This is a genomic window from Serratia sp. CY33802 (assembly GCF_052169095.1).
Taxonomy (GTDB): domain Bacteria; phylum Pseudomonadota; class Gammaproteobacteria; order Enterobacterales; family Enterobacteriaceae; genus Serratia; species Serratia bockelmannii.
On the sequence record NZ_JBJNLL010000003.1, the window covers coordinates 55,456 to 170,798 of the forward strand.

Below are 115,343 nucleotides of genomic sequence, written 5' to 3' on the forward strand. Positions count from 1 at the left end.
GTCTGGCCGTTGGCCACCAGCGTGGCGAAACGACCGCCAAAGGTTTTCTCCCAGAAACGGCGACGCTCGCCAATCGAGGCCAGCCGCTGTTTGACCTGGCCGCGCCAGCGGCCCGCCACCTGCGCCATCTGCCCCAAACTGGCGGGTAGCAACGCCTCCAGCTTTTCGCGCAGCAACCGCGCCAGCACCGGCGCCTGGCCGCTGGACGATACGGCCACCACCAGCGGCGAGCGATCGATGATCGACGGGAAGATGAACGAACAACGCGGCTGATCGTCCACCACGTTGGCCAGCACCCGGCGTTTATCCGCCTCGGCGAACACCGCGGCGTTCAGCGCGTTGTCGTCCGTGGCGGCGATCGCCAGAAACACGTCGTCCAGTTGCTGCGGATCAAAGCTTTTCCCCAGCCAGAGCACCTGCCCTTGCTGACGTTGTTGTTCCAGTTCCGGTGAGAGCGACTGCGCAACTATCCGTATTTCAGCCCCGGCGCGCTGAAGCAGATCGACTTTGCGCGCCGCCACGTCACCACCGCCAACGACCAGTACCGGACGTTGTTTCAGGTCGGCGAATATTGGTAGATAGTCCACAACAGCCTTTTCATATAACAGAAAGATAGTGTGACTATACGGGCTGAGATTTAGCCTCTGAAATGACGAAAAGGAATGATTAGTTCCTTTATGGAATATAGGCCGCAACGCCGATGGCAAACGGTGATACTCACGACAGCAGTTTGCGCGTTGGCGCGAAAATTAAGAGACAGGGAAATTGTGTAATGCCGCCCGGCGTCTCATACTGGGTGCCGAAGAAAAATGATCGGCAGCGCCGATAGCAAAGAAGGATTTTTCGGTATGTTTTCCCGTTTTTACCTGAAGACCAGCCTGCTGGCCCTCGCACTCGGCGGCGTCTTCAGCGTGTGTGCCGCACAGCCCGTAAAAGACGCGCCAATGGGCCGTTTCGCCGCCGAACAGACCCGCCACATCGCCACTTACTTCCCCGGCCGCATGGCGGGCAGCCCGGCCGAATTGCTCACCGCCGACTACCTAAAGCAGCAATTCAGCAAGATGGGTTACCAAAGCGATATTCGCAGCGTCAATACGCGCTATCTCTACACCAGCAAAGATGGCAAGAAGAACTGGAACAACGTCACCGCCAGCTCGGTGATCGCCGCCCGCAACGGCGACAGCCCGAAACAAATCGTGGTCGTCGCCCACTTCGACACCTATACGCCGCAGAGCGACGAGGATCTGGATAACAACCTCGGTGGCTTGACGCTGCAGGGCGTCGACGACAACGCCTCCGGCATCGGCGTAATGCTGGAACTGGCGGAACGCCTGAAGAACATCCCCACCGCCTACGGCCTGCGCTTCGTCGCCACCAGCGCCGAAGAGCTCGGTTCGCTGGGGGCGCAGAACTACCTGCAGCGAATGAGTGCGGAAGAGAAAAGCAACACCGTGCTGGTGATCAATCTCGACAGCCTGATCACTGGCGATCGGCTGTACTTCAACGCCGGGCGCAACACGCCGCCGCAGATGGCGAAGCGCTCCCGCGATCGCGCGCTGGATATCGCCCATCGCTACGGCATCGCCGCCGCCACCAATCCAGGCAGCGCACAGCATCCGCAGGGCACCGGCTGCTGCTCCGATCAAGAGGTGTTCGATGCCGCAGGCATCCCGGTATTGTCGGTAGAGGCCACCAACTGGTCGTTGGGGGAGAAGGACGGCTATCAGCAGCGCGCCGTCAGCCCGCACTTCCCGCAGGGCATCACCTGGCACCGCCCGCAATACGACAACCTGCAGTATCTGGATCGCTATCTGCCGGGGCGGATCGACAAACGCAGCCGCGACAGCGTGCAGATCCTGCTGCCGCTGATCAAAGAGTTGGCGCAGGCGCACCCGCCGAAAGCACAAAAGAAAAAGTAGCCTACAAAAAAACAGGGCCCAGCATTGCTGAGCCCTGTCGGGTGATTCGCCTCTTTTAGCCTTCGTGCAGACCGCACTCGCGCTTCAGGCCGAAGAAACGCGTCTCTTCCTCACTCATGCCCGGCTCCCATTTCTGGGTGGTGTGGGTATCGCCTACCGACAGGTAGCCCTGTTCCCACAGCGGGTGATAACTCAGCCCGTGTTCGGTCAGATACTGGTAAATCTTGCGGTTGTCCCAGTCGATGATCGGCAGGATCTTGAACACCCCACGCTGCACCGCCAGCACCGGCAGATTGGCGCGGCTACCGGACTGCTCGCGCCGCAGACCGGCGAACCAGCTCTGCGCCCCCAGCGTCTCCAGCGCGCGGTTCATCGGCTCAACCTTGTTGATCTGGTTGTACTTTTCAATCCCTTCCACGCCCTGTTCCCACAGCTTGCCATAGCGCGCCTCTTGCCAGGCGGGAGACTGTTCGGCGCGGAACACCTGCAGATTCAGCTTCAGTTGGTCGGTCAGTTGATCGATAAAGCGATAGGTTTCCGGGAACAGGTAACCGGTGTCGGTCAGGATCACCGGGATATCCGGCCGGATGCGCGTCACCAGGTGCAGACATACCGCCGCCTGAATGCCGAAACTGGACGAGAGTACGAACTCGCCGGGCAGATGCTCCAGCGCCCATGCAACGCGCTGTTCGGCGCTGAGGGTCTCCAGTTGGCCGTTGACTACCGCCAATGCCAGCGCCTGCCCGGATTTGGGCAACGCGTTCAGCGCCGCCAGATCGAATTCAGCCATGTTGTCTCTCCTGATGCTTGAAATTACCTGCGCGGCCCCTCTGCCCAGAGGCCGCCCGGCCTCACTCCCAGAAATCTCGCGCCGGATCCAGCACCGGTTTGACGATGCCCGCACGCACGGTGAAGTCGCCGAAGCCTTCGCCGCCGTTGCGCTCCTCCGCCCAGCGCCCCACCAACAGGTCGATCTCGTTCAGGATCTCGTCTTCGTTGATGTTCTCGCGGTACATGCGCGGAATGCGCGTGCCTTCGCGGTTGCCGCCCAAATGCAGGTTATAACGGCCGACCGCCTTGCCCACCAGCCCCAGCTCCGCCAGCAGCGCGCGGCCGCAGCCGTTCGGGCAGCCGGTAATGCGCAGCACGATATGCTCGTCGCCCACCCCGTGCCGATGCATGATCCCCTCCACCTTGGTGACGAACTGCGGCAGGAAGCGCTCGGCCTCCGCCATCGCCAGCGGGCAGGTCGGGAACGACACGCAGGCCATCGAATTCTTGCGTTGCTCGCTGATCTCGTCGTCGATCAGGCCATGATCGCGCGCTAGGGCTTCGATCTTCGCCTTCTCGCTTTCCGGCACGCCGGCGATGATCACGTTTTGGTTCGCCGTCAGACGGAAGTCACCTTTATGGATCTTGGCGATCTCCGCCATGCCGGTCTTCAGCGGGCGCCCCGGATAGTCCAGCAGGCGGCCGTTCTCGATAAACAGCGTCAGGTGCCATTGATCGTCGATGCCCTTCACCCAACCGATGCGATCGCCGCGGCCGGTGAATTCATACGGCCGGATCGGCGCGAAAGTAATGCCGGCGCGCTTTTCCACTTCGGCGCGGAAAACATCTACCCCGACGCGCTCCAGCGTGTATTTGGTCTTGGCGTTCTTGCGATCGGTGCGGTTGCCCCAGTCGCGCTGCGTGGTCACCACCGCTTCCGCTACCGCCAGCGTATGTTCGAGCGGAATGTAGCCGAACTCGCTGGCCTGGCGCGCGTAGGTTTTCTTGTTGCCGTGTTCGATGGACAGCCCGCCGCCCACCAGCAGGTTGAAGCCTACCAGCTTGCCGTTTTCGGCGATCGCCACAAAGTTCATGTCGTTGGCGTGCAGATCGACGTCGTTCTGTGGCGGGATCACCACCGTGGTTTTAAATTTGCGCGGCAGGTAGGTCGGCCCCAGAATCGGTTCTTCGTCGGTGGTGGCCACCTTTTCCTGATCCAGCCACACCTCGGCGTAGGCGCGGGTGCGCGGCAGCAGGTGTTCGGAGATCTTCTTCGCCCACTCGTAGGCTTCCTGATGCAGCTCGGACTCCACCGGGTTGGAGGTGCACAGCACGTTGCGGTTCACGTCGTTGGCGGTCGCCAGCGCGTCCAGCCCCAGGCGGTTCAGCAGCTGGTGCACCGGTTTGACGTTGCCTTTCAGGATGCCGTGAAACTGGAACGTCTGGCGGTTGGTGATGCGAATGCTGCCGTACAGCGTGCTCTCCTGCGCGAACTTGTCGATGCCCAGCCACTGCTGTGGGCTGATGACGCCGCCCGGCAGGCGGCAGCGCAGCATCATGGCGTGGCGCGGCTCCAGCTTCTGCTCGGCGCGTTCGGCACGAATGTCACGGTCATCCTGCTGGTACATGCCGTGAAAACGGATCAGCAGGAAGTTGTCGCCGTTGAAGCCGCCGGTCAGGCCGTCGTTCAAATCTTCGGCGATGGTGCCACGCAGGAAGTTGCTTTCCTTCTTCATGCGCTCCGCATCGGCCAGTTTGCCTTCGACTACCAAAGGCCCGGGGTGTTTATCACTCATCAGTAAACATCTCGCTGATAACGGCGCTCAAGGCGCAGCTCACTTAAAAATTCATCCGCCTGCTCGGTATCCATGCCACCGTGCTCGGCCACCAGTTCCAGTAATGTGTTTTCCACGTCTTTCGCCATGCGATTGGCATCGCCGCAGACGTAAATGTGCGCGCCTTCCTGAATCCAGCGCCACACTTCTGCGCCCTGTTCGCGCAGTTTGTCTTGTACGTATATTTTATGTTGCTGGTCACGGGACCAGGCCAGATCGATGCGGGTCAGCAGGCCGTCTTTCACGTAGCGCTGCCATTCGACCTGGTACAGGAAATCTTCGGTAAAGTGCGGGTTGCCGAAGAACAGCCAGTTCTTGCCGCCGGCGCCGTCGGCGTCGCGCTGCTGCATAAAGGCGCGGAACGGCGCGATGCCGGTGCCCGGGCCAATCATGATCACCGGCGCTTCCGGATTGGCCGGCAGGCGGAAGTTGTCGTTGTGCTCGATAAACACACGCACGTCACCGTCTTCCTCCAGGCGATCCGCCAGGAAGCCGGAGGCGCCGCCGCTGCGGGCGCGCCCGTCGATGTCGTAACGCACCACGCCCACGGTGATGTGCACTTCTCTTTCGTTCTCCGCCTGCGAAGAGGCGATGGAGTACAGGCGCGGCGTCAGCGGACGCAGCAGCCCGACCAGCTGTTCGGCGCTCAGATCCGCCGGCGCCTGGCGCACCATGTCGACGATCGGCGTGTTGTGCGCATACTGCTGTAGCGCAGCCTTATCCGCCAACAGACCGATCAGCGTTTCGTCGCGCGACAGCGCGGCGTATTTATCGACGATCGGCGTGGTGTTCTGCGTCAGTTCGAAATGGCTGCGCAGCGCCTGCGCCAGCGGCAGGGTCTTCCCTTCCACCTCGACCGGCTCGTCGCCTTTCAGCCACAACAGCTGCACCAGTTCGTCCACCAGCGCCGGATCGTTGTCGAACCATACGCCGAGCGCATCGCCCGGCTGATAGCGCAGGCCGGAGTCGCCCAGATCGATCTCGATATGGCGCACGTCTTTATCCGACGCGCGGCCGGTAATTTTCTGCTTGACCGCCAGTTGGGCGGTGAGCGGTTGTTCCTTGCTGTACGGACTGCTGTCGATCAGGTCAACCGCGCCGCTGGCCAACACGCCCGGCGCAGCGCTTTCCGCCGGTGCGCGCGCCTTCAGCACCGACACCACCTGTTTGCGCCAGGCGGCGGCCAGCTCCTGGTACTCCACGTCGGCATCTACGCGCTCCACCAGGCGCTCGGCACCCAGCTCGGCCAGCTTGCCGTCGAAATCTTTACCTGACTGGCAGAAATTCTCATAAGAGGTGTCGCCTAACCCGAACACCGCAAACGCGGTGTCATTGAGCTTCGGCGCCTTCTTCGAGAACAGGAATTTATGCAGCGCCACCGCTTCTTCCGCCGGTTCGCCTTCCCCTTGTGTGGAGGCGACGATCACCAACAGGCGCTCTTGCGCTATCTGTTTGAACTTGTAGTCGCCGGCGCTGACCAACGTGGCGCTCAGATTGGCGGCCAACAGATCGTCGCGCAACTGCTCCGCCAGGCGGCGCGCATTGCCGGTCTGCGAAGCGGAAATGATGGTGATGGCGGCCGCAGCCGCAGGGGCGGCAGGCGCAATGGCCACGGCTCCGGGCTGTTGATTGACCATGCCCCAAAAATAACCGGACAGCCACGCCAGCTGCGTCGGCGAATAGTCGCCGATCGTCGCCTGTAAGCGCGCCAGCTGTTCGGGCGTCAGCGGGAGCAAAGATGTTGGAGGAGCCTGAGTCGTCATTGCTGTACTTATTTCCTATACTTAGCGCCTTTCCTGCCAGGCGCGCGCCAGTGCCAGTCGCTGTCTCTTCGCTGCGTCGGGTGTGCGGAAAAGATCAGGAGAGTTTGTAAGGTTACCGAGCAGAATAGCAACGATTAAATAAGGGATAGCAATAAATCATAACCAAAATGACTAAGCTGTTTTTCTGGTAAGGGATAACGCTTAAACCGTTAAACAAAGTTTTTTATCCAGATGAAAATAAAGCACTTTTTTTCATCATTTTTTCACCGTTCAACATTTCGGCTCATAACCCCAGCCGATAGGTGCCGCAGACACCAAACAAAAAAAGTGTTAACCGGGTGCGTTTGCCGTGGCGGTAGACCATAACGGTATAAATGGCAAGCAGGCGCGCTTTCCGGTACTATGCGGCGGTTTTTGAGTCAATGAGGCCGTAATAATGGCAACCACGCTGTTTAAAGATTTTCAGTTTGAAGCCGCACACCGTTTGCCGCATGTACCGGAGGGCCACAAATGCGGCCGTCTGCATGGGCATTCGTTTATGGTGCGTCTGGAAGTGACCGGTGACGTGGATCCCCACACCGGTTGGGTGATGGATTTCGCCGAGCTCAAGGCTGTGTTTTCCCCGATCTGGGAGCGGCTGGATCACCATTATCTGAACGATATTCCAGGATTGGAAAATCCCACCAGCGAAGTGCTCGCCGCCTGGATTTGGCAGCAGCTCAAGCCTCAGTTACCGGAACTGACTGCGGTGATGGTGAAAGAGACCTGTACGGCGGGATGCGTATATAAAGGTTGATGCCGTGAGGGTATGTGCAGATACCCTCACACTACCTCGCCTTGCAGATCCAGGCGCCGCGTCACCCAGGGCCTTTCCGACAGGCTCAGCACCATTCCCCCGCGATAGACAAACGTTTTGCTCTCGCCATCCTCAATGAACGCCGTCTCGTTTTCCATCGCCCGATAGCCGGCGCCGGTATAGTACTTTTCGCTTACCGCAAACAGTATGGAATACGCGATCCCTTTACTGCGCAAATAGTCATGCGCCTTAACCAGCATGTTTGCGGCCACGCCGCGGCGCCGATGCGTTTGTGCCACGGCCACCAGCCCGATGATGCCGATCACCTCGGTCTCACCGTCAATCAACACCGGCCGCTTATGCACCGCCAGTTGGCCGACGATCGCCTCGCCTTCCGTGGCGGTCACCAGGCAAGCCGGCACCTGCTGCAGATAAAATCCGTCGGTTATCTCGGGGAAAGCGTCGGACAACAGCGAGCGAATCGACCGCAATTCCGCTTCCGTCACCGCCTCGAATGCGCGCGATAAAATCTTCACCGACAACTCCTGTCTCGTTCGAACGCTTCCGGCCAATAAACTCAGGCGATATTCAGATATTTGTGGGTCTGCATCGACAGCCGCCAGTTGCGCGCAATGCAGGTTTCGATGCACAGGCGGGTCGCCTCTTCTTTCTGGCTGATCGGTTGCAGCGCGATAATCCGCGCCTTGTCATCCTGCAACGTCGCCAGCAGCGCATCCAGCGCCTCGATGTCGCGCTCGCGCGCCACCGGATGCTTCACCTCGTCAGCGCGCCGCAGCGCCTGATCCAGCACCTTCATGCCGCCGCGCATATTCACCTTGGGCGAAACCGTCACCCAGGTGTTGGCGGAGCAGCGAATTTCGTGGGTGCCGCTGGTCTCAATCTGGCAACGGTAGCCGTGCTGTTCGAACAGCTCGGTCAGCGGCGCCAGATCGTAAATGCAGGGTTCGCCGCCGGTGATCACCACATGACGCGCGGTGTAGCCTTGTTGGCGCATCACCGCCAACAGCTGCTCGGCGCTGGCATTGCCCCAGGCGTCGCTCTCTTCTGTTTTGACCAGGATCCGTTGCAGGTCGACTTCCCGATGGGCTTCCTTTTCCCAGGTATGTTTGGTATCGCACCAACTGCACCCTACCGGGCAGCCCTGCAGGCGGATGAAAATGGCCGGCACGCCGGTGAAAAAGCCTTCGCCCTGCAAGGTTTGGAACATCTCGTTGATCGGGTACTGCATCGGTTTCTCAATCTGGAAAAGTAAAAAGCGATTATCGCAGATTCCGGCCCGGCGACCAAACGGCCAAAATTGTATTAAATTTTATCCTCCGCGCCGCCATCAGCATATCTCACCGCCAATGGCGTTCATTTAATTTGTTAACCGGTCTTTGGCCTTTCATCGGCGGTGCAACCTGCTCCACAGAAAACAACACGCAGTTAACAAATAAGATAATTATATTTGACATAAAGCGCTGACGCGCAGATGTATATACAAGCAAACACAAGCCGAGCGCCAGTTTCGGCCACGTTCCATCACGACTACATCTGCGTTTAGAGGGTGCCATGACTCATTCCACCAGCGAGTTAAACATTCAACAGGCCATCGACGACAGCAAGTTTTCGCTGTTTCACTGGACCCTGATCATTCTCGGATTCCTGATCCTCGCCATCGACGGTTTCGATACCGCCGCCATGGGCTATATCGCTCCCTCGGTCGCCAAAGACTGGGGCATCGTCAAACAGGATCTGGGGCCGGTGCTGAGCGCCGCGCTGCTGGGGCTGTCGCTCGGCGCGCTGATCGCCGGGCCGATCTCCGACCGCATCGGCCGCAAGCGCGTGCTGGTGTTTTCCTGCCTGTTCTTCGGCCTGTCGAGTTTGGCCACCGCCTACGCCGGTTCGCTCAACAGCCTGACGCTGTGGCGTTTCCTCACCGGCCTCGGGCTGGGGGCGGCGATGCCCAACGCCATTACCTTGATCTCCGAATACGCGCCGCAGCGCTGCCGTTCGCTGGCGATCAACACCATGTACTGCGGCTTTCCGCTGGGCGCGGCCGGCGGCGGCGCCATTTCATCGTGGCTGATCCCGAGCTACGGCTGGCACAGTGTGCTGCTGCTCGGCGCCATTGCGCCGCTGGTATTGACGGTTCTGCTGATCCTGCTGCTGCCGGAGTCGGTTAAATATATGGTTAACCGCGGCCAGGATGCGGCGAAGATCAAGCGCATCGCGCAGCGCTTCGTTAGCCGGAGCCTCGACGGCGTGACGCGTTTTTATCTGTACGAAGAGAAGCTGGCGCAGACCAAGACCAGCGTCGGCCTGCTGTTCAGCCGCCCCTATCTGCTCGGCACGCTGATGCTGTGGCTGACCTACTTTATGGGGCTGGTGATCTACTACGTGTTGCTGAGCTGGATGCCAATCCTGATGCAGGGATTGGGCTATCAGTTGGAGCAATCGGCGATGCTCACCTCGCTGTTCACCTTCGGCGGCACGCTGGGCATCCTGGTGGCCGGCTGGTTGATGGACCGCTGGAATGCGCACAAAGTGGTCTCGAGCGGCTTTGTCGTCACCGCCCTGCTGATCGTGGCGATGGCCACCGAAGATAAACAGATCGTGCTGCTGGGCGCCTTCATCTTCCTGATGGGCGTCACCATGAACGGCGCGCAGTCCGGGCTGCAAACGCTGGCGGCGACCTTCTACCCGACCCACAGCCGCGCCACCGGCATCGCCTGGATGCAGGGCATCGGCCGCTTCGGCGGCGTCGCCGGCACCATGATGGGCGCCCAACTGCTGGCGATGCAGTGGGAAGTGCAGAGCATCCTGATGTTCCTGTGCGTGCCGGCGCTGATCGCCGCCATCGCCACGGTGTGCAAGATGAGCCGCAAACCGACGCTGCAGCCGGCCGCCTGACCCTTGCAAGCCCGCCCACGGCGGGCTTTCTTCCTTCGGTGATAGGGCTTTTTTATCCTGCGCCGTCAACTGTAATCAGACTGTAAAAATATTGTGACTAGCCGCCCAAAAATGAGTCAATTTTAATTCATTTTTGCCGAACAGCTCACTTTTCTCCGGCTTTCCGTACGTGAGACCGGCGATAAAAAATCTCATATCAAACTGATATAAAAAGAAAATAACTTTTTCTTATGCCACTTTTCAGCGGCAACTGGTCAGTGTTGCATATGCTTGTACATACAAGTATATGTTAATAAGCCCTACGCATTGTTATGCCGTGGTACTCATCCCCACCGCGGCATGGAATCTGCACCGATACTGTTTGAGGAAACTGCTGTGACTACAAATAACAAAGTTCGCAATGTCGATGTACGCGCGCCACGCGGCACACAATTAAACGCAAAAAGCTGGCTGACCGAAGCGCCGTTACGCATGCTGATGAACAACCTCGATCCTGAAGTTGCGGAGAACCCACACGAGCTGGTGGTGTACGGCGGCATCGGCCGCGCCGCGCGCGACTGGGATTGCTACGACAAGATCGTCGAAACCCTGAAAACGCTGGAAGAAGACGAAACCCTGCTGGTGCAGTCCGGCAAACCGGTCGGCGTCTTCAAAACCCACAGCAACGCGCCGCGCGTGCTGATCGCCAACTCCAACCTGGTGCCGCACTGGGCAACCTGGGAACACTTCAACGAGCTGGACGCCAAAGGCCTGGCGATGTACGGCCAGATGACCGCCGGCAGCTGGATCTACATCGGCAGCCAGGGCATCGTTCAGGGCACCTATGAAACCTTCGTTGAAGCGGGCCGCCAGCACTACGACGGCAGCCTGCAGGGGCGCTGGGTGCTGACCGCCGGTCTGGGCGGCATGGGCGGCGCGCAGCCGCTGGCCGCGACGCTGGCGGGCGCCTGCTCGCTGAACATCGAATGTCAGCAGAGCCGCATCGATTTCCGTCTGAAAACCCGCTACGTCGATGAGCAGGCCAAAGATCTGGACGACGCGCTGGCCCGCATCAAGAAATACACCTCAGAAGGCAAAGCCATCTCCATCGCTCTGTGCGGCAACGCGGCAGAAATCCTGCCTGAGCTGGTGCGCCGCGGCGTGCGCCCGGACATGGTCACCGACCAGACCAGCGCCCACGATCCGCTGAACGGCTACCTGCCGAAGGGCTGGAGCTGGGAAGAGTATCGCCAGCGCGCGCAAACCGAGCCGGCCAAAGTGGTCGCCGCCGCCAAGCAGTCGATGGCCGATCACGTCAAAGCCATGCTGGCGTTCCAGCAGATGGGCGTGCCAACCTTCGACTACGGCAACAACATTCGCCAGATGGCGAAAGAAACCGGCGTCGACAACGCCTTCGACTTCCCGGGCTTCGTGCCGGCCTACATCCGTCCGCTGTTCTGCCGCGGTATCGGGCCGTTCCGCTGGGCGGCGCTGTCCGGCGATCCGCAGGACATCTACAAAACCGACGCCATGGTGAAAGAGCTGATCCCGGATGACGAACACCTGCACCGCTGGCTGGACATGGCGCGCGAGCGCATCAGCTTCCAGGGCCTGCCGGCGCGCATCTGCTGGGTTGGCCTCGGCCAGCGCGCCAAGCTGGGCCTGGCGTTCAACGAGATGGTACGCCGCGGCGAACTGTCCGCCCCGATCGTCATCGGCCGCGACCACCTGGATTCCGGCTCCGTTTCCAGCCCGAACCGTGAAACCGAAGCGATGAAAGACGGTTCCGATGCGGTTTCCGACTGGCCGCTGCTGAACGCCCTGCTGAACACCGCCAGCGGCGCCACCTGGGTTTCCCTGCACCATGGCGGCGGCGTCGGCATGGGCTTCTCCCAACACTCCGGCATGGTGATCGTCTGCGACGGCACCGACGAGGCCGCCGAGCGCATCGCCCGCGTCTTGCACAATGACCCGGCTACCGGGGTCATGCGTCACGCCGACGCCGGTTACGATATCGCTATCGACTGCGCCCGCGAGCAAGGCCTGAACCTGCCGATGGTTGCCGCGACCCAAGGAGAAAAAGCATGAAAGCGCTGACTATTCGCCCAGGCAAACTGACGCTGGCCCAGCTACGCGACGTGTATCAACATCCGGTGACGCTGACGCTGGACGACAACGCCTACGGTCCTATCCAACAGAGCGTGGCCTGCGTGGAACGCATCGTTGAAGAAAACCGCACCACTTACGGCATCAACACCGGGTTTGGCCTACTGGCTTCGACCCGCATCGCCCGCGACGATTTGGAAAACCTGCAGCGTTCGATCGTGCTGTCACACGCCGCCGGCGTGGGCGAGCCGACCGACGACAACCTGGTGCGCCTGATCATGGTGCTGAAGATCAACAGCCTGTCGCGCGGCTTCTCCGGCATTCGTCTGGAAGTCATTCAGGCGCTGATCGCGCTGGTCAACGCCGAAGTTTATCCGCATATTCCGCTGAAAGGCTCAGTCGGCGCCTCCGGCGACCTGGCGCCGCTGGCGCACATGAGCCTGGTGTTGCTGGGCGAAGGCCAGGCGCGCCATCAGGGCCAATGGCTGCCGGCGACCGAAGCGCTGGCCAAAGCCGGCCTGAAACCGCTGACGCTGGCGGCGAAAGAGGGCCTGGCGCTGCTGAACGGCACCCAAGTCTCCGCCGCCTTCGCGCTGCGCGGCCTGTTCGATGCCGAAGATCTGTTCGCCGCTGCGACCGTGGCGGGCAGTCTGACGGTGGAAGCGGCGCTGGGCTCTCGCAGCCCGTTCGATGCGCGTATCCACGAGGTGCGCGGCCAGCGCGGCCAGATCGACGCCGCCCTCGCCTATCGCCACCTGCTCGGCGCGCGCAGCGAAGTCTCCGACTCGCACCGCAACTGTGAAAAAGTGCAGGATCCTTACTCCCTGCGCTGCCAGCCACAGGTGATGGGCGCCTGCCTGACGCAGATCCGCCAGGCCGCCGAGGTGCTGGAAATCGAAGCCAACGCCGTCTCCGATAACCCGCTGGTGTTCGCCGAACAGGGCGACGTGCTGTCCGGCGGCAACTTCCACGCCGAACCGGTAGCGATGGCCGCCGATAACCTGGCGCTGGCGTTTGCCGAAATCGGTTCGCTGTCCGAACGCCGCATCTCGCTGATGATGGACAAACACATGTCGCAACTGCCGCCGTTCCTGGTGGAAAACGGCGGCGTGAACTCCGGCTTCATGATCGCCCAGGTCACCGCCGCGGCGCTGGCCAGCGAAAACAAAGCGCTGGCGCATCCGTCGAGCGTCGACAGCATCCCGACCTCCGCCAACCAGGAAGACCACGTCTCCATGGCGCCGGCCGCCGGTCGCCGCCTGTGGAGCATGGCGGACAACGTGCGCGGCATTCTGGCGGTCGAATGGCTGGCCGCCTGCCAGGGCCTGGATTTCCGCAACGGCCTGAAGACCTCGGAAGGTCTGGAGCAGGCGCGCCGTCTGCTGCGCGAGCATGTCAGTTTCTACGACAAGGATCGTTTCTTCGCCCCCGACATTGAAGCCGCCAGCCAACTTTTGGCGGCCGGTCACCTGACATCGCTGCTGCCTGCGGCGCTGCTGCCTAGCCAGGCATAATCATCACACACTGAATCACGCAGTTTGTTCTGCCCCGCCGGGTGCATTCCACCCGGCGCGGGCAGCGCGTGCCTGTTCGGCAAACACTTAACGGGAAACAACATGCGTAACGAAACGACACAACTCAGACGCGGACTAAACGCGCGGCATATCCGTTTCATGGCTCTCGGCTCGGCGATCGGCACCGGCCTGTTCTATGGCTCCGCCGGCGCCATCCAGCTGGCCGGCCCGGCCGTGCTGCTGGCCTACCTGGTGGGCGGCGCGGCGGTGTTCATGGTGATGCGCGCGCTGGGTGAAATGGCGGTGCACCAGCCGGTTTCCGGCTCGTTCGGCCACTACGCCAGCCACTACCTCGGCCCGCTGGCCGGGTTCCTCACCGGCTGGACCTACACCTTTGAAATGGTGATCGTCGCCCTGGCGGACGTCACCGCCTTCGGCATCTATATGGGGCTGTGGTTCCCGGACGTCGCTCAGTGGGTTTGGGTGCTCAGCATCATCCTGTTTATTGGCGCGCTCAACCTGTGCAGCGTCAAGGTCTTCGGCGAGCTGGAGTTCTGGCTGTCGCTGGTCAAGGTCGCCGCCATCGTGGCGATGATCGTCGGCGGTGCGGCGGTGATGCTGTTCGGTTTCGGGCAAACCCAACACGCCACCGGTATCAGCAACCTGTGGCAACACGGCGGCTTTATGCCTAACGGCTTCGGCGGCGTGGTCGCGTCATTAGCGGTGGTGATGTTCGCCTTCGGCGGCATCGAGATCATCGGCATTACCGCCAGCGAGGCGAAAGACCCCGCCAAAGTGCTGCCGAAGGCGATCAACGCCGTACCGGTGCGCATCCTGCTGTTTTACGTGCTGACGCTGACGGTGCTGATGGCGATCTATCCGTGGAACAGTATCGGCCAGAACGGCAGCCCGTTCGTCGAGATTTTCAGCAACCTTGGCATCAGTTCCGCCGCCAACGTGCTGAACGTGGTGGTGATCACCGCGGCCATTTCGGCCATCAACAGCGACATCTTCGGCGCCGGCCGCATGATGTACGGCATGGCGCAGGACGGCCAGGCGCCGCGCAGCTTCACCAAACTGACCGCCAGCGGCGTGCCGTGGATGACGGTGCTGGTGATGTCAGTCGCCCTGCTGCTGGCGGTGGTGCTCAACTACCTGATCCCGGAGAAGGTCTTCATGATCATCGCCTCGATCGCCACCTTCGCCACCGTCTGGGTGTGGCTGATGATCCTGCTGTCGCAGATCGTCATGCGCCGCACGCTGTCGCCGGAAGAAACTCGTCAGTTGAGCTTCCCGGTGCCGTGGTGGCCGGTGGCGCCGGCATTGGCGACCGCCTTTATGGCGTTCGTCATCGGCCTGCTCGGCTACTTCGAAGAGAGCCGCATCGCGCTGTACGTCGGGCTGGTGTGGATCGCTTTACTCACCGTGGCTTACTGGCTGTGGGTGCGCAAAAAAGGCGGCGGCTCGCCGGTGACCGCGGCGACGCAACAGATGTAACGCCCGCTGTTGATAAAACCCGCTGCGGCGGGTTTTTTTATTGCGCTTGCGCCAGCGCCTGCAGGATATCGGCCTGCAGATCGTCAAACGCCTCCAGCCCGGCGGACAGCCGCACCAGCCCCTCGCTGATGTGGTGCCGTTTCCGCTCTTCCGGCGTGTAGGCCGAGTGCGTCATGCTGGCCGGGTGTTGCGCCAGGCTTTCGCAATCGCCCAGGCTGACCGCGCGCAAAATGAGCTGCAGCGCATTGAGGAAGCGAATGCCTGCACGCATGCCGCCCCGCAGTTCAAACGCCAGCATGCCGCCGGGGCGCGCCATTTGCCGCTGCGCCAACGCATGCTGCGGGAAGTTCGCCAGGCCGGGGTAATACACCCGCTCGACCGCCGGATGCTCCGCCAACATCTCTGCCAGGCGCTGCGCGTTATCGCAATGACGTTCCATGCGCAGCGGCAAGGTTTTCATCCCACGCAGCACCAGCGCGGCATCCTGCGCCGACAGTACCGCCCCGTTCATGTCCTTTAGCCCCTCCAGACGGATCGCCTCGGCCAACGCCTGGCGCGTCACCGCTATCCCGGCCAAGAGATCGCCGTGCCCGCCGAGGTACTTGGTCGCCGAGTGCACCACGATATCGGCACCTAACGCCAAGGGCCGCTGTAGATAGGGCGTGCAGTAGGTGTTGTCCACCAGCAGCAGCGCCTGATGCCGATGGGCGATCTCCGCTACGGCGGCGATATCGACCAAGCGCATATTGGGATTGGCCGGGGTTTCGCAATACACCAGTCGGGTATGCGGACCCATGGCCGACGCCAGCCGCTCCGGCCGGGTCAGGTCAACGTGGGTTATCTTGACGCCGAAGCGTGCCAAGCCATGATGAAAGTAGCTGAAGGTACAGCCATAGACGGTTTCATCGACAATCAGCTCATCGCCCGGTCTGAGCAGCGTCCAGCAACACGCGGTGATCGCCCCCATACCGGAAGCGAACGCCACCGCCGCCTCCCCCTCCTCCAGGTTGGCGATGCGTTGCTCGAGCAGGGTTAACGTCGGATTGGCGATGCGCGAATAAAAGTACCCCGGCTCGGTGCCGGCAAAGCAGGCACCGCCGTATTCCGCGGTGGGAAAAGCAAACGTAGAGCTCATAAACACCGGCGGAGACAGTGCCCCCTGATACCGCTGCGGATCGTAGCCGTAATGAATAGCCCGGGTGGCAAAGTCGTGGCCAACTGCTGTAGCGGACATAACACAACTCCTTACCTGAGTGGGTGAAGCTTAATTCGTTGATTCATCCGAAAGGGCCGGCGGCAATGCGCTGTCTCGCGTGCGCTGGCCGATGATTTGTAAAGTACGCAGCAGCAGCGTCAACCCCAGCAGGGTATCCGGCTGCTTCAGCAAGGCGTACAGCGCGCGAAAACTGGCCGGCGGAGGATTCAATTGCAGCTCGCTGTGCGCCATCTGCAACGCAGTCCCCCCCTCCCAACCGACCGTAACCAGCCCTTCAAACACGCCGGCCAGTTTCTCCACCAGCGCGTTGTCGGCGATATCCACCACGTCCGACAACAGCGACAACAGATCGACCACGTTATCCAACCGCCCGCCCGCCAGCAGCGGCTGCAATTTCTCGAGCAACGCCGCCAATGATTGCAGGTCCGCCGCATGCACCGTGCTTTCCGTCATATCAGCCCCCTTACCGTGGCCCAGTAAAGGCCGCGGTTAAACCCATTACGCAGCATGCCGCCTACCTTGGTGGCGGGCGTCGGCAGTACGTCATGCCGGTAGTCGTAGACCAGCGGCATGCCGGCATTCAGCCCCATTTGCGCGACCGCCTGCACCTTGCCATCGTAATGGCTCACGGGCTGGCCCAGCCGCATTTCCGCCACGATGTTGTCGGCAATGACCGGCGCCTGATTATGGCAAGAGCCGCCGGCCTTGCTGACCGGCAAATCCACGGTATCGCCGATCACATATACGCCCTGCTGGCCGTAGACCTGCAGCGTTTGATGATCGGTTGGCAGCCAGCCTTCGCCGTTTTGACTCTCGCTCAACCCGGTATTGCGCACCGCCTCGACTGCGCGAATCGGCGGCGTTGCCATCAGAATGTCGAACGGCTGTTCTTCCCCTTCGGCGGAATAGGCGATGTTACGCTGGGCGTCTACCCGGCTGAGGGTAAACCCACGCTGGTGGCGAATGTCGCGCGCGGCAAAAATGGCGGGCAGCGCTTCGCCGGTCGGCCGCTGCAAAAACAGGCAGTTGCGCAGCAGTTGGGAAATGGTCGGGTAGGTGTACACAATCTCTACCGCCTTGCGCACGCCGCGCCGCCGCAGGTAGTCGTCCAGCATCAAGGTGGTTTCGATCGGCGCAATGCCGCACTGATGGGGCACGTTGGGCGTTTCGGGGAAGGACACGGTGATGAAAATTCGGCCTTTTTCGATCGTCGCCAGCTTATGCGCCAGCCGCCTGGCGGCCTGATACTGATAAAAATGATCGCCCGCCTGCGCCAATCCTTCGATGCGTTCTGGCCAAGGGACACAGCCGGTAGCAAAGACCAGAAAGTCATAGGAATAAATTTTACCGCTTTGCGTAGCTATACTTCGCTGTTTTAAATCGAAAGATTGCGCTTTATCAACAATAAACTGTATTTCAGGCCGCAATAAACTCCGCTGTGAACGCGTGAGCTCTTGCTTGAAAAAAGCATTGAACGCCACATACATAAACGCCGGCTTGTAATAATGCAGCGGCGAATCCGATATCATTAATAACTCGACTTTATTATTAATAATCTCTTGGTGTAATTTTGCGGCCAATAAATTGGCCAGGATGGTGCCGCCGGTTCCACCGCCGATAATGATGATTCGCTGTCGCATCAAGCCCCCGCTCAACCGGCCAGCAAGCCGGCAGTATTAAGGTATGGTGATGATGAAGTTCTACGGCAGAACGGCGAGAAATAAACTGCCTTATTGGCAGTCTAGTAACGAATAGTTATAAAGCAAATAAAATGGGAATATAAAAACGGGAAAGAGAGATATCGGAATAAATTTACCCCGTTAAAAACTACCGTTTTTAATAAATAACTACTGGTTAATATATCGGTTATAGCTATAAAAAAACCCGCCGCAGCGGGTTTTTATTTAACAACCGAATCGGTCGAACTTACTGGCCTTTAACTTCTTTCAGGCCGTTGAATGGCGCACGGTCACCCAGCGCTTCTTCGATACGGATCAGTTGGTTGTATTTGGCAACGCGGTCAGAACGGCTCATAGAACCGGTTTTGATCTGGCCAGCCGCAGTCCCTACCGCCAGGTCGGCGATGGTCGCGTCTTCGGTTTCACCGGAACGGTGAGAGATCACTGCGGTGTAACCGGCGTCTTTCGCCATCTTGATAGCTGCCAGCGTTTCGGTCAGAGAACCGATCTGGTTGAATTTGATCAGGATGGAGTTAGCGATGCCTTTCTCGATGCCTTCTTTCAGGATCTTGGTGTTGGTCACGAACAGGTCGTCGCCCACCAGCTGAATTTTGTCGCCCAGCACTTTGGTCTGGTAAGCGAAGCCCGCCCAGTCGGATTCATCCAGGCCGTCTTCGATAGACACGATTGGGTACTGTTTGGTCAGCTCTTCCAGGAAGTGAGTGAACTCTTCGGAAGTGAAGGCTTTGTTGCCTTCGCCGGCCAGCACGTATTTACCGTCTTTGTAGAATTCGGAAGCCGCACAGTCCATCGCCAGCGTCACGTCTTTGCCCAGCTCGTAGCCCGCCGCTTTTACCGCTTCAGCGATAACCGCCAGCGCTTCGGCGTTGGAACCCAGGTTTGGCGCATAGCCGCCTTCGTCGCCCACGGCGGTGTTCATGCCTTTGGCTTTCAGAACTTTCGCCAGGTGGTGGAACACTTCAGAACCGATGCGCACCGCTTCTTTCAGGGTTTTCGCGCCAACCGGCTGAATCATGAATTCCTGAATGTCGACGTTGTTGTCAGCGTGCTCGCCGCCGTTGATGATGTTCATCATCGGCAGTGGCATGGAGAATTTGCCTGGGGTGCCGTTCAGCTCAGCGATGTGCTCGTACAGCGGCATGCCTTTAGAGGCTGCGGCCGCTTTCGCTGCTGCCAGGGAAACCGCCAGAATGGCGTTGGCGCCGAAGTTGGATTTGTTTTCGGTGCCGTCCAGATCGATCATGATCTTGTCGATGTTCGCCTGGTCTTTGGCATCTTTACCCAGTACTGCCTGAGCAATCGGACCGTTTACTGCAGCAACGGCTTTCAGTACGCCTTTACCCAGGAAACGAGACTTGTCACCGTCACGCAGTTCCAGCGCTTCGCGGGAACCGGTAGAAGCACCTGACGGCGCAGCAGCCAAGCCGACGAAACCGCCTTCCAGATGAACTTCGGCTTCAACAGTCGGGTTACCGCGGGAGTCGATGATTTCACGACCGATGACTTTAACGATTTTGGACATTAGGTTTTCCTCAGTACAAGTTAAACTAAAACTCCAGACAAACAGCGCGCGGTTCTCACCGCGCGCCGCCCACCAAATATTTTATTTCACCTGGCGCTTCTGATGCTCGCCTGCGGCTTTCACGAAGCCGGCGAACAGCGGATGCCCATCACGCGGCGTAGACGTAAATTCCGGGTGGAACTGACAGGCTACAAACCACGGGTGATTCGGCAGTTCAATGATCTCGACCAGCTTGTTGTCGGCGGAACGACCGGCGACACGCAGCCCTGCGGCTTCGATCTGCTTCAACAGCATGTTGTTAACTTCGTAACGGTGACGATGACGCTCGACAATGGTCGGTTCGCCGTACAGCTGACGCACCAGGCTGTTGTCGCTCAGGTTGCACTGTTGGCCACCTACGCGCATCGTGCCGCCCAAATCGCTTTCTTCGCTGCGCACTTCGACGTTGCCGTCTTCGTCGCGCCATTCGGTGATCAACGCCACCACCGGGTACTTACAGTCTGGCATAAACTCGGTGGAGTTGGCGTTTTCCATGCCGGCCACGTTGCGAGCGAACTCCATCAACGCCACCTGCATGCCCAGGCAAATGCCCAGGTAAGGAATGTTGTTCTCGCGCGCATAGCGTGCGGTCATCACTTTGCCTTCCACGCCGCGGTAGCCGAAGCCGCCCGGGATCAGGATCGCATCCAGCCCTTTCAGCACTTCCACGCCGCGGGTTTCTACGTCCTGCGAGTCGATCAGCTTGATGTTCACGGTCAGACGGTTTTTCAGCCCGCCGTGTTTCAGCGCTTCGATCACCGACTTGTAGGCATCCGGCAGCTCAACGTATTTGCCGACCATTCCGATGGTCACTTCGCCGCCCGGATTGGCTTCTTCGTAGATCACCTGTTCCCATTCGGCCAGGTTGGCTTCCGGTGCGTTCAAGCTGAATCGTTTACAAATATAATCGTCCAGCCCCTGAGATTTCAATAGGCCTGGGATTTTATAAATAGAATCAACGTCTTTCAGAGAGATAACCGCTTTTTCCGGCACGTTACAGAAAAGCGCGATTTTCGCGCGTTCGTTAGCAGGAACCGCGCGATCGGAACGGCAAATCAGCACATCAGGCTGAATACCGATGGAAAGCAGCTCTTTTACGGAATGCTGGGTCGGCTTGGTTTTCACTTCGCCCGCCGCAGCCATGTAAGGCACCAGCGTCAGGTGCATGTACAGGGTGTGCTCGCGGCCCACTTCCACCGCCATCTGACGGATGGCTTCGAGGAACGGCAGCGATTCGATATCGCCGACGGTGCCGCCGATTTCCACCAGCACCACATCGTGGCCTTCGCCGCCTTCGATGATGCGTTCTTTGATCGCGTTGGTGATGTGCGGAATGACCTGCACGGTCGCGCCCAGATAGTCGCCGCGGCGTTCTTTACGCAGCACGTCGGAGTAGATGCGGCCGGTGGTGAAGTTGTTGCGACGCGACATTTTGGTGCGGATGAAGCGCTCGTAGTGACCCAAATCCAGATCGGTTTCTGCGCCGTCTTCGGTGACGAAAACTTCCCCATGCTGAATCGGGCTCATGGTGCCCGGATCCACGTTGATGTACGGGTCCAGTTTCATGATGGTAACGTTGAGGCCACGGGCTTCAAGAATAGCCGCCAGAGAGGCTGCGGCAATGCCTTTACCCAGAGAGGATACGACCCCGCCGGTCACAAAAATATAATTAGTTGTCATGCTGAACCTGAGAGTTTAGGTTTAAAGACGATGGAAGAACCAGGACGGGAAAGTAGTATACCCGAACCTCTCCTGACCTACAAACGATCGTTTTGCTGTCCATCATCTCGGCCGCCCTCCCGTGTTCATCAGGGTTTACTCCGCCGGCGCCGCCTAAACCCTCTAGGAAATACAAAGAGTTAGCGGAGAAAATTTCTTTTTACCGCCCCTATCGAGCGATAAAACGCCTTAGATTTCAGTTTGTTGGCCTTTTGCTGCCGACGGCAGCCCTGCGCCTGTGACCTGACCGTAAGCTTAACCGTTTCAGCCTGAGTGAACCTTGTTTGCGATCAACATTGTCGTTGCAGCGATTCAACTTTCCTTGCGCTTCACCTGCTGCCAGGCGTCTTCCATCTGCTCCAGCGTGGCGTCTTCAAGCCGCAGCCCGCGTTGCTGGACGATCGCCTCCACCTCCCGGAAGCGGCGTTCGAACTTGCGGTTCGCCGCCTGCAGCGCGTTCTCGGCCTTGTGGCCCAAATGGCGCGACAGGTTCACGGTGGCGAACAGCAGATCGCCGATCTCCTCTTCCAGCTTGCTCTCATCAACCACCGCCTGGCGGGCTTCGTGCATCACTTCGTCGATCTCTTCATACACTTTGTCCAGCACCGGGCCCAGCGTGTTCCAGTCGAAGCCGACCGAGGCGCAGCGTTTTTGGATCTTTTGCGCCTTCATCAACGCCGGCAACGCCTGCGGAATGTCGTCCAGCACCGAGTGCAGCGCTTTTTCGGCGCGCTCGCCGGCCTTGAGCTGCTCCCAGCGCGCCGCCACGGCTTCGCTGTCTCCGCCCTCGGCGTCGCCGAAGATGTGCGGATGACGGCGCTCCAGCTTGTCGCTGATGGCGGTGCACACCTCATCAAAATCGAACAGCCCCTGTTCCTGCCCCATCTGGGCGTAGAACACCACCTGGAACAGCAAGTCGCCCAGTTCGTCGCGCAGATCGGCGTAGTCCTGCCGTTCGATGGCGTCCAGCACTTCGTAGGTCTCTTCCAACGTATAAGGCGCAATGGTGGCGAAGGTTTGCTTGCGGTCCCACGAGCAGCCGAGCTGCGGGTCGCGCAGCGTTTTCATGATGTTCAGCAGACGCTGCAGCGGAGTGGATTGGGTCATAAAAAATCTCTGAGAAAGAATGGGGGCGCAGGGGAGCGCCCGCAGAATTCATGGATTTCGGGCCGCATCCGCTATCGATACGGCCCGAAAGGCGATATGGGCTTAGTTGCCGTGCAAACGCTTGGCGTCTATCACGTCCGGCAGTTGGTTCAGCTTCGCCAGCACCCGGCTCAACACCTGCTGGTTGTAGATTTCGATATCCATGTCGATAGTGGCCAACTGCTTCTTGGTATCGCTGCGGCTGGCGACGCCCAGCACGTTGACCTTTTCGTTGGCCAGAATGGTGGTGATATCGCGCAGCAGCCCGCTGCGATCGTTGGCCATCACGCGCACCACCAGCGAATAACCGCTGGAGTAGCTTTCGCCCCACACCGCATCGACGATGCGCTCCGGCGCATGCGATTGCAGATCGACCAGCTGATCGCAGTCCGCACGGTGGATCGAAATACCGCGCCCCTGGGTAATAAAACCGACGATGTCGTCGCCCGGGATCGGCTGGCAGCAGCGGGCGATGTGGTGCATCAGGTTGCCCACGCCCTCCACCACCACGCGGCCGTTATCCTTGTTGCGGGTCGGCGGCGGCGCTTTCTGCTGCACCAGCTGGCGCAGCGCCTCGCGATCCTGCTCTTCGGCGCTCGGCTTGTTGAACTTGCCCTGTAGGTAATTCACCATCTGGTTCAGGCGAATGTCCCCGCCGCCGATCGCCGCCAACACCTCGTCCAGCGAGTTCATGTTGTAGCGCGGGATCAACAGCTTCTCAGCCTCTTTCAGGCTGATGCCGAGATGCTCCAGTTCGTTGTCCAGCATCTGGCGGCCGGCGAGAATGTTCTTGTCGCGATCCTGCTTGCGGAACCAGTTGTGGATCTTCGAGCGCCCGCGGCTGGTGGTCACGTAGCCCAGGTTCGGGTTCAGCCAGTCGCGGCTCGGGTTTGGCTGTTTCTGGGTGATGATCTCAATCTGATCGCCCATCTTCAGCTGATAGGTAAACGGCACGATGCGGCCGCCGATCTTGGCGCCGATGCAGCGGTGACCGACGTCGCTGTGAATGTGGTAAGCGAAATCGAGCGGCGTGGAGCCGGCCGGCAGATCCACCACGTCGCCTTTCGGGGTAAAGACATAGACCCGATCGTCGAACACCTGGCTGCGCACTTCGTCGAGCATTTCGCCGGAGTCCGCCATCTCTTCCTGCCAGGCGATGAGCTTACGCAGCCAGGCGATGCGCTCTTCGTAGCCGGAGCGCACGGTCACGCCCGCGCCCTCTTTGTACTTCCAGTGTGCGGCCACGCCCAGCTCGGCGTCTTCATGCATTTGCCGGGTGCGGATCTGAATCTCGACGGTTTTGCCGCGCGGCCCCAGCACCACGGTGTGGATCGACTGGTAGCCGTTGGGTTTCGGGTTGGCGACGTAGTCGTCGAACTCGTCCGGCAGGTGGCGGAAGTGGGTATGCACGATGCCCAACGCCGCGTAGCAATCCTGTAGACGCTCCGCCACGATGCGCACCGCGCGCACGTCGAACAGTTCGTCAAACGCCAGGTGCTTTTTCTGCATCTTGCGCCAGATGCTGTAGATGTGTTTCGGCCGGCCGTAAATCTCCACCCGAATGCCTTCTTTGGCCATCTCGGCGCGCAGCCCGGCGACGAAGTCGTCGATGAACTGTTCGCGATCGATGCGGCGCTCATGCAACAGCTTGGCGATGCGCTTGTATTCTTCCGGGTGCAGGTAGCGGAAGCAGAAATCTTCCAGCTCCCACTTCAGTTGGCCGATGCCGAGCCGGTTAGCCAGCGGGGCGTAGATGTTGGAACACTCTTTCGCCGCCAACACGCGTTCGTCTTCCGGCGCGTCTTTCACCTCGCGCAGGTGGGCGATACGTTCCGCCAGCTTGATGACCACGCAGCGGAAATCCTCCACCATCGCCAACAGCATGCGGCGCACGTTGTCGACCTGTTCGGAGGCCATCGAGTCGTTTTGGGTGGCTTTCAGTTGACGAATGGCGTCCATGTCGCGCACGCCGTGCACCAGCGCGACGATGCCATTGCCGAACGCTTCGGTCAGGGTCTCTTCCTGCACGATGCCGGCGTCCACCAGCGGGAACAGCAGCGCGGCGCGCATACTGTCGTTGTCCATGCTCAGCGTCGAGAGGATTTCCACCATCTCCAGGCCGCGCCACAGCAGCAGCGAGGCGTCGGGATGGTTTTGGGTCTGCTGCTCACAATAACGCCAGGTTGCGGCCAATCGCTCACATGACTGCGGGTTAGGTAGCCCCAAGCCGGCGATCCACTCATCGAGAGCGAACTCACCCGCCGTATTCAGATGTGCACTTCTTACCGCAACCATAACTTCTCCCTACTTTGCAGCGACCTCTGGCGCGCGCTCGTTGATAAACAGCGCCATTGATTCAAGATGCCCCGTGTGCGGAAACATATCCAACATCCGCACGCGCGCAAGACGATAACCGGCGTTCAACAGCACTTTGCTGTCGCGAGCCAGCGTGGTGGGGTTACAGGAAACATACACCACCCGCGCCGGCGCCAGTTTTACAATGTGTGACATCACCCCGGCCGCACCGGCGCGGGCGGGATCCAGCATCACCTTATCAAACCCTTGTGCTGCCCAAGGTTGCCGCTCAACGTCGTCCTCCAGATTCTCATGGAAGAACGACGCATTATTCAGCTTATTCTTATGTGCATTATATTGCCCATTCGCTACCAGCGTGGCAACACCTTCGATGCCCACCACCGCAGCGGCGCGGCGCGCTAGCGGCAGGGTGAAATTCCCCATGCCGCAGAACAGGTCCAGCACCCGATCATTGGGTTGAATGTCGAGCCATTCAAGGGCCTGCGCCACCATTTGTTGGTTTACGGCGTCATTGACCTGAATAAAGTCGCGCGGACTGAAGTCTAAGCGTAGCCCGTCAACCTGATAATACGGCGTTTCACCGCACAGTTTTTCCACGCGGTCGCTGTCCGGCGCCAGATAAACAGCGACGTTTTCCCGCTCGCCAAACGCCAACAGCGCCTGGCGATCCGCCTCTTTCAGGGCATCGAGATGGCGCAGCACCAGCAGCGGGCCGTTATCCGCCAGCACCAGCTCCACATGCCCCAGCCGCCGCACCGCCTGCAGCCCGCTCAGGCAGGCGCGCACCGGCGCCAGCAGCTGTTCCAGCTCCGGGCGCAGCACCGGGCAGTGCTCCACCGCTACCAGCTCGCTGGAGGCCGCCTGTCGAAACCCCATCATCAGGCGCTGCAGCTTCGGCTGCCACGCCAGGCTCAGGCGGGCGCGGCGGCGATAGCCGTATTCCGGGCCGGCGATCACCGGTTCCTGCTGCGGGGTCACCCCGGTTTCGCGGGCGATCATGCGCACCAGCGCCGCCGCCTTGCTCTGCTGCTGCAGCGCCTCATCCGCATGCTGCTGCTGGCAGCCGCCACACACGCCGAAATGCGGGCAGCGCGGTGCCACCCGCTGCGGGCTGCGGCTCAGCAGGCGCTTGAGCTTGCCTTTGGCGAACTGGCGCTTGTCTTCGGTCAGCTGGATTTCCGCCTGCTCACCCGGCAATACGCCCGGCACGAACACCGCTTTGCCGTCGTGGCGCGCCACGCCCTGGCCGAAAGGATCGAGATCGCTCACCGTCACGGTGAAGATTTGTGAGCTCTGCCGGGTCGTCACGCGGCGTTTGGGAGAGTAGAATTGCGCCATATTTGTCGATTGTGTGCTGGTTCATTAAGCTAGTGTCAGCTGTCAATTCTCCCACATTGGAATCCCATGACCAAATACAGCCTGCGTGCGCGCATGATGATCCTGATTCTGGCCCCGACCTTGCTGATTGGTTTGCTGCTCAGCACCTTCTTCGTGGTGCACCGCTATAACGAGCTGCAGGAGCAATTGGTCGACGCCGGCGCCAGCATCATCGAGCCGCTGGCGGTGGCCAGCGAGTACGGCATGACGTTCCGCAGCCGCGAATCGGTCAGGCAGTTGGTCAGCCTGTTGCACCGCCGCCATTCGGACATCGTGCGTTCGATCACCGTGTTCGATGCGCAGAACAATTTGTTCGTCACCTCCAATTATCACCACAACTTCGCCCAGCTGCAGTTGCCGAAAGGCGTGCCGTTGCCCACCGAGCTGATGCTCACCCGACGCGGCGATTCGCTGATCCTCCGCACGCCGATCCTGTCGGAAAATCAGTATCCGGATGAAACCGCCGACGGCGGCAGCCACCCCGACAACAACCTGGGCTATGTGGCGATCGAGCTGGATCTGCAGTCGGTGCGGTTGCAGCAATATAAAGAGGTGTTCGTCTCCACCCTGCTGCTGTTGCTGTGCATGTGTATCGCCATCCTGTTTGCTTACCGGCTGATGCGCGACGTGACCGGCCCGATCCGCAACATGGTGAACACCGTCGACCGCATCCGCCGCGGCCAGCTCGACAGCCGCGTGGAGGGCTACATGCTCGGCGAGCTGCACATGCTGAAGAACGGCATCAACTCGATGGCGATGTCGCTTACCGCCTATCACGAAGAGATGCAGCAGAACATCGATCAGGCCACCTCCGACCTGCGTGAAACGCTGGAGCAGATGGAGATCCAGAACGTCGAGCTGGATTTGGCGAAAAAACGCGCGCAGGAGGCAGCGCGCATCAAGTCCGAATTCCTGGCCAACATGTCGCACGAGCTGCGTACCCCGCTCAACGGCGTGATCGGTTTTACCCGCCAGATGCTGAAAACCGATCTGAGCGCAACCCAAACCGATTATTTGCAGACCATCGAACGCTCGGCCAACAACCTGCTGACCATCATCAACGATGTGCTGGACTTCTCCAAGCTGGAGGCCGGCAAACTGGTGCTGGAGCATATTCCGTTCGCCCTGCGCGAAACGCTGGACGAAGTGGTGGTGCTGCTGGCCCCCAGCGCCCACGACAAAGGGCTGGAGCTGACGCTGGATGTGCACAACGACGTGCCGGAGCAGGTGATCGGCGACTCGCTGCGCCTGCAGCAAATCATCACCAACCTGCTGGGGAACGCCATCAAGTTCACCGAAACCGGCAATATCGATATCCGCGTCGAGCTGCGCAAACAGTTGGATCGCCGGGTGGAAGTGGAAGTGCAGATCCACGACACCGGCATCGGCATCTCCGAACGCCAGCAGTCACAGCTGTTCCAGGCGTTCCGTCAGGCGGATGCCAGCATCTCCCGCCGCCACGGCGGCACCGGGCTGGGGCTGGTGATCACGCAAAAGCTGGTGAAGGAGATGGGCGGCGACATCTGCTTCCACAGCCAGCTGAATCGCGGCTCGACCTTCTGGTTCCACATCACGCTGGATCTGAACGAGGGCATGCTGTCGCTGGCGCCGAGCCTGCCGGATCTGAACGGCAAAACGCTCGCCTATATCGAGTCCAACCCGACGGCGGCGCAGGCGACGCTCAACATGCTCAGCGTCACGCAGCTGGTGATCACCCACTCGCCGACGTTGGGCCAGCTGCCGCCAGGCCACTATGACTTCCTGCTGGCCGGCGTGCCGATCCCGTTCCGCGACAACATGGCGCAGCACCAGGACAAATTGTTGGCCTCGCTGAAGCTGGCCGATCGGGTGATTCTGGCGCTGCCGTGCCAGGCGCAGATCGACGCCGAACTGCTCAAGCAACAAGGTGCGCTTGGCTGCCTGATCAAGCCTATCACCAGCACGCGTCTGTTCCCGCTGCTGAGAATGGAGACGCCCGATCGGCTCGCCGCCCCACCTGAGCGTAAACGTCTGCCGCTGACGGTGATGGCGGTGGACGACAACCCGGCCAACCTGAAGCTGATCGGCACGCTGCTGGGCGAACAGGTGGAAAAAACGCTGCTGTGCGAGAGCGGTGAGGAAGCGCTGGCGCTGGCGCGCAACAACGTGCTGGATCTGATCCTGATGGACATTCAAATGCCGAAGATGGACGGCATTCACGCCAGCGAACTGATCCGCCAACTGCCGCACCACAACTCTACGCCGATCGTCGCCGTCACTGCCCATGCCGCCAGCGGCGAACGCGAGCATCTGCTGCAGGCCGGGATGGACGACTACCTGGCCAAGCCGATCGACGAGAAAATGCTGACCCGCGTGCTGTCGCGCTACCACAGCGGCGACGTGGAAAGCGCCGTCGCCGACGATGCCCCGCTGTCGCTCGACTGGCCGCTGGCGCTGCGCCAGGCGGCCAATAAACCGGATCTGGCGCGCGATCTGCTGCAAATGCTGCTCGATTTCCTGCCGCAGGTGCGCGAACGGGTGCAGGCGCTGCTCGAGGGGCAACACGACGACGAGATCCTCGACCTGGTCCATAAGCTGCACGGCAGCTGCAGCTACAGCGGCGTGCCGCGCCTCAAGCAGCTGTGTTTCTACCTCGAGCGGCAGCTGCGCCAGGGCATCACCAACGACGAACTGGAGCCGGAGTGGCTGGAGCTGTTGGATGAGATTGAACTGGTGATCCACGCGGCGCGCGCGCATCTGGCGCAACCGGCCTGAATCCTCAGGCCATAATGCAAAAAGGCACGCCGTAGCGTGCCTTTGTTGCTTTTAGCGCCTGACGTTTATCACTGCGCCAGCAGGTACAGTTGGCTATCGCCACGCTGAATATTCAACGCCAGCACCGACGGTTTGCTGTCGAGGATTTTACGCAGCTCGCCCAGGTTCTGGATCGGCTGTTGGTTCACGCCCAGGATCACGTCGCCCTTTTTCAGGCCGATGCGCGCGGCGGCGCTGCCGGCTTTCACGCTGTCGACCTTGACGCCTTTCACGTTGCCGACCTGGGTATTGCTCAGCTCGGCGCCTTCAATGCCGGTGTAGATATTGCCCGAGGCCACCTGGGTCTGCGCGCTTTGCTCCAGCGTGACGTCAATCGTTACCGGCTTGCCGTCGCGAATAATGCCCAGCGACATCTTGCTGCCGACCGGCAGCGTGCCGATCTCCGCCCGGAACGAGGCGAAGCTGGAGATGGCCTTGCCGTTCATGGTGACGATCACGTCGCCGGCCTTGATGCCCGCCTTCGCGGCGGAAGATTTCGGCATTACCTGGCTGACGAAGGCCCCGCGCTGCGCATCGACCTTCATCGCCTTGGCCAGCTCAGAGTTCAGCTCGGTGCCCATGATGCCCAGCTCGCCGCGTTTCACCTGGCCATACTCGACCATTTGCGCCGTCAGGTTTTTCACCATGTTGCTCGGAATAGCGAAGCCGATACCGATATTGCCGCCGTCCGGCGCCAGGATCGCGGTGTTGATGCCGATCAGCTCGCCGTTCAGGTTAACCAGCGCGCCGCCGGAGTTACCGCGGTTGATCGCCGCATCGGTCTGGATAAAGTTTTCGTAGTTTTCGATGTTCAGGCCGCTGCGCCCCAGGGCGGACACGATGCCCGAGGTGGCGGTTTCACCCAACCCGTACGGGTTGCCGATCGCCACGGTGTAATCGCCGACGCGCAGCTGATCGGAGTCCGCCATCTTGATCGCCGTCAGGTTCTTGAAGTCTTTCAGCTGGATCAACGCGATATCGGAACGCGGATCCTTGCCGATCACTTTGGCGTCGAAGCGGCGTCCGTCGCTCAGCTGCACCTGGATCTTGTTGGCGTTGTCCACCACGTGGTTATTGGTCACCACATAGCCCTTGGCGGCATCGATAACCACCCCGGCGCCCAGCGCCTGGAATTTCTGCTGCGTGCCCTGCGGCTGGCCATCCGGCCCTGGCTGTTCACCGCCCTGACACATCGGCGAGCCCTGGAACGGCGAACCGTCCTGGCAGAACGGCGAATCCTCACCGAAGAACTGTTGGAACTGCTGCGGCATGCGCGGCGTATTGACCGTGGTGCTGCCCTCAACGTTAATGCTCACGACGGAAGGCATCACCTTCTCCAGCATCGGTGCCAGGCTCGGCAGCTGTTGGGTGCTGGAAGAGGCGGTTTCAGCGGCGCTGGCCGTCGCCGGGCCCATCGCCATACCGATACTGAATGCCAGTGCGCTCAGAACTAATGCGGTTTTTTTCATCTGTGTGTCTCTTATAAAGTCGTTCAAAAAGAATGGCCGTCTTGCGTGCTTATTCAGAGTTAATTAATAGCCCGAAGTTCCGGCACAGATGATTGGCAATAGTAAACAAATATTGTCCGTCTTTACAAAACTCGAGACAGCCAACCGGTTGGAATTGCTGGAAATTATTCTTCAGCTCAATTATTCCGCCGCCATCAATCGACGATATTCATCATAGGCGTACAGGTCGGTCATTCCGCTGATATAGTCCTGCAATAAACGCGCGCGGAAATAATATTCCCGAATGGCTTGCTGCTCCGGCGATAAATGCTGCAGCCCTTCTACCGCCTCCGCATACGCTAGCCGATGCTTGGTGGACAGCTTGTGGAACAGGCGTGTTTCAATCGGATAAGCGCGATGGCTGTCCTCGCGCACCAGCTGGCTGAAGTCCGCCAGCGACATCGCCAACAGCGGGCTGTAAATGTCCAGCAGGCCGCTGATCACCCGATAGCCTTGCAGCTCGAGCTGCTCGACCTCAGGGTGGTTGAACACGTGCTTGAACGCCACATTTTTAAATATCTTCAGTAGCCGATAGGCCGGGCTGGAATCCTCCAGCAGCGCCTGATTGAAACTGCCCTGATAGACCGCGTCCAGATTGTCGATAAAGCGCTGCGCCGCATGCGGCACCAGCCGCGCCACGGTAAACACCCGCAGATACATGAAGAACTGATCTTCCGCGCTGCGCCGCGCGCCGCCGCGATCTATCTTGCGAAACGCGCTGGCGACGGTCTTGTCGAACAGATCGCCCGGCACCACCTCGCCCCACTCCTGAATCAGGTGCTGATACAGCTGCTCGACGGTGAAAATGCTCTTCTCCACCGCGTCTTCCAGATCGGCCACGCAGTACGAGATATCGTCGGCGGCCTCCATAATATAGGTCAGCGGGAAACGATCGAACTCGCCCATGTGCAGCTCGCGCCGCAACCGATCGACGAAGGCCTCTTCCGCCAGATAGTAGCCGGGCTTTTTCATCAGGTAACTGTGGCTGGCAGGGATGTCGCTCGCCCAGTAGGCCGGGCGGGTGTATTTCAAAATGCAGCCGACCTGCGCGTAGGTCAGGTTGAGCTTGAGCAGGCTGTACACCATGCGGATCGCCTGGGCGTTGCCCTCGAAGTGGCTGAGATCCTGACGGATCCGGCTGCGCAGCCGGTTCAGATCGCCCTCCCCTTCATGCAGGCGCAGCGTCGCCACCTGGCAGCGATCGTGGCTGCCCGGCTCGCTGCCGCAGCTGGCGGGATCGAGCCGCTGGGCGAACCAGTCGTTGATCGCCGACTCGCCGAAGTGTCCGAACGGCGGATTACCGATGTCGTGCATCAGGCAGGCCATTTCCACGATGCTTTCAAACGGATCGAGCAGCCGGGTCAAGCCGAGCTCATCAATTCTCCCCGCCTGTTTGAAGCGATTGAGGATCTCTTTGGCGATGTGGCGCCCAACCTGCTGCACCTCCATCGAGTGCGTCAGGCGGCTGCGCACCGCCGCGTTGCGTTCCAGCGGAAACACCTGGGTTTTTTGCTGCAGACGGCGAATGGCGGCCGAGTTGACGATGCGCCCGCGATCGCTCTCGAACTGCCGCACGATGTCGTACTCTTCCTCGGCCTCGATCGGTTTGCTGAAAGGCCGTTGGAAGCTGATTTTTTGCTTGAAGTCGATCCCGGACATCTGTTTCTCCGCCGTTGCGCCCTGCCCCCGTGATAACAATTCCCGGCAGCGGATGCAACGCATTATCTCTGATACACAGCCATGATAGACTATGCCGCAATTCTCACGGCCAATCAGCGAGTGTTATTTATGAAAGTAGGCATCATCGGCGCAATGGAGCAGGAAGTCACCCTGCTGCGCGATCAAATCGAAAACCGTCAAACCATCCAGCGCGCGGGCTGCGAAATCTACACCGGCCAGATCGGCGGCGTTGACGTGGCCTTGCTGAAATCCGGCATCGGCAAAGTCTCTGCGGCCATGGGCACCACCCTGCTACTGGAACACTGCAGCCCGGATCTGGTGATCAACACCGGTTCCGCCGGCGGCCTGGCCAGCACCCTGCGCGTGGGCGATATCGTGGTGTCGGAAGAAGTGCGCTACCACGACGCCGACGTCACCGCCTTCGGCTACGAGCCGGGCCAGATGGCCGGCTGCCCGGCGGCGTTCGTCGCCGACGACGCGCTGATCGCGCTGGCGGAAAGCTGCATCAAACAGCTGGATCTGCACGCGGTGCGCGGCCTGATCTGCAGCGGTGACGCCTTCATCAACGGCGCCGAGCCGCTGGCGCGCATCCGCGCCACTTTCCCGCGCGTCGCCGCCGTGGAAATGGAAGCCGCGGCGATCGCCCACGTCTGCCATCTGTTCGGCACGCCGTTCGTGGTGGTGCGCGCCATTTCCGACGTCGCCGACAGCGAGTCGCACATGAGCTTCGACGAGTTCCTGGTGGTAGCGGCCAAGCAGTCTACGCTGATGGTCAATGCCATGCTGCAAACCCTGGCCAAGCGCGGTTGATGTGAGGCTGCGCTTCACCTCGATGCTCTGTCTGTTGGCGCTCTGGCTGGCCCTGCCGGTCGGCGCCGCCCAGCGGGTGATTAGCCTAGCGCCCAGCGCCACCGAGCTCGCCTATGCCGCCGGCATGGGCGAGGTGCTGGTGGCGGCGAGCGCCTATTCCGATTACCCGCCGCAGGCCGCCAAGCTGGAGCAGGTGGCCTCCTGGCAGGGCATCAACCTGGAGCGGGTGCTGGCGCTCAAGCCGGACCTGATCCTCGCCTGGCGCGGCGGCAATCCGCAGCGCGTGCTGGATCAGCTCGCCGCGTTCGGCATCCCGATCTTCTATGCGGACGCCGACAACCTCGGGGGGATCGCCGGCTTGCTGGATAAGCTGGCGCAATACAGCCCGCACCCGGATCAGGCGCATCAGGCGGCAGACGACCTTCGCCGCCAGTTCGCCGCTCTCAAGCAACAATACGCCGCTAACTCACCACGGCGCGTGCTGCTGCAGTTCGGCACCCAGCCGCTGTTCACCAGCTCCGGCGCCACATTGCAAAGCCAGGTGCTGGCGCTGTGCGGCGGGCAGAACGTCTTCGCCGATAGCCGCACCCCTTGGCCGCAGATCAGCCGCGAGCAGGTGCTGGCGCGTCAACCCCAGGCCATCGTCATCACCGGCGGCGCGAAAGAGGCCGCCAATGTGAAAGCCTTCTGGGCGCCGCAGCTGCAGGTGCCGGTGATCGCGCTGAACGAAGACTGGTTCAATCGCGGCGGGCCGCGCCTGCTGTTGGCGGCGCAGCAGCTGTGCCGCCAGTTGGCGGAGATCCGCTGATGCTGGTGTTCTGGTTGGATATTCTCGGCACGGCGGTGTTCGCCGTCTCCGGCGTACTGTTAGCCGGCAAGCTGCGCATGGATCCGTTCGGCGTACTGGTATTGGGCGTGGTCACCGCGGTCGGCGGCGGCACCATCCGCGATATGGCGCTGGCCAACGGCCCGGTGTTCTGGGTCAAGGATCCCACCGATCTGGTGGTGGCGATGATCACCTGCGTCTTGACGCTGCTGCTGGTGCGCCAGCCGCGCCGCCTGCCGAAATGGGTGCTGCCGGTGCTCGACGCCGTCGGGCTGGCGGTGTTCGTCGGCATCGGCGTCAACAAGGCTTTCGCGGCCGGCACCGGCCCGCTGGTGGCGATCTGCATGGGAGTGATCACCGGCGTCGGCGGCGGCATTATCCGCGACGTGCTGGCGCGCGAGATCCCGATGATCCTGCGCACCGAAATTTACGCCACCGCCTGCATCATCGGCGGCATCGTGCACGCTACGGCGTTTTACACCTTCCACATGCCGCTGCAACAGGCCATGATGCTGGGCATGATCATCACGCTGGCCATTCGGCTGGCGGCCATCCGCTGGCACCTCAAGCTGCCCGCCTTTATTCTCGAACGCTGAGCCGTCGCCCTGCGGGGCGAATGCAGCCACGCGACGGCACAGCCGAATATCATCCACAACCCACCGGCCCAGGAGAACGGCGTGGCAGTGATCCTCGTGGAATGGTAGGCATAAAAAAACCCGCCGGCTGGAAAGCAAGCGGGTTGATATTCTGACAGGCAAACTCAGATGCTGAACGACGAACCGCAACCGCAGGTGGTTTTGGCATTCGGGTTGGTCACCACGAAGCGCGACCCTTCCAGCCCTTCGGTGTAGTCCACCGAACCGCCGACCAGATACTGCAGGCTCATCGGATCGACCACCAGCGCCACGCCCTGCTTCTCGATGGTCATGTCGCCATCGTTGACCTTGTCGTCAAAAGTGAAGCCGTACTGGAATCCGCTGCAGCCGCCGCCGGTAATGTAAACCCGCAACTTCAGGTTCGGGTTTTCTTCGTCAGCAATCAGGAACTTAACCTTGTTTGCTGCTGCCTCGGTAAATTGCAGGGGCAGTGCCGTTTGATCACTCATACTCTTTACTCCCAACATTGTTCAGCATCAGATCGCGACTATGGCTGCCTGATTAATATTAACGATTATCCGATACCTGAGTGTTGCGTTCAAGTATTCACCGCATTTGTTGTATTTTCTTTACCTGTTTTCTCCGCCGCTTCCCGTGCCAGCTGCGCCTCCTGCCTTTGCAGGGTGCGAGCCAAGATCGATGAATACAGCGGCTTGCCGCCGAGCAGCTGCGCCACTACCGTGGCGCCGAGGCAGGTGATGATCATCGGTAAAATCAGCTGGTAGTTGTCGGTCATTTCCAGCACCAGCACGATACCGGTCAACGGGGCCCGCACCGTGGCGGCGAACAGCGCCCCCATACCGGCGATGGCGAAGGTGCCCGCTTCGATGCCGTATTGCGGGAACAGATGCGCCCCCGCCAGCCCGAAGGCGGTGCCGAACAGCGTGCCCAGCGCCAGCATCGGCGCAAAGATGCCGCCCGGCGCGCCGGAACCGAAGCACAGCAGCGTGGTGAAGATGCGGGTAATGAAAATGAACATCAACATGCCGACGCTGTAATTGCCCGCCGCGGCGATCGGGATCAGCCCAAAGCCGCCGCCCGCCGCCTCTGGCTGAATCAACCCCAGAATGCCACACACGCCGCCGAGCAACCCACCCATCAACAAGATATTGCGCATTCTGCCGCCGTGCAGGCGCGCGAACATGTCTTGGGTGCGGAAGATCAGCGCGTTGAACCCCACGCCCACCGCGCCGAATATCGCCCCCAGCACCAGATAGAGCCACAGGGTGTTGATGGGCGCCGAAGAAAGTTTGTCGACCGCGATCACCGAGCCCTGGCCGTTAAACAGCTGGTACACCACGCTCGACATGATAACGCCGATAAACACCGCTTTAATCGAGATCAGGTTGTAGCGAAACTGCGGCCGCATCTCTTCGATGATAAACAGAATGCCGGCCAGCGGCGCGTTGAACGCGGCGGACAGCCCGGCGGCGGCCCCGGTCGCCAGCAGCGAATGACGCGCCTCGGCGCCGCGAATGCGCAGCACGTCCAATACCATGCGCCCGACGTTGCCGCCCATTTGCACCGTGGGCCCTTCGCGCCCCAGCACCATGCCCGCCCCCAGCGTGCCCATGCCGCCGATGAATTTCACCGGTATCACGCGCCACCAGCGCACCGGCCGCAGCTCCTCCAGCGCGCCTTCGATCTCCGGAATGCCCGAGCCGCCCGCCTCAGGCGCAAAGCGCCGCACCAGGTAATAGCCCAGCGCCGCCAGCGCGGCGGACAGGATAAACGCCAGCGGCCACACCAGGATCCAGGAGTCGGCGACCTGCGCCAGCGAAGCCAGCCGCTGCTGCTGCACCCACTCCACCGCTTTATCGAAGGCCACGCCAAGCAAACCAGCCAGCGTCCCCACCAGCGCGGCCATCAACAAGATCGCCACCGGCGTTTTATCGCGGCGGATAAACTGGCGCACCGCATCGCTGCGGCTAAGGCGCGGGCTCAACGTCCCGACGGGCTGTGAGTATGATTCTGTCATCGCGAATAATTCGTCAGGTAATTTGTAATACAAATAGGCAGGGCGATAATTCTACCCCAACCCGGCGGCGGGCGCTGCCGTTAATGGTATCTGACTGTGATCGTTTCATAACGCGGCGCTCTCCTCTAGAATAGCGCGGTCAAATCATTCAAAAGAGAATCCAGGAGCCGATTTATGAGCCTACACAGCAAGTCCGAAAGTCTGTACGCCCAGGCGCAACAGTTGATCCCCGGCGGGGTAAACTCTCCGGTGCGTGCATTCACCGGCGTAGGCGGTGTGCCGCTGTTTATCGAGCGCGCAGACGGGGCTTACCTGTTCGATGCCGACGGCAAGGCCTATATCGACTATGTCGGTTCCTGGGGGCCGATGGTGCTGGGGCATAACCACCCGGCGATCCGCGACGCGGTGATCGAAGCGGCGCAGCGCGGCCTGAGCTTCGGCGCGCCGACCGAGATGGAAGTCAAAATGGCGCAGCTGGTCACCGAGCTGGTGCCGACGATGGATATGGTGCGCATGGTGAACTCGGGCACCGAAGCCACCATGAGCGCCATCCGCCTGGCGCGCGGCTACACCAACCGCGATAAAATCATCAAGTTCGAAGGCTGCTACCACGGCCACGCCGACTGCCTGCTGGTGAAAGCCGGCTCCGGCGCGCTGACCCTCGGCCAGCCGAACTCACCGGGCGTGCCAGCCGACTTCGCCAAACACACTCTGACCTGCACCTATAACGATCTGGATTCGGTGCGCGCCGCCTTCGAACAGTACCCGTCAGAGATCGCCTGTATCATCGTCGAGCCGGTCGCCGGCAACATGAACTGCGTGCCGCCGCTGCCGGAATTCCTGCCGGGCCTGCGCGCCCTGTGCGACAAGTACGGCGCGCTCTTGATCATCGACGAAGTGATGACCGGCTTCCGCGTGGCGCTGGCCGGCGCGCAGTCCTATTACGGCGTTGAGCCGGATCTGACCTGCCTCGGCAAAATCATCGGCGGGGGTATGCCGGTGGGCGCCTTCGGCGGCCGTCGCGATGTGATGGAGGCGCTGGCGCCGACCGGTCCGGTCTACCAGGCGGGCACCCTGTCCGGCAACCCGATCGCCATGGCGGCGGGCTACGCTTGCCTGACCGAAGTGTCGCAGGTTGGCGTGCACCAGACGCTGACCGAACTGACCGAGATGCTGGCCGCAGGCCTGCTGCATGCGGCGCAGGAAGAGAATATCCCGTTGGTGGTCAACAACGTCGGCGGCATGTTCGGCCTGTTCTTCACCGACGCGCCGTCGGTCACCTGCTACCAGGACGTGATGCAGTGCGACGTGGAACGCTTCAAGCGCTTCTTCCACCTGATGTTGGAAGAAGGGGTGTATCTGGCACCGTCCGCCTTCGAAGCGGGCTTCATGTCCGTGGCGCACAGCAAGGAAGACATCCAGCGCACCATCGACGCCGCGCGTCGCTGCTTCGCCAAGCTGTAATCCCGGCCGGATGGCTAAAAAAATGGGCGCCTCGGCGCCCGTTTTGTTTTTCGCTGCGGTTTACAGCAGCGTGCCGTAAATGGTCAACAGCGCCACCACCACCACGATGATCATCGTCACCTTGCGCGCCAGCGTCACCGCCGCGCGCGGCGTTTGCACCGGATCCATATGCGGATCGCGCGCCAGCGAGAACTGCGCCAGCCGCGTCAACACCTGATACGACGACGAATGCCGATCCCCCAGCGAGGCGAACCAGGCCGGCAGCGCCCGCTCGCCGTGGCCAAACAGCGCATAGGCCACCCCGGCCAAACGCACCGGGATCCAGTCCAGCCAGTTCAGCAGATGATCGATGCCCGACTGCGAACGCTCCAGCGGCGTATTGTGGCGCGCCAGCCAGGTTTGATAGGCGCGCAGGAAGGCATATCCCGCCAGCGCGATCGGCCCGTACGGCCCAAAGACCACGAACCAGAACAGCGGCGCCAGGTAATAGCGGAAGTTGATCCACAGCAGCGCGTTTTGCAGCTCGCGCAGGCGCAGCTCCTCACTGCAGTCCACCGGCAAGCCGTGGATCAACGCCAGCTCTTCCGCCATCTGGTCGCTGGCGTGGGTATCGCCCTGTCGCGCCGCTTTCAGGTAGGCGCGGTAGTGTTTGCGCTTGATGCCGGCGCCGACGCACAGCAGATCGATGACGATCCACAGCAGCAGCGTCACCACGCCGAAGAATAACCCGTGCGACAACCACAGAACGCCCCAGACGACAACCATCCAGGCGGCGGTCATCGCCAGCGTCTGCGCCAGCGAAACCCGATGCAGCCGCTGAAATACCACTTCGAGGCGATGATCCAGCTGCCAGTGTTCCCCCAGCTTGAACAGGCGCTCCCAGGCCAAAACCAGCAACAGCGTAAACAGCGTCATTAGCGATTCCTCTCCCTTTTTCTTGTCTCAAGCATAGCGTCGGCGGGCGCGCCGCGTTGTTCCAGAGATGCCAGATAGCGATCCCAATCGAACGCCGGCCCGGGATCGGTTTTGCGGCCGGGGGCGATATCGCAATGCCCGGCGATATGCGCCGCCAACGGCGGATAATGTTCGGCCAGCAGCGCGGTGACCGCCTGCAGCGTGCGATATTGCGCCTCGGTGTAGGCTAACTGGTCGGTGCCTTCCAGCTCGATGCCGATGGAGAAATCGTTGCACCGTTCGCGCCCCTGATACAGAGAAACGCCCGCGTGCCACGCGCGCTGGTCGAAGGGCACATACTGCACGATCTCCCCATCGCGGCGGATCAGGCAGTGCGCAGACACTCGCAGCTGATGGATCTCGGCGAAATAAGGGTGCTGCGCGGGATCGAGCGTGCCGGTGAACAGCTGGTCGATATAGGGGCCACCGAATTCGCCGGGCGGCAGGCTGATGTTATGGATGACCAGCAGCGAGGGCGGCTCGTCATCCGGGCGACGATCGCAGTGCGGCGAGAGCACTCGCGTCACCCCGACAATCCAGCCATTTTCCAACTGCATCAGACACCTCTCTGCGGTGGTACTTATTCCTGCAACAGAGTAGCATGTTCCCCTACGATCTAACCGTCCATTTCGGAGTTTTCCATGCCGACACGCCGCTACAGTGCCGACCGTCGCCGTACCGAGCTTCTTGAACGTATTGAAAGTGATATTCCCTATTCCGTCGCCCAGGCGCTGCGCGAAGACCTGGGAGGTGAAGTTGACGCCGGGCGCGATATTACCGCGCAATTGTTACCAGCGGACAAGCAGGCCGAAGCCACCGTCATTACCCGCGAAGCCGGCGTGTTCTGTGGCCGCCGCTGGCTGAACGAAGTCTTTATTCAGTTGGGCAACCAGGTGCAGGTGGAGTGGCTGGTGGCAGACGGCGGCCGTCTGATACCGAACCAACCGCTTTGCCGGCTGCGCGGCCCTGCGCGGGTGCTGTTGACCGGCGAGCGCACCGCGCTGAACTTCGTGCAGATGCTCTCCGGCGTGGCGACCGAGGTCAGCCGCTATGTGGCTCTGCTGGAAGGCACTCAGACTCGCCTGCTCGATACCCGCAAGACCTTGCCCGGCCTGCGCACCGCGTTGAAATATGCCGTACTGTGCGGGGGCGGCAGCAACCACCGGCTGGGGCTGTCCGATGCCTTCCTGATCAAGGAAAACCACATCATCGCCTCCGGCTCGATCAAAAACGCGGTGGAAAAAGCCTTCTGGCTGCACGCCGACGTGCCGGTGGAAGTGGAAGTCGAATCGCTTGATGAACTGCAGCAGGCGCTGGACGCCGGCGCCGACATCATCATGCTGGACAACTTCAGCGTCGAGATGATGCGTCAGGCGGTTGCCCAAACCCAGGGCCGCGCCCAGTTGGAGGTATCCGGCAACGTCACCAGCGAGACGCTGCGCACCTTCGCCGAGACCGGCGTGGATTACATTTCGGTCGGCGCGCTGACCAAACATGTGACCGCGCTCGATCTGTCGATGCGCTTCAAATGATCCCCTCGCCCCCGGCCGCCGCCGGGGGCGTTACCGCAAATTTGCGAAGCCCCTCGCACCGTTTTTCCCTCCGCTGCAAACGGCATCATTACTGATGGAAGCACGCCGAGAAACGCGTAAAACCCGCTCGCCGTTCCCCCGCGCAAACCGCTACCGTTGTTTTCCACACCCTTATGGAGGAAACAACGCATGGAAACGCAACGCGGCTTTAGCCTGATCGAACTGATGGTGGTGATCGCCATCATCGCCATCCTCAGCGCCATCGGCATTCCTGCCTACCAGCGCTACATCCAGAAAGCGGCGATGACCGACATGCTGCAAACCATGGCGCCGTATAAACTGGCGGTCGAACTGTGCGTGCTGGATGAAGGCGCGCCCGCCGGCTGTGACGCTGGCAGCAAAGGCATTCCCACCGGCGGCGCGTCGCGTTACGTCAGCGGGGTGAAAGTCGTTAAAGGCGTCATCACGCTGACCGGCGCCCAAACGCTGCAGGGGCTGGCGGTGGCGTTAACCCCCAAATCGAACGCCGATGGGCTGACCCACTGGACCCGGCTGTGCAGCAGCGAAAACGCGACGCTGGTTGAGGTGTGCCGGGAAGTCTTCCGCTTCGACGACGCAGCGGAGTAGCAGCGATGAACGCGCAAATCAGCGAAGAGGTTCACACCCTGTGTCGGCGCTATCAGGCGCTGGCGCTGAGCGAAGACCCGACCACCCTGACGGTCGCGCTCAGCGAAGAAGCGCCGCAGGGGCTGCTGGCGGCGCTGCGTTTCGCCACCGGCAAACGCATCCATCTGGAACAATGGCCGGCGGCCAGGTTGGAGCTGGCGCTGAATCAGCACCACGAGCCGCTCTCGGCACCGCTGGCGGCCGAAGAGGACACAACCGATATCGCCTACCCCGACGACGGCGATGCGCCGGTGGTACAGTTCATCAACCAGACGCTGCGCCTGGCCATTCAGCGCCGCGCCTCGGACATCCACTTCGAGCCCTTTCGGCAGCATTTTCGCATTCGTCTGCGCATCGACGGCGTGCTGCAAACCCTCGCCTCACCGCCGCCGCAGCTGACCGCGCGCCTCATCGCCCGGCTGAAGATCCTCGGCCAGTTGGATATCGCCGAGCGCCGTCAGCCTCAGGACGGGCAGCTCAGCCTGACGCTGGACAGCGCGCGCTATGCCATGCGTATCGCCACCCTGCCGACGCTGCACGGCGAAAAGGTGGTGCTGCGCGTCCAGCAGGGTGAGCAGCAGGAGCTGCCGCTGGATAAACTGGGCATGAGCCGGGCGGATCTGGCGCGCTACGCGACGGCGCTGGCCTGCCCGCAAGGGTTAATCCTGGTGACCGGCCCGACCGGCAGCGGCAAGACGGTGACGCTGTACAGCGGTCTGCGCCAGTTGAACGATGCGCAAAGCAACCTATGCAGCGTCGAGGATCCGGTCGAGATCCCGCTGTTCGGCATTAATCAGACCCAGATCAACGCCAAAACCGAGCTGAGCTTCGCCCGGGTGCTGCGCGCCCTGCTGCGCCAGGATCCGGACGTCATCATGATCGGCGAGATCCGCGATACGGAAACCGCCGAGATCGCGGTCAAGGCCGCGCAAACTGGCCACCTGGTGCTGTCAACGCTGCATACCAACTCCACTGGCGAAACCCTGACGCGGCTGATGCACATGGGGATCCCCGGCTACCTGCTCGCCGGCTGCCTGAAGCTGATCGTCGCGCAGCGGTTGGTGCGCAGGCTGTGCCGCCACTGCCGCTATCCGCAAAGCCAGCCGACGCATTTTCCCACCGCTATCTGGCCAGAACCGCTGACCGCCTGGCGCGCCGACGGCTGCGAGCACTGCTTCGGCGGCTACTATGGGCGCATCGGCGTGTATGAGCTGTTGGCCATTACGCCGGAAATACAGGCGGCGCTGCTGGCGAACGCTGCTCCTAGCCTGCTGGCGAATATCGCCCGTGAGCAGGGGCAGCTTTCGCTGCTGCAGGCCGGGCTGACTCTGGCCGCCGAAGGCACGACCTCGCTGGAAGAACTGTATCGCGTGATCGACGTCGTCCAGCTCGGCGCAACCACGTCATGAAAGCGCGCCGCCTGTTTCTGTGGCAGGCTTTCGACGCTCAGGGCGCCTTACGCCGCGGCGAACTGATGAGCGAAGAAAAACGGCAGGTGAGCCGATTACTGATTGAGCAAGGCATGCAACCGTGCCGAATCGGGCACGGCAAACGCGTTACGCCCGGTCAATGGCGTGGAGAACCCTTAATCCACTTCACCCGCCAGCTCGCCACTCTGCTTCAGGCGGGGTTGCCGCTGGTCGATGCGCTGCAGTTGCTGGCAGCAGAGCATCCTTCGGCAGCCTGGCGCTGCCTGCTGCGCCAGCTGGCCGACCAGGTGCGCGAAGGGCAACCGCTTTCCGAAACCCTCGCCGAACAACCGGGGATTTTTCCCCTGATCTACCGCCAGCTGATCGCCATCGGCGAACTGACCGGTAACCTCGATCGCTGCTGCCTGCAGCTGGCACAACAGCAAGAAGCCCAGCTGCTGCTGCGCCGCAAGGTGACCAAGGCGCTGCGGTATCCCCTCTTCATCTGTACGGTGGCGCTGCTGGTCAGCGTGCTGATGCTGGTGATGGTGCTGCCAGAATTCGCCAAGGTTTATCAATCGTTCGATGCGCCACTGCCCTGGTTTACCCAAGGGCTATTGAAGTTGTCCGCGCTGCTGATCGCCGTTGGCCCCTATTTGGCGCTGCTGCTCGGCGCATCGCTGTTCGGCTACTGCCGCTGGCTGCATCCGCGCCCGCCGTGGCGCAGACGTGAACAGGCACTCTTGCTTCGCCTGCCGCTGATCGCCCGGCTGGTGAGCGGCGGCGCGCTGAGCCAAACATTTCGCATCCTGACCATGACCCAACGCGCCGGGCTGACGCTGGTGGAAGGCTTGAGCGCGGCGGCGCTGGCGGCAGACCATCTGCTGTACCGACAGGCGCTGGAGCAGGTGCGACGGCAGATCGCCGAAGGCGAAGCCTTTCATCAAGCCATGGGCCTGCAACCGCTGTTTCCGCCGCTGTGCCGGCAGTTGGTGCGGGTGGGCGAAGAGTCCGGTTCGCTGGACGCCTTGCTGGATAAATTGGCACAGTGGTATGAACGGCAGACGCACGAGCTGGCCGATACGCTGGCGCAAACGCTGGAGCCGCTGCTGATGCTGGTGGTGGGCGGGATTGTCGGCGCTTTGGTGATCGCCATGTACCTGCCTATCTTTCAACTGGGCAGCGTGTTGGGATAAGGGGAAGAGGATAGCGGGCGCCGCGGTGTGCTGCGCCCGAATGCAAGCTGTGGCTTATTTGCTGCCGAAGACGCGGTTTTCCTGCTCTGCCACGCGGATAAAGGTGGTGCGCTTGGTCAGCTCTTTCAAACGCTCGGCGCCGACGTAGGTGCAGGCGGAACGCAGACCACCGAGGATATCGCGCACGGTAAACTCCACCTCGCCCCTCAGCGGCAGCTTGACGGTTTTCCCTTCGGCCGCGCGATACTCCGCTACGCCGCCGACATGGCGCTTCATCGCTGACTCGGAGCTCATGCCGTAGAACAGCATGAACTTCTCGCCTTTCTCTTCCACCACGGTGCCTTCGCACTCGTCGTGGCCGGCCAGCATGCCGCCCAGCATCACGAAGTCCGCGCCGCCGCCGAAGGCTTTGGCGACATCGCCCGGCACCGAGCAGCCGCCGTCGCTGACGATTTGGCCGCCCAGCCCGTGGGCCGCATCGGCGCATTCGATTACCGCCGACAGCTGCGGATAGCCCACGCCGGTTTTCACGCGGGTGGTGCATACCGACCCCGGGCCAATGCCGACTTTAACGATGTCGGCGCCGGAGAGGATCAACTCTTCCACCATCTCGCCGGTCACTACGTTGCCGGCGCAGATCACGTGATTCGGGCAGGCTTCGCGCGCTTTCTGCAGGAAGGCGACGAAGTGTTCAGAGTAGCCGTTGGCCACGTCGATACAGATGAATTTCAGCGCCGGAGACAGGGCCAGGATCTGCTGCATTTTGGTGAAGTCGGCTTCGGAAGTGCCGGTGGACACCATCACGTGGCGCAGCACCGATTCCGGCATGCGCTGCACGAAATCAGCCCATTGCTCGACGCTGTAATGTTTGTGTACGGCGGTGAGAACATCGAAAGAAGCCAGGGCCTCGGCCATGCGGAAGGTGCCCACCGTGTCCATGTTGGCGGCGATAATCGGCACGCCGGACCAGCTGCAACCTGAATGCTTGAAGGTAAACTGACGTTCCAGTTCAACCTCGGAACGGCTTTTCAGCGTGGAGCGCTTAGGGCGGATCAACACGTCTTTAAAGCCCAACTTCAAATCTTCTTCAATACGCATGACTTATGATTTCCTGGTTAATGGCGACGGATCGCAAGGAGGATGTTCGAACCTCTGCCCGACGGCTTTCCCGTGGCGCGGAAAGATGACGGCGAGATTAATGCCAGTTCCAGTGACGTTATAATACGCGCTAATAATCGCCGAACAAGACTGCGAATTCGCCTTTATTTACGCTACAATCCGACAAATTTACCTGCATAATCGCAGTGTGATTGCCCGCTCATTTCTGCCGTGCCGCTGCGCTTTTTCTCGCCGCCCGAACGGGGCCGAGGCGCAAGCGCCGCCTGCCGACTTGCACTTCTGCGCGATCGCTTTATGATTCGTCTATTATTTTTTTATGAACATCGGATGCACCTAACACCATGGCCTACATTGTTGCGTTGACCGGGGGCATAGGCAGCGGCAAAACGACCGTTGCGAACGCCTTTGCGCGCCACGGCGCAGCCATTGTCGATGCCGACGTGATCGCCCGTCAGGTCGTTGAGCCGGGCACCCCTGCTCTGGCCGCGATCGCCGAGCGATTTGGTAATGAAATGTTGCTGCCGGACGGCGCGCTCAACCGCGCTGCTCTGCGTCAGCGCATCTTCAGCCACCCCGATGATAAAACCTGGCTGAACCAACTACTGCATCCGCTGATACACCGCGAGACCCAACGCCAACTGGCGCAGGCGGCCAGCCCGTACGCGCTGTGGGTCGTGCCGCTGCTGGTGGAAAACGGCCTGCAGGATCGCGCCGATCGGGTGCTGGTGATCGACGTCGACACCGAAACCCAGTTGGCTCGCACCATCGCGCGCGACGGCATCAGCCGCGAGCAAGCGCAGAGCATTCTCGCCGCCCAGGCCACGCGCCAGCAGCGCCTCGCCGTGGCGGATGACATTATTGACAACAGCGGCGCCGCTCAGGGGATAGAGCCACGGGTCGCCGCACTGCATCGTCGCTACCTTGAACTGGCGGCAACAGCGCCCCAACAGGATTAAACTGCATGAGTGATGTTTCCCCAACCGTTCTCTTTGAACACCCGCTGAACGAAAAAATGCGCACCTGGCTGCGCATCGAGTTTTTACTGCAACAGCTGCACGGCCAGCGCGCCCTGAGCGAAACCGCCATCGCCCTTACCTTTTTCCGCACCGTCTCCGATTTGCTGGACGTGCTGGAGCGCGGCGAAGTGCGCACCGAACTGCTCAAAGAGCTGGAGCGCCAGCAGCAAAAACTGTTGGCCTGGGCCGATGTGCCGGGCGTGGATATGGCGCTGATCGATCAGCTGCGCGGCCAGTTGAAGTCGCGCTCATCGGCGCTGATGGCGGCGCCGCGCCTCGGTCAGGCGCTGCGTGAAGACCGGCTGATCGGCCTGGTGCGCCAGCGGCTGAACATTCCCGGCGGCTGCTGCAGCTTCGATCTGCCAACCCTGCACATGTGGATGCACGCGCCGCAGCAGGATCGCGACGCCGACGTCGCCGCCTGGCTGCAATCGTTGGATCCGCTGAACCAGGCGCTGATCATGGTGCTGGATCTGATCCGTCAGTCGGGGCCGTTCCGCAATCAAATCAGCCTGAACGGCTTTTTCCAGGACAACGCCGAAGGGGCGGATCTCCTGCGCCTGCGCCTCCATCTGGCGCCGCAGCTTTATCCGCAGATTTCTGGCCACAAGACGCGTTATGCCATTCGTTTCCTGCCGCTGGACAGCGAAAATGGCGTGGTGCCTGAACGCCTGACGTTCGAATTGGCCTGTTGTTGAACTCATGAAAGCAAGCCTTCTCAGCACTGACAGAAGGCGTAAGGAACCGTTATGACGACCGTAGTGAAATGCCCAACCTGTGGCACCGGCGTGGTTTGGGGTGAAGTCAGCCCGTTCCGGCCGTTTTGCAGCAAGCGCTGCCAGCTGATTGATCTTGGCGAGTGGGCCGATGAAGAGAAGCGCATTCCGAGCAACAGCGATCTGTCGGAAAGCGAAGACTGGAGCGAACTCGACGACCGCTAGTCGCCGGTTGAAGGCCTGGCGGACGCCAGGCCAATCTTGTTATTGCGCGGCGTTCGCCTGCGCTACCAGCAGTTGAATAATGCCGACGTTGGCTTCCGGGAACTCGTCTTCACGCAGATCGGCCTGTTTTACCCAGCGCATCGGCTGCCCCTCACGGCCAAACGGCTCGCCCGCCCAACGCTCCACCAGATAAAAATTCAGTGTCACGATGCGATCGCTGAAACGATGTTCCACCACCTCCAACAGTTCGGCCCGCTCGGCTTCGATACCGGTCTCTTCGTGCAACTCGCGGCTCAGGGCCTGTTCCGGCGTCTCACCCGGTTCGATCTTGCCGCCGGGAAACTCCCAAAATCCGGCCATGTGCGTGTCAGCGGCGCGGCGGGTAATAAAGATCTCCCGTTGAGCATTGCGGATGATGCCCACGGCGATATTCAGATGTTTCATCTCACCCTCCTGATGGGTGCCAAAAAACAGGGGCTCAGCAAGCTGAACCCCTGGGTGTTATCGGTTAACCGCAGCCGGCATTACTGCAGGCGGCCGTGACACTGCTTGTATTTCTTGCCGGAACCGCATGGGCAAGGATCGTTGCGGCCCACTTTGCGCTCGGCGGTCGCCGGCGCGTTCGGATCTTCGGTCACCAGCGCGTTCTCGTCGTGGTGGCTCAGCTGTTGCTGCTGCGCCAGGCGCTCAGCCTCTTCACGACGCTGCTGTTCCAGCGCTTCCACTTCTTCCGGCATCCGCACCTGTACCTTGCTCAGCACGCTGATCACTTCATATTTCAGCGATTCCAGCATGGTGGCGAACATGTTGAAGGATTCGCGCTTGTACTCCTGCTTCGGATCCTTCTGCGCATAGCCGCGCAGGTGGATGCCCTGACGCAGGTAGTCCATCGCCGCCAGGTGCTCTTTCCACAGGGAATCCAGCGTCTGCAGCATCACGCCCTTCTCGAAGTTGCGCATCATTTCGCTGCCGACCACGTCTTCCTTACGCAGGTACTGCTCTTTGGCGTTCTCCAGAATGCGTTCGCGCAGCGTCTCTTCGTGCAGCTCCGGCTCTTTGTCCAGCCACTGGGCAATCGGCATCTCCAGATCGAAGTCGTTCTTCAGGCGCTCTTCCAGCCCCTGAATGTCCCACTCTTCTTCCAGCGACTGCGGCGTGATGTAGTTGTCGATGGTGCTCTTGAACACGTCCTCGCGGATGCTGGCGATGGTTTCGCTCACGTCGGACACGTCCAGCAATTCGTTGCGCTGGCTGTAGATGGCGCGGCGCTGATCGTTGGCGACGTCGTCGTATTCCAGCAGCTGCTTACGGATATCGAAGTTGCGGCTTTCCACTTTGCGCTGCGCGTTGGCGATCGCCTTGGTCACCCACGGGTGCTCAATCGCTTCGCCTTCTTTCATGCCCAGTTTACGCATCATGCCAGACACGCGATCCGAGGCGAAGATACGCATCAGGGCATCTTCCATCGACAGGTAGAAGCGGGATGAACCGGCATCGCCCTGACGACCGGAACGGCCGCGCAGCTGGTTATCGATACGGCGCGATTCATGGCGCTCGGTGCCGATAATATGCAGACCGCCCGCCGCCAGCACCGCGTCGTGGCGCACTTTCCAGGCGGCTTTGATGGCTTCAATTTGCTCTTCGGTCGGTTCTTCCAGCAGCGCCACTTCGGCCTGCCAGCTGCCGCCCAGCACGATATCGGTACCACGGCCCGCCATGTTGGTGGCGATGGTCACCGCACCGCTCTGACCCGCCTGGGCGACGATGTCCGCCTCCATGGCGTGGAATTTGGCGTTCAGCACCTTGTGCTCGATACCCGCTTTGGTCAGCTCATGGGAAACCACTTCGGATTTCTCGATTGAGATGGTACCCACCAGCACCGGCTGGCCTTTGGCGGTACGCTCGCGGATGTCTTCGATGATGGCACCGATCTTCTCTTTCTCGGTCATGTACACCAGATCCGGCATATCCTTACGGATCATCGGACGGTTGGTTGGCACCACGATGGTGTCCAGCTTGTAGATCGAGCTGAATTCGAAGGCTTCGGTATCGGCGGTACCGGTCATCCCGGCCAGCTTCTCGTACAGACGGAAGTAGTTCTGGAAGGTAATCGAAGCCAGCGTCTGGTTCTCGTTCTGGATCTCCACGCCTTCTTTGGCTTCCACCGCCTGGTGCAAACCGTCGGACCAGCGGCGGCCCTGCATGGTACGGCCGGTGTGCTCATCGACGATGATCACTTCGCCGTCTTTCACGATGTAGTCCACGTCGCGGGTAAACAGCACGTGGGCACGCAGCGCGGCGGTAACGTGGTGCATCAGCATGATGTTGGTCGGCGAGTACAGCGATTCGCCTTCATCCATGATGCCAGCTTCCACCAGCATCTCTTCGATCAGGATCAGGCCGCGTTCGGTCAGGTGGACCTGACGCGCCTTCTCATCCACCGAGAAGTGCCCTTCACCCTTGAAGGTGTCGGAGTCTTCTTTTTCCTGGCGGATCAGTTTAGGGATCAGCTTGTTGACCTTGATGTACATCTCGGAGCTGTCTTCTGCCGGGCCGGAGATGATCAGCGGCGTACGCGCTTCATCGATCAGGATGGAGTCCACCTCATCCACCAGCGCATAGTGCAGTTTGCGCTGCACACGCTCTTCTGGGCTGAACGCCATGTTGTCGCGCAGGTAGTCGAAGCCGTATTCGTTGTTGGTGCCGTAGGTGATGTCGGCGGCGTAAGCTTCACGCTTGGCCGGCGCCGGCATGCCCGGCAGGTTGATACCGATGCTCAGGCCGAGGAACTCGAACAACGGACGGTTGTTTTCGGCGTCACGCTGCGCCAGATAGTCGTTGACGGTCACGACGTGCACGCCGCGGCCGCTCAGGGCGTTCAGATAAGCCGGCAGCGTCGCGGTCAGGGTTTTACCTTCACCGGTGCGCATCTCGGCGATGCAGCGATCGTTCAGCACCATGCCGCCCAGCAGCTGCACGTCGAAGTGACGCATGCCGAACACGCGCTTGCTCGCCTCACGCACCACGGCGAAGGCTTCCGGGATCAGGCTGTCCAACGACTCGCCTTTCTCCAGGCGCGCGCGGAACTCGTTGGTTTTCGCTTTCAGCTCGTCATCGGACAGTTTTTCCATGTCCGGTTCCATGCGGTTGATCTGCTCAACCACTTTGCGCATGCGGCGCAGGGTACGATCGTTACGGCTGCCAAAAACTTTGGTTAATAATTTCACTAACATGATGTTTGATATCTCTGTCATGACGGCCGAACACGGCAGTCAACTTGCTATTATTTATGGTTTTTGTGCCCGAAGGGCGAAGTCAGACGAGAGCGGCTGGCCCGGCGCGAATGCCCTGCACCTGCGCCACCCACAGGCCGGTCTGGTGGCGCGCCAGCGTGGGCAGCACCTCAAGGTGGGTGTGGCGAATGATGGTCGGCGGCTTCGGCTCGTGCGTCAGCAGCGCGTTGAGAGTAGAAAGCAGCGCCAGTTGCGCTACCTGCAAAGGGGGTTCCGCTTCGGCTTCGCTTTCCTGCACCCGCGCATAAACCGCCTGCGGCGCCAGCGCGAAAGAGAGGTGACGAATGACGGTGCGCAGCGCATGTTGCTGCCAATAATCTACGCTGAAGGTAGGACGGCGATGTGCGTCCTGCAGCAGGGCCAGGCTGTTGAAGGTGCCGTTGGCCGAATTTTGCCGGTTAAGGCTGGACGATGTGCTCGGCAGTGCGGCCTGATCGGGGGCGCCGGACAAATTGGAAGGTGCGCCAAGCGTGGCCGCAACCATCCCTAACAGGAGATGGGGCCAGAAATAACGTCTGCCAAATTGTCGCCAACGATTTAGAATACCGATCACGAGTTTATAATCCGCCGGAGCCCATTATGCGCGATAGCCGTCCACAATTATTAGATGTCCTGTTCGACGACGCGTCTGCCGGCAGCAAAGGGACGCTGCAAAACGTCCAGCAACGCGCGGTGGCGCTGCTCAAGCTTAACCGTGCAGTGAAGGGCCTGTTGCCCGCTCCCCTGCATCCCTGGTGCCGCGTCGCGAATTTCCGACAGGGTATTTTAGTGCTCGAAACGGCAAATGCCAGTTGGATGATGCGCTTGCGCTACGAACAACCCGCTTTGCTGTCTGCACTACGAGCGCAAATTCTACCATCATTGTCGTCGATCGACATCAGGATTAATCCGGCCTTGATGGCGAAAGGCAGCAACCAGGTGCAAAACGCCGAAAAAGCGCCTGAAAAACCCGTGCCAATGCGGCATTTGAGTCTGGAAAGTGCGAAGGAACTGAGAGGATTGGCGAGCCGTAGCCCGGAAAAGCTGCGCAAGATATTGGAACGGCTGGCTGCATTGGCCGGAGAGGGTACCAACACAACCAGTCGTGATAAGTAATCAGCGACACAGCTGCAAAACACCAGACGGCATCACGAGCCTGAATGCTCAGGCTCTCAGGAGATGCGCCTGCCGTTATTCGCAGGCGAGGAATTCAGACCTTACGCCAATACGGTAGACGGTGCCTTGAATGCCAATGGCATTTCGGCTTCGTCCTGGAAGGTCACGTATTCCCACGCTTCCTGCTTGGCCAACACGGCCTGCAGCAGTTTGTTGTTCAGCGCGTGGCCAGACTTGAACGCGGTGAACGCGCCAATGATGTTGTGGCCGCACATGAACAGGTCGCCGATGGCGTCCAGCATTTTGTGACGTACGAATTCGTCTTCGAAACGCAGACCGTCTTCGTTCAGCACGCGGTAGTCGTCTACCACGATGGCGCAATCGAAACTGCCGCCCAAGGCCAGGCCACGGGACTGCAGGTATTCGATGTCACGCATAAACCCGAAGGTGCGCGCGCGGCTGATTTGACGCACGAACGACTCAGCCGAGAAATCAAGGCGATAGCGCTGAGAGCTGGCGTCGATAGCCGGGTGGTTGAAATCGATGGTGAAGTCCAAGCGGAACCCGTTATGCGGGGACAGCTCGGCCCATTTATCGCCATCTTCAACACGCACAGTCTCTTTCAGACGCAGGAATTTCTTCGCCGAGTTCAGTTCTTCGATGCCGGCATCCAGCAGCAAGAACACGAACGGACTGGCGCTGCCGTCCATGATTGGGATTTCAGCGGCGTCGACTTCAATGACGATGTTGTCGATGCCCAGCCCAGCCAGCGCGGCGTTGAGGTGCTCAACGGTCGAAATACGCACGTCATGCTCATTCACCAGGCAAGTACAGAGCATGGTATCACGCACGGATTTTGCATCAGCCGGAAAATCAACCGGTGGATTCAAGTCAGTGCGACGATAGATGACCCCGGTATTAGCCGGCGCTGGGCGCATTGTCAGCGTGACTTTCTTGCCGGTATGCAAACCGACGCCAGTCGCCTGAACAATACGTTTTAATGTCCTTTGTTTGATCATCGTTTTATCTCGCAATGTTATCCATCCTACCAGCCAAGCATACAGCATGGCTGGCGGGACAGTTTAGCACAAAGAGCGGAGATTCCAAATTCTCAGGATATTCTTAGTCTGCCTGCTTACGCAGGAAGGCTGGAATATCAAGATAGTCGGGCTCTTTATTCGGCTGCGCAGCTTGGTCGTTGACCACCTTCGCGGCAGGTTTCACTTCCTGCGGCAGAGGCGACATGCCGTGCTGCTGATAACGGTGATCCATCACCGGCTGGCTGGCCTGCTTATTGGTCACCAGGGTGATTTCAGGACGCTTGTCCATACCGATACCGGTTGCAACCACGGTTACGCGCAGTTCGTCGTTCATTTCTGGATCCAGCGAGGTACCGATAACCACGGTAGCGTTGTCGGAAGCGAACGCGCGGATGGTGTTACCCACGGTTTCGAACTCATCCAGACGCAGGTCGAAGCCAGCGGTAATGTTGACCAACACGCCGCGCGCGCCGGACAGGTCGATGTCTTCCAGCAGTGGGCTGGAGATCGCCATTTCGGCCGCTTCTTCGGCGCGGTCTTCACCGCAAGCCACGCCGGAACCCATCATCGCGTAGCCCATTTCGGACATCACGGTGCGCACGTCGGCGAAGTCGACGTTCATCAGGCCCGGACGGGTGATCAGCTCGGCGATACCCTGCACCGCGCCTTTCAGCACGTCGTTGGCCGCGCCGAACGCGTCCAGCAGGGAAATGCCGCGACCCAGAACTTTCAACAGCTTGTCGTTCGGGATAGTGATCAGCGAGTCCACGTGTTTGGACAGCTCAGCGATACCCTGCTCCGCGAATGCCATGCGCTTTTTGCCTTCGAAGTTGAAAGGCTTGGTCACCACGGCCACGGTCAGAATACCCAAATCTTTAGCCACTTCAGCCACCACTGGCGCTGCACCGGTACCGGTACCGCCGCCCATGCCGGCTGCGATGAAGACCATGTCTGCGCCGTCCAGCGCTGCGCGCAGGGCTTCGCGGTCTTCTTCCGCTGAATTGCGACCCACTTCAGGGTTCGCGCCCGCACCCAGACCTTTGGTAATACCGCTACCAATCTGGATGGTTTGGCCAACCGCCGTTTTGCGGAGCGCCTGGGCGTCCGTGTTCACAGCGAAGAATTCAACACCTTCGATGCGCTCGCGCACCATGTGTTCAACGGCGTTGCCACCGCCGCCGCCGACGCCGATGACTTTAATCACCGCGTCATTGGTTAGTTCCATTGGTTCAAACATAGTTTCTCTCCGTTTTGTGCCTGTCGCTGCGAGATCATAAAAAGATTACTCAGCATGATCTCTTTGTTGAAACATTAAAACTCTTTTCTCAGCCAGCTATTGATGCGTTTAAACCAATTGCCCACCGAGGCGCGTTTTTCTACTTCTGTCTCACCGCTCAGGTGAGACTCTTTTCCATAGTGCAGCAGACCTACCGCCGTCGAGTAGTAAGGCTCCTGCGCATAATCCGTCAGACCCGTGATGTTCAAGGGTTGGCCGATGCGTACCTGAGTGTGGAACACCCGTTGCGCACAGGCTGCCAGGCCATCAATCTGGGCGGCGCCACCGGTCAGCACGATACCGGCCGCCAGATGATGCTTCACCCCTTGCTGACGCAGTTGCTCCTGCAATTGCAAAATTTCATCGTTAACCAGATTCAACAGTTCGGTGTAGCGTGGCTCAATGACTTCAGCCAGCGTCTGTCTTTGCAGACTGCGCGGAGGACGTCCCCCGACGCTAGGCACCTCTACATTCTCATCCTTGCTAACAATCGACCCAAGCGCACAGCCGTGTCGAACTTTAATCGCTTCCGCGTCGGTCGGCGGCGTGCCGAAGGCGTAAGCGATATCGCTGGTGACCACGTTCCCGGCGTAAGGGATCACTTTGGTGTGGCGCAGCGCACCGCCGGTGTACACCGCCATATCCATGGTGCCGCCGCCGATATCCACCACGCAAACGCCGAGTTCGCGTTCATCTTCGGTCAGCACCGCGTAGCTCGCGGCCAGACCGGCGAAAATAAGTTGGTCAACTTTCAGGCCGCAACGTTCCACGGCCTTGACGATGTTCTTCGCCATATCGTTATGGCAGGTAATCAGATGCACCTTGGCCTGCATGCGCACGCCGGACAGCCCAACCGGGTTTTTGATGCCTTCCTGATAATCGATGGCGTATTCCTGAGGAATCACGTGCAGGATGCGGTGTTCGTCGCGCACGCGCACCGATTTGGCGGTGTGCACCACGTTCTCCACGTCGTCCTGCGTCACTTCCTCTTCCGAGATCGGCACCATGCCGATTTCGTTCTGGCAGCTGATGTGCTTGCCCGACAGCGCCAGGTACACCGACGAGATCTGGCAGTCCGCCATCAGCTCGGCCTGATCGATGGCGCGCTGTACGCACTTCACCACCGACTCCAAGTCGTTTACGCCGCCCTTATCCATGCCGCGAGACGGGCAGCTGCCCACCCCGATAATGTTGACCATGCCATCGGGCAGAACTTCCCCTACCAATGCGGAGACTTTTGCAGTACCGATCTCCAGTCCAACTACCAGTTTTCTGTCCGTCGACTTGATCATTGTTGTTTTGCCTGTGCCTGATTCTGTTGCTGATTACTGTTTTGCTGACCGCCAAGCGCCTGCGGATCGACCAACACCGGAGCCCACCCTACCGAAGCGCCGGACTCGTAGCGCAGATCGACATAGCTGACACGCTTGCTCTCCGCCTGGCCCTGCTGCTGCAATACCGGGTAAAGCTCGATAAACCGCTGCAAACGCCCATTGCGGTCATCGCGCCCCAGCTCAAGCCGGACATCGTTGTCCAGCGCCAGCTGCCAGGAATGGCGCGCGGTCATCGCCGCCATTTTCAGCGTATATTTGCTGGCCGCCAACGTGGCGCTCATCGCCCGATAGCCCTCCAGCACATCCTGCTCGCTCCCTTCCGGCCCGTAGAGCAGCGGCAACTTCTGCTTACCCGCCCGCTCCGCCGGCACGCTGAACGCTTTGCCCTCGGCGTCCACCATGTGCAAATCGTTCCAGCGCGCCACCGGGACGTACTCCACCAGATGGATCTTCAGCTCATCCGGCCATTGTTTGCGCACGCTGGCCTGCTTGATCCACGGCAGACGTTCGATCTGCTGCTGGATAACGTCCACATCCTGCGTCATAAAGGTGCCGGGCGCGCCCAGCGCCAGGATCGCCTGACGAATATCATCGTTGGTGGTGTAATGGCGTTCGCCGGTCACCACCAGCCTTGAGAGCGGCAGGCGACTGGCATCTTTCATCCAGCCAAGCACCGCCCAACCGCTCCACACGACCGTTCCCAACACCATCAGCAGGAAAATCATTCCCGCCAACTGGGTTCCATTGCTGCGGCGCGGGCCGTTATCCACCTCGCGATCGCGCGCATTCAGGGCAGCTTGCGACATATCAGTCGGCCAACTCCAAAATTCTCGCCACTAGCTGCGAGAAGCTTAATCCAAACTGGCGCGCTGCCATCGGCACCAGGCTATGACTGGTCATGCCCGGAGAGGTGTTCACCTCAAGCAGATAGAAGCTGCCATCGCTGTCTTGCATCACGTCGACGCGGCCCCAGCCGCTGCAGTCCAGACCGCGGTAGGCGCGCAGCGCCAATGCCGCCATCTCGGCTTCCTGCTCGGCGCTCAAACCGCTCGGGCAGAAGTACTGCGTGTCGTCCGAAATGTACTTGGCCTGGTAGTCGTAAAACACGCCGGCCGGCTGGATGCGGATCGACGGCAGCACCTGGTCGCCCAGCATTGCCACCGTGTATTCCGGGCCGCTCAGCCACTTCTCCACCAGCACATCGTCGTCATGGCGGAAGGCTTCTTCCAGCGCGGCTTCCAACGCAGCGCTCTCGGTGACCTTGCTCATGCCGACGCTGGAGCCTTCACGGCTCGGCTTGACGATCAGCGGCAGGCCGAGATCCGCCACGCGCGCCAGCAGCGCCGCTTTTTCGGCGCCGAGATACAGCTGGCGATTCAGCGCCACGTAAGGCGCCACCGGCAAGCCCATCGACTGCCACACCATCTTGGTGCGCCATTTGTCCATGGTCAGCGCCGAGGCCATCACGCCGCTGCCGGTATAAGGCAGCTCGAGGAACTCCAGCAGCCCCTGCAGGGTGCCGTCCTCGCCGCCGCGGCCGTGCAGCGCGATAAACACTTTGGTGAACCCTTGATCTTTCAGCTGGGTCACCGGGAAATCGCGGGTATCGACGCCGTGCGCATCGATGCCGGCTTCGCGCAACCCGGCCAGCACCGCGGCGCCGGACTGCAGAGAAACGTCACGTTCAGCGGAGGTGCCGCCCAGCAGAACTGCAACTTTATCAGCCATGGTGCTCCTCCTCTTTCTTCGGCGGCTGCAGCTTCAGCTCGGCCAGTTTACGGGCGATTTTGCCCACGTTGCCGGCGCCTTGCACCAGCACCAAGTCTTCATCCTGCAGCAGCTGCGCCAGCGTTTCCGGCACGGTATCGGCATCGGAAACCAGGATCGGATCCAGCTTGCCGCGGCTGCGGATGGTGCGGCACAGCGAGCGGCTGTCCGCGCCCGGGATCGGCGCTTCGCCGGCGGCGTACACGTCGAGCATCAGCAGCACATCCACCTGCGACAGCACGTTGGCGAAATCGTCGTACAGATCGCGAGTACGCGTGTAGCGGTGCGGCTGGAAGATCATCACCAGACGCTTGTCCGGCCAGCCGGCGCGCGCCGCTTTCAGCGTGGCGTCCACTTCGGTCGGATGGTGGCCATAATCGTCCACCAGCATCGCGCTGCCCGCTTTGCCGTTGACCGGCTCCAGCGGAAACTCGCCGAGGAAATCGAAGCGGCGCCCAGTGCCCTGGAAGCCCGCCAGCGCGCGCAGGATATCTTCGTCGTCGATGCCTTCTTCGGTCGCTACCGCCACCGCCGCCGCTGCGTTCAACGCATTGTGGCGGCCCGGCGCGTTCAGCGTCACCGTCAGCAACGGTTTGTCCTGACGGCTCAGGGTAAAGTGCCCCTGCGGCCCAATCTGCCGGTAGTCTTCGATGCGCACGTCGGCATCTTCACTGAAGCCGTAGGTGGTGATGTGGCGACCCACGCGCGGCAACAGCTCGCGCACCACCGGATCGTCGATGCACATCACTGCGCGGCCATAGAACGGCAGGTTGTGCAAGAAATTGATAAACGTCTGCTTCAGGTTCTCGAAGTCGCCCTGGTAGGTGTCCATGTGGTCGGCTTCGATGTTGGTGACTACGGCCACCATCGGCTGCAGATGCAGGAACGACGCATCGCTCTCATCCGCTTCCGCGATCAGATAACGGCTGGACCCCAGTCGTGCGTGGGTCCCCGCCGCCTTCACCAGCCCGCCATTGACGAAGGTCGGGTCCAGGCGGGCTTCGGCGTAAATGCTCGAGACCATCGCCGTGGTGGTGGTTTTGCCGTGCGTGCCGGCGATAGCGATACCGTGGCGAAAACGCATCAGCTCCGCCAGCATTTCAGCGCGGCGGATCACCGGGATGCGCGCTTCACGAGCGGCGACGATCTCCGGGTTGTCGGCGGAGATGGCGGTAGACACCACCACCACGCTCGCATCCAGCACGTTTTCCGGACGGTGATTGAAATAAATCGTCGCCCCGAGCGCGCTCAACTGTTGGGTGACCGGATTCGGCGCCAGGTCGGAGCCGCTGATCTGATACCCTTCGTTTGCCAACACTTCGGCGATACCACCCATGCCGGCACCACCGATGCCGACAAAGTGAATGTGCCGGACGCGACGCATCTCGGGCACGATAGTACGTAGTTTCGCCAGTTGTTGTGTATTCATCACTCTCTCTAATCCGGATCCGGTACCCCGGCCCTACATCACATTGCTTTTATTCAGGTTCGGCGCGCCGAACCCCTGCACTCGTTACTTGGCGAGCCGCACCAGCTCCGCCGCCACGCGCTCGGTGGCATCCGGAATGGCGACCGCACGCGCTTTCTCGGCCATGGCCAGCAGCGTCTTGCGATCCCAACTCGCCAGCAGTTCGGCCACCACATCGGCGTTAAACTGCGGCTGTTCGATAATCTTCGCCGCGCCGGCTTCTTCCAGCGGACGCGCGTTCCAGTACTGCTGACGATCCTTGTGCATAAACGGCACGAAGATCGCCGGCAGCCCCGCCGCCGCGATTTCACTGACGGTCAACGCGCCGGAGCGGCAGACCACCACGTCGGCCCAGGCATAGGCGGCGGCCATGTCGTCGATGAACTCGGTCACTTTGTGCTGCGTCTGCCCTACCCTTTCGTAGTCGCGCAGCACCGTTTCCAGCGCGCCCTTGCCAACCTGATGCCAGAGCGTAATTCTATCGCCCAAACGCGCCGCGACTTCAGGAACTGTCTGATTCAGCACGCGGGCGCCCTGACTTCCGCCAATCACCAGCACGCGGATCGGGCCTTCGCGCCCTTGCAACCGCTCTGCCGGCAGTGGCAGCGCCAACACGTCGGTACGCACCGGGTTGCCCACCACCTCGGCGTTCGGGAACGCGCCGGGGAAGGCCTGCATCACTTTGGCGGCGATGCGCGCCAGCCAGCGGTTGGTCAAACCGGCGATGCCGTTCTGCTCGTGCAGCACCACCGGGATGCCGCACTGCCAGGCTGCCAGGCCGCCGGGACCGGAGACGTAGCCGCCCATTCCCAGCACCACATCCGGCTGATAGCTGCGCATAATGGCTTTTGCCTGACGCACCGCCTGCCAGATCCGCAGCGGTGCGGTCAATTGAGCCTTCAGGCCCTTGCCGCGCAGGCCGGAGATGCGGATAAAATCGATCTCGATCCCGTGCTTCGGCACCAGATCGGCTTCCATTCGGTCTGCGGTTCCGAGCCAGCGCACCTGCCAGCCCTGCGCCATCAGATGATGCGCGACCGCCAGCCCCGGGAACACGTGCCCACCGGTACCGCCTGCCATCACCATTAAACGCTTAGGTTTCCCGCTCATCCCTTACCTCTTCACAAACGCCTGAGCCTTGGTCAGGCGCGTTTCATAATCAATTCGCAGCAACAGCACGATCGCCGTCGACATAATCAGCAAGCTCGAACCGCCGTAACTGATCAGCGGCAGCGTCAGACCTTTGGTCGGCAGCATGCCCGCGGCGGCGCCGACGTTAACCAGCGCCTGGAAGCTGAACCACACGCCGATCGCGCAGGCCAGGAAGCCGGAGAAGCGTTGGTCGATCTCCAGCGCGCGGCGCCCGATGGACATCGCGCGAAAAGCGACGAAGAATACCATTAACAGGGCTAAAACCACACCGATATAGCCCAGTTCTTCCCCCAAAATGGAGAAGATGAAGTCGGTGTGTGCCTCTGGCAAATACTCCAGTTTCTGCACCGAGTTGCCGAGCCCCTGCCCCCAGAACTCGCCGCGGCCGAACGCCATCAGCGACTGGGTCAGCTGGTAGCCGCTGCCGAACGGGTCGGCCCACGGGTTCCAGAACGACGTCACGCGGCGCATACGGTACGGTTCCGCGATGATCAGCAGCACCACGGCGAACACGCCGGAGCCGATGATCGCCAGGAACTGCCACATTTTCGCACCGGCCAGGAACAGCATTGCTAGCGTGGTGATGAACAGCACCACCACGGTACCGAGGTCCGGCTGCGCCAGCAGCAGCACCGCCAGCACCACCATCACGCCCATCGGCTTGCAGAAGCCCCAGAAGTTGCTGCGCACCTCTTCCACCTTGCGCACCAGATAGCTCGCCAGGTAGCAGAACAGCGACAGCTTGGACAGCTCCGCGGGCTGAATACGCAACGGGCCGAGTGCGATCCAACGCGAGGCCCCGTTTACCGAGCTCCCCACCACCAGGACGATCAGCAGCATCACGATCGACATCAGCAGCATCACGTTGCTGTAGCGCTGCCAAATTTCCATCGGGATGCGCAGCGTCACCAGCGACAGGCCGAACGCCAGGCCGAGGTACAGCGCGTCACGTTTGGCGAACAGGAACGGATCGTCCGCCAGGCGTTGGCCGATCGGCATCGAGGCCGAGGTCACCATCACGAAGCCGATGATCGCCAAGCCGAAGGTCAACCACAGCAGGGTGCGATCGTACAGCACCATGTTGACCGCGTCGTTGTCGCGCGCGCCGGTCACCCAGTCTTTCAGCCGTTCTGTCAGCCCGAAGTTCGGCAAGCGTAGTTTCATCCGCCAAGCTCCTGCGCCAGGCGGGCGAACTCATCGCCGCGCACTTCAAAATTACGGAACTGATCGAGGCTGGCGCAAGCCGGCGACAACAGCACCATATCGCCGGGCATTACGCGGCCGGCGATGGTGCGCATCGCCTGCTCCATGGTCTCGGTCAACGTCGCCACTTCCGGCCGCAGCTGTGCCAGCTGAGCGCCGTCACGGCCAAAACAATACAGACGCACGTTGTCGCCCTGCAGATAGCGCGCCAGCGGCGAGAAATCGGCGGACTTGCCGTCGCCGCCCAGCAGCAGATGCAGCGTGCCGTCCACCTGCAGGCCGTTCAGCGCCGCTTCGGTGCTGCCGACGTTGGTGGCTTTGGAATCGTTGATCCAACGCACGCCGTTGTGCTCCCAGGCCAGCTGGAAGCGGTGTGCCAGGCCGGTGAAGGTGGTCAGCGCCTTCAGGCTGGACGCACGCGGGATATTGACCGCATCCGCCAACGCCAGCGCCGCCAGGGCGTTGGTGTAATTGTGGCGGCCGGTCAGCTTCATTTCGCGCGTATTCAGCACCTTCTCACCGCGCACCCGCAGCCAGGTTTCCCCCTGCTGGCGGTTCAAGTGATAGTCGCCTACGTCCGCGCCGAAGCTGACACAGCGTTCGTCGGCGCCGCGCACCGGCATGGTCAGCGCGTCGTCCGCGTTCACCACGCACACCGCGGCGTTTTCATACACGCGCAGCTTGGCACCGCGATACTGCTGCAGACCGAACGGATAGCGATCCATATGATCTTCGGTCACGTTCAGGATGGTCGCCGCCGCCGCCCGCAGGCTATACGTCGTTTCCAACTGGAAGCTGGACAGCTCCAGCACGTAAAGCTGACATTCCTGGCGCAACAGGCTCAGCGCCGGCAGGCCGATATTGCCGCCCACGCCCACCGCCCAACCGGCGGCTTTCGCCATCTCGCCCACCAGGGTGGTGACGGTGCTCTTGCCGTTGGAGCCGGTAATCGCCACGATCGGCGCCTGCGCCTCGCGGCAGAACAGTTCGACGTCGCCGACGATTTCGACGCCGGCGTCAGCCGCGGCGCTCAATGCCGGGGTCGCCAGCGCGACGCCCGGGCTGGCAACGATCAGATCCGCCGCCAGCAGCCAGTCTTGATTCAGATCGCCCAGATGGCGCTCCACGCTTTCAGGCAGTTTGTCCAACCCTGGCGGCGCGATACGGGTATCCATCACGCGCGGCGTCACGCCGCGCGCCATGAAGAAATCGACACAGGACAGGCCGGTGAGGCCCAACCCGATGATGACGACTTTTCTACCCTGATAGTCTGCCATGATTAACGCACCTTCAGCGTTGCCAGGCCAATCAGCACCAGCATCAGCGAAATGATCCAGAAGCGCACGATCACGCGCGGTTCCGGCCAGCCTTTCAATTCATAGTGGTGGTGAATCGGCGCCATGCGGAAAATGCGTTGTCCGCGCAGCTTGAACGATCCCACCTGCAGGATCACCGACAGCGTCTCTACCACGAACACGCCGCCCATGATCACCAGCAAGAACTCCTGGCGCAGCAGCACCGCGATGGTGCCCAGCGCGCCGCCCAGCGCCAGCGAACCGACGTCGCCCATAAACACCTGAGCCGGGTAGGTATTGAACCACAGGAACCCGAGGCCGGCGCCGACGATGGCGGTGCAGACGATCACCAACTCACCGGCATGACGCAGATACGGAATATGCAGGTAGTTGGCGAAGTTCATATTACCGGTCGCCCAGGCCACCAGCGCGAAGCCGGCCGCCACGAATACCGTCGGCATGATCGCCAGGCCGTCCAGGCCGTCGGTCAGGTTGACCGCGTTGCTGGTGCCGACGATGACGAAATAGGCCAGCAGGATGTACAGCAGGCCCAGCTGCGGCATCACGTCCTTAAAGAACGGCACAACCAGCTCGGTGGCTGGCGTGTCTTTTCCTACGGCGTACATGGCGAATGCGACAATCAGCGCAATCACCGATTGCCAGAAATACTTCCAGCGGGCGATCAGCCCTTTGGTGTCCTTACGCACCACCTTGCGGTAGTCGTCGACGAAGCCGACGATGCCGTAACCCACCAGCACAAACAGCACGCACCAGACATACGGGTTGGACGGGTAGGCCCACATCAGCACCGAAATGGTGATGGAGGTCAGGATCATGATGCCGCCCATGGTCGGCGTGCCGCGCTTGCTGAAGTGCGACTCGGGGCCGTCGTTGCGCACCACCTGACCGAAGGACATTTCTTGCAGGCGCTTGATCACCCGCGGGCCCATCCACAGCGACAGGAACAGCGCGGTCAGCAGGCTGACAATGGCTCGGAACGTCAGATAAGAAAAGACGTTGAAGCCTGAGTAATACTTGACCAAATGTTCGGCCAGCCAAACTAACATGGTGCTTTCTCCTGTAACGCGCGTACTACCTGCTCCATTGCGGCACTACGTGAACCTTTGATTAACACGGTGATGACCGCATGTTCCGACAGTAATTCCGCCACGCGCGCGATCACTGCTGTCTTGTCCTGATAATGTTCGCCGTTGCCGGACGCTTCGCTCAGCACGCGGCTCAACCCGCCGACGCTGATCACTTTATCGACCCCGGCCAGGCGGGCGGCTTCACCCACCTGACGGTGGCACTCTTCCGCTTCTGCGCCCAGCTCGGCCATATCGCCGACCACCATCACGCGGTAGCCCGGCATTTCCGCCAGCACCTGCGCCGCCGCGGTCATCGACCCGACGTTGGCGTTATAGCTGTCGTCCAGCAGCAGCTTGCCTTCGGCCAGCGCCACCGGGAACAAGCGCCCCGGCACCGCCTGCAATTGTTTCAACCCCTGACGCACCGCTTCGAGCGTCGCGCCCACCGACATCGCCAGCGCCGTGGCCGCCAGCGCGTTGGCCACGTTGTGGCGCCCCGGCAGCGGCAGTGCGATCTCGGCGGTGCCGAACGGGCTGTGCAGCGTGAACTGCGTACCTGCGCCATTCACCCGCACGTTGTCCGCGAAGAAGTCCACACCTTCGGCGGCCTGCGGCGAGAAGCGCCAGACGGTTTTGCCGACCAGCATGCTCTGCCAGTGCGGCCAATCGTTGTTATCGGCGTTGATGATCGCCACGCCGTCGGCCGGCAGGCCAGTAAAGATTTCACCTTTCGCCTGAGCGACGCCGGCCAGCGAGCCGAAGCCTTCCAGGTGCGCCGCCGCCAGGTTATTCACCAAAGCGGTCTGCGGACGCGTCAATGCGGTGGTGTAAGCGATTTCGCCAATGTGGTTAGCGCCCAGCTCTATCACGGCAAAATCATGCTGCGGCTCCAGACGCAACAGCGTCAGCGGCACGCCTATGTCGTTATTGAAGTTACCGGCGGTATACAGCACTTCGCCGCATTCACGCAGAATGGCGGCGGTCATTTCTTTCACCGATGTCTTGCCCGAGGAGCCGGTCAGCGCCACCACGCGCGCCGGCACCTGCTGACGCACCCAGGCGCCAAGCTGCCCCAGCGCCAGACGGGTGTCTTTCACCACCAGCTGCGGCGCGTCCACCAATAAGCGCTTACTGACCAGCAACGCCCCGGCGCCTGCGGCTACGGCATCCGCCGCGAAGTCGTGAGCGTCGAAACGCTCACCTTTCAGCGCCACAAACAGGCAACCGGCGGTCACCTTGCGGGTGTCTGTCGTCACCTCGACAATTTGGCAATCGGCGCCGATCGGTTCAGCGCTCAATACCTCAGCCAGTGTCTGAAGAGAGACAGGGATCATGCCAGCACCCCCAGCAGTCGGGCGACCGTCGTGCGGTCGGAGTAATCTAGGCGGCGGTTGCCCACCAGCTGATAATCTTCATGGCCCTTGCCCGCCACCAACACCACATCCTGCGCCTGCGCTTGCATGATGGCGCTGGTTACCGCTTCGGCGCGGCCGTGGATCACCAGCGCCTGCCCGGCATCCAGCAATCCGGTCAGGATATCGTTGATAATTGCGCGCGGCTCTTCGGTACGCGGGTTGTCATCGGTGATCACCACGCGATCGGCGAACTGCTCGGCAATACCGCCCATCAGCGGACGCTTGCCCTTGTCGCGATCGCCGCCGCAGCCGAAGACGCACCACAGCTGCCCCTGGCAGTGCAGGCGCGCGGCTTCCAGCGCTTTCTCCAGCGCATCCGGCGTGTGGGCGTAATCCACCACCACCGTCGGTTTGCCCGGCGCGTTAAACACTTCCATGCGGCCGCAGACCGGCTGCAGGCGGCTGCCGGTTTCCACCAGCGCCTCCAGCGGATAGCCCAGCGACAGCAGCGTGGCCAAGGCCAACAGCAGGTTGCTGACGTTGAAAGCGCCCATCAGGCGGCTTTCGATCTCGCCGTCGCCCCAGCTGGAGCTGAAACGAACGGTGGCGCCGTTGTCGTGATAATCGACCGCCGTGGTTTTCAGCCAGCGGCCGTGGCCGCCCGGCTGCAGGTTGCCCTGCATCGTCACCGCTACCGCATCCGGCAGCTTGCTCAGCCAGCGCTGACCGACTTCATCGTCGGCGTTGATGATCGCCTGCCCCACGCTGTGGGCGGCGAACAGCGACCATTTGGCCGCCTCGTAATTGGCCATGTCACCGTGGTAATCCAGGTGATCGCGGCTCAGGTTGGTAAAGACCGCCGCGGCGAACGGCAGCGCCGCCACCCGGTGTTGCACCAGACCGTGGGAAGAAACTTCCATGGCGGCGAAGGTCGCGCCCTGTTCCGCCAACTCGTTTAATACGTGTTGAACATCCACCGCAGAACCGGTGGTATTCTCGGTCGGACACACCTGGCCCAGCAGACCGTTGCCGACGGTGCCCATCACCGCGCTGGTTTCGCCCAGCAGTTGGCTCCACTGCGCCAACAGCTGCGTAGTGGTGGTTTTGCCGTTGGTGCCGGTCACGCCGACCAGACGCAGACGCTCGCCCGGCTGGTGGTAAAAACGCCCGGCCAGCGCGGAAAGGCGCTGGTTCAGTTGGCTCAGGTAGATCACCGGCACGCCGTGCATCTCAACGATGGCGCCGTCTTCGGCCTGACCGTCAGCTTCGGCGATCACGGCGGCGACGCCCTGCGCGATGGCCTGCGGAATATAGCGGCGTCCATCCGTTTGATGGCCGACCACGGCGACAAACAGATCCCCGGCAGCCGCCACACGGCTGTCTAATGTCATTTCCCGCAGCGCGCGCCCGGGTGCCGTCGGCACCCACGGGGCGAGTAAGTCGCGCAAATTACGATCTGCCACCTGAACCCTCTTTCTTGTTAATCACTAATTCGCTTTTGTCACCGGTAGGCAACGCGTCAGGCTCGACGTTCATGGTGCGTAATACGCCGCCCATGATGGCGCCGAACACCGGCGCGGAGATTGCACCACCATAGTATTTCCCACCCTGCGGGTCGTTGATGACGACCACCAGGGCAAAACGGGGGTTACTTGCCGGCGCGACGCCGGCGGTATAAGCGATGTATCGGTTGACGTATTTGCCGTCCGGGCCAACTTTTTTCGCGGTACCGGTTTTGATGGCGATACGGTATCCCTTGATGGCGGCTTTCACGCCGCCGCCGCCCGGCAAGGCCACGCTTTCCATCATGTGCACCACGGTGCGCACCAGAGGTTCAGGGAAAACGCGTTCGCCGGCGACCGGAGGGTCAACCTTGGTGATCGACAATGGGCGATACACGCCCAGACTGCCGATCGTTGCATAGACTCGCGCCAACTGTAACGGAGTTACCATCAGCCCGTAGCCGAAAGAGAAGGTGGCCCTCTCTATGTCAGACCACCGTTGTTTTTTTGGGTATATGCCACTGCTTTCTCCGACCAGCCCCAAATTGGTCGCTTTTCCCAGCCCAAAACGAGAGTAAGTATCTACTAACGCTGAGGACGGCATCGCTAACGCCAGCTTTGAAACACCGACGTTACTCGACTTCTGCAAGATCCCGGTCAATGACAGCTCCGAGTACCGCGCCACGTCTTTGATCTCGTGGCCCTGAATGCGATACGGGATGGTGTTCAGCACGCTGTTTTCTCTCACCACGCCGTTTTGCAGCGCGGTCATCACCACCATCGGCTTCACGGTTGAACCGGGTTCAAAAATATCGGTGATAGCACGGTTACGCATGGTCTCTTTCGGCGTACCGGCCATGTTGTTCGGGTTGTAAGACGGGCTGTTGGCCATCGCCAGCACTTCGCCGGTGTTCACGTCGATCAGCACCGCAGTGCCCGATTCGGCCTTGTTGAACGCCACCGCGTTGTTCAGCTCGCGATACACCAGCGCCTGCAGGCGCTCATCGACGCTCAGCACCAGGTTGTGCGCAGCCTGGCTGTCGACGGAGGAGATATCTTCGATCACCCGGCCGAAGCGGTCCTTACGCACCGTTCTCTCGCCCGGTTGCCCGGTCAGCCAGCGGTCGAAGCTCTTCTCGACGCCTTCGATGCCTTGCCCGTCGATGTTGGTCACACCGATGATGTGCGACGTCACCTGCCCCGCCGGGTAGTACCGGCGCGACTCCTGCCGCAGGTAGATCCCCGGCAGCTTGAGTTTGTGGATGTAGTCGCCAATCGCCGGGTTCACCTGGCGAGCCAGATAAACGAAGCGCCCTTTCGGGTTGGCGTTGATGCGGTTGGAAAGCTGGTCCAGCGGGATGTTGAGCGCATCGGAAAGCGCTTTCCAACGGCTGTCCAGCGTGATGCCGCCGCGCTCGTTCAGCTCTTTCGGATCCGCCCACACCGCATTGACCGGCACGCTGACCGCCAACGGACGGCCGGCGCGATCGCTGATCATGCCCCGCGCGGTCGGCACTTCCTGCACGCGCAGCGAACGCATGTCGCCTTCTTTCACCAGACGATCGGGGTTGATGACCTGCAGGTACGCGACGCGCAGCATCAGGCCAACCATCGCCAGCAAAATGCAGCCGCACAGCAACGCAAAACGCCAGCTGACAAAGCTGGCCTGATCTTCCTGGCGTCTCAACTTACCGGGGCGCGCTGCTTTCATGCGTTTCCTTTCTACTCCGTGTCATTATTCCGGTTAAACCATTCATTGTTTAACGATGATATTTTCCTGCGATGGATCAACATGTTGCATCTGCAGTTTTTCTGTCGCGATACGTTCAACCCGGCTGTGATCGCCGAGGGCGTTCTCTTCTAAAATCAGGTTGCGCCACTCGATATCCAGCGCATCACGCTCCAGAACCAGCTGTTCGCGCTCGGCGGTCAGCAGGCGGGTGCGGTGCGCGGTGGTCACCACGAAAACCGCGGAGACCAGTGACGCAATCAGTAAAATCATGGGGATCTTGGCGTTGCGCAGCAGATCGCCGCCAATCACCCCGACCAGGCCGTGACGTTCGTTGCCGATCACGCGGGCATCCTCTCAGCAATACGCAGCACCGAGCTGCGCGCACGCGGGTTGTCCGCCACTTCCGCTTCCGACGGCATCATTTTGCCCAGCGCTTTCAGCGTTCGTCCGCCCATGCTGCGCAGTTGCTCTTCGGTCAACGGAATGCCCGCCGGCACCTGAGCGCCGCGGCTGTGGTGACGCATAAAGCGTTTGACGATGCGGTCTTCCAGCGAATGGAAACTTATGATCGACAAACGGCCCTGTGGGGCCAGCACTTCCAGCGCGCCGTCGAGCGCACGCTCGATCTCTTCCAGCTCGCTGTTGATATAGATGCGGATCGCCTGGAAGCTGCGCGTCGCCGGATGCTTGTGCTTTTCACGGAACGGGCTGGCATCGGCAATCAGATCCGCCAACTCTTTGGTGCGCGTCATCGGCTCCACGCGGTTTCTTTCGACGATGGCGCGTGCGATGCGCTTGGCGAAACGCTCTTCGCCAAAGGTTTTCAGCACCCAGGCGATATCGTCCGCCTCGGCCTTCATCAGCCAATCCGCGGCGGACAGGCCGGTGGACGGATCCATGCGCATGTCCAGCGGACCGTCGCGCATAAAGGAGAACCCGCGCTCTGCGTCGTCAAGCTGCGGCGAGGAAACGCCCAGATCGAGCAGAACGCCGTCGATCTTGCCGACCAGTTCGCGCTCCCGCACATAGTGCGACAACTCGGAAAATGGGCCGTGTACGATGGTAAAACGAGGATCTTCAATAGATTTGGCGGCTGCAATCGCCTGAGGGTCACGGTCAATTGCCAGCAAGCGCCCTTCCGGCCCCAGCTGGGACAGAATCAGACGAGAATGGCCACCGCGACCAAAAGTACCGTCGATATATATGCCGTTGCTGCGGATGTTGAGGCCGTTGACGGCTTCGTCCAGCAGGACGGTGGTGTGTTTATAGTTTTCCAACATGCTTATAGCGACAAGTCCTGTAGCCGCTCAGACAACGGTTCCTGAGTCGACTGTTCAGCGTCAATATCATCCTTGACTTGTTGATACCAGGTCTGTTCATCCCACAGTTCAAACTTGTTGAACTGACCGACCAGCATCACTTCTTTTGTGAGCCCGGCGTGTTGCCGCAGCGTATTGGCAAGCAGCAAACGACCGGCACTATCCATCTGACACTCACTGGCATGCCCCAACAGCAGGCGCTGAACGCGGCGCTCGGCGGGATTCATGCTCGACAGACGTGATAATTTTTGTTCAATAATTTCCCATTCGGGCAAAGGATAAAGCAGCAGGCAGGGCTGATGGAGGTCAATGGTACAGACCATTTGGCCTTGCGATTCCTCGTTGAGCAATTCCCGATATCGGGTAGGTACGGCGAGCCGCCCTTTGCTGTCGAGGTTGACCATCGTCGCTCCACGGAACATTCCTGAGCTACCCCTTAGTGACCGTTTTCACCACTTTACCCCACAAATTCCCACACAATGGAGTTTACGGAGGGTATGAAAACCTTGTCAAGCCAGAGCGCCAGCGCTTTGGCAATATTTCTCTGGTCATTTTGGGAGCTGACTCGCGAAAGAAACTCTGATTATTCGACGATTAAAAATTAACACCATGATAAACGGAGAGAATTTTCTAAGCGGAAAGAATCTGATTAAAAACCTGACGAACTGGCGATTAATTAACTCATTACTTCCTTCTGCAAGCCATGTCTCATTTTTCAGCTCGGCAATCTCAGGGCTGTAACCGCTGCCGCCCCGCGCCCGCCAAGGCTCAGCGCCTGGCGAATCGACCGAAGAATAAGGCCATAACCCCTTGAGTTAATAACGCTCAATCGTTATTCACCGTGAAACTGCGCGCTATTTTACTTCAATTTGTCCCGCCATGATGAGAGCACGATAAAAATAAATGGCTCGGATATTACGAGCAGAAGTAATTTCAATTTAAATCAATTTGGTAAGATTATTCCCAAAATACCTGTTTACAATTATGGTTTCATTTTCTTACACCTTTATTTCCACAATTTTTGCCGGAAAAAAACCTCTTCAAACACCAAAAATCGCAACTGCATGTTTTTAATGAATTTATTTAAATTCACCGATTTTAATCTCCCTGTCCCATCCTGTGCCCCTGTTCTGCGGGACAAAAACCGAACAAATGTTAAAATTAAAAATTTAAATCCAGTTAAAAAACACAATACAGATTAGTACACTATATGAAGCGCAAAAAACCAGAATTAACAACTAGGAATAAATAATTTAACAGAACATTAACCAAAAAGGAGAGAGTGCATGCTTTCGCCCGCCCCTCACTGGCGTAGCGCCGCTGCCGATACGTTCGCACTGGTGGTGTACTGCTTTATCGCCGGCATGGCGATAGAAGTGTTGATCTCCGGCATGAGCTTCCAGCAATCCCTCTCTTCGCGCCTGCTGTCGATCCCGGTCAACATCCTGATCGCCTGGCCTTACGGCCGCTATCGCGATCTGTTTATCCGCACGGCACGCCGCTGCCCACGCGGCCAATTCCTACTGCGCAACCTCGCCGATCTGCTGGCTTACGTCAGTTTCCAGTCGCCGGTTTATGCCGCCATTCTGTGGAGCGTGGGCGCCGACGGCCAACAAATGCTGGCGGCGGTGACCAGCAATGCGCTGGTCTCCATGGCGATGGGCGTAGTGTATGGCTATTTCCTGGAATATTGCCGACGGCTGTTTCGGGTCGCGGGTTACGTCTAAACCAGGAGCCCGACAACGCGGGCTCCTGTAGAGCGGCCTATTTGCGGCTCAGGCTACCGCGGCGGAACAGATTACGGCGTATCCGCGTCAGTCCCGGTTTGGGTTTACGCGGTTCGTCCAGGCTGGCCAACACCAGCTCCAGCACGCGTTCGGCCACGTCGCGATGGCGCTGCGCTACCGCGAGCACCGGGCACTCCAGAAAATCCAACAGCTCATGGTCGCCGAAGGTGGCAATCGCCAGATCGGTCGGCAAACGGCCGCGTTGCTTCAGCGTCACGTCCATCACGCCCTGCAATAAAGAGAACGACGTGGTGAACAGCGCCTGCGGCATCGGGTGCGTTTTCAGCCATTCGGCAAACAGCGCGCCGGCGGCCTCACGCTCATAGCTGTTGGCGTACAGATAATCGACATGGCGAGGATCCTCTTGCCAGGCCTGACGGAAGCCCTGCTCACGCAGGAAGCTGACCGAAAGCTCCGGCAAGGCGCCCAGGTACAGTACCGACTCCGCCGGGAAGGTGCGCAGCTCCTGCGCCAGCGCAAAGGCATCTTCCTCGTCGGCCCCGACGACGCTGATGAAATGCTCGCGATCCAACGCGCGGTCCAGTGCGATGATCGGCAGCGGATCGTTGGCCCAGCGTTGATAGAAGGGGTGCTCCGGCGGCAAGGCGGTGGAAACGATGATGGCGTCCACCTGACGCTGCAGCAAGTGCTCGATACAGCGCATTTCGTTGTCCGGCTGATCTTCGGAGCAGGCGATCAGCAATTGATAACCACGCTGGCGCGCCTGACGCTCCAGGTAGTTGGCGATACGGGTATAGCTGGTATTTTCCAGATCCGGGATCACCAGACCGATAGAACGGGTGCGCCCAGCGCGCAGCCCTGCCGCGACGGCATTCGGGTGGTAGTTATGCTCCCTGACCACGGCCATCACTTTCTCGACGGTTTTATCGCTGACACGATACTGCTTCGCCTTGCCGTTGATGACATAACTGGCCGTCGTGCGCGAAACGCCCGCGAGACGCGCGATTTCATCCAGTTTCACATTAACCCCTTAATGACGCTGAAAATAGAAGTGAAGGCTGTGCTCGGATTAACCATGACATCCCGTGCGGTTATTCAATCCAGCCTCTGCGATCTAACAGCAGAAAACACTACCTAGCAACCGCTTTTGCCGAAAGGTGCCAGCAATCGGGCAAAAAAATGCCGAAAAACAAAGGGCGCAGCCATGCCGCGCCCCGATTATTCGCCACTAAACCGCGCTCAGCGCATGATTTTGTCGCCGCGCGACACGCCGACCACGCCGGAACGCGCCACTTCCACAATCTCCGCCACTTCACGCACCGCGCTCAGGAAGGCGTCGAGCTTGTCGCTGGTGCCGGCCAGCTGTACCGTGTACAGCGTCGCCGTCACATCGACGATCTGGCCGCGGAAAATGTCGGCGCAGCGTTTCACCTCTTCACGGCCATAACCGCTGGCCTGCAGCTTCACCAGCATGATCTCGCGCTCGACGTGAGCGCCTTGCACCAGCTCGCTGACGCGCAGCACGTCCACCAGCTTGTGCAGCTGTTTCTCAATCTGCTCCAGCACTTTCTCGTCGCCGACGGTCTGGATAGTCATGCGCGACAGCGTCGGATCGTCGGTCGGCGCCACCGTCAGGCTTTCAATGTTATAACCGCGCTGGGAGAACAGCCCGACCACGCGCGACAAGGCGCCGGATTCGTTTTCCAGCAAGACAGATAAAATACGGCGCATGATCAGGTCCTCTCCGTTTTGCTAAGCCACATTTCGTCCATGCTTCCGCCGCGGATCTGCATCGGGTAAACATGTTCGGTTTCATCGACGGTCACGTCGACGAACACCAGCCGCTCTTTTTCCGCCAGCGCCTGCGCCAGCTTACTTTCCAGCTCATCCGGCGTGCGGATGGCGATGCCGACATGGCCGTAAGCCTCGGCCAGCTTGACGAAGTCCGGCAGCGAATCCATGTAAGACTGCGAATGGCGGCCGGAATAAATCATGTCCTGCCACTGCTTCACCATGCCCAGATAACGGTTATTGAGGTTCACCACCACCACCGGCAGGTTATATTGCAGCGCAGTGGACAGCTCCTGAATATTCATCTGAATGCTGCCGTCGCCGGTCACGCACACCACGGTTTCTTCCGGCAGCGCCAGCTTGACGCCCAATGCCGCCGGCAGGCCGAAGCCCATGGTGCCGAGGCCGCCGGAGTTGATCCAGCGGCGCGGTTTGTCGAACGGATAATAGAGCGCGGCGAACATCTGGTGCTGGCCCACGTCCGAGGTGACGTAGGCGTCGCCTTTGGTCAGGCGGTGCAGGGTTTCGATCACCGCCTGCGGCTTGATGGTGCCGCTGTGCTTGTCGTAACCCAGGCAGTCGCGGGCACGCCACTGCTCGATAGACTGCCACCAGTCGCGCAGCGCATCGTGATCCTGCGCTTTCTCATCCTGCGCCAGCAGCTCCAGCATTTGAACCAACACCTGCTTGGCATCGCCGACGATCGGAATATCGGCGTCCACCGTTTTGGAGATCGAAGTCGGATCGATATCAATGTGCAGCACGGTGGCGTCCGGGCAGTATTTAGCCAGATTGTTGGTGGTGCGATCGTCGAAGCGCACGCCTACGGCGAAGATCACGTCGGCATGGTGCATGGTTTTGTTGGCTTCATAGGTTCCGTGCATGCCGAGCATACCGACGCTCTGACGATGGGTGCCGGGGAAAGCGCCCAATCCCATCAGGCTGCTGGTTACCGGCAGGTTCAGCTGCTCCGCCAACGACAGTAATTCAGCTTCACAACCGGCGTTGATCGCGCCGCCGCCGACGTACATCACCGGCTTTTTGGCCGCCAGAATGGTTTGTAACGCGCGTTTGATCTGCCCACGGTGGCCCTGCACCGTCGGGTTATAAGAACGCATGCTCACGTCCTGCGGGTAGGCATAAGGCATCCGCACCGCCGGACCGACAATATCTTTCGGCAGATCGATCACTACCGGGCCGGGGCGGCCGCTGGAGGCCAGGTAAAAGGCCTTCTTCAACACCGCCGGGATGTCTTCGGTGCGTTTTACCAGGAAGCTGTGCTTCACCACCGGACGCGAAATCCCCACCATATCGCACTCCTGGAAGGCGTCGTAGCCGATCAGCGAGCTGGGCACTTGTCCCGACAGCACCACCATCGGGATCGAATCCATATAGGCGGTGGCAATACCGGTAATGGCATTGGTGGCGCCGGGGCCGGAGGTCACCAACACCACGCCCACTTCACCGGTGGCGCGCGCGTAACCGTCGGCCATGTGCACCGCACCTTGCTCGTGGCGCACCAGAATATGATCGATCCCTCCGACCGTATGCAGGGCGTCGTAGATATCGAGCACCGCCCCGCCGGGATAGCCGAATACATGCTTAACGCCCTGATCGATCAACGATCGGACGACCATCTCGGCTCCTGACAACATCTCCATGGGTTTGCCTCCAGGCTTGCTTATTCTTCTCTGGCGCCGGAACGTAGCGCCTGCTGCGGGGCAATGCCCCTAAATTTTTATGGGTTGTCGCTATCGAATTAACATAACGTCAGAAGATGGGGCAGGCAAACGGCAAAATGGCTTAACGGCGGCGGGGTTATTGCCAAGCGGCTGGAGATCGCGGCTTTATAAAAACAATGCGCTAGCCCCAGAGGCGTCAGGCTAGGCATTGTTTCGAACAGAGGGAAAATTACAGAACTAAATCAGGCGAGGTATATGCCGTTTTTTTCGCCGGACGCGCGATCCGGCGGCGGCGTCAAGCCTGTTCCTGGTACATTGAGTCGATTTCACGCTGATAGCGCTGCAGGATCACTTTGCGGCGCAGCTTCAGCGTTGGCGTCAGCTCTCCCAGCTCCATGGAAAAGGCCGCCGGCAGCAGAGTGAACTTCTTCACCTGTTCGAAGCGCGCCAGCTCCTTTTGCATCTCGCGCAGACGCTTTTCGAACATCTCGAGAATTTCACCGTTGCGCAGCAGTTCCAGACGATCTTGGTACTTCAGGTTGACTGACTTCGCGTACTCTTCCAGCGACTCAAAGCACGGCACGATCAGCGCGGAAACGAACTTGCGCGCATCGGCGATGATCGCCACCTGTTCGATAAAACGGTCCTGCGCCAGCGTACCTTCCAGCATCTGCGGCGCGATGTATTTGCCGCCGGAGGTTTTCATCAAATCCTTCAGGCGCTCGGTGATGAACAGATTGCCCTCTTCATCGATCGCCCCGGCATCGCCGGTTTTCAGCCAGCCGTCTGCGGTAAAGGTCGCGGCGGTTTCCAATGGCTTGTTGAAATAGCCGCGCATCACGATCGGCCCTCGCACCTGGATTTCATTTTCTTCACCGATGCGCACCTCGACCTCCGGCAGCGGTTTGCCGATGGAGCCGAAACGGAAATGCCCTTCTTCCCAGCAGGACACGGTCGCACAGGTTTCGGTCATGCCGTAGCCGTACTTGATGTTGACGCCCATCGCCTGGAAGAACAGGATCACATTGTCATCCAGCTTGGCACCCGCCGCCGGTAGAAAGCGCACCCGGCCGCCGAGGATACCGCGCAGCTTGCTCAATACCAGCTTGTCGGCCCAGCGATGGGAGAGTTCGAACAGTTTGCCCAACGGTTTGCCGGCCCGCTCCTGCAGGAACTTGCGCTCCCCGCAGACGATCGCCCAGTGGAACAGCGCGCGGCGCAGCCAAGGGGCCCGCGCCACTTTTTCATGCACCGCGCTGAAAATCTTCTCGTAGAAACGCGGTACCGCGCACATCAGCGTCGGGCGGACCTGCCCCATCGCTTCCCGCACCCAGTCGGTGTTCGGCAGGAAGACGTTCTGCGCGCCGGAATGCATCACAAAGAAGCTCCAGGCACGTTCGAACACGTGCGACAGCGGCAGGAAGCTGAGCGACACATCTTCTTCGCCGACCGTCAGCCTTTCATCATGCAGGTAAAGCTGCGCCGCCAGGTTGCGGTAGTCCAGCATCACCCCTTTCGGCTCGCCGGTAGTGCCCGAGGTATAGATCAGGGTGAAGAGATCCTGCAGGTCGCACTCTTCAATACGCTGCCGACGTTGAGCGGCAAAAGCCACCGGATCGGCAGCGCGTTCGAAGGCGCTCAGATGCTGTGCGATCTCGCAGCCGCGCAGATCGGCCCCCTCGTCGAAAACGACAATATGGCGCAGCTGCGGGCAGACGCCGCGCAGCGCGATGGCGGCGTCAAGCTGCGCCTGCTCGCCAACGAATAGTATACGGATGTCGGCGTCGTTGGTGACGAACGCCGCCTGTGCCGGCGTATTGGTGGAATACAGCGGTACGCTGACACCGCGCAGATGCAGGATAGCGAGATCGGCCAACGCCCAGGCCATCGTGTTATTGGCGAAAATACCGATGCGTTCTTGCACGTCGACGCCAAGCCCCAGCAGCCCGGCGGCAATGCGATCAATACGAGTGGCGGCCTCTCCCCAGGTCAATTGAAACTCGCTGTTTGGCGACCATTGGCGAAAAGCTGTGCGATCGGCTCGATGGGTGATTTGATGCTGTATACGATGGATCAAATGGTATTGCAGCAGATTAGTGATCATAGTGCTCTAAGCCTGAAATGAATCATACAGTTAAGCCTGAACGACGCCTTGCGGCCCTCATCTCAGCTTACACGTGTTTACTTTTTTCCGCGCAGTCTACCTACTCTCAGGCAGAGGGAAAAGTGATTTCAGCGTAGAAGTGTGAGCCAAAACTCAGGCCGGCTTTCGCGCTTTCATGGGTTGGACAGAGCGGGAAAGAAAAGGTTGGGTGGCGGCAATAAAACGCGGCCCATCCGGGCCGCCGCATCGAATTAGTTTAAAATACCAGCCGAAAAGTAAAAATCAGAATATTAATTTATATTAATTATTTTTGGTAAACGAACCAACCCACCCTGAAAATAAGTTATTTTATCGCCGTAAAACCAAGAAACATCTTAATAAAAACCCAGATAGTTCTTAGCTTTTATCATGAGAAAAAAACGCTCAGTTGAATATTATTTTTGTATGACCCCATTTTTTATCGCGTTACTTTGGGTTACCGGCCTCAATCAGAACGGATTTCATCCACTGGTGGCCTTTATCCCGCTCGGAGGATTCATGCCAGGAGAGATAGCAAGTAGCTTTATTATCGTTGCCACATAAAGGAACCGACTTTATTTTCAACGCCTCCGTCTGTTGCCGCACCAGCCAGGCGGGCGCAATCGCCACCATGTCCGTTTGCGACACCATATTCAACACGCTGTAGAGATCCGTGCACTGTTGTGTCACGGTGCGCAGCATCGGTTCCTCTAAATAAAAAGGTTTACTGAAAGAACCAAAACTTTCCAGGGAAACTGCCGCGTGCTGTTCGGCCAACATTTTCTCCGGCGTCACCTCCTCCCCTATTCGCGGGTGCGCCTGCGCGACCGCCAGCACTAATTCGTCGTCGAACATTGCCAGGCTGCGAAACTCCGCCGACTCGAAACGGCTGTAGCCGATGACAAACTCGACGTCCTGATAACGCAATTGATGTTCGATATTATTGTTAATGTATGACTTTATTTGCAGGTTAAGCTGCGGCGCGATCTGTTTGACGTGATTGATTATTCCAGCGCCCAGACGTAAATCGAGCGGGCTGCACAGCGACAAGGAGAACGCTCGCGTGCTGGTCAGCGGCTCAAACTCAGATCCCGGCAACTCATTTTGCACCAGCTGCAGCGCTTGCCGCACCGGCCCGAACAGCTGCCTGGCGCGCATAGTGGGCTGAATCCCGCGCCCGCAGCGCACAAACAGTTCATCGTTGAACATCACCTTCAGGCGCGCCACCGCGTTACTCACCGCCGGCTGCGACATCCCCAACGAATTAGCGGCTCGCGTAATATTTTGCATTTGCATCACGGCGTCAAACACCGTCAGCAAATTAAGATCGACGCTGCGCAAATGGATGTCCGCCGGCTCTTTGACCATGGCGATTTCTGAATCATATTCAGCCATATTTCACTCCACTAAATCCTGTGTAGATAATCTAATCCTTATGCTCGAAAAACAATGAAACGCCGCATTGTCTTATCTTTGCACGACAAATCCTGCTATTACCGTCATGAGCCGATAAAAAACCTCGTGTTATCGACACGATATAAGTCGTATATGGAATGCATGTCAGTCACTTATCCCGTCAGCAGGAAGAATGCTACCTGGGTGGTACCAACAATTAGGTATTAACAATGATTAATACAATTAAACAACGTAACCGCACTGTATGAGACAAACTATAAAAACACATCATAAGCAATCAAACCATCTAAAAACACTGCTCACTTTGTGTAAAATCGCATTATTTTGTTATATTATGACTAAAACAATCAATTAATCATATGAATCCAATTTCAATCATTTGAATTAAAAATGTTATTTTGTTGCCTCCCGTGATTAATCTCTCTTAATTTTCATCACAAATCTTAACCCAACAAAATCCAGAAGCAATTAGCGCAGTCTCTATTCGATTCGTTTATGCTAAGCAACGCGCAAACTGCGCCCCACTTTTTCTCTAGAGCACCGCATTTTTACCGAATGTTCCTCTGTTTGGCCACTTAGCCGGTGCATTGTCCCCGCATTCAATCAGGTGTTGACATCGCCAGGCCAATCACGTATCAAATTAGGCAGACACCCAATTTAAGAGAAGCTGAACCCTTATGATCCGTACCCACCGTCTACTAGGCCTACTACTCAACGCATCTTGTTTGCGCGGTATGCCTGTGGATGAAGTTCGGAGCTGACTCAGCCGATCACCCATAAGAAACCCGCGCTACTGCGCGGGTTTTTTTTTGCCCGCTTAGCGTGAAATCAACACGATAAGGAATGCACCGATGAGCCAACAAGTCATTATTTTCGATACCACGCTGCGTGACGGCGAACAGGCATTGCAGGCCAGCCTGAGCGTAAAAGAGAAGATTCAGATTGCGCTGGCGCTGGAAAGAATGGGCGTTGACGTGATGGAAGTCGGCTTCCCGGTCTCTTCGCCGGGCGACTTCGAATCGGTGCAAACCATCGCGCGCCAGATCAAGAACAGTCGCGTCTGCGGCCTGGCCCGCTGCGTGGACAAAGACATCGACGTGGCCGCCGAAGCGCTGCGCGTCGCCGAAGCGTTCCGCATCCACGTGTTCCTGGCCACCTCCACCCTGCATATCGAATCGAAGCTGAAGCGCTCGTTCGACGAAGTGTTGGAGATGGCGGTGCGCTCGGTCAAACGCGCCCGCAACTACACCGACGACGTAGAGTTCTCCTGTGAAGACGCCGGCCGCACGCCGATCGACAATCTGTGCCGCGTGGTCGAAGCCGCCATCAACGCCGGCGCCACCACCATCAATATTCCGGACACCGTCGGCTACACCACGCCGAACCAGTTCGGCGGCATCATCACCACCTTGTATGACCGCGTGCCGAACATCGACAAAGCCATCATTTCCGTACACTGCCACGACGATTTGGGCATGGCGGTCGGCAACTCCATTGCCGCGGTCCAGGCCGGCGCCCGTCAGGTGGAAGGCACCCTGAACGGCATCGGTGAGCGCGCCGGCAACTGCTCGCTGGAAGAGGTGATCATGGCGATTAAAGTGCGCCAGGACATCATGAACGTGCACACCAACATCAATCATCAGGAAATCTTCCGCACCAGCCAGATCGTCAGCCAGCTGTGCAACATGCCGATTCCGGCCAACAAGGCGATCGTCGGCGCCAACGCCTTCGCCCACTCCTCCGGCATTCACCAGGACGGCGTGCTGAAGAACCGCGAAAACTACGAAATCATGACCCCGCAGTCGATCGGCCTGAAGGACGTGCAGTTGAACCTGACCTCCCGCTCCGGCCGCGCGGCGGTGAAACACCGCATGGAAGAGATGGGCTACCAGGAGCAGGACTACAACCTGGATACCCTGTATGCCGCCTTCCTGAAGCTGGCCGACAAAAAAGGCCAGGTGTTCGACTATGACCTGGAGGCGCTGGCCTTCATCAATAAACAGCAGGAAGAGCCGGAGCACTTCAGCCTGGGCTACTTCAGCGTGCAGTCCGGCAGCAGCATCATGGCCACCGCCTCGGTGAAACTGATCTGCGGCGGCGAAGAGAAAGCCGAAGCCGCCACCGGCAACGGCCCGGTCGATGCGGTCTATCAGGCGATCAATCGCATCACCGATTACCCGATCGAGCTGGTGAAGTACCAGTTGACCGCCAAGGGCCATGGCCGCGACGCGCTGGGCCAGGTGGATATCGTCGTCTCTTACAACGGCCGCCGCTTCCACGGCGTAGGCCTGGCGACCGACATCGTCGAATCCTCTGCCAAGGCAATGGTGCACGTGTTGAACAATATTTGGCGCTCACAGCAGGTAGAAAAAGAAAAGCAGCGCCTGCAGCAAAACAAACATCAAAATAATCAGGAAACGGTGTGAACATGACGAAGACTTATCACATTGCCGTCTTGCCCGGAGACGGCATCGGCCCGGAAGTAATGGCTCAGGCGCGCAAAGTATTGGACGCGGTGCGTCAACGCTTTGATATTCGCATCACCACCGCCGAGTACGACGTCGGCGGCATCGCCATCGATCGCCACGGCAGCCCGTTGCCGGCGGCGACCGTCGCCGGCTGCGAGCAGGCCGACGCCATCCTGTTCGGCTCGGTGGGCGGCCCAAAATGGGAACACCTGCCGCCGGCCGAGCAGCCGGAACGCGGCGCGCTGTTGCCGCTGCGCAAGCACTTCAAACTGTTCAGCAACCTGCGCCCGGCCCGCCTGTATCAAGGGCTGGAGGCATTCTGCCCGCTGCGCGCCGACATCGCCGCCCGCGGCTTCGACATTCTGTGCGTGCGCGAACTGACCGGTGGCATCTACTTCGGCCAACCGAAGGGCCGCGAAGGCCAGGGCATGCAGGAGCGCGCTTTCGATACCGAGGTGTATCACCGTTTCGAGATTGAACGCATCGCACGCATCGCCTTCGAATCCGCCCGCAAGCGCCGCCACAAGGTGACGTCGATCGACAAGGCCAACGTACTGCAAAGCTCCATCCTGTGGCGTGAAGTGGTCAATCAGGTTGCCAAGGATTACCCGGACGTGTCGCTGTCGCACATGTATATCGACAACGCCACCATGCAGCTGATCAAGGATCCGTCCCAATTCGACGTGCTGCTGTGCTCCAACCTGTTCGGCGACATCCTGTCCGACGAATGCGCGATGATCACCGGCTCGATGGGCATGTTGCCATCCGCCAGCCTGAACGAGCAAGGCTTCGGCCTGTACGAACCGGCGGGCGGTTCCGCGCCGGATATTGCAGGCAAAGGCATCGCCAACCCAATTGCGCAGATCCTGTCCGCCACCCTGCTGCTGCGTTACAGCCTGGGCGCCGATGAAGCGGCCGACGCCGTGGAGCGCGCCATCAACCAGGCGTTGGAACAGGGCTACCGCACCGCCGATCTGGCCGGTGACGGCAAAGCCGTCAGCACCGATGAAATGGGCGACATCATCGCTCGCTTTGTAGCTCAGGGGGCATAACATGGCCAAGACCTTATATCAGAAGCTGTACGACGCCCACGTGGTATACGAAGCGCCGAACGAAACGCCGTTGCTGTATATCGACCGTCACCTGGTGCACGAAGTCACCTCGCCGCAGGCGTTCGACGGCCTGCGCGCCATGGGCCGCAAGGTACGCCAGCCCGGCAAAACCTTCGCCACCATGGATCACAACGTGTCGACCCAGACCAAAGACATCAACGCCAGCGGCGAGATGGCACGTATCCAGATGCAGGAGTTGATCAAGAACTGCGCGGAATTCGGTGTTTCGTTGTATGACCTGAATCACCCCTTCCAGGGCATCGTGCACGTGATCGGGCCTGAGCAAGGCATGACGCTGCCGGGCATGACCATCGTCTGCGGCGACTCGCACACCGCCACCCACGGCGCTTTCGGCTCGCTGGCGTTCGGCATCGGCACCTCCGAAGTGGAACACGTGCTGGCGACCCAAACCCTGAAGCAGGGCCGGGCCAAAACCATGAAGATTGAGGTTACCGGCGACGCCGCCGAGGGCATCACCGCCAAAGACATCGTGCTGGCGGTGATCGGCAAAACCGGCAGCGCCGGCGGCACCGGCCACGTGGTGGAGTTCTGCGGCAAGGCGATCGAAGCGTTGAGCATGGAAGGCCGCATGACCCTGTGCAACATGGCGATCGAAATGGGCGCCAAAGCCGGCTTAGTGGCGCCGGACGACACCACCTTCGCCTACCTGAAGGGGCGCCAGTTCGCGCCAACCGGCGAAAACTGGGAGCAGGCGGTCGCTTACTGGCGCACGTTGAAGTCCGACGCCGACGCCCAGTTCGATACCGTGGTGACGCTGCGCGCCGAAGAGATCGCACCGCAGGTCACCTGGGGCACCAACCCCGGCCAGGTGATCGCCGTCAATCAGGCGATCCCGGCGCCGGAATCGTTCAACGATCCGGTCGAGCGCGCCTCCGCCGAGAAAGCGCTGGCCTACATGGATTTGAAACCGGGCATCAAATTGACCGACGTGCCGATCGACAAAGTGTTCATCGGCTCCTGCACCAACTCACGCATCGAAGATCTGCGCGCGGCGGCGGCGATCGCCAAGGGGCGCAAGGTCGCCAGCGGCGTGCAGGCCATCGTGGTGCCGGGATCCGGCCCGGTGAAGGCCCAGGCGGAAGCCGAAGGGTTGGACAAAATCTTTATCGAAGCCGGTTTCGAATGGCGTTTGCCGGGTTGCTCAATGTGTCTGGCAATGAACAACGACCGTCTGAATCCGGGCGAGCGCTGCGCATCCACCAGCAACCGTAATTTCGAAGGGCGTCAGGGCCGCGGTGGGCGCACCCACCTGGTCAGCCCGGCGATGGCCGCCGCGGCCGCCGTCGCCGGTCACTTCGCCGACATCCGTGATATTCACTAAGGGGCTAACGTGGCTAAATTTACTCAACATACCGGCTTAGTGGTGCCTTTGGATGCGGCCAACGTCGACACCGACGCCATTATTCCCAAGCAGTTCTTACAGAAGGTCACCCGCACCGGTTTCGGCCAGCATCTGTTCAACGACTGGCGCTTCCTCGACGATGCCGGCCAGCAACCGAACCCGGCGTTCGTGCTGAACAAACCGCGCTATAAAGGCGCCAGCATCCTGTTGGCGCGGGAGAACTTCGGCTGCGGCTCCTCGCGCGAACACGCCCCTTGGGCGCTGACCGACTACGGGTTCAAAGTGGTGATCGCGCCGAGCTTCGCCGATATCTTCTACGGCAACTCATTTAACAACCAGCTGTTGCCGGTAACGCTGAGCGAGCAGCAGGTGGATGAGCTGTTCAAACTGGTCGGCGCCAACGAAGGGACGGAGTTCGTGGTGGATCTGGAGAACCAGACGGTCAACGCCGACGGCAAAAGCTATCCGTTCGAAATCGACAGCTTCCGCCGCCACTGCATGATCAACGGGCTGGACAGCATCGGCCTGACGCTGCAGCACGAAGCGGACATCTCCCGCTACGAAGCGCAGCAGCCGGCGTTTCTGAATTAATCCCCTTCACCCGCCGCCCGGCGGGTGAATTTTTTCCTCACCAGTAGCCCAGCAGCTTCCACCACGCCCCGCCGATCAGCATCCAGATCAGCAGGTTAACCACACTCATCACCCATCCCGCTTTCCACCATTCTCCCAGCGTCACATAGCCGGAGCCAAAGATGATCGGCGCGGTGCCGGTGCCGTAATGCGTCAGCGACATCATCAGCGAAGAAGAAAACGCCAGGATCAGGCCCAGCAGCGCCGGTGGCGCGCCAAGCGCGATGCCGGCGGCGAAGAAGGCGGCGAACATCGCCGTCACGTGTGCGGTGGTGCTGGCGAAGAAATAGTGCGAATACAAGTAGATGAGAGTCAGCAAGATCGTACCGCCCACCCAGCTCATACCCATATGGTCAATGCCGTTGCCCACGGTCTGCGACAGCCAGCCGATCAGCCCCAGCTTGCCGAGGAAACTGGCCATCATCACCAGCGCCGAGAACCACACCACGGTGTCCCAGGCCCCTTTATGCTTCAGCACATCCTCCCAGCTCAGCACGCCAGTGGCCAGCAACACCGCCAGGCCGATCAGCGCCGCGGTGGTGGGATTGACCGCCAGCGCCGGGCCGAAGATCATCGCCGGAATGCCGGCCCACAGTATCAGCAACAGCGCGAACACCCCGAGGGTAATTTTTTCCGGCAGCGTCACCGGCCCCAACGCCTGCAGTTTTTCGCGCGCGAAGCGCGGCGCGTCCGGGGTGCTTTTCACCTCCGGCGGATACAGCAGGTAGATGACCAGCGGCATCACGAGCAGCGAACACAGCCCAGGTACCAGGGCGGCAATCGCCCACATCGACCAGGACAGCTCGAAGCTGCCATGGGTGCCTTTGGCGATCAGGCTGACGATCAACGGGTTAGGCGCAGTGGCGGTGATAAACATCGCCGAGGTGACCGGGTTGATGTTGTAGTTCACCAGCGACAGGTAGCGGCCGATCTTGCCGGAGGTATTGAGCTCCGGTTTTGAACCGAAACTGTCGGCGATCGATTTCATGATCGGGTGAATGATGCCGCCGCCGCGCGCGGTGTTGCTCGGCGTCACCGGCGCCAGCGTGGTTTCCGCCAGCGTCAGTGCATAGGCGATGCCCAGCGTTTTTTTGCCGAACAGCGAAATAAAATAGTAGCCGATGCGCGCGCCCAGCCCGGTTTTGTTCAGGCTGAGGGAGATCATGATCGAAAAGCCGATCAGCCAGATCAGCTGGTTGGAAAAACCGCTGAGTGCATCGTCCAGCGCGGCGCCCGGCTTGCCGGGATTGGTGACGCCGGTCACCGCCACCAGGGCGATGGCGATCACTGAGACCGCGCCAATCGGCATCGCTTTGCCGATAATGGCGATGATGGTGCCGATAAACAGCGCCAGCAGCTGCCAGGCGTTGGGCGCAACGCCCTCCGGTACGGGAATGAGGAACCAGATAATCAGCGTGGCGGCGAGGGCGCACAGGGAAGGAAGCGGTTTGAGCGGTGTGAGTTTATCCATAACGTTCCCACTGTTCTAAACAACAAGGCGGCATCTCAATAGCGAGACGGGCGTGGGCGCAACGATCGCGCTCCATATGCCTTCAGCTTGGGCGTCCGCTTCAGCCTTCTCAATGACTTGCATCAAGAATGCCGTCGTTTAACCTCACACTTCACGCACTTTGGCGCTCATCCCGAGCGCCGCCAGCGCCAACAGCGCCGCCATCCAATACACCGAGCCATGACCGAGGTTCTCCACCAGTGCGCCCTGCAGCACCCCGGCCAGGATCACCCCGGTCGAGATACTGTTGGTGAACAGCGTGGTGGCGGCGCCCGGTCGGCCCGGCATCAAATCCTGAAAATAGAGCATGCCGATACCGGCGACGATACCGATAAACACCGCGTTGAGCAGCTGCAGCGCGATCAGGGCCGGCTTGCTCTCCAGTACCGTCAGCCCGAGGTAAAACAGCACGCCTGCCACCACCGCCAGCAGCATCATGTTGCGCTTGCCGAAACGTTTGACGTAGTAACCGGCCAGCAGCATCGCCGGGATCTCCAGCCCGGCGGCGGTACCCATCAACACCCCGGCCAACCCTTCCGGCAGGCCGAGATCGGCGGTGATATACAGCGGCATATCGATGATATACAAGGTGTTGCAGGTCCACATCAGCATTGAGGCGATGAACAGCAGCCGTACGTCGCGATTGCGCCAGGCACTGGCGGGCGCGATCGGCGCAGACACCCCACCCTGCAGCCCCTCATTTTCCGCCGCGCGCGGCACCGAAGGCAGCATAAACCCCACCAGCAGCACGCAAACCGCGAAGGTGGCGGCGGCAATCAGGAACATCACGGTGAATCCGTAGTTCAGCGCCAACGCAAACGACAGCGGCGGGCCGATCACCCACGCCAGCGAAAGCTGGGCGCGCATCACCGAGCTGAACATCACCACTTCACGCGCCTCGCTATCGGCATATTCCCGCGCCAGCGCGAAGATCTGCGGCATGGCGGTGTTGGCAACGGCGGACATCAGCACCCCGGCGGTGATCAGCGTCAGGTAGTCGCGGTTAAAGGCGAACAACAGGCAGTTACCGACCGCCATCAGGCAGCACAGCAGGATCAGCCTGCGGCGATCGCCGCGGGTGTCGGAACGTTTGGCCAGCAGGAAGCTGACGACGATGCCGGCCACCGCGTTGGCGGTGTAAAACAGCCCGACCCACAGCGGCCGCACCTTAACTTCGGTGGTCAGAAACAGGCTGAGCGTCGGCGTCAGCAATGCGCCGGCGATGCCGGAGAGAAAAGCGATCAGTAGGAATGCGGCAAAGATGGGGTTAATGCGCAGTGACAACCGGCTCAGGCGTTGCATATCGTCTTCCCTGACCTCAAAGCAGAAGAAAGAACCTTAGGCCACGGCAAGAAAAATGCAAGCGCATCGCCATGTCCATGCATAAAAAAACCAGTGGGTTGCCCCACTGGCTGGTGAAACAGCACCATTACTCAGAAACTTGTTGCCGCAGCCCCTACAGGTGCTCGCGATATTGCTTATCGGTCATCTCTTTGATGTCCCATTGCGTCAGGTGTGCCAGCATCGCCAGCCGCGCCTGTTCGGGCACCACGCTCAGCCAGTCGGCGCGTTGACGGCGCACCGCGCTGAAATAGCGCTGATAGAACTGTTTGGATAAGAAAGCTTTCATGATTACGCCCTCCCCTTTCATTGATGAAAATTATCGGCGTAATATAGGGAAAGAAAAATTGACGAGTTGAGGCGGGAGCGTTCCTCTTTTATGTCCACGTCCAGATTGCAGCAACAGTTCATCCGCCTGTGGCAGCGCTGCCACGGTGAAACCACCGACACCACCCTGCAGGATCTGGCGGAGGTGCTCAGCTGCTCGCGGCGCCACGTGCGCTCCCTGCTGAGCGCCATGCAGCGGGAAGGCTGGCTCACCTGGCAGGCGGAGTCGGGGCGCGGCAAGCGTTCACGGTTAACCTTCCACTACACCGGCCTGGCGCTGCAGCAACAGCGGGCCGAGGAGCTGTTGGAACAGGATCGCATCGATCAGTTGGTGCAGCTGGTGGGCGACAAAAACGTGGTGCGCCAAATGCTGCTGTCGCAGCTGGGGCGCAGCTTCCGCCAGGGTAAACACATCCTGCGGGTGCTCTACTACCGGCAGTTGTACAACCTGCTGCCCGGCTCGGCGCTGCGGCGTTCGGAAACCCATTTGGCGCGCCAGATCTTCAACGGCCTGACGCGCATAAATGAGGAAAACGGGGAACTGGAGTCCGATCTGTCCCACCATTGGCAGGCGCTGACGCCCTTGCACTGGCGGTTTTACCTGCGCCCGGCGATCCATTTTCATCACGGCCGCGAGCTGGAGATGGCAGACGTCATCACTTCCCTCTCGCGTCTGACCTCGCAACCGCTGTTCTCACATATCGAAAGCGTCACCTCGCCGACGCCGTTCGTTATCGACGTGCATCTGCGCAGCCCCGACCACTGGCTACCCTGGCTGCTGGGCAGCGTGCAGGCCATGATCCTGCCGCGCGAATGGCGCGAACTGCCGGACTTTGCCCGCCATCCGGTCGGCACCGGCCCCTACCGCGTGGTGCGCAATCTTCCCAGCCAGATGAAGATCCACGCCTTCGACGACTATTTCGGCTACCGGGCGCTGATCGACGAGGTGAACATCTGGGTGCTGCCGGAGTTCTCCGAAGAGCTGGTGCACTCCGGCGTGCAGCTGCAGGGCGATGAAACCGGCAAAAACGAACTGGAAAGCCGACTGGAAGAGGGCTGTTATTTCTTGCTGTTCGATCAGCGTTCCCCGCTGGCCGCCGACCCCGCCATTCGCAGCTGGCTGTGCGAATTGATCAACCCCATTTCATTGCTGAGCCACGCCGGGCCGCTCTACCAGCGCTATTGGTCGCCGGCATACGGCTTGCTGCCGCGCTGGCACCACAACCGCACGCTGGCGCAGCAACCCAAACCGGCGGGGCTGACTGAACTGACGATGACCCACTTCAATGAGCATTCGGAGTTTCACGCCATTCGCCAGGCGATCGAACCGCTGTTGGCGCAGCACGGCATCCGCCTGATCGTACAAAGCGTGGATTACGCCACCTGGCACCAGGGCGACGCGCGCAGCGATCTGTGGCTCGGCAGCGCCAACTTCTATCTGCCGCTGGAGTTTTCGCTGTTCGCCACGCTGTACGAACTGCCGCTGATGCAGCACTGCATGAACGAGGATCTGGCGCAGGACGCGGAGTTATGGCGCGCCAACCGCTTGCCGCTGGCGGAGTTTTGCCAGCGGCTAGTCAGCAACCACCAGCTACATCCGCTGTTCCACCACTGGCTGCAGCTGCACGGCCAGCGCAGCATGCGCGGCGTGCGAATGAACACCCTCGGCTGGTTCGACTTCAAGTCAGCCTGGTTTGCCCCGCCGGAGGCATAAGCGCCTTTCGCCCGGGTCGGTTAATCTTTACAATAGCGCCGTCTCAACGGGGTGCGGTGAGTCGGGCCGTGTGCATAAGCCCGATTTTCCGCTGAGAGCACACCCGTCGAACCTGATCCGGTCAATACCGGCGGAGGGATTTGAGCCCAGCGAACCGGCGACGCCGCCTCGCCCCCTCAGATACCCTTGCCCCCTTATTTTTCAGGAGTGCAACGTGGTCAAAAAATATCTGCCCTGCTTATTGCTGCTATGCGCCGCGCCGGTGTTCGCCAAGCCGACGCTGACGGTTTACACCTACGATTCCTTTGCCGCCGACTGGGGCCCTGGCCCGGCGGTAAAAAAAGCCTTCGAAGCCGAGTGCGACTGTGAGCTGAAGTTCGTGGCGCTGGAAGACGGCGTCTCACTGCTCAACCGCCTGCGCATGGAAGGCAAGAACAGCGCCGCCGACGTGGTGCTGGGGCTGGACAACAACCTGTTGCAGGCGGCGCAGCAAACCGGCCTGTTCGCGCCGAGCGGCGTCGACACCGCCAAACTGACGGTGCCGGGCGGCTGGCAGGATACGACCTTCGTGCCTTACGACTACGGGTACTTCGCCTTCGTCTACAACAAAGAAAAACTGAAGAATCCACCGAAGAGCCTGCAGGAGCTGATCAGCAGCGATCGCGACTGGAAGGTGATTTACGAAGATCCGCGCACCAGCACGCCGGGCCTCGGCCTGCTGCTGTGGATGCAAAAAGTGTATGGCGACAAGGCGCCGGCCGCCTGGCAGCAATTGGCGAAGAAGACCGTCACCGTCACCAAAGGTTGGAGCGAGGCCTATGGCCTGTTCCTGAAAGGCGAAGGCGATCTGGTGCTCAGCTACACCACCTCTCCCGCCTACCACCTGATCGAAGAGAAAAAAGACCTTTACGCCGCCGCCACGTTCAGCGAAGGCCACTACCTGCAGGTGGAAGTGGCCGGCAAGCTGAAAGCCGCCAAACAGCCTGAGCTGGCCGAGCGTTTCATGCGGTTCATGGTGACGCCGGCATTCCAGAACACCATCCCGACCGGCAACTGGATGTACCCGGTGATCAACACCCCGCTGCCCGTCGGTTTTGAGCAGATGAACGTGCCGCATACCGCGCTACAATACAGCGCCGAAGAGGTGGCCACACAACGCGGCGGCTGGATCCGGGCATGGCAAACCGCCGTCAGCCGCTGATCCCCCGCTGGCTCTGGCCGGGGCTGCTGGCCGCCGGGCTGATCCTGCTGGTCGCCGCACTGGCGATGGGCTCGCTGTGGCGCCATGCGCCGGACAGCGACTGGCGCGGCCTGTGGCAGGACAGCTACCTGTGGCACGTGGTGCGCTTCACCTTCTGGCAGGCGCTGCTGTCAGCGCTGATTTCGGTGCTGCCCGCCGTTCTGCTGGCGCGCGCGCTCTATCGCCGCCGTTTCCCCGGCCGGCAGCTGTTGCTGCGGCTGTGCGCCATGACGCTGGTACTGCCGGTGTTGGTGGCGGTGTTCGGCCTGCTCAGCGTCTATGGGCGCCAGGGCTGGCTGGCGACGCTGTGCGGCTGGCTGGGCGTCGAATATGGCTTCTCGCCCTACGGGCTGCAGGGCATTCTGCTGGCGCACCTGTTCTTTAACCTGCCACTGGCCGCCCGCCTGTTGCTGCAGGCGCTGGAGAACATTCCGGTGGAGCAGCGCCAACTGGCCGCCCAACTGGGTATGAGCGGCTGGCAGCAGTTCCGCTTCGTCGAATGGCCGGCGCTGCGCCGCCAGATCCTGCCGAGCGGCGCGTTGATCTTCATGCTGTGTTTCGCCAGCTTCGCCACCGTGCTGTCGCTGGGCGGCGGACCGCAGGCCACCACCATCGAACTGGCGATCTACCAGGCGCTGAGTTACGACTACGATCTGGGCCGCGCCGCTATGCTGGCGCTGATCCAGCTGGGCTGTTGTCTCGGGCTGGTGTTGATCAGTCAGCGCCTGAGCCAGGTGCTGCCGGTGGGCCATACCCACGCCCAGCGCTGGCGCAACCCGGAAGACAGCCGGTGGCGACGCGTCGGCGATTTTCTGCTGATCGCCGCCGCGCTGCTGCTGCTGCTGCCGCCCCTGCTGGCGGTGATTGCCGACGGCGCCAATCAGGCCGTCGTCAGCGTGCTGCGCCAGCCGGTGCTGTGGCAGGCGCTGTTCACGTCGCTGCGCATCGCCCTCGGCGCCGGGCTATTGTGCGTGGCGCTCACGATGATGCTGCTGTGGAGCAGCCGCGAGCTGAAGCTGCGGCAGCAGCTGCGCGGCGGCCAGGCGCTGGAGCTGAGCGGCATGGTGATCCTGGCGATGCCGGGCATCGTGCTGGCCACCGGCTTCTTCCTGCTGCTGAGCGATACGATCGGGCTGCCGCAGTCGCCCTATGCGCTGGTGATCCTCACCAATGCGCTGATGGCGGTGCCCTATGCGCTGAAGGTGTTGGAGAACCCGATGCGCGACCTCGCCGAACGTTACAACCCGCTGTGCCTGTCGCTGGATATCCGCGGCTGGCAGCGGCTGCGGCTGATCGAACTACGCGCCCTGCGCCGCCCGCAGGCGCAGGCGCTGGCCTTCGCCTGCGTGCTGTCGATCGGCGATTTCGGCGTGGTTGCCTTGTTTGGCAACGAGCATTTCCGTACCCTGCCTTTTTACCTGTATCAGCAGATTGGCGCCTACCGCAGCCAGGACGGGGCGGTGACCGCGCTGCTGTTGCTGCTGCTGTGCTTCCTGCTGTTTACCCTGATTGAACGCTTACCGGGCCGCCATGCTGACGCTTGAAAAACTGACCTATCTGTATGAACACCTGCCGATGCGCTTTGATCTGCGCATTCAGCCGGGCGAGCGCGTCGCTGTGCTCGGCCCCAGCGGCGCCGGTAAAAGCACCCTGCTGAGTTTGATCGCCGGTTTTCTGCCGGCGGCCAGCGGCCGGCTGCTGCTGAACGGCGAGGACCACACCGCCACGCCGCCGGCCAAACGGCCGGTGTCGATGCTGTTTCAGGAAAACAACCTGTTCGCGCACCTGACGGTGGCGCAGAACATCGGGCTGGGGTTGGATCCCGGTCTGCGCTTGACTGAACAGCAGCGCCAACAGCGGGCGCATATCGCCCGTCAGGTCGGCCTGGAGGAACACCTGGAGCGCCTGCCGTCGCAGCTTTCCGGCGGTCAGCGTCAGCGCGCCGCGCTGGCGCGCTGTTTGATTCGCCAACGGCCGATCCTGTTGCTCGACGAGCCTTTCTCAGCGCTCGATCCGGCGCTGCGCAACGAGATGCTGCAGCTGCTGCAGACGGTGTGCGAACAGCGCAACCTGACGCTGCTGATGGTGTCGCATAACCTCGACGACGCCGCGCGCATCGCGCCGCGCACGCTGCTGGTGGTCGACGGGCGCATCTACTACGACGGCCCGACGCAGGCCCTGCTGGACGGCAGCGCGCCCGAAGCGCGCGTGCTGGGCATTTCGGGTAAAGCGTGATCTGACGCGCGTTTTTTATGCTGCGCCAATAAACCTGTTGTGCGAATTTTGCGCCTGTGTTTTTATAAAAACCTGATTTTTTTTACTGATGATAAGGTTCCCTGTGATCGCATCCTCGCTGACTTCGACCCTACTAGTTACCGCGCTACCAGCCGCGGTGGTCGTCGTGCGTGTGGTGGTGGTCGTCGGCAATGCGCCGTAGGGTCCGAATCAACGCATCGATTCCCAAACCCCGCCGGCGCAAACCGGGCGGGGTTTCTTGTTTTAGCACCCTGCCCAGCAAAGCTCACCGGCCTTGAGAAAGGACAGGAACATGGCAACTTCGGGCACGCCTCAATCGAGTACCCGCTTCACCGGCGCACAATTGATCGTTCATTTGCTGGAGCGTCAGGGCATCACCACCGTCGCCGGCATCCCCGGCGGTGCGGCGCTGCCGCTGTATGACGCGCTGAGCCAAAGCACCCGCATTCACCACGTGCTGGCGCGCCACGAACAGGGCGCGGGCTTTATGGCGCAAGGCATGGCGCGCGCCAACGGCAAGGCGGCGGTGTGCATCGCCTCTAGCGGGCCGGGCGCCACCAACCTGGTCACCGCTATCGCCGACGCCAAGCTCGACTCCATTCCGCTGGTGTGCATCACCGGTCAGGTGCCCTCCTCGATGATCGGCACTGACGCCTTCCAGGAAGTGGATACCTACGGCATTTCCATCCCGATCACCAAGCACAACCATCTGGTGCGCGATATCCGCGAACTGCCGCAGGTGATTGGCGACGCCTTCCGCATCGCCGAGTCCGGCCGCCCCGGCCCGGTCTGGATCGATGTGCCGAAAGACGTGCAAACCGCCACCATTACCCTGGAAGAACTGCCGCCGATCGCCGTGCCGGACGCCGCTCCGAGCTTCGATCCGGCGCTGGTTTCTCAGGCCGCCACGATGATCAACCAGGCGAAACGCCCGATCCTCTACCTGGGCGGCGGCATCATCTGCGCCGACGCTCACCGCCAGGCGGTGGAACTGGCCGAGCGCGCCGGTCTGCCTACCACCATGACGCTGATGGCGCTGGGCGCGATGCCGGTGGAACACCCACTGTCGCTGGGCATGCTGGGCATGCACGCGGCGCGCAGCACCAACTTCATTCTGCAGGAGGCCGATCTGCTGATCGTGCTGGGCGCACGCTTCGACGATCGGGCAATCGGCAAAACCGAGCAGTTCTGCCCTAACGCCGCCATCATTCACGTGGATATCGACCGCGCCGAGCTGGGCAAGGTCAAACAGGCCAACGTGGCAATCCATGCCGACGTCGGCCAGGTGCTGGAACAGCTGCTGCCGCAGATCGACACGCAGCCACGCAGCGCATGGCTGAACACCGTCAACGACCTGAAACGCGAATTCCCGTTCAACATGCCGAACGCCGACGATCCGCTGAGCCATTACGGCCTGGTGCTGGCCGCCGCGCGCTGCGTGGACGACAGCGCCATCATCACCACCGACGTGGGCCAGCATCAGATGTGGGTAGCGCAGGCCTATCCGCTGAGCCGGCCGCGCCAGTGGCTGACGTCGGGCGGCCTGGGCACCATGGGCTTCGGTCTGCCGGCGGCGATCGGCGCGGCGTTGGCAGAGCCCGAGCGCAAAGTACTGTGCTTCTCCGGCGACGGCAGCCTGATGATGAACATTCAGGAAATGGCCACCGCGGTCGAGCACGATCTGGACGTGAAAATCATTTTGATGAACAACCAGGCGCTGGGGCTGGTGCACCAGCAGCAAACCCTGTTCTACCAACAGCGCATCTTCGCCGCCGCCTATCCGAAGCGTACCGACTTCCTGAAAATCGCCGCCGGATTCGGGCTGGATACCTGCGATCTGAACGCCGCGGAAGATCCTCAGGCGGCACTGGCTGAGGCGATCCAGCGCCCGGGTCCCTGCCTGATCCACGCGCTGATCGATATCAACGAAAAAGTGTTCCCGATGGTGCCGCCGGGCGCCGCCAACATCGACATGATTGGAGAATAAGCCATGCTGCAACCACAAGATAAACCCCAGGTGATCCTGGAGCTGGCGGTGCGCAACCATCCCGGCGTGATGTCGCACGTTTGCGGGCTGTTCGCCCGCCGCGCGTTCAACGTCGAAGGCATTCTGTGTCTGCCGTTGAAAGACGGCCAACAGAGCCGCATTTGGCTATTGGTCGCCGACGATCAGCGGCTGGAACAAATGATAAGCCAGGTGGAAAAGCTGGAAGACGTGCTGCGGGTGAAGCGCCACAGCGAAGACGTGCGGGTATTTGAACAGCTGGAAGCCTTCTTCCAGTGATACGAAGGGGGCTTACGCCCCCGCAATCATTGCCCTGCCAGCACTTTCCACAGCAGGTGCCGGTACACCGGCATCAGCGGCTGTTGGCTCAGCAGATAGCCGACCGCCAACGCCGCCAGCCAACTCAATCCGCACACCACGCGCAGCCGCAGCGGCGTCAGCCAACGGCTCAGCCGATCGGCGTTGCGCTTGCCCTCACGCCACCAGCGCCAGCTCAGCCACACCGCCAGCCAGAGGGTAAGCGCCGCAGCGAGCAGCAACCACTTGAACATCGCGCTGTTGGCGCCGGCGGGGATATCGATCGCCACCCCCGCCAGAATGCCGGGGAAGAAATAGACCGGCGGCCAGGTCAGGCAACCGATGATGTTCGGCAACGCAAACTTGTACGGCGGCAAATCGAGCATGCCGGCCACCATCGGCACCAGCGGGCGCGTCGGGCCAACGAAGCGACCGATCAAAATGGTCGCCATGCTGTGCTGGTGCAAGGCATGTTCGGTTTTGTCGAGCAATGCTTTGTTCTTTTTCAGGAACGACCAGCGGTGCAAGGGCCCCTTAAAAGCGCGGCCGACGAAATAGGAGATCCAGTCGCCGAGCAGGCAGCCGACGATGCCCGCCGCCCAGGCGTAGTAAAAATCCACCTTGCCGCTGCCGATCAGCGCACCGATGCTGGCCATCATCACCGTGCCGGGCAGCAGCAGCCCCACCAGCGCTAGCGACTCGAGAAAAGCGACCAGCAGAACGACCATCAGGGTGAAAGCCAGTGACTGGGTGATCAAATCTTGTAAATAGGCTTCCATTACACCTCTGCGGATTATTCGGGCCAAACGGGGCGGAGGATTTTCCAGCGCCGCCGCTGGCGAGTCAATCGATGAATTGTATGCGTATTTGGCAACGCGCGCGGCGATGGACAATCACTGTATAAAAACCCATACTATAATATATCTATATTAGCGCCAAAACCGACATCACGCTGAACGTCGCGCACGCCGCCCGGTGGAAAACGAAGGGGTTATGACAGCACTGCAACAGGGGTTCCTGCTCACTCGCCACTGGCGCGACACGCCCGCCGGCACCGAGGTCGAATTTTGGCTGGCGACCGACGCAGGCCCGCGCCAACTGCGCTTGCCGCCGCAGACCTCGGTGGCGTTTATCCCCGCCGAACAAAGGCAGCGCGCGGAACTGCTGCTGCGTGAAGAGCGGCAGGTGGAACTGAAACCGCTGGCACTGACGGATTTTCATCACCGCCCGATGCTGGGGCTGTACTGCCGCCAGCACCGTCAGCTCATCAAGCTGGAAAAGCTGCTGCGGGAAGGCGGCGTTGCGGTCTACGAGGCCGACATTCGCCCGCCCGAGCGCTACCTGATGGAACGCTTCATTACCGCGCCGGTGTGGTTCAACGGCCAGGGCAACGGCGATGGGCCGTTGCTCAGCGGCCAGATGAAGCCGGCACCGGACTACCGCCCGGCGCTCAGGCTGGTGTCGCTGGATATCGAAACCACCGCCCACGGCGAGCTTTACTCCATCGCGCTGGAAGGCTGTGGCCAGTGGCAGGTCTACATGCTGGGGCCGGCCAACGGCGGCGATGAGCCGCTGGATTTCGATCTGGAATACTGCGCCAGCCGCCCTCAACTGCTGGAACGGCTAAACGCGTGGCTGGAGCGTCACGATCCCGACGCCATCATCGGCTGGAACCTGGTGCAGTTCGATCTGCGGGTGCTGCAAAAGCACGCCGAGCGCTACCAAATCCCGCTGCGGCTAGGGCGCGGCGGCAACCTGCTGGAATGGCGCGAGCATGGCTTCAAGCAGAATCACTTTTTCGCCGCCGCCGCCGGCCGCCTGATCATCGACGGCATCGAGGCGCTGAAATCCGCCACCTGGAATTTTCCCTCCTTCAGCCTGGAATACGTTTCGCAGGAACTGCTGGGCGAAGGCAAGGCTATCGACAACCCTTATCAGCGCATGGCGGAGATCGACCGACGCTTCGCCGAAGACAAGCCGGCGCTGGCCCGTTACAACCTGAAGGACTGCGAGCTGGTGACGCGCATCTTCGCCAAGGCCGATCTGCTCAACTTCCTGCTGGAGCGCGCCACCGTCACCGGGTTGGCGGCCGATCGCAGCGGCGGATCGGTGGCGGCCTTCAGCCACCTCTATATGCCGCGCATGCATCGCCTGGGCTTTGTTGCCCCCAACCTCGGCGAACAGCCGGAGGAGCACAGCCCCGGCGGCTTTGTGATGGACTCCCAGCCCGGCCTGTACGATTCGGTGCTGGTACTGGACTATAAAAGCCTGTACCCGTCGATCATCCGCACCTTCCTGATCGATCCGGTCGGATTGGTGGAAGGCATGCGCCACCCCAGCGACGCCGATTCGGTGCCCGGCTTTCGCAACGCCCGCTTCTCGCGTAACAAACACTGCCTGCCGGCGATCGTCGAACAGATCTGGCAGGGGCGCGAGGCCGCCAAGCGCCAACACAACAAGCCCCTGTCGCAGGCGTTGAAGATCATCATGAACGCGCTGTACGGCGTGCTGGGATCGAGCGGCTGCCGCTTCTTCGATCCGCGGCTGGCGTCGTCGATCACCCTGCGCGGCCACGAGATCATGCGCCAAACCCGCGAGCTGATCGAAGCCGAAGGCTATCAGGTGATCTACGGCGACACCGACTCCACCTTCGTCTGGCTGAAACAGCCGCATGACGAGCAACAGGCGGCGCAGATCGGCCGGGCGCTGGTGCAACGGGTCAACACCTGGTGGCAGCAGCATCTGCAGCAGCAGTTCGGGCTGGAGAATGCGCTGGAGCTGGAGTTCGAAACCCACTATTCCCGCTTCCTGATGCCGACCATTCGCGGCGCCGAGCAGGGCAGCAAGAAACGCTACGCCGGCCTGATCGCGCGTGCCGACGGCCAGGAAGAAATGGTGTACAAAGGCCTGGAAACGGTGCGCACCGACTGGACGCCGCTGGCGCAGCAGTTCCAGCAGCAGCTCTATCAGCGCATCTTCAAACAACAGCCCTACCAGGACTATGTGCGCGACTACGTCGGCAAAACCCTGAACGGCGACTTCGACGATCAATTGGTGTACCGCAAACGGCTGCGCAGAAAGCTCGAGGACTATCAGCGCAACGTGCCGCCGCACGCCCGCGCCGCGCGCATCGCCGACGACTACAACCGCAGCCAGGGGCGGCCGCTGCAGTATCAAAACGGCGGCTGGATCAGCTACGTGATGACCGTCGCCGGGCCGGAACCGCTGGAAACCCGTCATTCGCCCATCGACTATCAGCATTACCTCGAACGCCAGCTGCAACCGGTGGCAGACGCTATACTCCCTTTCTTGCACGACGATTTCACTACGCTGGTCACCGGGCAGATGGGGCTGTTTTGAGATTGCGCCAGGTTAAGAAAAATCATCCGGTTTTGCAGGTGACGAACGCGCCGCCTTCCATTACCATAGCGCCCTTCCCAAAACTGAACCACGCTTAGCCCTGCCGTCTCGCGACGTCTGCATGGCGTGAACGGCTATTGCCCGTCAAATTTAAAACAAACCGGGATTAACCGATGTTCAGTACAGGTGCCGCGGCCCTTCCCGCCCGGTAACAAGACTTACTTACAAAGAATCGAGCCGACAATATATGCCTTTTACTCTTGGTCAACGCTGGATCAGCGACACGGAAAGCGAATTAGGACTGGGCACCGTCGTGGCGCTGGACGCGCGCATGGTTACCCTGCTTTTCCCCGCCACCGGTGAAAACCGCCTCTATGCCAGAAATGATTCGCCGATCACCCGCGTGATGTTCAACCCGGGCGATACCGTCAGCAGCCACGAGGGATGGCAGCTGCAGGTGGAAGAGGTGAAAGAGGAAAACGGTCTGTTGACCTATATCGGCACCCGCCTGGACACCCAGGAAAGCGGCGTGGCGATGCGCGAAGTGCTGCTGGACAGCAAACTGACCTTCAGCAAGCCGCAGGATCGCCTGTTCGCCGGCCAAATCGACCGCATGGATCGTTTCGCGCTGCGTTTTCGCGCCCGCAAATACCAGAGCGAGCAGTATCGCCTGCCGTTCGCCGGCCTGCGCGGCATGCGCGCCAGCCTGATCCCGCACCAGCTGCACATCGCTCATGAAGTCGGCCAGCGCCATGCGCCGCGCGTTCTGCTGGCGGACGAAGTCGGCCTCGGCAAAACCATCGAAGCCGGCATGATCATCCACCAGCAACTGCTGGCGGGCCGCGCCGAACGCGTGCTGATCGTGGTGCCGGAAACGCTGCAGCACCAGTGGCTGGTGGAGATGATGCGCCGCTTCAACCTCTACTTCTCGCTGTTCGACGACAGCCGCTACGCCGAAGCCAAGCTCGACAGCAGCAACCCGTTCGAGACCGAACAGCTGGTGATCTGCTCGCTGGACTTCGTGCGCCGCAACAAGCAGCGCCTGGAAGAGCTGGCGGACGCCCAGTGGGATCTGCTGGTGGTCGATGAAGCGCACCACCTGGCCTGGAGTGAAGAAGCGCCGAGCCGCGAATATCAGGTGATCGAACAGCTGGCCGAGCATATCCCCGGCGTGCTGCTGCTGACCGCTACCCCGGAGCAGCTGGGCCAACAGAGCCACTTTGCGCGCCTGCGCCTGCTCGATCCGAACCGTTTCCACGACTACGGCGAGTTCGTCGCCGAACAGCAGAAATACCGTCCGGTGGCCGACGCCGTCACCCTGCTGCTGAGCGGTGAACGCCTGGCCGACGACAAGCTGAACCTGCTGGGCGAGCTGATCGACGAGCAGGACATCGAACCGCTGCTCAAAGCGGCCAACAGCGAAGGCGACAACGCCGAGCAGGCGCGCCAGGAGCTGGTGGCCATGCTGATGGATCGCCACGGCACCAGCCGCGTGCTGTTCCGCAACACCCGCAACGGCGTGAAGGGCTTCCCGCACCGCAACCTGCACCAGATCAAGCTGCCGTTGCCAACCCAGTATCAGACCGCGATCAAAGTGTCCGGCATCATGGGCGCCAAGAAATCCGTCGAAGCGCGCGCGCGCGACATGCTGTATCCGGAGCAGATCTACCAGGAATTCGAAGGCGAAAACGCCACCTGGTGGAACTTCGACCCGCGCGTCGAGTGGTTGCTGGACTACCTGCTGGCCAACCGTAACGAAAAAGTGCTGGTGATCTGCGCCAAAGCCGACACCGCGCTGCAGCTGGAGCAGGTGCTGCGCGAACGTGAAGCGATCCGCGCCGCGGTGTTCCACGAAGGGCTGTCGATCATCGAGCGCGACCGCGCCGCCGCCTACTTCGCCTCCGAAGAGGAAGGCGCGCAGGTGCTGCTGTGTTCCGAGATCGGCTCCGAAGGCCGCAACTTCCAGTTCGCCAGCCAGCTGGTGATGTTCGATCTGCCGTTCAACCCGGATCTGCTGGAACAGCGTATCGGCCGTCTGGACCGTATCGGCCAAATGCACGATATCCAGATCATGGTGCCTTACCTGGAGCACACCGCGCAGGCGGTGCTGGGCCGTTGGTTCCACGAGGGGCTGGACGCCTTCGAACACACCTGCCCAACCGGCCGCACCATCTACGACAGCTGCTACGAGCAGTTGATCGGCTATCTGGCCGCGCCGACTGAACAAGAAGGCTTCGACGAATTCATCCACGCCTGCCGCCAGCAGCACGATCAGTTGAAAGCGCAGCTGGAACAGGGCCGCGACCGCCTGCTGGAGATGCACTCCAACGGCGGCGACAAAGCCCAGGCGCTGGCCGCCGCCATCGCCGAGCAGGATAACGACGTCAACCTGGTAGGCTTCGCGCTCAACCTGTTCGACATTGTCGGCATCAATCAGGAAGACCGCAGCGACAGCCTGATCGTGCTGACGCCGTCCGACCATATGCTGGTGCCGGACTTCCCGGGCCTGCCGCAGGACGGCTGCACCGTGACCTTCGACCGCGATCAGGCGCTGTCGCGCGAAGACGCGCAGTTCGTCAGCTGGGAGCACCCGATCATCCGCAATGGCCTGGATCTGATCCTGTCCGGCGATACTGGCAGCTGTGCGGTGTCCCTGTTGAAAAACAAAGCGTTGCCGGTCGGCACCTTGCTGGTTGAGCTGGTCTATGTGGTGGAGGCCCAGGCGCCGAAACACCTGCAGCTGACCCGCTTCCTGCCACCGACGCCGATCCGCATGCTGATGGATCGCAAGGGCACCAACCTGGCGGCGCAGGTCGAGTTCGAAAGCTTCAACCGTCAGTTGAACGCGGTCAACCGCCACACCTCCAGCAAGCTGGTCAATGCCGTGCAACAAGACGTGCACGCCATGCTGCAGCAGGCGGAAAGCCTGGTGGAAGCGCAGGCGCGCCAGCTTATCGAACAGGCGAAGCAAGAGGCGGACGACAAGCTGAGCGCCGAGCTGGCGCGTCTGGAAGCGCTGAAGGCGGTCAACCCGAACATCCGCGACGACGAAGTCGAGACGCTGGAGTTCAACCGCCGTCAGGTGCTGGCCAACCTCAATGAAGCCGGCTGGCGTCTCGACGCCATTCGACTGGTGGTGGTCACCCACCAATAACCGGCGCGATGCGGGGAGGCCACCGTCTCCCCGTTCGGCCCTTTTCGCGGAGCCAAGATGGAACCCTACAATCCCCCGCAGGACCCGCTGCACATCCTGTATCAGGATGAACACATCATGGTGGTCAACAAGCCCAGCGGCTTGCTGTCGGTACCCGGCCGCGCCCCGGAAAACAAAGACAGCCTGATGACCCGCATTCAGGCCGATCATCCGGCCGCCGAATCGGTGCACCGGCTGGATATGGCCACGAGCGGGGTGATCGTGGTGGCGCTCAACAAGGCCGCCGAGCGTGAGCTAAAGCGTCAATTTCGCGAACGCGAACCGAAGAAATCCTATATCGCCCGCGTTTGGGGACATATGGCGCATGATGAAGGGTTAGTGGATTTGCCGCTGATCTGCGACTGGCCGAACCGGCCGCTGCAAAAAGTGTGTTTTGACACCGGCAAAGCGGCGCAGACGGAATATCGGGTGCTGTCGCGCGACGCCGACGGCAGCACCCGCGTGAAGCTGACGCCGATCACCGGCCGCTCGCACCAGCTGCGGGTGCACATGCTGGCGCTGGGACACCCGATCCTCGGCGACGGTTTCTATGCCCCGCCGGAAGCCAAAGCGATGGCGCCGCGGCTGCAGCTGCACGCGCAGGAGTTGCGCATCACCCACCCCGCCTTCCAGACGCCGATGCACTTTCGCGCCGAGCCGGATTTCTGAGCCCCATGTTAAACGGGCCCGGCATGCCGGGCCCGCTTGCATCGCTTATTTAAAACCTTTCTCGCGTTTGATCAGGTCGTACGCCGCCTGGATCTCCTGCGCTTTCTGCTTGGCCATTTCCATCATCTCCGGCGGCAAGCCTTTCGCCACCAGCTTATCCGGATGGTGTTCGCTCATCAGCTTGCGGTAGGCGCGTTTGATGGTGGCGGCATCGTCGCTGCTGCGCACGCCAAGCACCTTGCACGCATCGTCGAGCGTCGGGCCGCGCTGAGCCTGCTGATAGCCGCCCTGCGAATACCCGCCCTGCTGACCGCCGCCGAACTGACGCCCGCCCTCCATCATGCTGAGGAACTGATCGAACTGCGCGCGCGAAATGCCCAGCTCTTCGGCGATGACATACAGCACCTGACGTTCGTTCGGGTGCAGCGAGCCGTCGGCGAACGCCGCCTGAATCTGAATTTCCAGAAACATCCGAATCAGATCGAAGCGGCCGAAACAGATACTGCGGAACTGCTGCAGCGTCTCACGCAGCGGGAACTGGCTCTGTTTGCCCTCGCGGAACGCCTGCTGCGCCGCGGTGCGCGCTTCGCCGTGCAGTTGAAGGCGATCCATAAACAGGCTGGCGATCTGAATATCCGCCTCGGTGACGCGTCCTTTGGATTTGGTCAGGTGGCCCATCACCTGAAAAGTGGTGCGGAAAAACAGCGTTTGCCGCGTTTGCTGGTCGGTGAAAAACCCCCGACTGCGCTTGTTGCTGCGCGCCGTATCGATCATATGACCGATAATCAGCCCCAGAACTACACCCCAGAATCCCGCGCCAGACCAGATGGCGACGATGACGCCGAGCAGTTTTCCCCAATACTGCATATACTCCTCAATTATCATGCCGAAAGCCGCCCGCTCTCCTCCGTTTCAGGAAAGGGCGCAGGCGATTTTTCCTAGAATTTGGATTATCATACCTGTCATTTATCTTTGCGCCTAACGACGACGCAAGTAAACGGCTGGATTTAGCACTAGCGCAACGCAGATGAGTAATATAGTCTCTGACCGTTTGCCGGACACGACGCCTCTGATGACGGAACACCAAAACCGCGTATGAAAAAAAGTTTCCCAACACTGCTGGCCACGATGATTTGGACGGCACTCTACAGTCAGCATGCGCTGGCTGATCTGGCCGAGCAATGCATGCTTGGCGTTCCCGTTTACGACAAGCCTTTGGTCAGCGGCGATCCGAACAGCCAGCCGGTGACCATCAATGCCGATGACTCGCGCGCCGACTACCCGAAAAGCGCCCTGTTCAGCGGCAACGTGCATATCGAGCAGGGTAACAGCACCCTGACCGCCAAAGAAGTTGAGCTGAACCAGACGGAAAACCCCGGCCAGACGGATCCGGTGCGCACCGTCACCGCTACCGGCGACGTGCACTACAGCGACAATCAGATCAAACTGAAAGGCCCGAAGGCCTGGTCGAACCTGAATACCAAAGATACCGACGTCTATGAAGGCGACTACCAGATGGTAGGCCGTCAGGGTCGCGGCGACGCCGACAAGATGAAAATGCGCGGCGCCAACCGTTACACCATCCTGGAAAACGGCACCTTTACCTCCTGCCTGCCGGGCGACGACAGCTGGAGCGTGGTCGGTTCCGAAGTGATCCACGATCGCGAAGAACAGGTGGCGGAAATCTGGAACGCCCGCTTCCGCATCGGCGGCGTGCCGGTGTTCTACAGCCCGTACCTGCAATTGCCGGTCGGCGACAAGCGCCGTTCCGGCTTCCTGATCCCGAACGCCAAGTACGGCAGCAACAATGGCTTCGAGTTCATGTTGCCGTACTATTGGAACATCGCGCCGAACTACGACGCCACCATCACACCGCACTATATGTCCAAGCGCGGCCTGCAGTGGCAGACCGAGTTCCGTTATCTGGTGCAGCCGGGCCTCGGCCTGATGGAGTTCGACTGGCTGCCGGACGACAAGGAATACGGCAAAGATCATGACGACAACAAACGCTGGCTGTTCTACTGGAACCATAACGGCGTCATGGATCAGGTATGGCGCTTCAACGTCGACTACACCAAGGTCAGCGATTCCAAATACTTCACCGATCTGGACTCCAAATACGGTTCCACCACCGACGGCTACGCCACGCAGAAATTCAGCCTCGGCTACGCCAACGAAAACTGGAACGCCACGCTGAGCTCCAAGCAGTTCCAGATCTACGACGACACCGATCGTTCACAGTCGGACTCGTATAAAGTTCAGCCGCAGCTGGACCTGAACTACTACAAGAACGACCTCGGCCCGTTCGACTTCCATATTTACGGCCAGGCGGCCAAGTTCACCAGCGTCAACCCATATAGCCCTGACGCCACCCGTCTGCATATGGAGCCGACGCTGAGTCTGCCGCTCACCAACGGCTGGGCCAGCCTGAACACCGAAGCCAAGGTGATGGCGACCCACTACCAGCAGGATATTCCTGACGGTTTCGCGGCCAACTACCAGAGCCGCAAAAACGCTGCCGCGCCGGAGCTCGATGATTCGGTCAACCGCGTACTGCCGCAGTTCAAAGTCGACGGCAAGCTGGTGTTCGAGAGGCCGATGATCTGGGCCGAGGGCGCTACCCAGACGCTGGAGCCGCGCGTGCAGTACCTGTATGTGCCGTACCGCGACCAGAGCAACATCTACACCTACGACACCACGCTGCTGCAGACCGACTACTCCGGCCTGTTCCGCGATCGCACCTACAGCGGCCTGGATCGCATCGCTTCGCAGAACCGCGTCTCTACCGGTTTGACCACCCGCATTTATGATGACGCCCTGGTTGAACGTTTTAACGCTTCCGTGGGTCAAATCTACTACTTCAGCCGTTCGCGTACCGGTGACCAGATGACCGGTTACGACAACAACGACGATACCGGCAGCGTAGCCTGGGCCGGCGATACCTATTGGAAAATCGACGATCGTTGGGGCCTGCGCGGCGGCCTGCAGTACGACACCCGCCTGAACAGCGTCTCGCTGGGCAACGGCGTGGTGGAATACCGCCAGGACGCCGAGCGCGTGGTGCAGTTGAACTACCGTTACGCCACGCCGGAATATATCCAGACGGCGTTGAACACCAAAACGGTTCCGGCCTTCCAGGACGGCATCTCGCAGGTGGGCATCACCGGCAGTTGGCCGATCGCCGATCGTTGGGCGGTGGTCGGGGCGTACTACTACGACACCCGCGCCAAACAATCCGCCGATCAGTTGGTGGGGCTGAAGTACAACACCTGCTGCTGGGCGGTGACGCTGGGCTATGAGCGCAAGATCACCGACTGGAACAACAGCAACAATACCAGCGTTTACGACAACAGAGTTTCGTTCAACGTCGAACTGCGCGGCCTGAGCAGCGATCATAGTCTCGGCTCCGCAGAAATGCTGCGCTCCGGCATTCTGCCGTATCAGCGCGCATTCTGACGCTTTGCAACACTTTGAAAACGAGAACTTTCACCCGCATTTGCGGATTACATAATGGGAAATGTATGAAGAACTGGAGAACGCTTATTCTCGGATTGGTGGTTTGCGCCAATGCCGCGTTCGCAGCACCCCAAGAAGTGGATAAAGTCGCCGCCGTCGTGGATAACGGCGTGGTACTCGAAAGCGACGTCAACGGTCTGTTGCAGTCAGTCAAGCTCAACGCCCAGCAGGCCGGCCAGCAACTGCCGGACGACAAGACGCTGCGCCATCAGATCATCGAACGCCTGATCATGGATAACATCCAGCTGCAGATGGCCAAGAAAATGGGCATCACCGTGTCCGATGCCGATCTGGACAAAGCGATCGCCAACATCGCCGCGCAAAACAAGATGAGCGTCGATCAGCTGCGCAGCCGCCTGTCGTACGAAGGGTTGAACTACAACACCTACCGCGCGCAGATCCGCAAAGAGATGCTGATCTCCGAAGTGCGTAACAACGAAGTGCGCCGCCGCGTCACCATCCTGCCACAGGAAGTGGACGCACTGGCCAAACAGGTGGGCGCACAGAACGGCAGCGACACCGAAATGAACATCAGCCACATCCTGATCCCGCTGCCGGAAAACCCGTCGCAGCAGCAGGTCGACAAAGCCGAAGAGCTGGCCAAACGTCTGGTGGGTGAGATCAACAGCGGCGCCGACTTCGGCAAGCTGGCGATCACCTACTCCGCCGACTCTCAGGCGCTGAAAGGTGGCAACATGGGCTGGGGCAAACTGCAAGAAATCCCGACCCTGTTCGCGGAACGTCTGGTGAGCGCCAAGAAAGGCGACGTCGTCGGCCCAATCCGTTCCGGCGTCGGCTTCCACATCCTGAAAGTGAACGACATTCGCGGCGCCAGCCAGTCGGTGTCGGTCACCGAAGTGCACGCCCGTCACATCCTGCTGAAACCTTCAGTGGTGCTGACCGACGACCAGGCTCGCGCCAAACTGCAATCCGTGGCGGAAGCGATCAAGAGCGGCCGCGCCAAGTTTGCCGACGAAGCCAAACAGCTGTCGCAAGATCCGGGTTCTGCGATGCAAGGCGGCGATCTGGGCTGGGCTTCCCCGGACATCTACGATCCGGCCTTCCGCGATGCGTTGCTGAAGCTGAGCAAGGGTGAAATCAGCGCGCCGGTCCACTCCTCCTTCGGTTGGCACCTGATCCAGCTGCTGGATACCCGTCAGGTGGATAAGACCGACGCTGCGCAAAAAGACCGTGCTTACCGTATGCTGTTCAACCGTAAGTTCGCTGAAGAAGCGCAGACCTGGATGCAGGAACAGCGCGCCCAGGCTTACGTGAAGATCCTCGATGGCAGCGATGCACAGCAATAAACGCGTCGTCATTACCCCCGGCGAACCCGCCGGGGTGGGGCCGGATTTGGTAGCCGCGCTGGCGCAACAGGATTGGCCTGTTGAGCTGGTGGTGTGCGCCGATCCGGCCCTGCTGCTTGAACGCGCCAAGCGTATGGGCCTGCCGCTGACGCTGCGCGACTACCAGCCGCAGCAACCGGCCGAAGCGCAACGCGCCGGCACGCTGACCGTGCTACCGGTCCCGCTCGCTCACCCGGTGACCGCCGGTGAGTTGAACGTCGGCAACAGCGCCTACGTGGTGGAAACCCTGGCGCGCGCCTGCGACGGCTGCCTGAACGGCGAGTTCGCGGCGCTGATCACCGGCCCGGTGAACAAGGGCGTGATCAACGACGCCGGCGTGCCGTTTATCGGCCATACCGAATTCTTTGCCGATCGCAGCCGCTGCGATCGCGTGGTGATGATGCTCGCGACCGAAGAGCTGCGCGTGGCGCTGGCGACCACCCACCTGCCGTTGCTGGCGGTGCCGGGCGCCATCACGCAGCAGAGCCTGTTCGAAGTCATCCGCATCCTCGACCACGATCTGAAAACCAAATTTGGCATCGCCCAGCCGCACATTTACGTTTGCGGTCTGAATCCCCACGCCGGGGAAGGCGGCCATATGGGGCGCGAAGAGATAGACACCATCATCCCGGCGCTCGACGCGCTGCGCGCTGACGGCATCCATCTTGTCGGCCCGCTGCCGGCGGACACCCTGTTCCAGCCCAAATATCTGCAAGATGCCGATGCGGTGCTGGCGATGTATCACGATCAGGGGCTGCCGGTGCTAAAATACCAAGGGTTCGGCCGCGCGGTGAATATCACCCTCGGTTTGCCTTTCATACGCACCTCGGTCGACCACGGTACCGCTCTGGAACTGGCCGGCACCGGCACCGCCGATGTCGGCAGTTTCCAAACGGCCCTGAATCTCGCCATTAAAATGATAATTAATTGTAATGAATAACAGAGTCCACCAAGGGCACTTTGCCCGCAAACGCTTTGGACAAAACTTTTTAACCGATCAGTTTGTCATCGATAGCATTGTCTCCGCCATTCACCCGCAGCCGGGCGAAGCGGTGGTCGAGATCGGCCCCGGCCTCGGCGCCTTGACCGAGCCGGTCGGCGCGCGCATGGACCGCATGACGGTGATCGAACTGGACCGCGATCTGGCCACCCGGCTGGAGAACCACCCGCGGCTGAAAGACAAGCTGACCATCCACCAGCAGGACGCCATGACGGTGAATTTCGCCGAACTGGCCGAGGAAGCTGGCCAACCGCTGCGCGTATTTGGTAACCTGCCGTACAATATTTCGACGCCGCTGATGTTCCACCTTTTCAGCTATACTCAGGCAATCCGCGACATGCACTTTATGTTGCAAAAAGAGGTGGTCAACCGTCTGGTGGCCGGCCCGAACAGCAAGGCCTACGGGCGTTTGACCGTGATGGCGCAGTACTACTGCAACGTCATTCCGGTGCTGGAAGTGCCGCCGACCGCGTTCGCGCCGCCGCCGAAGGTCGATTCCGCCGTGGTGCGTCTGGTGCCGCACACCGAGCTGCCGAACCCGGTGGGCGACGTGCGCATGCTGAGCCGCATCACCACGCAGGCATTCAACCAGCGGCGGAAAACCATCCGCAATAGCCTGGGCGACCTGTTCACGCCGGAGCAGCTGACGGAGCTGGGCGTCGATCCTTCGCTCAGAGCAGAAAATATTTCTGTGGCGCAGTACTGCAAGCTGGCGAACTGGCTGTCAGCCAATCCGGCGCCGCAGCAATAAGGAGTTGTTGTCATGATTGATTCGCCCCGCGTGTGTATTCAGGTTCAGAGCATCTATGTGGAATCACAGTCGATCCCTGAAGAAGAGCGTTACGTCTTCGCCTATACCATCACCATCCGCAATCTGGGGCGGACCGACGTGCAACTGTTGGGCCGTTACTGGCTGATCACCAACAGCAACGGCCGTCAGACCGAAGTCCAGGGCGAAGGCGTGATCGGCGAACAGCCCGTCATTCCGCCCGGTGGCGAGTTTCAGTACACCAGCGGCGCCATTCTGGAAACGCCGCTGGGCACCATGGAAGGCCATTACGAAATGGTGGACCATCAGGGTCAGCCGTTCCGCACCGCTATTCCCGTGTTCCGCTTAGCCATTCCAACGCTGATCCATTAACTATGTCGACATACCTTATCGGCGACGTTCACGGCTGTTTCGATGAACTGAAGTCGCTGCTGGCTCAGGCTGCTTTCGATCCCGAGCGCGATCAACTGTGGCTGACCGGCGATCTGGTGGCGCGCGGCCCCGCCTCGCTGGACGTGCTGCGCTATGTGCGCTCGCTCGGCCCGGCGGTGCGCATGGTGCTGGGCAACCACGATCTGCACCTGCTGGCGGTTTACGCCGGCATTAGCCGCAACAAACCCAAAGATCGCATCACGCCGCTGCTGGAAGCGCCGGACGCCGACGAGCTGATCAATTGGCTGCGCCGCCAACCGGTGCTGCAGGTGGATGATGAGCAAAAGCTGGTGATGGCCCACGCCGGCATCACCCCGCAGTGGGACATCGACACCGCGAAAATGTGCGCACGCGAAGTGGAGGCGGTATTGAGCAGCGACAGCTATCCGCTGTTCCTCGACGCCATGTACGGCGACATGCCGAACAACTGGGCGCCGGAGCTGAGCGGCCTGGCGCGCCTTCGTTTCAGCACCAATGCGCTGACGCGCATGCGCTACTGCTTCCCCAACGGCCAGCTCGACATGATCTGCAAAGATGCGCCGGGCAGCGCGCCGGCGCCGCTGAAACCGTGGTTCGAGCTGCCGCGCCTGGTGGATCCGGAATACACCATCATCTTCGGCCACTGGGCCTCGCTGGAAGGCAAGGGTACGCCGGAGGGCGTGATCGGGCTGGATACCGGCTGCTGCTGGGGCGGCGATCTGACGATGCTGCGCTGGGAAGACCGCCGTTACTTCACGCAACCCGCCAATCGCGGCGAAGCGCCTGACCACGCCGGCAGATTAGCCGCATCCTGAAACGATAAAGGCGGCCCGGTGGCCGCCTTTGTCCTGTATTGATTGCCGCCTTACGCTCCAATCACTCCGCCATCTTCACGCGTGATCATCAACACCGATGAACGCGGGCGCGGGCTGTTGTTCGGGAAGTGCGAATCGCCCTCTTCTCCCGGATGCTGTACGTTGACGAACATCGTCTTGTAGTCCGGGGTGAAGGTGAGGCCGGTCAGTTCGCAGGACTTTGGCCCCACCATGAAACGGCGGATCTCGCCGCTGACCGGATCGCCCACCAGCATCTGGTTGTTGCCCTGCCCGACGTAATCGCCCTTGTTGCTGTACTTGCCATCGGTGAGGATCCACAGGCGGCCGGCGCGATCGAAGCCCAGCCCGTCCGGGCTGTTGAAGGTATTTTCCGCCGTGATATTCGGCGTGCCGCGGTTGACGCCTTCGGGGTGGGCGATCGGGTTGCCGCACAACGCATAGATGTCCCAGGCGAAGACGTCGGCGGTGGCGTCGCCGCCCTCGTCCCAGCGAATGATTTGGCCGTAGATATTGTTCGGTCGCGGGTTGGCGGCGTTCAACGGCATCCCTTCCTCGCCGCGCTTGCTGTTGTTGGTCAGCGTGCAGTACGCGCGCCCGTCATGCGGGTTGACCGCGATCCACTCAGGGCGATCCATCTTGGTGGCGCCGGCCTGCTGCGCCGCCTTGCGGGCGAAGATCAGCACTTCGGCCTCGTCGCGGAAGCCGTTCTCCGGCGTCAGGCCGTTCTTGCCGAACTCGAGCGCAATCCAGCGCCCTTTGCCCTTCAGCGGCGTGCCGGCTTCGTCGCCGTCGAACTGCGCCACGTACAGCGTTCCCTCGTCCAGCAGCGTGCGATTGTTGGCCGGATTGGCGGCGTCGACCACGCCTTTGGAAACGTACTTATAGATATGTTCACCGCGCTCGTCGTCGCCCATATACACCACCAGACGGCCGTCTTTGGCCACCGTCACCGCCGCGTTTTCATGTTTGAAGCGGCCGAGCGCGGTGTGCTTGATGGGCGTCGAGGTCGGATTCAACGGATCGATCTCGACGATCCAGCCGTGGCGGTTGAATTCGTTGGGATTCTTCGCCACATCGAAGCGCTCGTCATAGTCCGGCCAGTTGCGCTCCGGTTCGTTGACCTTCAGCGTGTAGCGCTTCTGTTCCGGCGTGGTTCGATAATCGGCCTGACGGGTGCCGAAATAGGTGTCGAAGTTTTCCTCGCAGGTCAGGTAGGTGCCCCACGGCGTCTTGCCGTTGGCGCAATTGCCGAACGTGCCCAGCACCTTGCGGCCGCTCGGATCGGCGGCGGTCTGCAACAGCGGATGTCCGGCGGCCGGGCCGTTGAATTGCATCTCGCTGTTGGCGGTGATGCGGCGGTTATAGCGCGACGGGCGCTCCACCGCCCAGCGCTGGCCGTCGCCGACCCGCTTGACCGCGACAATGGAGACGCCGTGCGCCGCCTGCGATTTGCGCACCTCTTCCAGGCTGGTGGCCTTGGCGCCGCCGTGGGCGAACAGGTACTGCTCGTTAACGTATTCGTTATTGATGGCCATCACGCCGTGATTGTCATCGATAGGGAAGAAGCTCATGCCATCGTTGTTGTCGCCAAACTGTTTTTCCTGATCGGCGGCGCTGTTGTTGCCCTGCGGATCGAAGGCCGGCGCGCCGTCCACCAGCGGCTCGCCCCAGGAGATCAGCACCTCGGCGCGGTAGCCTGGCGCTATCGTCACTTCATCGGCGGTAGACGCGGCGATGCCCCGGAAACCCAGCAGCGTGTTCGGCGGCAGATCCTCGGCTAACGCCTCGGCGGAGACCGACCAGATGCCGCCGCCGAGAAAACCGGCCAGGCCGACGGCGCCGGCGCTGCCGAGCAGCAGCTTGCGGCGAGTGCGATCGATCAGGCGGTCGGCGTCTAATTGCTCAATTTGCTTGGTCATAACGTGGTTACCTTTTTAGTTATGGCGCCGCGGTCAAGATTCACCAGAGTTGCCGTGGCGCTCGGAGTTGGGCTTCATACTAATCAGGTAATGTGACGGAAAGGTTACGAATGACCGGCGCAAAAAGACCGGGGGCGCAATTGCTTGCGCCCCCGGGGATAGCTGGCTAACGCGCTGAAATCAGCGGCGCTGCAGGATTTCGAAGCAGTAGCTGTGCGAGTTCAGCTCGTCGGCGTCGTGGAATTCGCTGAACGTGGTTTCCCACTCGTCCGGCTCGTAATCCGGGAAGTGAGTATCGCCGCCGACTTCGGCGTCGATGTGCGTCAGGTACAGGCGATCGGCGCGCGGCAGCAGCTGGGTATAGATGCGCCCACCGCCGATCACCATCACTTCTTCCACCTCACCCGCGGCGGCCAGCGCCTCATCCAGCGAGGTCACCCAGGTCACCCCGGCGGCATTGCCTGGGCGGCTGCTCAAAACGATATTGTGGCGGCCCGGCAGCGGGCGGCCGATGGACTCGAAGGTCTTGCGGCCCATAATAACCGGCTTATTCAACGTGTTGCGTTTAAACCACGCCAGGTCCGCCGGCAGGTGCCACGGCATGGCGTTTTCCATGCCAATAACGCGATCCGCCGCCAAGGCAGCGATCAGGCTGATAATCATTGTTTAACCCTGTGTAGGCAGCAAAATTGGTGACACTATACGTAAAGGCCTGAGTGCCGTCGATAGGCTAATCAAGCAAGATGAATATATAAGATAGCTCTTATCAGCATATCTAATAACCAACGATCGCCCGCCGGGAAATTTCACACGCCGGGGCGTTTGCGATACAGCCACAGGCCCGGTAACGACAGGCCGATCGACAACGCGCCGACGATGAAACTGGCCTTGAGGAAGTTGGTGATCATGGTCTCCATCAAGGCTTCGCTGTAGCCAAGATGCGAGATCTCTACCACAGTTATCATCGCGGTATAGGCGGAAATGCCGGGGAACATCGGGATCACCGCCGCCACGGTGAATACCTTCGGATGCGCCAACAGCCAGCGCGACCAGTAGATGCCGATGATACCGATCAGGATCGCCGCCAGCAGCGACGCCCACTCGATATTCATGCCAGCGTGCATCATCAACATGCGCGAGCCGCGCCCGATTGCCCCGAGCAACGCGCAATAGCGCAGCGCACGCAACGGTACGTTGAACACCATGGCGAAGCCCAGCGCCGGTACCGCCGCCAACAGCATCTCCTGCAACAATGCCCACAGCAGATTCATGACCACCCCCGCAGATCCCACAGCGACATCGCCATCACCACCCCGATGCAGGTGGCCAGCGTCAGCAGGCTGGCCATCGCCCAGCGCGCCAGCCCGGTGTTGACGTGCCCCTTAAACATATCGGCCACTGCGTTGATCAGCGGGAAGCCCGGCACCAGCAACAGCACGCTGGCGGCCATCGCCACGCTCGAGGTCTCTTTAAACACCGGTAGGCGCAGCAGCAGCCCAGATATCGACGTAGCGACAAACGCCGTCAGGCAAAAATTGATCAGCGGATTCATCTGGCGGGCGGTGAGGATCTGGCGCACCAGCATCGCCGCGCCGCTGGCGATAAAGGTCACCAAAAAGGCGTCGCCGCCGCCGCCGTTGAGCATGCTGAAACATCCACAGGACAGGCCCACCATCAGCACCACCAGCCAGCGCGGGTAGCGCAGCGGCCGGATCCTTTCAAAGCGACGCGCCACGTCGTGCGCATCCGCCAGGCGATGCTCGGCGAGGATCACGATATGCTGCACTTCGGTCACCACCTGCATATTGATGCCGCGATCGACATTCTTGCGGGTGGTGGTCAGGCAGGCGCCGTGGCTGAGGGTGGTCAACACCACCGCATTGGCGGAGATTGAACTTTCCACGCTGTCCATCCCCAGCGCCAACCCCAGGCGGGTCGACAGCTGTTCCACCACCGTGCTCTCGGCGCCGTGCTGCAACAGCAGCAGCGCGCATTGAATGCACAAGCGGGTAATTTCACGCTGTTGCCGGTGCGGCTCCGGCCTCTCTGTGGCGGTAGTCTGCTGCATGGTGCTCCGTCGCTGGCGGTAGATGAATTATTATCATAGAGCCTAACAATACCTCATTGGGTTGATGCGCATCAGAGGAAGCGGCGTTATTATCGCCAGAACTCTGTCTTTTGCGCGAGACGCTCCCATGCTTGAAACTTCGCTGTTCGTCGCCGGCATTGCCGCCCTCGGCATGCTCTCCCCCGGCCCGGATTTTTTCCTGGTGATCAAAAACGCCGCCCGCTATCCTCGGCTAGCCGCCATGATGACCGCATTCGGCGTGATATGCGGTGTCGCCACCCACATGTCCTACTGCGTCGCCGGGCTGGCGGTGGTGATCACCACCACGCCGTGGCTGTTTAACCTGCTGAAATACGCCGGGGCGGTCTATCTGGTGTGGATCGGCATCCAGGCGCTGCTGTCGCGCGGCGGCGGCAAAATGAACGTCAGCAATCTGCCGCAGCAGCAGGTCAGCCTGAAGAGCGCCTTTGCGCAAGGCTACCTGTGCAACCTGCTGAACCCGAAAGCCACCCTGTTCTTCCTGGCGGTATTTACCCAGGTGCTGCAGATCGATTCCGGCCTGGGCGACAAGCTGTGGTACGCGGGGATTATTCTCGGCCTGTCGGTCATCTGGTGGCCGCTGCTGGTGTTCCTGATCCAAAGCGGGCCGGTGCGCCGCGGGCTGGAAAAGACGCAGAAGGTCGTCGACAAATTGCTGGGCGGCATGCTGATCGCCTTAGGGATCAAGGTCGCGTTGAGCTAAGCAAAAAAACGGGGCGCCATTACGGCGCCCCTGCTGTTATCCTTTGGCTTCCACCACCTCATCTTCCGGCGCCTTGCCGTCGATACTGCCGCGCCAGCCGGTCTGCTGCACCCGCGACAGCCGATTCTGATCCTGCTCGATGGCCGCACTGAGCATCTCCTTGGCTCGCTGCAGGCTGGCGATACGGAATTCAGTATCCTGATAATTCTCCAGCGTGTCTTCCAGCATCTTCAGGTTATAGCGGCGGAACGTGTCCGCCTTCTCGCGCGCCTCATAGGCGTCCAGCCCCAGCAGTTCCAGCGTTTCACGGCCGATGCGCAGCGAGCTTTCGAAAGTTTCGCGCTCCGGTTTTTCCACCCCCAGCTGCCGCAGCTGATACCAATGATCGACGTCGCGCGCCCGCGCCACCACCTTCAGATGCGGGAAGTGCTGCCTGGCCAGCTCGGTTAACGCCAGGCTGTCTTCCACATCGTCGATGGCGTTGATCAGCACCTTGGCGTGAGCGGCGCCGGCGGCCTCCAGCAGATCGGCCCGCGTGGCGTCGCCGTAAAACACCTTGGTGTCGAATTTGCGCAGCGTTTCAATATGGTCCGGATCGTGATCCAGTACCACGGTGTGCACGCCGTTGGCCAACAGCAAACGGCCGGCGATCTGGCCGAAACGGCCGAAGCCGGCAATGATCACGCTGGCATTCTCGTCGTCGATGACGTCAGCCGGGCGCTCCTCTTTCGGCGCATTTTTTTCCAGCTGCGCGGCGATCACCAACAACAGCGGCGTGGCCGCCATCGACAGCGCTACCGCCAGCGTCAGCGATTTGGCCCATTCGACCGGCAATACGCCGGCCAGCTGCGCGGCGCTGAAAATCACAAAGGCAAACTCACTGCCCTGGCCCAGCAGAATGGCGAACAGGCCGCGCTGGCGCTTCGGCACCCCGAGCAGCGGCCCAATCAGCCACAGCAGCGCCGCCTTGATCAACATAAAGCCCAGCAGCAGCGAGGCGATCAGCAGCGGGTGATGGAACAGGGTGCCGAAGTCAATCGACATGCCAACGCCGATAAAGAACAGCCCCAGCAGCAACCCCTTGAACGGCTGAATATCGCTCTCCAGTGCGTGACGGTATTCCGAGCTCGCCAGCAGTACCCCGGCGAGGAACGCCCCCATCGCCATCGACAGTCCGGCCATCTCCAGCAGGATGCCAAAACCGAACACCAGGAACAGCGCCACGGCGCTGAACACCTCGCGCATGCCCGAACGGGCGACGAAGTGCAGCAGCGGGCGGGTGACGTAGCGGCCGAGCAGCACCACCATCGTCAACGCGCCCACCACCTTGGCCGCCGACATTACGAAAGCGCCCAGCGTGGTGGTGGCGCCGCTGCTGGCGAGCAGCGGGATCATCGCCACCAGCGGGATCGCCGCGATATCCTGGAACAGCAGCACCGCAAACGCGCTGCGGCCGATTGGCGACGGCGTCAAATTACGTTCGCTCATCGCCTGCATGGCGATGGCGGTAGATGAAAGCGCCAGCGTCAAGCCGATCAGCAGCGCCACCTTCCAGTTGAGGCCGAGGAAGTAACAGAAGGCGCTCAGCGCCAGGCCACAGCCCACCATTTGGATGCTGCCGCCGCCGAACACCGAGGCGCGCAGCGTCCACAGCCGCTTGGGATCCAGCTCCAGGCCGATGATAAACAACATCAGCACCACGCCGATCTCGGCGAAGGTCAGGATCGACTCGGCATCCGACACCAGCTTCAGCCCCCAGGGGCCGATAATACAGCCGGCGATCAGGTAGCCAAGCACCGAGCCCAGCCCCAGTCGCACCGCGATCGGCACGAACAGCGCCGCGGAGCCGAGGTAGATCAGTCCCTCGATCATCATGTGATGGTTATCCATGGCTGGC

97 protein-coding genes and 1 riboswitch (2 of these 98 only partly in view) are annotated in these 115,343 nt (G+C 60.7%); of the genes, 41 read left to right on the plus strand and 56 right to left on the minus strand.

Features of this window, described 5'->3' with window-relative positions; all coding sequences use genetic code 11:
* A protein-coding gene (gene cysG / locus ACJ8HA_RS13620) for a siroheme synthase CysG (protein ID WP_043135853.1) crosses the window boundary here: on the minus strand, positions 1-587 show its beginning. 844 nt of this gene lie to the left of the window's left edge; 587 of the gene's 1,431 nt are visible here — the first part of the coding sequence; it begins with the start codon at positions 585-587; its stop codon lies off the left edge, out of view.
* A 261-nt stretch (positions 588-848) separates the two neighbouring features.
* Between cysG and ACJ8HA_RS13625 the strand changes: the two genes are divergently transcribed.
* Positions 849-1,919 carry an aminopeptidase gene (locus ACJ8HA_RS13625; RefSeq protein WP_025301612.1) on the plus strand — a complete coding sequence of 357 codons (1,071 nt, stop codon included), beginning with the start codon at positions 849-851 and terminating at the stop codon, positions 1,917-1,919.
* Between the two features lie 55 nt (positions 1,920-1,974).
* On the opposite strand, the gene ACJ8HA_RS13630 is transcribed toward ACJ8HA_RS13625, so the two are convergent.
* From ACJ8HA_RS13630 to cysJ, 3 genes are all read right to left on the minus strand, one after another.
* The gene (locus tag ACJ8HA_RS13630; RefSeq protein WP_016929052.1) at positions 1,975-2,709 is read right to left on the minus strand and encodes a phosphoadenylyl-sulfate reductase; all 735 of its coding nucleotides are present in this window, start codon (positions 2,707-2,709) and stop codon (positions 1,975-1,977) included.
* Between the two features lie 61 nt (positions 2,710-2,770).
* On the minus strand, positions 2,771-4,486 hold the full coding sequence (gene cysI / locus ACJ8HA_RS13635) for an assimilatory sulfite reductase (NADPH) hemoprotein subunit (RefSeq protein ID WP_043135856.1): 1,716 nt from the start codon (positions 4,484-4,486) through the stop codon (positions 2,771-2,773).
* Positions 4,486-6,288 (minus strand): NADPH-dependent assimilatory sulfite reductase flavoprotein subunit, encoded by a 1,803-nt coding sequence (gene cysJ, locus ACJ8HA_RS13640; protein WP_197812906.1) that lies wholly within the window; start codon positions 6,286-6,288, stop codon positions 4,486-4,488. The genes cysI and cysJ overlap by 1 nt, the downstream gene beginning before the upstream one ends.
* Before the next feature lie 436 nt (positions 6,289-6,724).
* Between cysJ and queD the strand changes: the two genes are divergently transcribed.
* On the plus strand, positions 6,725-7,084 hold the full coding sequence (gene queD, locus ACJ8HA_RS13645; RefSeq protein ID WP_025301608.1) for a 6-carboxytetrahydropterin synthase QueD: 360 nt from the start codon (positions 6,725-6,727) through the stop codon (positions 7,082-7,084).
* Between the two features lie 26 nt (positions 7,085-7,110).
* Here the strand turns inward: queD and ACJ8HA_RS13650 are convergent, their stop codons facing one another.
* Together ACJ8HA_RS13650 and queE are read right to left on the minus strand one after the other, a co-directional pair.
* Positions 7,111-7,620 carry a GNAT family N-acetyltransferase gene (locus ACJ8HA_RS13650; RefSeq protein ID WP_158523784.1) on the minus strand — a complete coding sequence of 170 codons (510 nt, stop codon included), beginning with the start codon at positions 7,618-7,620 and terminating at the stop codon, positions 7,111-7,113.
* Positions 7,621-7,661: 41 nt separating this feature from the next.
* Entirely contained in the window at positions 7,662-8,333 is a 672-nt protein-coding gene (queE, locus tag ACJ8HA_RS13655) for a 7-carboxy-7-deazaguanine synthase QueE (RefSeq protein ID WP_004932641.1), read from the minus strand.
* A gap of 323 nt (positions 8,334-8,656) precedes the next feature.
* Here queE and ACJ8HA_RS13660 point away from each other — a divergent pair, with 323 nt between their 5' ends.
* From ACJ8HA_RS13660 to ACJ8HA_RS13675, 4 genes are all read left to right on the plus strand, one after another.
* Entirely contained in the window at positions 8,657-9,997 is a 1,341-nt protein-coding gene (locus ACJ8HA_RS13660; RefSeq protein ID WP_025301605.1) for an MFS transporter, read from the plus strand.
* Between the two features lie 375 nt (positions 9,998-10,372).
* Positions 10,373-12,064 (plus strand): urocanate hydratase, encoded by a 1,692-nt coding sequence (gene hutU / locus ACJ8HA_RS13665; RefSeq protein WP_025159649.1) that lies wholly within the window; start codon positions 10,373-10,375, stop codon positions 12,062-12,064.
* Complete coding sequence (gene hutH / locus ACJ8HA_RS13670; protein ID WP_025301604.1) at positions 12,061-13,596, plus strand: histidine ammonia-lyase; 1,536 nt, start codon at positions 12,061-12,063, stop codon at positions 13,594-13,596. The genes hutU and hutH overlap by 4 nt, the downstream gene beginning before the upstream one ends.
* A gap of 102 nt (positions 13,597-13,698) precedes the next feature.
* Positions 13,699-15,093 (plus strand): amino acid permease, encoded by a 1,395-nt coding sequence (locus ACJ8HA_RS13675; protein ID WP_025301603.1) that lies wholly within the window; start codon positions 13,699-13,701, stop codon positions 15,091-15,093.
* A 37-nt stretch (positions 15,094-15,130) separates the two neighbouring features.
* Here the strand turns inward: ACJ8HA_RS13675 and ACJ8HA_RS13680 are convergent, their stop codons facing one another.
* From ACJ8HA_RS13680 to rlmD, 8 genes are all read right to left on the minus strand, one after another.
* Positions 15,131-16,327: a methionine gamma-lyase gene (locus ACJ8HA_RS13680; RefSeq protein ID WP_025301602.1), complete on the minus strand. Its 1,197-nt coding sequence runs from the start codon at positions 16,325-16,327 to the stop codon at positions 15,131-15,133.
* 30 nt (positions 16,328-16,357) lie between these two features.
* A complete protein-coding gene (locus ACJ8HA_RS13685) occupies positions 16,358-16,762 on the minus strand; it encodes a hypothetical protein (RefSeq protein WP_080271238.1) in 405 nt (134 codons plus the stop codon).
* Entirely contained in the window at positions 16,759-17,949 is a 1,191-nt protein-coding gene (locus ACJ8HA_RS13690; RefSeq protein WP_025301600.1) for an NAD(P)/FAD-dependent oxidoreductase, read from the minus strand. The genes ACJ8HA_RS13685 and ACJ8HA_RS13690 overlap by 4 nt, the downstream gene beginning before the upstream one ends.
* Positions 17,950-18,235: 286 nt before the next feature.
* Positions 18,236-19,531 (minus strand): phosphopyruvate hydratase, encoded by a 1,296-nt coding sequence (gene eno / locus ACJ8HA_RS13695; RefSeq protein WP_025301599.1) that lies wholly within the window; start codon positions 19,529-19,531, stop codon positions 18,236-18,238.
* A gap of 81 nt (positions 19,532-19,612) precedes the next feature.
* Positions 19,613-21,250 carry a glutamine hydrolyzing CTP synthase gene (gene pyrG, locus ACJ8HA_RS13700; RefSeq protein ID WP_004932674.1) on the minus strand — a complete coding sequence of 546 codons (1,638 nt, stop codon included), beginning with the start codon at positions 21,248-21,250 and terminating at the stop codon, positions 19,613-19,615.
* A gap of 351 nt (positions 21,251-21,601) precedes the next feature.
* Entirely contained in the window at positions 21,602-22,396 is a 795-nt protein-coding gene (mazG, locus tag ACJ8HA_RS13705; protein ID WP_442515373.1) for a nucleoside triphosphate pyrophosphohydrolase, read from the minus strand.
* A 102-nt stretch (positions 22,397-22,498) separates the two neighbouring features.
* Positions 22,499-24,730: a GTP diphosphokinase gene (gene relA / locus ACJ8HA_RS13710; protein ID WP_025301597.1), complete on the minus strand. Its 2,232-nt coding sequence runs from the start codon at positions 24,728-24,730 to the stop codon at positions 22,499-22,501.
* A 9-nt stretch (positions 24,731-24,739) separates the two neighbouring features.
* Entirely contained in the window at positions 24,740-26,089 is a 1,350-nt protein-coding gene (gene rlmD, locus ACJ8HA_RS13715; protein ID WP_025301596.1) for a 23S rRNA (uracil(1939)-C(5))-methyltransferase RlmD, read from the minus strand.
* Between the two features lie 66 nt (positions 26,090-26,155).
* Here rlmD and barA point away from each other — a divergent pair, with 66 nt between their 5' ends.
* Positions 26,156-28,882, plus strand: a complete 2,727-nt coding sequence (gene barA, locus ACJ8HA_RS13720) for a two-component sensor histidine kinase BarA (RefSeq protein WP_025301595.1) — start codon at positions 26,156-26,158, stop codon at positions 28,880-28,882.
* A 68-nt stretch (positions 28,883-28,950) separates the two neighbouring features.
* Here the strand turns inward: barA and degP are convergent, their stop codons facing one another.
* Together degP and dgt are read right to left on the minus strand one after the other, a co-directional pair.
* On the minus strand, positions 28,951-30,390 hold the full coding sequence (degP, locus tag ACJ8HA_RS13725) for a serine endoprotease DegP (protein WP_049204769.1): 1,440 nt from the start codon (positions 30,388-30,390) through the stop codon (positions 28,951-28,953).
* Between the two features lie 180 nt (positions 30,391-30,570).
* Positions 30,571-32,088, minus strand: coding sequence for a dGTPase (dgt, locus tag ACJ8HA_RS13730; protein WP_049204771.1), 1,518 nt, complete (start codon positions 32,086-32,088; stop codon positions 30,571-30,573).
* A gap of 129 nt (positions 32,089-32,217) precedes the next feature.
* Here dgt and mtnN point away from each other — a divergent pair, with 129 nt between their 5' ends.
* Genes mtnN through ACJ8HA_RS13745 form a run of 3 tightly spaced genes read left to right on the plus strand, consistent with a single transcriptional unit; the run spans position 32,218 to position 34,341 of the window.
* Positions 32,218-32,919, plus strand: a complete 702-nt coding sequence (gene mtnN / locus ACJ8HA_RS13735; protein ID WP_049200308.1) for a 5'-methylthioadenosine/S-adenosylhomocysteine nucleosidase — start codon at positions 32,218-32,220, stop codon at positions 32,917-32,919.
* Positions 32,920-32,941: 22 nt separating this feature from the next.
* A complete protein-coding gene (gene btuF / locus ACJ8HA_RS13740) occupies positions 32,942-33,727 on the plus strand; it encodes a vitamin B12 ABC transporter substrate-binding protein BtuF (protein WP_197836268.1) in 786 nt (261 codons plus the stop codon).
* Complete coding sequence (locus ACJ8HA_RS13745; protein ID WP_038873529.1) at positions 33,727-34,341, plus strand: TRIC cation channel family protein; 615 nt, start codon at positions 33,727-33,729, stop codon at positions 34,339-34,341. Before btuF ends, ACJ8HA_RS13745 begins: the two co-directional genes overlap by 1 nt.
* Before the next feature lie 164 nt (positions 34,342-34,505).
* On the opposite strand, the gene erpA is transcribed toward ACJ8HA_RS13745, so the two are convergent.
* Together erpA and clcA are read right to left on the minus strand one after the other, a co-directional pair.
* Positions 34,506-34,850, minus strand: a complete 345-nt coding sequence (erpA, locus tag ACJ8HA_RS13750; RefSeq protein WP_004932708.1) for an iron-sulfur cluster insertion protein ErpA — start codon at positions 34,848-34,850, stop codon at positions 34,506-34,508.
* An 89-nt stretch (positions 34,851-34,939) separates the two neighbouring features.
* Entirely contained in the window at positions 34,940-36,379 is a 1,440-nt protein-coding gene (clcA, locus tag ACJ8HA_RS13755; protein ID WP_060448159.1) for a H(+)/Cl(-) exchange transporter ClcA, read from the minus strand.
* Between the two features lie 174 nt (positions 36,380-36,553).
* Between clcA and hemL the strand changes: the two genes are divergently transcribed.
* Positions 36,554-37,843 carry a glutamate-1-semialdehyde 2,1-aminomutase gene (gene hemL / locus ACJ8HA_RS13760; RefSeq protein WP_197812909.1) on the plus strand — a complete coding sequence of 430 codons (1,290 nt, stop codon included), beginning with the start codon at positions 36,554-36,556 and terminating at the stop codon, positions 37,841-37,843.
* 60 nt (positions 37,844-37,903) lie between these two features.
* On the opposite strand, the gene ampE is transcribed toward hemL, so the two are convergent.
* Together ampE and ampD are read right to left on the minus strand one after the other, a co-directional pair.
* Positions 37,904-38,758, minus strand: coding sequence for a beta-lactamase regulator AmpE (gene ampE / locus ACJ8HA_RS13765; RefSeq protein ID WP_025301586.1), 855 nt, complete (start codon positions 38,756-38,758; stop codon positions 37,904-37,906).
* The gene (gene ampD, locus ACJ8HA_RS13770) at positions 38,758-39,354 is read right to left on the minus strand and encodes a 1,6-anhydro-N-acetylmuramyl-L-alanine amidase AmpD (protein WP_197812914.1); all 597 of its coding nucleotides are present in this window, start codon (positions 39,352-39,354) and stop codon (positions 38,758-38,760) included. The genes ampE and ampD overlap by 1 nt, the downstream gene beginning before the upstream one ends.
* A gap of 84 nt (positions 39,355-39,438) precedes the next feature.
* Between ampD and nadC the strand changes: the two genes are divergently transcribed.
* The 4 genes from nadC to hofC all read left to right on the plus strand — a co-directional run bounded on the left by nadC (position 39,439) and on the right by hofC (position 43,600).
* Complete coding sequence (gene nadC, locus ACJ8HA_RS13775) at positions 39,439-40,329, plus strand: carboxylating nicotinate-nucleotide diphosphorylase (protein WP_197812915.1); 891 nt, start codon at positions 39,439-39,441, stop codon at positions 40,327-40,329.
* Between the two features lie 189 nt (positions 40,330-40,518).
* A complete protein-coding gene (gene ppdD, locus ACJ8HA_RS13780) occupies positions 40,519-40,956 on the plus strand; it encodes a prepilin peptidase-dependent pilin (protein ID WP_043135904.1) in 438 nt (145 codons plus the stop codon).
* Between the two features lie 5 nt (positions 40,957-40,961).
* Entirely contained in the window at positions 40,962-42,404 is a 1,443-nt protein-coding gene (gene gspE, locus ACJ8HA_RS13785; RefSeq protein ID WP_025301582.1) for a type II secretion system protein GspE, read from the plus strand.
* Positions 42,401-43,600, plus strand: a complete 1,200-nt coding sequence (gene hofC / locus ACJ8HA_RS13790; RefSeq protein ID WP_151428288.1) for a protein transport protein HofC — start codon at positions 42,401-42,403, stop codon at positions 43,598-43,600. The genes gspE and hofC overlap by 4 nt, the downstream gene beginning before the upstream one ends.
* A gap of 54 nt (positions 43,601-43,654) precedes the next feature.
* On the opposite strand, the gene ACJ8HA_RS13795 is transcribed toward hofC, so the two are convergent.
* Complete coding sequence (locus ACJ8HA_RS13795) at positions 43,655-44,698, minus strand: GMP reductase (protein WP_043135912.1); 1,044 nt, start codon at positions 44,696-44,698, stop codon at positions 43,655-43,657.
* Between the two features lie 362 nt (positions 44,699-45,060).
* On the opposite strand from ACJ8HA_RS13795, the gene coaE reads away from it, so the two are divergent.
* The 3 genes from coaE to yacG are packed head-to-tail and all read left to right on the plus strand — an operon-like array spanning position 45,061 to position 46,676.
* Positions 45,061-45,675, plus strand: a complete 615-nt coding sequence (gene coaE, locus ACJ8HA_RS13800) for a dephospho-CoA kinase (RefSeq protein WP_025301580.1) — start codon at positions 45,061-45,063, stop codon at positions 45,673-45,675.
* 5 nt (positions 45,676-45,680) lie between these two features.
* Positions 45,681-46,433: a cell division protein ZapD gene (gene zapD, locus ACJ8HA_RS13805; RefSeq protein WP_025301579.1), complete on the plus strand. Its 753-nt coding sequence runs from the start codon at positions 45,681-45,683 to the stop codon at positions 46,431-46,433.
* A 51-nt stretch (positions 46,434-46,484) separates the two neighbouring features.
* Positions 46,485-46,676, plus strand: coding sequence for a DNA gyrase inhibitor YacG (yacG, locus tag ACJ8HA_RS13810; RefSeq protein WP_025301578.1), 192 nt, complete (start codon positions 46,485-46,487; stop codon positions 46,674-46,676).
* A 39-nt stretch (positions 46,677-46,715) separates the two neighbouring features.
* Here yacG and mutT read toward each other — a convergent pair whose 3' ends face one another.
* From mutT to secM, 3 genes are all read right to left on the minus strand, one after another.
* Positions 46,716-47,120: an 8-oxo-dGTP diphosphatase MutT gene (mutT, locus tag ACJ8HA_RS13815; RefSeq protein ID WP_049204788.1), complete on the minus strand. Its 405-nt coding sequence runs from the start codon at positions 47,118-47,120 to the stop codon at positions 46,716-46,718.
* A gap of 80 nt (positions 47,121-47,200) precedes the next feature.
* Positions 47,201-49,909 (minus strand): preprotein translocase subunit SecA, encoded by a 2,709-nt coding sequence (secA, locus tag ACJ8HA_RS13820; RefSeq protein WP_025301576.1) that lies wholly within the window; start codon positions 49,907-49,909, stop codon positions 47,201-47,203.
* Between the two features lie 82 nt (positions 49,910-49,991).
* Entirely contained in the window at positions 49,992-50,522 is a 531-nt protein-coding gene (secM, locus tag ACJ8HA_RS13825; RefSeq protein ID WP_049204789.1) for a secA translation cis-regulator SecM, read from the minus strand.
* A 26-nt stretch (positions 50,523-50,548) separates the two neighbouring features.
* Between secM and ACJ8HA_RS13830 the strand changes: the two genes are divergently transcribed.
* Positions 50,549-51,064, plus strand: a complete 516-nt coding sequence (locus ACJ8HA_RS13830; RefSeq protein ID WP_164064006.1) for a DUF721 domain-containing protein — start codon at positions 50,549-50,551, stop codon at positions 51,062-51,064.
* Positions 51,065-51,165: 101 nt separating this feature from the next.
* On the opposite strand, the gene lpxC is transcribed toward ACJ8HA_RS13830, so the two are convergent.
* From lpxC to mraZ, 16 genes are all read right to left on the minus strand, one after another.
* Positions 51,166-52,083 (minus strand): UDP-3-O-acyl-N-acetylglucosamine deacetylase, encoded by a 918-nt coding sequence (gene lpxC / locus ACJ8HA_RS13835; protein WP_004932754.1) that lies wholly within the window; start codon positions 52,081-52,083, stop codon positions 51,166-51,168.
* Positions 52,084-52,186: 103 nt separating this feature from the next.
* Complete coding sequence (gene ftsZ / locus ACJ8HA_RS13840) at positions 52,187-53,341, minus strand: cell division protein FtsZ (RefSeq protein ID WP_004932757.1); 1,155 nt, start codon at positions 53,339-53,341, stop codon at positions 52,187-52,189.
* A 74-nt stretch (positions 53,342-53,415) separates the two neighbouring features.
* Positions 53,416-54,672, minus strand: coding sequence for a cell division protein FtsA (gene ftsA / locus ACJ8HA_RS13845; RefSeq protein ID WP_004932758.1), 1,257 nt, complete (start codon positions 54,670-54,672; stop codon positions 53,416-53,418).
* On the minus strand, positions 54,669-55,520 hold the full coding sequence (gene ftsQ, locus ACJ8HA_RS13850) for a cell division protein FtsQ (RefSeq protein ID WP_004932761.1): 852 nt from the start codon (positions 55,518-55,520) through the stop codon (positions 54,669-54,671). Before ftsQ ends, ftsA begins: the two co-directional genes overlap by 4 nt.
* 1 nt (position 55,521) lies before the next feature.
* A complete protein-coding gene (locus ACJ8HA_RS13855) occupies positions 55,522-56,442 on the minus strand; it encodes a D-alanine--D-alanine ligase (RefSeq protein WP_127146503.1) in 921 nt (306 codons plus the stop codon).
* Positions 56,435-57,910, minus strand: a complete 1,476-nt coding sequence (murC, locus tag ACJ8HA_RS13860) for a UDP-N-acetylmuramate--L-alanine ligase (protein WP_025301571.1) — start codon at positions 57,908-57,910, stop codon at positions 56,435-56,437. Before murC ends, ACJ8HA_RS13855 begins: the two co-directional genes overlap by 8 nt.
* A gap of 84 nt (positions 57,911-57,994) precedes the next feature.
* Positions 57,995-59,059 carry an undecaprenyldiphospho-muramoylpentapeptide beta-N-acetylglucosaminyltransferase gene (murG, locus tag ACJ8HA_RS13865; protein WP_004932773.1) on the minus strand — a complete coding sequence of 355 codons (1,065 nt, stop codon included), beginning with the start codon at positions 59,057-59,059 and terminating at the stop codon, positions 57,995-57,997.
* 3 nt (positions 59,060-59,062) lie between these two features.
* Positions 59,063-60,265, minus strand: coding sequence for a cell division protein FtsW (gene ftsW / locus ACJ8HA_RS13870; RefSeq protein WP_025301570.1), 1,203 nt, complete (start codon positions 60,263-60,265; stop codon positions 59,063-59,065).
* Positions 60,262-61,581, minus strand: a complete 1,320-nt coding sequence (murD, locus tag ACJ8HA_RS13875; protein ID WP_049204793.1) for a UDP-N-acetylmuramoyl-L-alanine--D-glutamate ligase — start codon at positions 61,579-61,581, stop codon at positions 60,262-60,264. The genes ftsW and murD overlap by 4 nt, the downstream gene beginning before the upstream one ends.
* 2 nt (positions 61,582-61,583) lie before the next feature.
* A complete protein-coding gene (mraY, locus tag ACJ8HA_RS13880) occupies positions 61,584-62,666 on the minus strand; it encodes a phospho-N-acetylmuramoyl-pentapeptide-transferase (RefSeq protein WP_004932782.1) in 1,083 nt (360 codons plus the stop codon).
* A complete protein-coding gene (murF, locus tag ACJ8HA_RS13885; RefSeq protein WP_342116887.1) occupies positions 62,660-64,021 on the minus strand; it encodes a UDP-N-acetylmuramoyl-tripeptide--D-alanyl-D-alanine ligase in 1,362 nt (453 codons plus the stop codon). The genes mraY and murF overlap by 7 nt, the downstream gene beginning before the upstream one ends.
* A complete protein-coding gene (gene murE, locus ACJ8HA_RS13890) occupies positions 64,018-65,505 on the minus strand; it encodes a UDP-N-acetylmuramoyl-L-alanyl-D-glutamate--2,6-diaminopimelate ligase (RefSeq protein ID WP_342116885.1) in 1,488 nt (495 codons plus the stop codon). Before murE ends, murF begins: the two co-directional genes overlap by 4 nt.
* Positions 65,492-67,255: a peptidoglycan glycosyltransferase FtsI gene (locus tag ACJ8HA_RS13895; protein ID WP_004932790.1), complete on the minus strand. Its 1,764-nt coding sequence runs from the start codon at positions 67,253-67,255 to the stop codon at positions 65,492-65,494. The genes murE and ACJ8HA_RS13895 overlap by 14 nt, the downstream gene beginning before the upstream one ends.
* Positions 67,256-67,297: 42 nt before the next feature.
* Positions 67,298-67,618 carry a cell division protein FtsL gene (ftsL, locus tag ACJ8HA_RS13900; protein ID WP_025301566.1) on the minus strand — a complete coding sequence of 107 codons (321 nt, stop codon included), beginning with the start codon at positions 67,616-67,618 and terminating at the stop codon, positions 67,298-67,300.
* Positions 67,615-68,556: a 16S rRNA (cytosine(1402)-N(4))-methyltransferase RsmH gene (rsmH, locus tag ACJ8HA_RS13905; protein ID WP_025301565.1), complete on the minus strand. Its 942-nt coding sequence runs from the start codon at positions 68,554-68,556 to the stop codon at positions 67,615-67,617. Before rsmH ends, ftsL begins: the two co-directional genes overlap by 4 nt.
* A gap of 2 nt (positions 68,557-68,558) precedes the next feature.
* Positions 68,559-69,017 (minus strand): division/cell wall cluster transcriptional repressor MraZ, encoded by a 459-nt coding sequence (gene mraZ, locus ACJ8HA_RS13910; protein WP_025159638.1) that lies wholly within the window; start codon positions 69,015-69,017, stop codon positions 68,559-68,561.
* Positions 69,018-69,881: 864 nt separating this feature from the next.
* Between mraZ and ACJ8HA_RS13915 the strand changes: the two genes are divergently transcribed.
* Complete coding sequence (locus ACJ8HA_RS13915) at positions 69,882-70,322, plus strand: L-alanine exporter AlaE (RefSeq protein WP_025301564.1); 441 nt, start codon at positions 69,882-69,884, stop codon at positions 70,320-70,322.
* Between the two features lie 37 nt (positions 70,323-70,359).
* Here the strand turns inward: ACJ8HA_RS13915 and cra are convergent, their stop codons facing one another.
* The 5 genes from cra to leuO form a co-directional block, all read right to left on the minus strand.
* Positions 70,360-71,364, minus strand: coding sequence for a catabolite repressor/activator (cra, locus tag ACJ8HA_RS13920; protein ID WP_025301563.1), 1,005 nt, complete (start codon positions 71,362-71,364; stop codon positions 70,360-70,362).
* 218 nt (positions 71,365-71,582) lie between these two features.
* Complete coding sequence (gene ilvN / locus ACJ8HA_RS13925; protein ID WP_004932806.1) at positions 71,583-72,074, minus strand: acetolactate synthase small subunit; 492 nt, start codon at positions 72,072-72,074, stop codon at positions 71,583-71,585.
* Positions 72,075-72,076: 2 nt separating this feature from the next.
* Positions 72,077-73,795 carry an acetolactate synthase 3 large subunit gene (ilvI, locus tag ACJ8HA_RS13930; RefSeq protein ID WP_043135936.1) on the minus strand — a complete coding sequence of 573 codons (1,719 nt, stop codon included), beginning with the start codon at positions 73,793-73,795 and terminating at the stop codon, positions 72,077-72,079.
* 316 nt (positions 73,796-74,111) lie between these two features.
* Complete coding sequence (locus tag ACJ8HA_RS13935; protein WP_442515374.1) at positions 74,112-75,920, minus strand: AMP-dependent synthetase/ligase; 1,809 nt, start codon at positions 75,918-75,920, stop codon at positions 74,112-74,114.
* Between the two features lie 465 nt (positions 75,921-76,385).
* Positions 76,386-77,333: a transcriptional regulator LeuO gene (leuO, locus tag ACJ8HA_RS13940; RefSeq protein ID WP_025301560.1), complete on the minus strand. Its 948-nt coding sequence runs from the start codon at positions 77,331-77,333 to the stop codon at positions 76,386-76,388.
* An 872-nt stretch (positions 77,334-78,205) separates the two neighbouring features.
* Between leuO and leuA the strand changes: the two genes are divergently transcribed.
* From leuA to leuD, 4 genes are read left to right on the plus strand one after another with little or no spacing between them, the layout of a single operon-like run.
* Positions 78,206-79,780: a 2-isopropylmalate synthase gene (leuA, locus tag ACJ8HA_RS13945; protein WP_033641848.1), complete on the plus strand. Its 1,575-nt coding sequence runs from the start codon at positions 78,206-78,208 to the stop codon at positions 79,778-79,780.
* A gap of 2 nt (positions 79,781-79,782) precedes the next feature.
* The gene (gene leuB / locus ACJ8HA_RS13950; protein ID WP_025159635.1) at positions 79,783-80,874 is read left to right on the plus strand and encodes a 3-isopropylmalate dehydrogenase; all 1,092 of its coding nucleotides are present in this window, start codon (positions 79,783-79,785) and stop codon (positions 80,872-80,874) included.
* Position 80,875: 1 nt separating this feature from the next.
* Complete coding sequence (gene leuC / locus ACJ8HA_RS13955; RefSeq protein ID WP_025301558.1) at positions 80,876-82,276, plus strand: 3-isopropylmalate dehydratase large subunit; 1,401 nt, start codon at positions 80,876-80,878, stop codon at positions 82,274-82,276.
* Between the two features lie 9 nt (positions 82,277-82,285).
* Positions 82,286-82,888: a 3-isopropylmalate dehydratase small subunit gene (gene leuD, locus ACJ8HA_RS13960; RefSeq protein WP_323712039.1), complete on the plus strand. Its 603-nt coding sequence runs from the start codon at positions 82,286-82,288 to the stop codon at positions 82,886-82,888.
* Between the two features lie 37 nt (positions 82,889-82,925).
* Here leuD and ACJ8HA_RS13965 read toward each other — a convergent pair whose 3' ends face one another.
* From ACJ8HA_RS13965 to sgrT, 3 genes are all read right to left on the minus strand, one after another.
* Complete coding sequence (locus tag ACJ8HA_RS13965; RefSeq protein ID WP_025301557.1) at positions 82,926-84,398, minus strand: DASS family sodium-coupled anion symporter; 1,473 nt, start codon at positions 84,396-84,398, stop codon at positions 82,926-82,928.
* Positions 84,399-84,542: 144 nt separating this feature from the next.
* Entirely contained in the window at positions 84,543-85,739 is a 1,197-nt protein-coding gene (locus tag ACJ8HA_RS13970) for a sugar efflux transporter (RefSeq protein WP_060434222.1), read from the minus strand.
* 154 nt (positions 85,740-85,893) lie between these two features.
* Entirely contained in the window at positions 85,894-86,067 is a 174-nt protein-coding gene (gene sgrT, locus ACJ8HA_RS13975; RefSeq protein ID WP_071826098.1) for a glucose uptake inhibitor SgrT, read from the minus strand.
* Between the two features lie 90 nt (positions 86,068-86,157).
* Between sgrT and sgrR the strand changes: the two genes are divergently transcribed.
* The 7 genes from sgrR to ilvN (ACJ8HA_RS14010) all read left to right on the plus strand — a co-directional run bounded on the left by sgrR (position 86,158) and on the right by ilvN (ACJ8HA_RS14010) (position 93,599).
* Positions 86,158-87,819 (plus strand): HTH-type transcriptional regulator SgrR, encoded by a 1,662-nt coding sequence (gene sgrR, locus ACJ8HA_RS13980; RefSeq protein WP_043135953.1) that lies wholly within the window; start codon positions 86,158-86,160, stop codon positions 87,817-87,819.
* 37 nt (positions 87,820-87,856) lie between these two features.
* A riboswitch (TPP riboswitch) is annotated at positions 87,857-87,976 on the plus strand.
* A gap of 57 nt (positions 87,977-88,033) precedes the next feature.
* Complete coding sequence (gene thiB / locus ACJ8HA_RS13985; protein ID WP_049207260.1) at positions 88,034-89,020, plus strand: thiamine ABC transporter substrate binding subunit; 987 nt, start codon at positions 88,034-88,036, stop codon at positions 89,018-89,020.
* A complete protein-coding gene (gene thiP, locus ACJ8HA_RS13990) occupies positions 88,996-90,603 on the plus strand; it encodes a thiamine/thiamine pyrophosphate ABC transporter permease ThiP (RefSeq protein WP_442515375.1) in 1,608 nt (535 codons plus the stop codon). The genes thiB and thiP overlap by 25 nt, the downstream gene beginning before the upstream one ends.
* Positions 90,590-91,294 carry a thiamine ABC transporter ATP-binding protein ThiQ gene (thiQ, locus tag ACJ8HA_RS13995; protein WP_025301552.1) on the plus strand — a complete coding sequence of 235 codons (705 nt, stop codon included), beginning with the start codon at positions 90,590-90,592 and terminating at the stop codon, positions 91,292-91,294. Before thiP ends, thiQ begins: the two co-directional genes overlap by 14 nt.
* Before the next feature lie 88 nt (positions 91,295-91,382).
* Positions 91,383-91,496, plus strand: coding sequence for an ilvB operon leader peptide IvbL (gene ivbL / locus ACJ8HA_RS14000; protein WP_154747116.1), 114 nt, complete (start codon positions 91,383-91,385; stop codon positions 91,494-91,496).
* Between the two features lie 111 nt (positions 91,497-91,607).
* Positions 91,608-93,302, plus strand: a complete 1,695-nt coding sequence (ilvB, locus tag ACJ8HA_RS14005; RefSeq protein ID WP_149569880.1) for an acetolactate synthase large subunit — start codon at positions 91,608-91,610, stop codon at positions 93,300-93,302.
* 3 nt (positions 93,303-93,305) lie between these two features.
* Positions 93,306-93,599, plus strand: coding sequence for an acetolactate synthase small subunit (gene ilvN, locus ACJ8HA_RS14010; protein ID WP_033641839.1), 294 nt, complete (start codon positions 93,306-93,308; stop codon positions 93,597-93,599).
* Positions 93,600-93,625: 26 nt separating this feature from the next.
* On the opposite strand, the gene ACJ8HA_RS14015 is transcribed toward ilvN (ACJ8HA_RS14010), so the two are convergent.
* Complete coding sequence (locus ACJ8HA_RS14015; RefSeq protein ID WP_060448171.1) at positions 93,626-94,396, minus strand: DedA family protein; 771 nt, start codon at positions 94,394-94,396, stop codon at positions 93,626-93,628.
* 214 nt (positions 94,397-94,610) lie between these two features.
* Between ACJ8HA_RS14015 and ACJ8HA_RS14020 the strand changes: the two genes are divergently transcribed.
* From ACJ8HA_RS14020 to rluA, 3 genes are all read left to right on the plus strand, one after another.
* Positions 94,611-96,977: a DNA polymerase II gene (locus tag ACJ8HA_RS14020; protein WP_442515376.1), complete on the plus strand. Its 2,367-nt coding sequence runs from the start codon at positions 94,611-94,613 to the stop codon at positions 96,975-96,977.
* 247 nt (positions 96,978-97,224) lie between these two features.
* Complete coding sequence (rapA, locus tag ACJ8HA_RS14025) at positions 97,225-100,131, plus strand: RNA polymerase-associated protein RapA (protein ID WP_049294819.1); 2,907 nt, start codon at positions 97,225-97,227, stop codon at positions 100,129-100,131.
* Positions 100,132-100,188: 57 nt separating this feature from the next.
* The gene (gene rluA / locus ACJ8HA_RS14030; RefSeq protein WP_043135978.1) at positions 100,189-100,839 is read left to right on the plus strand and encodes a bifunctional tRNA pseudouridine(32) synthase/23S rRNA pseudouridine(746) synthase RluA; all 651 of its coding nucleotides are present in this window, start codon (positions 100,189-100,191) and stop codon (positions 100,837-100,839) included.
* A gap of 45 nt (positions 100,840-100,884) precedes the next feature.
* On the opposite strand, the gene djlA is transcribed toward rluA, so the two are convergent.
* A complete protein-coding gene (djlA, locus tag ACJ8HA_RS14035; protein ID WP_025301546.1) occupies positions 100,885-101,706 on the minus strand; it encodes a co-chaperone DjlA in 822 nt (273 codons plus the stop codon).
* Between the two features lie 228 nt (positions 101,707-101,934).
* On the opposite strand from djlA, the gene lptD reads away from it, so the two are divergent.
* The 6 genes from lptD (at position 101,935) to apaH (ending at position 108,696) form a co-directional block, all read left to right on the plus strand.
* Positions 101,935-104,295, plus strand: coding sequence for an LPS assembly protein LptD (lptD, locus tag ACJ8HA_RS14040; RefSeq protein WP_043135981.1), 2,361 nt, complete (start codon positions 101,935-101,937; stop codon positions 104,293-104,295).
* Between the two features lie 65 nt (positions 104,296-104,360).
* Positions 104,361-105,662 (plus strand): peptidylprolyl isomerase SurA, encoded by a 1,302-nt coding sequence (gene surA / locus ACJ8HA_RS14045; RefSeq protein ID WP_025301544.1) that lies wholly within the window; start codon positions 104,361-104,363, stop codon positions 105,660-105,662.
* On the plus strand, positions 105,649-106,641 hold the full coding sequence (pdxA, locus tag ACJ8HA_RS14050; RefSeq protein WP_049205446.1) for a 4-hydroxythreonine-4-phosphate dehydrogenase PdxA: 993 nt from the start codon (positions 105,649-105,651) through the stop codon (positions 106,639-106,641). The genes surA and pdxA overlap by 14 nt, the downstream gene beginning before the upstream one ends.
* A complete protein-coding gene (rsmA, locus tag ACJ8HA_RS14055) occupies positions 106,634-107,452 on the plus strand; it encodes a 16S rRNA (adenine(1518)-N(6)/adenine(1519)-N(6))-dimethyltransferase RsmA (RefSeq protein WP_025301542.1) in 819 nt (272 codons plus the stop codon). Before pdxA ends, rsmA begins: the two co-directional genes overlap by 8 nt.
* Positions 107,453-107,464: 12 nt before the next feature.
* Entirely contained in the window at positions 107,465-107,842 is a 378-nt protein-coding gene (gene apaG, locus ACJ8HA_RS14060; protein ID WP_016929119.1) for a Co2+/Mg2+ efflux protein ApaG, read from the plus strand.
* A 2-nt stretch (positions 107,843-107,844) separates the two neighbouring features.
* Entirely contained in the window at positions 107,845-108,696 is an 852-nt protein-coding gene (apaH, locus tag ACJ8HA_RS14065; protein ID WP_043135986.1) for a bis(5'-nucleosyl)-tetraphosphatase (symmetrical) ApaH, read from the plus strand.
* A 50-nt stretch (positions 108,697-108,746) separates the two neighbouring features.
* Here the strand turns inward: apaH and ACJ8HA_RS14070 are convergent, their stop codons facing one another.
* The 4 genes from ACJ8HA_RS14070 to ACJ8HA_RS14085 all read right to left on the minus strand — a co-directional run bounded on the left by ACJ8HA_RS14070 (position 108,747) and on the right by ACJ8HA_RS14085 (position 112,704).
* A complete protein-coding gene (locus ACJ8HA_RS14070; protein ID WP_442515377.1) occupies positions 108,747-110,636 on the minus strand; it encodes a PhoX family protein in 1,890 nt (629 codons plus the stop codon).
* A 180-nt stretch (positions 110,637-110,816) separates the two neighbouring features.
* Positions 110,817-111,299: a type 3 dihydrofolate reductase gene (folA, locus tag ACJ8HA_RS14075; RefSeq protein WP_025301539.1), complete on the minus strand. Its 483-nt coding sequence runs from the start codon at positions 111,297-111,299 to the stop codon at positions 110,817-110,819.
* Between the two features lie 143 nt (positions 111,300-111,442).
* Positions 111,443-111,907: a threonine/serine exporter gene (locus tag ACJ8HA_RS14080; RefSeq protein ID WP_015376621.1), complete on the minus strand. Its 465-nt coding sequence runs from the start codon at positions 111,905-111,907 to the stop codon at positions 111,443-111,445.
* A complete protein-coding gene (locus ACJ8HA_RS14085; RefSeq protein WP_043135990.1) occupies positions 111,904-112,704 on the minus strand; it encodes a threonine/serine ThrE exporter family protein in 801 nt (266 codons plus the stop codon). Before ACJ8HA_RS14085 ends, ACJ8HA_RS14080 begins: the two co-directional genes overlap by 4 nt.
* A gap of 127 nt (positions 112,705-112,831) precedes the next feature.
* On the opposite strand from ACJ8HA_RS14085, the gene ACJ8HA_RS14090 reads away from it, so the two are divergent.
* Complete coding sequence (locus ACJ8HA_RS14090) at positions 112,832-113,446, plus strand: LysE family translocator (protein WP_025301536.1); 615 nt, start codon at positions 112,832-112,834, stop codon at positions 113,444-113,446.
* Positions 113,447-113,482: 36 nt separating this feature from the next.
* Here the strand turns inward: ACJ8HA_RS14090 and kefC are convergent, their stop codons facing one another.
* The gene (gene kefC, locus ACJ8HA_RS14095; protein ID WP_442515378.1) at positions 113,483-115,336 is read right to left on the minus strand and encodes a glutathione-regulated potassium-efflux system protein KefC; all 1,854 of its coding nucleotides are present in this window, start codon (positions 115,334-115,336) and stop codon (positions 113,483-113,485) included.
* Positions 115,329-115,343: the final stretch of a glutathione-regulated potassium-efflux system oxidoreductase KefF gene (kefF, locus tag ACJ8HA_RS14100; protein ID WP_025301534.1), read on the minus strand. Its footprint extends 543 nt past the window's final position; 15 of the gene's 558 nt are visible here — the last part of the coding sequence; the start codon falls outside the window, past its right edge — the gene reads right to left on this strand; its stop codon occupies positions 115,329-115,331. Before kefF ends, kefC begins: the two co-directional genes overlap by 8 nt.

Excerpts from the sequence above, each read along its gene's own strand:
- ACJ8HA_RS13625 (WP_025301612.1), top strand. The coding sequence starts at position 849 with ATGTTTTCCCGTTTTTACCTGAAGACCAGCCTGCTGGCCCTCGCACTC.
- ACJ8HA_RS13630 (WP_016929052.1), bottom strand. The coding sequence starts at position 2,709 with ATGGCTGAATTCGATCTGGCGGCGCTGAACGCGTTGCCCAAATCCGGG.
- cysI (WP_043135856.1), bottom strand. The coding sequence starts at position 4,486 with ATGAGTGATAAACACCCCGGGCCTTTGGTAGTCGAAGGCAAACTGGCC.
- cysJ (WP_197812906.1), bottom strand. The coding sequence starts at position 6,288 with ATGACGACTCAGGCTCCTCCAACATCTTTGCTCCCGCTGACGCCCGAA.
- queD (WP_025301608.1), top strand. The coding sequence starts at position 6,725 with ATGGCAACCACGCTGTTTAAAGATTTTCAGTTTGAAGCCGCACACCGT.
- queE (WP_004932641.1), bottom strand. The coding sequence starts at position 8,333 with ATGCAGTACCCGATCAACGAGATGTTCCAAACCTTGCAGGGCGAAGGC.
- ACJ8HA_RS13660 (WP_025301605.1), top strand. The coding sequence starts at position 8,657 with ATGACTCATTCCACCAGCGAGTTAAACATTCAACAGGCCATCGACGAC.
- hutH (WP_025301604.1), top strand. The coding sequence starts at position 12,061 with ATGAAAGCGCTGACTATTCGCCCAGGCAAACTGACGCTGGCCCAGCTA.
- ACJ8HA_RS13675 (WP_025301603.1), top strand. The coding sequence starts at position 13,699 with ATGCGTAACGAAACGACACAACTCAGACGCGGACTAAACGCGCGGCAT.
- ACJ8HA_RS13680 (WP_025301602.1), bottom strand. The coding sequence starts at position 16,327 with ATGTCCGCTACAGCAGTTGGCCACGACTTTGCCACCCGGGCTATTCAT.
- ACJ8HA_RS13685 (WP_080271238.1), bottom strand. The coding sequence starts at position 16,762 with ATGACGGAAAGCACGGTGCATGCGGCGGACCTGCAATCATTGGCGGCG.
- ACJ8HA_RS13690 (WP_025301600.1), bottom strand. The coding sequence starts at position 17,949 with ATGCGACAGCGAATCATCATTATCGGCGGTGGAACCGGCGGCACCATC.
- eno (WP_025301599.1), bottom strand. The coding sequence starts at position 19,531 with ATGTCCAAAATCGTTAAAGTCATCGGTCGTGAAATCATCGACTCCCGC.
- pyrG (WP_004932674.1), bottom strand. The coding sequence starts at position 21,250 with ATGACAACTAATTATATTTTTGTGACCGGCGGGGTCGTATCCTCTCTG.
- mazG (WP_442515373.1), bottom strand. The coding sequence starts at position 22,396 with ATGACCCAATCCACTCCGCTGCAGCGTCTGCTGAACATCATGAAAACG.
- relA (WP_025301597.1), bottom strand. The coding sequence starts at position 24,730 with ATGGTTGCGGTAAGAAGTGCACATCTGAATACGGCGGGTGAGTTCGCT.
- rlmD (WP_025301596.1), bottom strand. The coding sequence starts at position 26,089 with ATGGCGCAATTCTACTCTCCCAAACGCCGCGTGACGACCCGGCAGAGC.
- barA (WP_025301595.1), top strand. The coding sequence starts at position 26,156 with ATGACCAAATACAGCCTGCGTGCGCGCATGATGATCCTGATTCTGGCC.
- degP (WP_049204769.1), bottom strand. The coding sequence starts at position 30,390 with ATGAAAAAAACCGCATTAGTTCTGAGCGCACTGGCATTCAGTATCGGT.
- dgt (WP_049204771.1), bottom strand. The coding sequence starts at position 32,088 with ATGTCCGGGATCGACTTCAAGCAAAAAATCAGCTTCCAACGGCCTTTC.
- mtnN (WP_049200308.1), top strand. The coding sequence starts at position 32,218 with ATGAAAGTAGGCATCATCGGCGCAATGGAGCAGGAAGTCACCCTGCTG.
- btuF (WP_197836268.1), top strand. The coding sequence starts at position 32,942 with ATGCTCTGTCTGTTGGCGCTCTGGCTGGCCCTGCCGGTCGGCGCCGCC.
- ACJ8HA_RS13745 (WP_038873529.1), top strand. The coding sequence starts at position 33,727 with ATGCTGGTGTTCTGGTTGGATATTCTCGGCACGGCGGTGTTCGCCGTC.
- erpA (WP_004932708.1), bottom strand. The coding sequence starts at position 34,850 with ATGAGTGATCAAACGGCACTGCCCCTGCAATTTACCGAGGCAGCAGCA.
- clcA (WP_060448159.1), bottom strand. The coding sequence starts at position 36,379 with ATGACAGAATCATACTCACAGCCCGTCGGGACGTTGAGCCCGCGCCTT.
- hemL (WP_197812909.1), top strand. The coding sequence starts at position 36,554 with ATGAGCCTACACAGCAAGTCCGAAAGTCTGTACGCCCAGGCGCAACAG.
- ampE (WP_025301586.1), bottom strand. The coding sequence starts at position 38,758 with ATGACGCTGTTTACGCTGTTGCTGGTTTTGGCCTGGGAGCGCCTGTTC.
- ampD (WP_197812914.1), bottom strand. The coding sequence starts at position 39,354 with ATGCAGTTGGAAAATGGCTGGATTGTCGGGGTGACGCGAGTGCTCTCG.
- nadC (WP_197812915.1), top strand. The coding sequence starts at position 39,439 with ATGCCGACACGCCGCTACAGTGCCGACCGTCGCCGTACCGAGCTTCTT.
- ppdD (WP_043135904.1), top strand. The coding sequence starts at position 40,519 with ATGGAAACGCAACGCGGCTTTAGCCTGATCGAACTGATGGTGGTGATC.
- gspE (WP_025301582.1), top strand. The coding sequence starts at position 40,962 with ATGAACGCGCAAATCAGCGAAGAGGTTCACACCCTGTGTCGGCGCTAT.
- hofC (WP_151428288.1), top strand. The coding sequence starts at position 42,401 with ATGAAAGCGCGCCGCCTGTTTCTGTGGCAGGCTTTCGACGCTCAGGGC.
- ACJ8HA_RS13795 (WP_043135912.1), bottom strand. The coding sequence starts at position 44,698 with ATGCGTATTGAAGAAGATTTGAAGTTGGGCTTTAAAGACGTGTTGATC.
- coaE (WP_025301580.1), top strand. The coding sequence starts at position 45,061 with ATGGCCTACATTGTTGCGTTGACCGGGGGCATAGGCAGCGGCAAAACG.
- zapD (WP_025301579.1), top strand. The coding sequence starts at position 45,681 with ATGAGTGATGTTTCCCCAACCGTTCTCTTTGAACACCCGCTGAACGAA.
- yacG (WP_025301578.1), top strand. The coding sequence starts at position 46,485 with ATGACGACCGTAGTGAAATGCCCAACCTGTGGCACCGGCGTGGTTTGG.
- mutT (WP_049204788.1), bottom strand. The coding sequence starts at position 47,120 with ATGAAACATCTGAATATCGCCGTGGGCATCATCCGCAATGCTCAACGG.
- secA (WP_025301576.1), bottom strand. The coding sequence starts at position 49,909 with ATGTTAGTGAAATTATTAACCAAAGTTTTTGGCAGCCGTAACGATCGT.
- ACJ8HA_RS13830 (WP_164064006.1), top strand. The coding sequence starts at position 50,549 with ATGCGCGATAGCCGTCCACAATTATTAGATGTCCTGTTCGACGACGCG.
- lpxC (WP_004932754.1), bottom strand. The coding sequence starts at position 52,083 with ATGATCAAACAAAGGACATTAAAACGTATTGTTCAGGCGACTGGCGTC.
- ftsZ (WP_004932757.1), bottom strand. The coding sequence starts at position 53,341 with ATGTTTGAACCAATGGAACTAACCAATGACGCGGTGATTAAAGTCATC.
- ftsA (WP_004932758.1), bottom strand. The coding sequence starts at position 54,672 with ATGATCAAGTCGACGGACAGAAAACTGGTAGTTGGACTGGAGATCGGT.
- ftsQ (WP_004932761.1), bottom strand. The coding sequence starts at position 55,520 with ATGTCGCAAGCTGCCCTGAATGCGCGCGATCGCGAGGTGGATAACGGC.
- ACJ8HA_RS13855 (WP_127146503.1), bottom strand. The coding sequence starts at position 56,442 with ATGGCTGATAAAGTTGCAGTTCTGCTGGGCGGCACCTCCGCTGAACGT.
- murC (WP_025301571.1), bottom strand. The coding sequence starts at position 57,910 with ATGAATACACAACAACTGGCGAAACTACGTACTATCGTGCCCGAGATG.
- murG (WP_004932773.1), bottom strand. The coding sequence starts at position 59,059 with ATGAGCGGGAAACCTAAGCGTTTAATGGTGATGGCAGGCGGTACCGGT.
- ftsW (WP_025301570.1), bottom strand. The coding sequence starts at position 60,265 with ATGAAACTACGCTTGCCGAACTTCGGGCTGACAGAACGGCTGAAAGAC.
- murD (WP_049204793.1), bottom strand. The coding sequence starts at position 61,581 with ATGGCAGACTATCAGGGTAGAAAAGTCGTCATCATCGGGTTGGGCCTC.
- mraY (WP_004932782.1), bottom strand. The coding sequence starts at position 62,666 with ATGTTAGTTTGGCTGGCCGAACATTTGGTCAAGTATTACTCAGGCTTC.
- murF (WP_342116887.1), bottom strand. The coding sequence starts at position 64,021 with ATGATCCCTGTCTCTCTTCAGACACTGGCTGAGGTATTGAGCGCTGAA.
- ACJ8HA_RS13895 (WP_004932790.1), bottom strand. The coding sequence starts at position 67,255 with ATGAAAGCAGCGCGCCCCGGTAAGTTGAGACGCCAGGAAGATCAGGCC.
- rsmH (WP_025301565.1), bottom strand. The coding sequence starts at position 68,556 with ATGTTGGAAAACTATAAACACACCACCGTCCTGCTGGACGAAGCCGTC.
- mraZ (WP_025159638.1), bottom strand. The coding sequence starts at position 69,017 with ATGTTCCGTGGAGCGACGATGGTCAACCTCGACAGCAAAGGGCGGCTC.
- ACJ8HA_RS13915 (WP_025301564.1), top strand. The coding sequence starts at position 69,882 with ATGCTTTCGCCCGCCCCTCACTGGCGTAGCGCCGCTGCCGATACGTTC.
- ilvN (WP_004932806.1), bottom strand. The coding sequence starts at position 72,074 with ATGCGCCGTATTTTATCTGTCTTGCTGGAAAACGAATCCGGCGCCTTG.
- ilvI (WP_043135936.1), bottom strand. The coding sequence starts at position 73,795 with ATGGAGATGTTGTCAGGAGCCGAGATGGTCGTCCGATCGTTGATCGAT.
- ACJ8HA_RS13935 (WP_442515374.1), bottom strand. The coding sequence starts at position 75,920 with ATGATCACTAATCTGCTGCAATACCATTTGATCCATCGTATACAGCAT.
- leuO (WP_025301560.1), bottom strand. The coding sequence starts at position 77,333 with ATGGCTGAATATGATTCAGAAATCGCCATGGTCAAAGAGCCGGCGGAC.
- leuA (WP_033641848.1), top strand. The coding sequence starts at position 78,206 with ATGAGCCAACAAGTCATTATTTTCGATACCACGCTGCGTGACGGCGAA.
- leuB (WP_025159635.1), top strand. The coding sequence starts at position 79,783 with ATGACGAAGACTTATCACATTGCCGTCTTGCCCGGAGACGGCATCGGC.
- leuC (WP_025301558.1), top strand. The coding sequence starts at position 80,876 with ATGGCCAAGACCTTATATCAGAAGCTGTACGACGCCCACGTGGTATAC.
- ACJ8HA_RS13965 (WP_025301557.1), bottom strand. The coding sequence starts at position 84,398 with ATGGATAAACTCACACCGCTCAAACCGCTTCCTTCCCTGTGCGCCCTC.
- ACJ8HA_RS13970 (WP_060434222.1), bottom strand. The coding sequence starts at position 85,739 with ATGCAACGCCTGAGCCGGTTGTCACTGCGCATTAACCCCATCTTTGCC.
- sgrT (WP_071826098.1), bottom strand. The coding sequence starts at position 86,067 with ATGAAAGCTTTCTTATCCAAACAGTTCTATCAGCGCTATTTCAGCGCG.
- sgrR (WP_043135953.1), top strand. The coding sequence starts at position 86,158 with ATGTCCACGTCCAGATTGCAGCAACAGTTCATCCGCCTGTGGCAGCGC.
- thiP (WP_442515375.1), top strand. The coding sequence starts at position 88,996 with ATGGCAAACCGCCGTCAGCCGCTGATCCCCCGCTGGCTCTGGCCGGGG.
- thiQ (WP_025301552.1), top strand. The coding sequence starts at position 90,590 with ATGCTGACGCTTGAAAAACTGACCTATCTGTATGAACACCTGCCGATG.
- ivbL (WP_154747116.1), top strand. The coding sequence starts at position 91,383 with ATGATAAGGTTCCCTGTGATCGCATCCTCGCTGACTTCGACCCTACTA.
- ilvB (WP_149569880.1), top strand. The coding sequence starts at position 91,608 with ATGGCAACTTCGGGCACGCCTCAATCGAGTACCCGCTTCACCGGCGCA.
- ilvN (WP_033641839.1), top strand. The coding sequence starts at position 93,306 with ATGCTGCAACCACAAGATAAACCCCAGGTGATCCTGGAGCTGGCGGTG.
- ACJ8HA_RS14015 (WP_060448171.1), bottom strand. The coding sequence starts at position 94,396 with ATGGAAGCCTATTTACAAGATTTGATCACCCAGTCACTGGCTTTCACC.
- ACJ8HA_RS14020 (WP_442515376.1), top strand. The coding sequence starts at position 94,611 with ATGACAGCACTGCAACAGGGGTTCCTGCTCACTCGCCACTGGCGCGAC.
- rapA (WP_049294819.1), top strand. The coding sequence starts at position 97,225 with ATGCCTTTTACTCTTGGTCAACGCTGGATCAGCGACACGGAAAGCGAA.
- rluA (WP_043135978.1), top strand. The coding sequence starts at position 100,189 with ATGGAACCCTACAATCCCCCGCAGGACCCGCTGCACATCCTGTATCAG.
- djlA (WP_025301546.1), bottom strand. The coding sequence starts at position 101,706 with ATGCAGTATTGGGGAAAACTGCTCGGCGTCATCGTCGCCATCTGGTCT.
- lptD (WP_043135981.1), top strand. The coding sequence starts at position 101,935 with ATGAAAAAAAGTTTCCCAACACTGCTGGCCACGATGATTTGGACGGCA.
- surA (WP_025301544.1), top strand. The coding sequence starts at position 104,361 with ATGAAGAACTGGAGAACGCTTATTCTCGGATTGGTGGTTTGCGCCAAT.
- pdxA (WP_049205446.1), top strand. The coding sequence starts at position 105,649 with ATGCACAGCAATAAACGCGTCGTCATTACCCCCGGCGAACCCGCCGGG.
- rsmA (WP_025301542.1), top strand. The coding sequence starts at position 106,634 with ATGAATAACAGAGTCCACCAAGGGCACTTTGCCCGCAAACGCTTTGGA.
- apaG (WP_016929119.1), top strand. The coding sequence starts at position 107,465 with ATGATTGATTCGCCCCGCGTGTGTATTCAGGTTCAGAGCATCTATGTG.
- apaH (WP_043135986.1), top strand. The coding sequence starts at position 107,845 with ATGTCGACATACCTTATCGGCGACGTTCACGGCTGTTTCGATGAACTG.
- ACJ8HA_RS14070 (WP_442515377.1), bottom strand. The coding sequence starts at position 110,636 with ATGACCAAGCAAATTGAGCAATTAGACGCCGACCGCCTGATCGATCGC.
- folA (WP_025301539.1), bottom strand. The coding sequence starts at position 111,299 with ATGATTATCAGCCTGATCGCTGCCTTGGCGGCGGATCGCGTTATTGGC.
- ACJ8HA_RS14080 (WP_015376621.1), bottom strand. The coding sequence starts at position 111,907 with ATGAATCTGCTGTGGGCATTGTTGCAGGAGATGCTGTTGGCGGCGGTA.
- ACJ8HA_RS14085 (WP_043135990.1), bottom strand. The coding sequence starts at position 112,704 with ATGCAGCAGACTACCGCCACAGAGAGGCCGGAGCCGCACCGGCAACAG.
- ACJ8HA_RS14090 (WP_025301536.1), top strand. The coding sequence starts at position 112,832 with ATGCTTGAAACTTCGCTGTTCGTCGCCGGCATTGCCGCCCTCGGCATG.
- kefC (WP_442515378.1), bottom strand. The coding sequence starts at position 115,336 with ATGGATAACCATCACATGATGATCGAGGGACTGATCTACCTCGGCTCC.